This window comes from Ancylobacter dichloromethanicus, from assembly GCF_018390645.1.
In the GTDB taxonomy this organism is placed as follows: domain Bacteria; phylum Pseudomonadota; class Alphaproteobacteria; order Rhizobiales; family Xanthobacteraceae; genus Ancylobacter; species Ancylobacter dichloromethanicus.
On sequence record NZ_JAHBGC010000049.1, the window covers coordinates 1 to 112265 of the forward strand.

A 112265-nucleotide genomic window follows, 5' to 3' on the forward strand; every position below is an offset into this window, starting at 1 on the left:
GCGGAGACGACAATGCACTAACAATCAATTCGGACCACTCGGTGGGGGCCGATCAGGCGTCGCTACGTGCTGAACCTTGACCTGAAGGACTTTTTTCCGGCTTTCAACTTCGGCCGCGTTCGCGGCTTCTTTCTGAAGAGCGAACACTTTCGTCTTGCGGAGCCGGTAGCAACGCTTTTGGCTCAGATCGCATGCAAGGACGGAAAGCTGCCGCAGGGCAGCCCGTGCTCGCCGGTCATCACTGAGTTGATGACGCACTTTCTCGATATCCGGCTGGTGAAGCTGGCGGCGAGGCATAAATGCACTTACACGCGCTACGCGGATGACATCACAATCTCCACGAACCAGCGCGAGTTCCCATCGGCGCTAGCCGAATTGGACGGGGCCGAGTGGAAGCTCGGCGAGGAGCTTGTGTCGCGCATCAATGACGCCGGCTTTGAGGTGAATGACGCCAAGACGCGCATGCAGCTTCGCGGAAGTCGGCAGATGGTGACAGGGCTTACCGTCAACGAGAAGGCCAATGTAGCGCAGACATACTACAAGCGGGTTCGCGCGACAGCGCATCGCTTCCTGACAACGGGGGCATATGAACTCAACGGGGTGGCTTGCAACTCCGTGCCGCGCCTGGAAGGCATGATCAATCACATCTATCATGTGCGCGAGCGGCAGATCGACATTGCGATCGCGAACGAAGGCAACAAAGAGAAGCAGCATAAGCTGCACGCCGAGCGCACGAAGATGAAGAATGAGTGGCCCTCGGCGATCCGCGTCGTCTACTACGAACTCATTTTCTTCAAAAGCTTCATCAACCCGCCGCGGCCGTTGATCATCTGCGAAGGGCCAACCGATCCTGTGTACCTGAAGAGCGCCATCCGGCGGCTTGCTGCCGCGCACCCACTTCTTGCGTCAGTCGTGGGAGGCAAGCCTGAGCTGAGGGTGAATTTTTTCAAGTATTCTGATCAGGCGCGTGACTTCCTTCAGCTGCGAGGGGGCTCCGGCGATTTGCTGCGCTTTCTGATTTCCTGGAAGGACGCCTTTAACCGCTACGAGTTTCGCCCGGCCGAGCATCCGGTCATCGTTCTCATCGACAACGATGATGGGGCGAAAGAGATTTTCAGCTACCTCAACAACAAAAAGAACTATGGCCTAGATATCGCGTGGGACAAGCATGACCTGTTTTTCCATCTCCACGGACCCCTCTATCTGGTGAAGACGCCGGCGCTCGGCGCGAACCTCATGTCTTGCCCCGAGGATTTCTTTGAACCTGCCGTTCTGGCGGAAAAGCTCGACGGCAAATCCTTCAACAAGGAAAACAAGATCAATCCCGCGACCGAGTATGGAAAAGCTGTGTTCGCAACGCGGGTCGTGAGGCCAAGGGCCGGGTCGATCAATTTCGCCGGTTTCACCCCATTGCTCGAACGGATCGAGGCCGTGATCCGGGACTATGCGGCACGAAAGGCCGCGGCGGCGGCTCCAGTGCCAGCGATCGCAGCCGCCGCTCCCACGCCGTGACGTTGCGATGGTGGGCTTTCGCTGGGTGTAGAAGCGATGGGACGATTTCGGAGTCGCGTTAGCTGCATAGCTAGGTTCTCGCGACCGATGAGATCCCAGAATCAGATTGCTGGCACTTGGTAGAGTGAAAAGCCCGCGGGCAGCGAGGCCGATCTCCAATCCATCGCAATAGCTACGCTGTAACGCGCGCGGGTGAGCGCAACATAAAACTTTGCTCGGCTTTGTGCCGCCAGCTTGCTGTCCGGATCGGCAAGCCATTGCTTCATCGGATCCGTTGGCAGGATCACGACGTGGTCGAATCCACGTCCCTTGGATTCTCCAAAGTTCACCGCCTGCGACGACGGGTCGACGCCCCTGCTGGTGACCTTGTCGCGCAGCTGCACGGGTCTGACGGTCGCCAGATAATGATCATAGTCTGCGATCCTCAAGATGAATACGCCAGCGCTGGCCGGCAGAGGGCGACGGCACGAGGCACACTCGCAAGCCTGAGTGGCAGCAAACCCGGGGAATAGCCGTGACGACACCGCACAGATGGCCTCGCTGTTACGGTGCGATCGGTTCAGGCTTACCTCGTCAATCTCGATCTTCAGCTTTTTGGGCAGCGACCGTAAAAAGTCTGCGATGCCGCCGTCGGCATATTTTGCGAAGCGGCGCTCGTTATGGGTCAGGTAGGTCACCTGCCGAGGATCGCCAACCATCAGCAGGCGGACCGGGCTTCGCGCCAGCGCTTCGATGATGTCGAGATCATAGCCAGCGAGGTCCTGGACTTCGTCGATGAAAACGTGAGGGAACACCCGGCTCAGCCTGTCGACGACCGCGCCGCCGCTCTGCTCGTTGCATCGGATCACCAACTTGGACAGCTTGTCCGAGAAGACCTGTCCACGCCGATCAAAAAAGTGGTTTGCGATGTCTCCTTCGGGCCAGGTCACCGCGATGCCCCGGCTGTTGGTGTAGCGAATGGCCGACTGGGCTTGGACCAATGCCATGCCTTTGACCAGAAATTCAAACACAGCACCCTGAAACGGCTTCACGCCATGGGTAATCAAGAGACTGAACCAGGTCATGATCACCACGTTCGACGGAACATGGCCAACGACGTCGAAAAATTTCTGGCGGATCTCCGCCTCGTTGGATTCGGTGTAGGTGGTGATCAGGACCCGCTGGTCCCTAATCTTAAGTGCCTCTTCGACGAGGTAGGTGGTCTTGCCGGAGCCGGCTGCCGCGATGACCAGCCTATTCTGGCCAATCACGGCGCGATCGCCCGGGTAATGTAGTCAGGATAGGTAATCGCCGTTTTCGAACTGAAGATGGCCAGTGCGCAATCGGTTTTGTTGGCGCGCATATGAAGGTGGAGTTCATCGTCTGTCTTGGCAGCGGTCCCGAGCATCTTGTTTAAGGCTTCTCGACCGTTCGCCTTCAAGATTTTTGGCTCAAGCGTGTTGTAATTGAAGGGCTTTTCTTTGACCGTCAGCCCACCCGTGTCGACGTCGGGGTCGAAGCAAATCCTGATCGACGGTTGGCCATCGAACGCGGCGTACTTCTTCTGCACTGCAGCGGTGTCGCCGTCGTTGTCGGTCACCACGGCCGCCGGGATTTTCAACGCCAGCGCTAGCTCGAGGAAGCGCAGGAAGGCCGTACCGACCGAGATGACGTCAATCCCGTCCTGAATAGGCAAGCGCCCGCCATTGGCGTCCATGTAGGCCCGCTGGACCACCAGTTCGTCGGAGTCGCCTTCCACCAGGATCGCCTTCTTGGCCAAAGCCAGGCGCAAGGTGTCGTACCCTGCAAGTTTCTTGAAGAAGTCGCTGGCCTGCAGCTCCGAAATCCGGACTACCTTGCCCTCGCGCAGCACGATCAGATGGTCGAGGCCGAGCTTGTTGGCCACGAAGCTGCTGTGGGTCGAGATGATGATCTGCTTCTCGCCGTGCTGGGCAGTTAGGTCAGCGATCAATTCGTTGAGCCGAGCGTGCGACAGATGGTTTTCCGGCTCCTCCAGCAGGATGGCCGTGGCCTCGGCGTTTTTCTTGGTGCTGAGGGCGAGCTTAGTTTTGATCACGCACTGCTCACCCTTGCCGATGTACTGGAAAGGGGTCGGAACAAGAGCAGTGCGAAATCGTACGCTAAGGGCGAACGGAGCATGAACGGCGCTGAACGGCGCCCTAGGCTGAATCGACATTCAGCGCATCCAGATCATGGCAGCGGCGAGGTGTATGAATGCCAGGAAGTGGATGGCTCTGCGATCGTAGCGGGTTGCGAAACGGCGGAAATGCTTGAGCTTGTTGAAGCAGCGCTCGATGCGGTTGCGGTGCCGGTAGATGGCGGCGTCATGAGGGATGATCATCTTGCGGGTGCGGTTCGAGGGGATCACCGCCTCAGCGCCGCCGTCGCTGATGAGCTGGCGCAAGGCGTTGCTGTCGTAGGCTTTGTCGGCAAGGACAGCTTCCGTCTTGAAGCCGTCGAGCAAGGCCGGAGCGGTCAGGACGTCGCCAACCTGGCCGCCGGTGAGGATGAAGCGCAGCGGCCGGCCCCGCCCATCGGCGAGCATGTGGATCTTGGTGGTCAATCCACCTCGGGAACGCCCCAGAGCCTGATCCGAGGCCCCCCTTTTCCTGTCGCAGCTTGCTGGTGAGCGCGAACCAGGGTGGTGTCGAGCATCAGGTACTTGTTGTCCCGATCCTTGATCAGCGAGGCGAACACCTCATCCCAGACCCCGGCCTTGGCCCAGCGCGTGAAGCGCTTGTGCAATGTCTTCCACTTGCCATAGCGCTCCGGCAGGTCACGCCAATGAGCTCCCGATCGCAGCACCCAAAGGCATCCGTTGACGAACAAGCGGTTGTCGCTGCCAGTCCGCCCCGGATCACTCGCCTTGCCCGGTAGCAAAGGGGCGATCTGCTGCCACTGCGCCTCGCTGAGTTCGTACCGCTTCACCGCCATCCGTCCGCTCCGAATCATCAAACCCGGAACGAAATGAATCAGCCCGATCCTCTACGCGGAATCCTGAATGTCGATCGGCTCTAGCCCGGATGTCCAGCATCCGATCCCTGTGGATTGCTATCGCAGGGCGCCGGTTTTGATTTCTTCGCCCGTCCGACTCGACAACGCTCCTGGCAGATTCGTCGTGGATGGAGTTGGGCAATGGGTAAACGGAGGCTTCTCAAGGTCCAGGATCGACAGAGACTATTCGATATACCAACCGATGAGGACGCCCTCATCCGACACTATTCATTGTCGTCGGCTGACAGGCTTGAGATTGGACTTCGCAGACGAGAACACAATCGGCTCGGATTTGCCGTTCAGCTCTGCCTGATGCGATATCCGGGCAGAGTGTTGGCGACCGATGAAACTCCGCCTCGGGCAATATTAAAGTACGTTGCTGAGCAGATTGGCGCCGACGCTGGAAAGTTTGCGCTCTATGCACGCCGTGAAGAAACGCGGCGCGATCACATTGCTCGCTTGATGGTTTATCTGGCCGCGCGGAGCGCGACGGGGCAAGACCGTAGAGCTGCGCTGTTGGCTGCAATTCAGGCGGCCACGATGTCCGACGACGGTGGCGCGATAGCGAGTGCGACTGTCGCCATGTTTCGTGAACGCGGATCTCTTCTGCCAGCAATCGACACGATCGAACGGATCGGTCTTGCCGCCCGCGCCATTGCACGTCGGCGGGCAGAGAGAGCGCTGATCGAAGAAATTTCGGGCGCTACGCTTCAATCATTGGACAAGCTATTGGAAGTTGACCCAGCGATCAGCCAAACTCGCTTCCACTGGCTGCGATCTGCGCCGGACGCGCCGGGTGCATCGAACCTGGTCGGGCTGACCGAACGGATAGCCTTTCTGCGTACGCTGGAGATCGATCCGACGTTGCAGGCGCGCATATCGTCGGGACGGTGGGATCAGATGATCCGTGAGGGAAATGCCACGCCGGCCTGGCTGGCCAACGACTTCAATGCCAGCCGTCGACACGCGCTAATCGTGGCGCAGATTATTAAGCTCGGCCAGAAGCTCACGGACGATGCAGTGTCGATGTTCATCAAGCTGACAGGTCGGCTGTTCTCGCAAGCTAATAACCGCAAGAAGCAGCGGCACATGGACTGCAGACCGGATACCGCCAAAGCGCTACGCATGTTCCTGGACACAATCACAGCCCTGCAGTCCGCGAACGATTATGGCCGGAACGCATTGGAGGTTCTCGATCAGGAAGTTGGATGGCACCGGCTGCTTCGAATGAAGCCTGAGCTTGAGTCGATGGTCGACGACAACGAGGCATCGCCCTTGACCTTAGCGGCCGAGCAATATGCCACCGTCAACAAGTATGCCGGTGCGTTCTTGCAGACGTTCACGTTCCGCTCAGCGCGCCGCCACGATCCCCTTCTTGCGGCGATTTCACTGCTGAAACGGCTCTATGCCGAGAAGCGGCGGACCCTTCCGGATCGCGTCCCGGTCACCCACCTCAGCCAAACCGATCGAAGGCTCATCCTGGGGCAGGAGAAGCCCGATCGCCGTCTCTACGAGATTGCAACGCTGGCGGCTTTGCGAGACCGGCTTAGATCTGCGGACATTTGGGTCGATGGCAGCCGATCCTTCCGACCGATCGACGAGCACCTGATGCCGCGGTCAACGTTCACCATCCTGAAAGATGAAGATCGCCTCGGACTTGGTGTCCAAGAAGACGGCGCGGCGTGGCTTACCGAAGCGCGGCAGATGCTCGACTTCAACCTGAAGCGCCTTGCGCACAGGGCACGATCCGGGAGGCTCGAAGGTGTTCGCCTTGAAGCTGGTACTTTGATCGTCACGCCGACCGCCGGCGAGGTTCCGGTGGCGGTCGAGGAACTGAACGCCGAGATCAGCGATATGTATCCGCTAGTCGAGGTTCCCGACCTGTTGAGGGAAGTGCATGAATGGACTGGCTTTGCGGATTGCTTCACGCATGTTCGAACGGGTGACACTCCGAGGAATGTCTCGGCCATGCTGGCTGGCGTACTGGCCGATGCGACCAATCTCGGTCCAAAGCGAATGGCCAGCGCGTCCAAAGGCATCAGCGCGCATCAGATCAGTTGGATGCGCACCTTCCATGCCCGGTCAGAGACCTACCGCGCGGCCCAGGCCTGCGTGACGGACGCACACACCCGCCATCCGCATTCTCGCCTTTGGGGCAATGGCACGACGTCATCATCTGATGGCCAATTCTTCCGAGCAAGCGACCGAGCCGCAAAGCGCGGAGATATCAATCTACATTACGGCAGTGAGCCTGGATCGAAGTTCTACAGCCATCTGTCAGATCAGTACGGCTACTTCAGCATCTTGCCCATCAGCCCGACCGAAAGCGAGGCTGCCTATGTGCTCGACGGACTATTCGATCAGGACACAATCCTCGAAATACAGGAGCACTTCACCGACACCGGCGGCGCGAGCGATCACGTCTTTGGGCTATTCGCTCTGATCGGCAAGCGGTTCGCACCACGACTGCGCAATCTCAAAGATCGGAAGTTCCACACGTTCGAGAAAGGCGATGCATACCCGGCGCTGTCGAACCACATCGGGGCGCCGATCAACACCACCCTGATCCTCGATCACTGGGATGATCTGCTTCATCTGGCGGCATCGATCACTACCCGTGCCGTTGTGCCCTCTACGATCTTGAAGAAGCTCTCGGCATCACCGAAGGAAAGCCAGTTGGCCAAGGCTCTTCGGGAACTCGGCCGCATCGAGCGGTCGCTCTTCATGATCGAATGGTACTCGAACTCGACATTGCGCCGGCGCTGCCAAGCCGGCCTCAACAAGGGCGAGGCAGCGCACAAACTCAAACGCGCAGTCTTCTTCCATGAGCGTGGCGAACTCCGCGACCGGTCGTTCGAAAGTCAGGCATTCCGCGCATCGGGCCTCAATCTTGTCGTCAGCGCGATCGTCCACTGGAACACGGTCTATCTCGACCGCGCGGTCAAAGAGCTCAAACGAGCGGGAAGGAACATTCCAGAGTCCCTGTTGAGGCATATCTCGCCGCTGAGTTGGGAGCATATCAACCTGACAGGCATCTACACCTGGGACAGCGAGCAACATCTGCCGGAAGGCTTCAGATCGCTTCGCCTCCCGGCTGGGCTACGGCGTGCCGCATAACGTTCCTGCTCCGTTCGACCTTAGCGTACGATTTCGAACTGCTCTTGTTCCGACCCCGCCTTCAGCCACCGGCCGCGCCGCGCGCCGGGACGGGACATTGTCAAGGCGAGGCCGGTCGCTCCCACGGCAAGCGCGATCGTGATCACGAACTTGAAAAGAAACCGCGCCGTTTCCAGCGCACGGTCGACATCGGGACGAACCCCGATGAACGAATGGAACACCAGGGCGGACATCACCACGCCGCCGGTTACCGCCACCAGGAAAACGGTGCGATAGGGCCATGGTGGGGCGGCGTCCTGCGCCAGAAGCTCGATGAGTTCATCGGTCTTCACATCAGCCTCCCGCATCGCCCCCATGCCGAGAGTTACGTAGAACCGTGCGCTTCCGTTACAGTCCCGTCGGCGGCTAAAATGCGGACAGGGATGATAGCGGGCATTCCGCGAGCGGCACGGCTACCAGCGCAGCAGATGACGGCCGCTCACATAGCCGGCAAGCGTCATCATCAACATGCCGAGGCTGTACCAGACGGCGACGAAGAGCGGGCTGTCGTCCGGGCAATGCGCGGCATACCAGGTCGCACCGATCGCGCCGGCCGCCAATCCGGCCCAAGCCCCTGTGCGACCGGGGTGGGTCGGCGCGCCCCGGCGAAGCACGAACAGCAGGCACAGCAGGGGCCCCGCTGCCAGCATGGGGATGGTCCGCAGGCAGAAAGCGGCGTTCTTGCCGACCAGATTGGTCATCCACAGTTCGGGCGGAAGCACATAGAGTTCACTTGCGATCGCGCCGGCCGCAAGCGCCAACGCAGCCACGAGCAGCCAACCCCAGATGCCGCTGTCGGCAGCCGGTTGCGCCATCGCCAGCGTCACTCCCGCCGCGCTCATCGCCAATGGCAGCATCAGTAAGAATTTGAGCGGAAAACGGATCGTTTCGGCCGCCTGCTCGAAGTTCGGCCGCAGACCGACCAGCATGAAGAACAGCACGCCGGCGAGGACGACGCCGCAGCCAAGCGCGGCCATGTACAGCGTGCGGAACGGCCATTGCGGCGCCGCGTCCTTGGCGAGCAGATCGATGAGATCGTCCGTTTTCATGTTTCGCACTCCCGATGCACGGATGGTGTCTCCCCACCCGGGCTTTCGCGATGTCTCAGAGGATCTCGGCGGATAACCTAGATAGGCTCAGTGAGGGAATCCCGCTAGCTCCGCGCCAGTATGAATACGCCGATCAGGATGATGCCGATCCCCGCCGCGCGGGCGGTCGACATCGGCTCCCCGAGCAACTGCCATCCCGCCAGCGCCACCAGCACGAATCCGAGCGCCAGGAACGGATAGGCAAAGGAGACCTCGATGCGGCCCAGGACGTAGAGCCAGGTCAGCAGGCTCATTCCATAGCAGGCAATCCCCGCCAGAATGGCGGGGCGGAATGCCAGCTCCACGAAGCCGGCGAGCACCGAACCATTCCCCGACTGGGCAACCGAGCGCGCCCCTATCCGCAGCAATATCTGCGCGAGCGCGTTGAGCACGACGCTGGCGAGGATCAGGCCGATCACGAGGGCGCGCGTCATCCCAGCGCCACGCGCGGTCGCGCCGGCTCGGCGACCGAGAGCGCGGCAAGCTCCGCCATGCCGTCGGCGAAGTCGACCGCCGGGCTCCAGCCGAGTTCACGCCGCAGGCGAGAGGAGTCCGCGGTGATATGGCGGACATCGCCAAGCCGATACTGGCCGGTCACCGCCGGCCGGGGCCCGTCCAGTGCCCGGGCGAGGGCGAGCGCCATGTCGCCGACCGTCCGCGGTGTTCCCGAGCCGACATTATAGGCCCGCACTCCCGCTTGTGAGCGCTCGCAGGCGAGCACCGTCGCGGCGGCCACGTCGCGCACATGGACGAAGTCGCGGCGTTGCCGGCCATCCTCGAAAACGCGCGGCGCCTCTCCCCGCCGCAGCGCCGAGGTGAAGATCGACGCGACTCCCGCATAGGGCGTGTCGCGCGGCATGCCGGGGCCGTACACATTGTGATAACGCATCATCGCCGCGGAGCCGCCCGTCGCCCGCGCCCAGTTGGCGGCGTAGAATTCCTGCGCAGCCTTGCTCGTCGCATAGGCGTTGCGCGGATCGAAGGAGGTCTCCTCATCCACGAGACCAACGGCGAGGCCACGGCCGCAGACCGGACAGGGCGGCTCGAAATCGCCGATGGCGAGCGCGCTTTCGACCCGTGGCCCGGGTCGCACCGCGCCATGCTCGGCGCAGTAACCGAAGCCTTCGCCATAGACCACCATGGAACTTGCCAGCGTGAGCCGCGAGACGCCCGCGCGCGCCATCCCCGCCAGAAGTTCGGCGGTGCCGAGATCATTGCTGGACGCATAGTCCGGCATGTCGTCGAGATCGACGCCCAGCCCCACCTTGGCGGCAAGGTGGATGACGCCATCAACCCCGCTCACCGCCCGCGACACGAAATCCCGGTCGCGGACATCCCCCACCAGCGCCTCGACACCGTCATGCGGGAGCGTCCACGCGGCGCCAGAACGATGCACGTCCGGACGCAGCGAATCGAGCACACGAACCTCGTGGCCGCGCTTGAGAAGCTGCTCAAGTACATGTTGCCCGATAAAGCCGGCCGCGCCGGTGAGAAGGACGTGCATGACGGTCTCCATGATCCTCAGCGGCGCAGCGCGGGCGCGGGCTCCGGTACCTGGCGCGCCCGCTGGAGCCGCGCCAGCCGGATGAAGGTGGTCGATATCTTCCAGGCCGCGCTCAGCCCGGCGAGGGCATTGCCGGAGACCTTCGACTGGCCGCCGCGCCGGCGGCGATGGTCGACCGGCACTTCAAGGCACCGCAGGCCCGCCCCGGCTGCGCGCATCTGCATTTCGAGGTTCCAGCCATAGGTCTGCTCGCGCATTCCAAGCGCGACGAGGCGATCGGTTCGCATCGCCCGCAGCGGCGACATGTCAGTGAAGCGCACGCCATAGGTGAGGCGCAGCAGCACGCCCGCGAGCCGGCCGGCGACGAGTTGCTGTGGCGTCATGGAGCCTGACTCGCGCCGTCCGAGTAGCCGGGACCCCATCACGAAATCCGCCTTGCCGGAAGCCACAGGTTCCACCACGGCGGACAGAAAGGCGGGCACGTCGCTGCCGTCGCCGTCGAGGAAGCAAACGATGTCGGTTTCGGGACGGACGGCGGCGAGCCCGGCGGCGCAGGCCCGGCCATAACCTCGCAGCGGCTGCGACACCACCCGCGCCCCGGCTGCCGCCGCCTGCCCGGCGGTGTCGTCACGCGATCCGTTGTCGACGACGATGACCTCGCCGACACCCTCGGCCAGCACCTCGCGCACCACCGCGGCAATGGCCTCCTCCTCGTCGAGGCAGGGAATCACGACCGCGACGTTCCCCAGCGCGGACCGTTCCATCATGCCGCACCTGCCTGCGCGGGAAGCGCGGATGCGGCGGCGCGTCGACGGCGCACGAAGGCGGCGGTGCGGGCGGCAGGCTGGCGTGCGAGGCCCGTGGGCGCGAAGGAGAGCGGCATCCCGTCTAGTTCCTGCTCCAGCAGCGCATAGGACGCGGCGTCGTCCACATCGTACCAGGGCGTGAGCTCGACCACCGGCAGCCCGATCTCGCGCGCGCGATCCAGCGTCAGTCGGTAGACCTCGGGCGTGCTCCAAGGCATGTCCGCGAACAGTTCCGGATGCGGCCGGGACAGGCCGATGAAGGTGTAGCCGCCATCCAGCGCCGGGCTCAGCACGACCCGGTCGCCGCTCTGGAGCGCTTCGACGGCATCCCGCAGCAGCGCCTTCGGCAAGGTCGGGCTGTCGGAATTGACGAGGATGGCGCCCGCATGGCCGCGCGCCAGGAGGTCGGCGATGCCCTGGTCGAGCCGCCGACCGAGATCGCCCTCGCCTTGCAGCACCAGCCCGAAATCGGGAGGCAGTAGCCGGGTCAGCGCGCCTTCCGATCCTGCCGGCGTATAGACAGCATATCCCTCGGCATCGCCCTCGGCGGCGAGCTCTGCGATAGTGGCGGAAAGGTCGGAGATGAAGCAGGCGGAAATTTCCGCGCATTCATCGGGGCGCAAGGGCGGCGACAGCCGGGTCTTGGATTTGCCCGGCGCCGGCGTCTTGCAGATGATGGCCACGGCGACAGTCGACATGATGCGTGTCCTCACATGCGGGTCAGAAGGTCGAGCGAGTCGGCAAGGTCGCGATACAGGTCATTGGGGTCTTCTAGGCCGACCGAGAGCCGCAGCAGGTCGTCCGGGCAGGGTGAGCCCTCCCCCTCGATCGAGGCGCGATGTTCGATAAGGCTCTCGATGCCACCGAAGGACGTCGCCCGGCGCCACAGTTGCACCTGGGCCGCGGCAGTGATGGCCGCAGCCGCCCCGCCGCGCAGGCGCAGCGACAGCATGCCGCCAAAGCCACCCGGCATCTGACGCGCGGCGACGGCATGGCCGGGATGGTCCGGCAGGCCGGGATACAGCACGGCGCTGATCGCCGGATGTCCGCGCAGCCGCTCCGCGATCAAGGCGGCGCTGCGGCTCTGTTCCTTCACGCGCAGATCAAGCGTGCGCAGGCCGCGCGTCAGCAGCCAGGCATCGAACGAGCCGAGCACGGCGCCCTGCTGGTCACGCATGTCCTTGATGCGCAGCCAGAGCTCCGAACGATCGGCACTCGCCAGGGCGCCCGCGACCACGTCGGAATGGCCGTTGAGATATTTGGTCGCCGAATGCATCACGATGTCGGCCCCGAATAGGAGCGGATTGGTGAGCACCGGCGTCGCCACGGTGGAATCTGCGCACACCATCGCACCGGCCCGGTGGGCCAGATCGGACACGGCGGCGATGTCGGTTACGGTCCAGAGCGGATTGCTCGGCGTCTCGATCCAGACCAGCCCGGTCCTGCCGGGGCGAAGGCTGGCTCGAACCTCGTCGAGCCTCGACATATCGATGAAGCTGACCTCGTGACCATATCGATTGGCGGCGTGCAGCCAGACGCGCAGTCCCCAATACATGTCCCGCGGCGCCACAATGTGTGTGGGCGGCAGCGCGGTAAAGACGGCCACCGCCGCCGCCATGCCCGAGCCGAACAGCAGGGCGTCCCGCGCATGTTCGAGCTCGGCGATCTGCCGCTCGGCCTGCTGGACCGTCGCATTGTCCTTGCGGCCATAGACGTGGCCGGAACTGTAGCCGTTGTCGGGATCCCGCGCATAGGTCGTACTCATGTCGATCGACGGCGTGAGCGCGGTCAACGGCGGACGCCCCCCGAGCGCGCGGGTGGCCACGGTGCGGGGCATGAATCGGCGGTAAGGACGGTCGTCCATGGAACCTGTGATCGGTGGAGCGGCGAGGGCAAGGAACGACGCGCTCCGACCGAGGGCCGGATGCGTCATTAGACCTCTACGCAGGCGAAGGCGGCTTCGTTACAGCCTGGCTCTAATTTTGCGAGCCGCCGGGATCGGGCGCGGCCGCGGAAGGCGGCGAGGGCGGCAACGGGCTGCCATCGCCGGAGCGCCGGAAAAGCCGTAGCGCTTCGAGGCTGCGCGCCAGCAGCGCCGCCAGCAGCGCGCCGCTCAACACCGGCCAGAGCAGGAAGCTCCAGTCCGGGTCGAACTGCGCGGCGATCAGCGGGGTGATCCCCGCCGGCGGGTGAAAGCAGCGCAGCGCCATCATCAGGGCCAGCGCCACCCCCACCATGCCGGCGGTCGCAAGTTCCGAGTTCGGCCAAAGCTGGTGGCCGCACAACGCCACCACCCCGCAGATCATGTGACCGCCGACAATGGCGCGACTGCTCGACGGCGCGCTGCCCGGCGCGCCGCACACCAGGACGAGCGTCGTCGCGAAGGGAAAGGCGGCAAGCGCCATCCCCGAGGTCCGCGCCGCGACGTGCAGGGCAAAGATAGCTCCCGTGACGAGCACGGCGGCGGCGGCGATGCCGATCTGCTCGCGCCGGCGCGCCGACCTGTCCCGGTCTTCCCCCTGCATCGACGTGGGGTCAGGCGCGGCCGACCGCAGTCCGCATCGGCTCCGCCTGCTCGGCGCGGATCAGCTGCGGCAATTGCGAGAGCGCCTCCACCTCGAAATCCGCCGCCTCCGCGTAGGTTTCCTCCTGCATCCTGAGGGCCTTGAACATGGTCAGCGGAGTGATCGGGCGCGCCTCGAGCTCATCCGTCAGCTTCTGCATCGGCAGACGGGCGATACGGGCGACACGGAAGCCGAAATTCTTCGCGCCGCCGACGTCGAAGCCGTTGGACGACACGAACAGAACGTTCTCCGGCTTCACGCCGAGCGCTTCCTCCACCATCTCATAGGCGCGGGGATGCGGCTTGAAGACCGCCTTGGAATCGACGCTGATCACCTTGTCGAACAGTTCGTCGAGGCCGGCATTGGCCACCAGGCGCTGCAGCATGCCCGGCGCGCCATTGGACAGTATGGCGAGCCGGAGCGGGGCGAGGTCCTGCAGGCACTGAGCGGCGTCGGGATAGGGCCGAAGCCGGTTATAGGCCTCGGCCATCTCGGCGAGGAAGGCGGCGTCCGGCTCGCGGCCGAGCGTGTTCAGCGTGTAGGCCAAGGCTTCCTGCGTCACGCTCCAGAAGTCCTGGTAGCGTCCCATGAGCGAGCGCAGCCAGCTATATTCCAGCTGCTTCTGCCGCCAGATCTGGGTGATGTACTCGCCATATCCGGGATAGGCGCGCTCGGTCGCGTCGGCGACCGACTGGATGTCGAACAGCGTTCCATAGGCATCAAAAACAACGGCTTTGATCATGTCACGTCTCATTTTCAGTGGGATTCGGCGGCGGCCGGAGCGTCGTCGCGCAGGCCGGTATTCGCCCGGAAGATGACTTCATCGAATTGCGCTTCCGACACCGGGTCGCGCCGCGACAGGAGCGCGCCGAGAATGGCGCCGAGAAAGCCGATCGGCACGCTGGCAACCGCCGGGTTCACGATCGGAAACAGCGCGTCGGCACCCATGAAAGCCGGCCCGAGCATCGCCAGCACGACCGAGGAGGCCAGGCCCGCCGTCATGCCGGCGACAACGCCGACGGTATTGAACCGGCGCCAGAACAGCGACAGCACGATGACCGGGAAATTCGCACTGGCCGCGATCGAGATCGCGAGGATGACCAGCACCGCTACGTTGATCCCCTGCGCCAGCAGCCCGAACAGAATGGCAAAGGCGCCCACCGCGAGGGTCGCGATCCGCGCCACCTTCACCTGCTCGCGTTCGCTGACCCGTCCGCCCCGCATCACGTTCACATAAAGATCGTGCGCGATCGCGCCGGAGGTGGAGAGCGTCAGAGCCGCCACGACGGCCAGGATGGTCGCGAAGGCCACGGCGACGACGATGGCGAGAAAGATCTCCCCGCCAAGGCTGCCGGGGCCGCCGCCGAGATACTGCGCCAGCAGCGGCAAAGCGAGGTTGCCGCCCTTGTCGGCGGCCCGGATGACGTCCTGCCCGACCAGGACCGCCGAGCCGAGGCCGATCAGGGTGGTCACGAGGAAGAACGCTCCGGCGAGGAACATCAGCCACACCGCCGAGCGCCGCGCGGTCTGGGCGTCGGGGACGGTGTAGAAGCGGGTCATGACGTGCGGCAGGCCGGCGGTGCCGAAGGCAAAGCTGAGCCCAAGCGAAAGCTGATCCAGCGGGTGCTTGAGATAGTTGCCCGGCGCCAGAAGCTGCGGTCCGTAGCGCGTCTCCGCCGCGCCGAACACGGCGAGAGGATCGAAGCCGAACTGCGCGAGCAGCAGAGCGACCAGCACGATGGCGGTGCCGAGCAGCAGGACGGCCTTGATGATCTGCACCCAGGTCGTGGCCAGCATGCCGCCGAACACGACATAGACCAGCATGCCGATACCCACGCCGACAATCGAGATGGCATAGGGCACGCCGAGCAGCAGCTTGATCAGCGCCGCTCCGCCCGCCATCTGCGGCACCAGATAGGCAAGGCTCACCACCACCGTGCCGAGCACCGCCGCAAGCCGGGCCTGCGGGCGCTGCATGCGGAAGGCGATGACGTCGCCGAGCGTGAACCGCCCGGTGTTGCGGATCGGCTCGGCCACCAGCATCAGGATGGCGAGGAAGGCGACGAGCGCGCCGGCGGCGTAGAGGGAGCCGTCCATGCCGTACAGAGCGGCGAGGCCGGAGAAACCGAGAAAAGCTGCCGCGCTCATCCAGTCGCCGGCGAGCGCGAATCCGTTCTGCACGGGGCCGAGATTGCCATGCGCGGTGTAAAAATCGCTTGCGGTGCGGGTGCGCCGCGCGGCCCAGTAGGTGATGCCGAGGGTGATAGCAATGATCACCACGAAGATGGAGAAGGAGAGTAGTTTCATCGCGTGCCCTCCCGCATGGCGGCGTCGCGCGCAGCGGCGGCAAGCGGATCAAAGATGCGATGGGCGGCGAGCGTGTAGAGCAGGGCGGCTCCCCAGCTCACCAGATAGATGGCGATAACCAGCACGTAGCCGACATTCAGCGCGCCGAATGCCTTGGTCGACATGAACGGGCGGGCATAACCGGCCAGCAGCAACGTCAGGAAGAAGAGGCCAAGCGAGAGCCCGAGCAGCCAACCGATAATCTGGCGCTTGGTCTGGATCAACTGGCGGAAGGTCATGCCTTCGGTCCGCGCATGCCAGTCGGGCTTGGGAGACGTGAGAATGGGAGAAGGGGACGTGAGAATGGGGGAGGATGGCGAAGCCCCCATGGCCGGGGCGTGCACCGGGACGGACTGGATTGTCATCAGGCGTTTCCTTTAGTCTTGTTGTGGGCCTTGATCCTGCGGAGTGGCGCCGCGATCTGGCTCGTCGTCCGTTCCGCAACTTGTGTGCCAGCTTCACTAGATCTGTAATATCAATTAGTTAGATGAAACGACCCATCCCCTTTGATGCACAATTGCATCGATTGATGCGATATTGCATCGGAAAGAACGCCATGCGCCTGCCCATTCAACCTTCGGCAGCGATGCCGGATCTGCCGCTGACCGAGAGTGATTTCAGCGAGATCATTCGCAATTCGTTCGACGGAATCTTCGTCGCCGATGGCGAGGGGCGCACGCTGCTGGTCAATCCCGGCTGCGAGCGCAATTACGACTTTCGCGCCGAGGATGTCGTTGGCCGGCTGGTGGTCGAGCTTGAGGCGGACGGCCTGATCCGCCCGGTCATCGCCCCGCGCGTCATCGCCACCGGCCAGCGCGTGACGGCGATACAGCGCACCCACACCGGCCAGACTATTCTGGCGACCGGAACACCGCTCTTCGACGATGAGGGGCGGGTGCGGCGGGTGATCATCAACTCGCGGGACACGACCGAACTCGATCAGTTGCAGGCCGAGCTGTCCCGCATCCGGCACGATCTGGCGCGGGCGGAAACCGAGGTGGCGCAGTTGCGCCAGGAAGGTCTGCCGCCGGACGGCCCGGTATTCCATGGCGAGGCGACGCGGCGGATCGCCGATCTGCTGCGGCGGGTGTCGGCCTCGGATGCCACCGTACTGCTGACCGGCGAATCAGGTGTCGGCAAGGAAGTGTTCGCCCGCCTCGTGCATCGCGAGAGCCAGAGGGCCAATGCCGCCTTCATCAAGATCAACTGTGGCGCGCTGCCGCGCGACCTCATCGAATCCGAGCTTTTCGGCTATGAGGCCGGCGCGTTCACCGGAGCGCACAAGAACGGCAAGCCCGGCATGCTGGAGCTGGCCAATCATGGAACGTTGTTTCTCGACGAGATCGGCGAACTGCCTCTCGACATGCAGGTGAAGCTGCTTCACGTCCTGCAGGACCGGACCGTGGCGCGACTCGGCTCCACCCGCTCCATGCCGCTCGACATCCGCATCGTGGCCGCGACCAATCGCGATCTCGCGCGCGCGGTCGAGGCCTCGACCTTTCGCGCCGACCTGTTTTACCGCCTCAATGTGGTGCCGATCGTGGTGCCGCCGCTGCGCGAGCGGCGCGAGGATATTCTGCCCCTCATCCGCCAGGCGCTTTCCGGTTTCAATGCGCAATATCGCACCCACAAGCAGTTTTCCCATGCCGCCGCGCTGGAGCTGGTGGCCTATGACTGGCCGGGGAACATCCGCGAGCTGCGCAATCTGGTCGAGCGGCTGGTGGTGACGTCGCCCGGCACTGTGATCGAAACCGAGGAGATGGGGATCGTCGCGAAGCCAGCGTCGGCCGACCACCCGGAGGGGCCCGGCGTCGGGCGCGTTAAGCTGGACGGACTGGGTCTCGGCGAACAGGTGCGCCGCTTTGAAACCGCACTGATCGAAAGCGCCCTGCAGCGCTTCTCCAACACACGGGCCGCGGCGCGCTATCTCGGAGTCAGCCAGTCCACCATCGTTCGCAAAATGAAGGGAATGGGCGAAACCCGAGGTTGAAGCCACAAAGGGCGGCGCCCCCCAAAAGGCAGCACCCTCTTGTTTATTTTTAGAACGGACGTTTTAATTGGCGAATATCCATTCCCCAACAGGGCGTTCCGCACATGAGGCACCTCAGGCTTCCGGCCTTTCCGCTCCCCACTGCCGAGATCGACCTGATCAGCGGAACCATCTCCGACTTGCAAGCCGGCTATCAAGAGGGGCGCTTCTCCGCGTCCGACGTCGCCGCGGCCTGCCTGGCGCGGATCGCCCAGCTTGAGCCCTATCTCAACGCCTTCATTAGCGTTAACATGGCGCTCATGGACGATGCCGCGCAGATCGATGCCGAGCGGCGGGCCGGCGTGCGCAAGGGGCCGCTCCATGGCGTGCCCATTGTCATCAAGGACAACATGAACGTTGCCGGCGTGCGTACCACGGCCGGCTATGCCGGCTTTGCCTCGGATGATCGCGTTCTCGACCCGGCGCGAGGGATATTCAACGGCATCGATCTCGTCCCCGAGCGCGATGCCAGCGTCGTGGCGAGGCTCAAGCAGGCGGGTGCGCTGATCGTCGGAAAGAGCAACCTTCCCGATTTCGGGCTGGACGGGCTGCGCTCCGATTCGAGCTATAATGGCGACACGCTCAACCCCTATGATGCGCGCTTCGCGCCGGGGGCGTCGAGCACCGGCAGCGCCGCGGCGGTGGCGGTGGGATTCGGCATCGCCTCCCTCGGCACCGACACGGCCGGCTCCATACTGTTCCCGGCCTCGGCGCAAAGCCTTGTCGGGCTGAAGCCGAGCTTTGGGATGGTGCCGATCGACGGCGTGTTCCCGGGCCTGTCCAGCCATCACGACGTTGCGGGACCCATTGCCAGGACCGTGGCGGATGTCGCCATCCTGATGGACATTCTCGCCGGGCCGACTCCGGCCGACCCCCGCACCGCGCGCCACGCCGGCAAGCCAGATTTCGCGGCCGCCCTGAATGCCGACGCCTTCAGGGGTGCGCGGATCGGGCTGTTCGAGCCCGGCCAATGGGCGCCCGACCTGCATCCCGCCATCGCGGAGCATTATCGCCGGATGACCGGCGTGCTGTCAGGGCTCGGGGCGGAACTGGTACCCGTGGTCTTTGCCGATACCGACTGGCGGGCACGCTGGGAGAGCCGGACCTCGTTTGTCGTCACAAACTCGTATCTCGCCGGCGTCGATGCCTATCTCGGCGCCCTGGGCGGCTCCAACCCTTCCTCGCGAGCGGCTTTCAGGGAGCGCGCCGGCTTCGAGATCGGCGTGGCCACGACCGCTCCCCTGCACGGGCTACTGTCGAGCGCGGCCATCAATGTCGGCGCCGATGATGATGCCATGATCGCGGTCATCGCGCAGGCGGACGCCTTGCGGACGCAGTACGAGGCGATCCTGCGCGACAAGGGCATCGATGCCCTCTTCTTCCCCCGCTCGGTCAACCCGCTGCCCGATATTGGCGGCGACACGCTGGCCTATCTCGGCGATCAGATCGTCGGCACCGAGATCAACGAAATGGGCCTTCCGGTCGTAACGGTTCCCGCCGGTTTCCTGAAGGATAGACGCCCGATCGCGGTCGACATCGTCGGACCCGCGATCGACACCGACGCGGCCATTCTGGCCTTCGCCTATGCCTTCGAGCAGGCGACGCGGCTGCGGCGCGCCCCGGTCCTGCCCGATGAGCAGCCGACTTCCTGAAACGCACGGTGCCAAAATGATCCGGCTGCGGATAGGCCAATAAGAATGGCGTCATGCTATCGCCGCAACCCTCCCGGAGATATAGATTGGACAATATAAAACGGCCCGGCAAAGGCTGGCGGAGCGCGTGCGAGGACGTATGTGACAAAGGCGGATCGCGAGAGTGAGTGGGCCGCCGAAATGCGCGCTGCACTGGCGGGCGATGCGGTTGCCTATCGCCGGTTTCTGCAATCGGTGACACCGCACTTGCGCGCCATGGCCCGCCGGAACTGCGTGCGATATGGAGCGCCGGTCAGCGATGCCGAGGACGTCGTTCAGGAAGCGCTACTCGCGATTCATCTGAAGCGCCGGACATGGGACCCTGCACGGCCGATCTCGCCCTGGATTTCGGTCATCGTCCGCAACAAACTGATCGACATGTTGCGCCGCTCGGTCCGCCTGACCGTCCCGGTCGACGAACTCGCCGACGTTCTGGCCGCCGAAGAGCCGGTTGACGAGTTGCCCGCCATCCAGATCGGGAGTCTGATCGGCAGGCTGAAGGATCGCCAGCGCGCGGTTGTTCAGGCCGTCAGCATTGAGGGCTTCACTACCCGGGAGGCTGCTGCCCGTCTGAGCATGAGCGAGACGGGAATTCGCGTGACCTTGCATCGGGCGCTGAAGGCTCTCGCGGCCCTGCATCAGGAAAACCTGAGGTGAATAGAAAGATCGTAACTATCTGTGCTGCCTCTGCCAAAGCCTTTTGCTACTATATTCTATTACGGAACAATATTTCTCATTCTTAAGCTACGCGCATCATTATTACTTCATAGCCGATTGAGTCGCGGAAAATTGAAAAACATTCACCATTCGCGCGGTCTTAGTTGGCCAGAGCGACGGCCGCGACCTTGGGTGTTCGACGAGCGAGCAATTGGACCAGCCACGGCCGGCGCGTGCCGCTCGTCACCGCCTAGCGCACGACCCTCAAGGCGCCGACGACCAGCATCTGTTACAGGTTGCGGCCACCCTGCTTTTTGATGCCGCCCAGCCGCTCCTCGCCGCCGCTGGAGTTCTGCTTCGGAACAAACCCGATCCAGACTGCGAGGTTGCGGCCGGTCTTGAACGCCTTCGGGTCAAAGACCGTGCCTACCAAGGCACTAGCTAGCTAGTAACGGGCCCACGCCAGAGATTTCCATCAGCCGGCGACCGACCTCCGTCAACCGGGCGTTGGTCCGGATCAGTCGATCGGTGTCAAGGTTCTGCGCGTCCAAAAACTTCGATGCCTTCATCGTCTTCCGCTCCTCCCAGCCAAGGGATTCTGGCGCCGAAAACTCCAGCTTCAAACGGTTCAGTTGTCGGGGATCAGATCATCGTCTGTCAATTTTAGACGTCTGGTCACCAAATTCGGACCTACGGACGGGTGTCCTGCCTTAAAATCAGAGCGAGCGAGTTAATTGCGCGCGCCTAGTATAAGTCGGGATAAATTTATCCTACTTAAAAAATTGACGAAAATTTATAATACTAATAACTGATTATCGTTTAATGTGTGATAATTATTCATATATATTATTCTACATAATAGACATTTTTAAGTAAAAAAATAACGCGATAGTGATCATGGCGGCGGAACAGGTGGGAACGATGCGGATTAAACGTTTTATACTATCCTTTTCCCTGGTTGTTGGCATTGGAATTGCCGCCGGGTTGCTATCGCATCCCGCGGATTCGCAGACGTCGGTTGCAGTAGACTCGATCGCCGACGCTCAGGGCAATCTTCATGTGCCCGCCGAGTATCGGACCATCTATCAATATCTGGGCACTTGGGCGGTTGCCGCGAAACAGGCCGCTGGATCCGAGGAAATTCACACGGTGTATGCCTCTCCTGGCGTTATCGATGAATATCAGAAAACGGGCAAGTTCCCTGAGGGGGCTGTTCTGGTCAAAGAAGTGTTTCAGGCGAAAACCGACCGCATGACTACGGGAACTGTCTCGCGGGAGGATAGGCTTGAAGGGTGGTTTGTGATGGTGAAGTCGAGCACAGATAAATTTCCCGAGAACAAGCTGTGGGGTGATGGTTGGGGCTGGTCCTGGTTTGATGCCGATAATCCGACGAAAACGACATCTACAAATTACCGGGCAGACTGCCAGGGGTGCCACATTCCCGCCAAATCGACCGACTGGATTTACGTACGGGGTTACCCGCCGCTCAGTAAGTGAAGCGGCCGAATCAAGAAACCTACCGTCTCGCTCCAGGCTCCGGACACATTGGTCTGAGCCAGAAGATGACGGTTACGGCGATGCAGATGGCCGGGAAGAAGTTGTGGGCGCATCGGTCGTATCGGGTGGCGAGCGCCGCCAGTCTTCGAGCTTGGCGCACAATTTCTCGACCCTGTGGCGCTGGCGGTAGAACTATGCGCCACGGGTGAGGGCGTCGAGCACGAGACGGACGTCCTTGTGGCCGCTCATCTGTCCTGCCCAGCAGGATGATCGCCCGTCCGTCGCCGTCGCAAACAGTGGGGAGCTTCGAGTTCAGCCCGGCGTTAGTTCGCCCGATAAAACGGGGAGCATTCCCTGTTAAACGAGCCTGCTCTAGGTGGGCCGTCAGATGTGTCGCGTCGATCACGATGTGCCGTGCTTGCGGCCCGTCGCCAGAAAGCCCGGCGAAGGCGCAGCCGGAGACGCCGAGCCGGCTCCAGACGATGAGCGGCTGTAGGGTGGCCTGTGCGGACCGGTAGCCTGCCGGCGCGTCCTTCAATTGCGGATCACAGAGACGATCCCGCTCGCCACTCGCCGATGATCAACCCGCGGGACGCCATGTGCCAAGGGGAAGAGCGGCGATACCCGCTCCGTCCGCCGCAAGCTCAACAGAGATAAACACTCCTCAAGGACTCCTGCATCGAAGACCGCGAATCACAGCCCGAGAACTATTAGTAGGTCCTGAATCTAACGGGACTGCCGCTTGTGGGCTCTGTATTCCGAAGGATCAGCACCGTACGTTTTTCGGAATACGCGCGAAAAACCGCTCCGATTATTGTATCCGACAATACGTCCAACCTGATCGACCGAGAGATCGCCAATGGCGAGCAGAGAGGCTGCATGCCTCATGCGTATCTGACGCAGCGTGGTCATCGGGGGGGTGCCGAAAACCGCCTGGAAGCGCGCCATGAAGGCAGAGCGACTGAGACCTGCACTCTGTGCAAGAGATTGAACGGAGTGGGCAAATTCGGGCCGTGCGGCCATATCGGAGAAAGCACGCGCGATCTGCGGACTTTGCAAGAGCGAAAGCCTCTCCACCCATTCGTTCATCGAAGTCATTGATCGGCGCAGGAGCACGATGAGGACTTCTTTAAGTAACGTCGCTGTCATCGCCTTCATGCCTATTTCCTGGCGAATGAGTTCAACAACCACAGCTTCAAGTTGAGGGGTCAGCGCCGTCGTCTCATCGAATTTTTCGATGATCGGCGTTGAGAGGCCGGCAAAGAGATCAAGCGATCCTGCATAGCTCGCCCTGACGTAACCGCACACGAGCATGACTTGCGGACATGTGCCGTCCCCGGCGGCCAGTCTCTCAACATGGTTGCGCCCGCCCGCCGGCACCCCCACTCGAACGGTTTGCCAGTTTTCCGGGCGAACCGGAGGGCCTTCGATTACGAGGGGCGTCTGGGCCGGGACAATAACGAGTGTATGGGGCTCCAACGCGATGGGCGCCCGTCCAGCGATGATTAAACGCCCGCCGCCGGAAATATTATAGTGCATTCCTGGGGCCGGCGAACCCAACATCTCCAGTTTCCAGCCGGCACCCACGACACATTCGAATAGATCTACAAAATCGACTTCCAGCGTAAAAAGAATTTCCTCAAGATCCGTGTGTGAAATACGCGTAAGTGGCTGATCAATCATTGCGCGCCAGCGTCCTCTATTCCACCGCTCTGTGTTATTGTGACGTTAAACAAGCGGTATCTCCGTCGTCGCCGATGAGCGCTTTTGTCATCGTTGTAAGCCATGAGATCAATCCACGCGATCAGCTGGTGCATGTCAGGTATTTTGCTACAGCATAACTCTGTATTCAACTATGTAGCCGACGAAATAAAACATGCCAGACGCGCAGCGAAGCGTGTTCGATTCCGGCCTGGCCAAGTCACAGTTCCGGCGTGAGGACGATGCGCCCGCACAGATCGCGGCTCTCCATCCGCTCATGTGCAGTTACCGCCTCGCTGAAGGGGAGTACATCGACCGGAATGTCGCACAGTCCTGCGGCTACCGCTTTCAAGGCCGCCTCGAGGCCTCGCCGTAGAGCCTGCGGGTGCAACGGCAGAAGGGCGCCCGCATTGAAGCCGGCCACGGTTGTGCTGCCCAGCCAGAGATCGTTGGTCTTCACACTGTGCGCCCAGTCGCCGCTGGCATTGCCGGCGACGATCAGACGGCTGCCCGGCTTCATCAACGCAAAGCTCTGGCCACGGACGGCACCGCCAACGGGATCGATAATCACATCGAACTTCTCGCCCTCAAGCACGCCGGGCAACTCGGAGGAATCGACAATCCGATCGTAGGGCAGTTTCGTGTGCGCCGCTGTTTCCAGCTTGCCTGAGCGAACCGTGCCAACGACACGTGAAGCGCCGAGTTGCCTTGCGATACCGGGGAATGCGGAGGAGAAGCCGCCAAGGGCGCCGTGCACCAGCACGCTTTCTCCCTTGCCGAGCTTGGCAACCAGACTGAGGGCGACGTGGGCCATCGCGGCATTGGGAATCATCGCGACTACGAGAGCAGGATCGACATTGGAGCCTTCGATCGACACAACGCCATGCACGGGCGCGATATACACGGAGGCATACCCGCCTGTGCCGGCGCCGGCCGACATCGAGACGACGTTTTCGCCAATCGCAAACCCGGTCACCCCATCGCCGAGCGCTCGCACCGTTCCGGCCACTTCCAGACCGGGAATGAGGGGCGGCTGGGCCATGCCGGGTACATCCTTGAACTGCCCCTGGCGGAAAAGGAGGTCGATGAGACCAACCGCTGCGTGAGTGACGTCGATCGCGATCTGGCCCGGTCCCGGGGTCGGATCGGGCAGGTCGACGACCGTCAGGACGCTCGGACTGCCGAACTGGGTGGCTTGGATAGCTCTCACGGAACAACTCCTATTATGACTGAGCAGACGCTCATTTTTATGGCGAAAAAATTCACCTCAATGCCTGCCAGAGGGCCTCGAAACCTGCGTCGCGGACGCCTTCCGCATGGCCACGGTCGTGGATCATGAAATCGATCGTTGTCCCGGCCATCGTTTCGACAAGCGCTCCGACATAAGCCAGAGGGGCATCCCGCAACGCGCCGGTAGATCGTGCGCGGTGTACGATTGCGACGGCTGGTCCTGCGACGACTGCCGCCGCCTTTCGGCTAGCTTCGGTGATCTGGTCCGAGACCCCGAGCTGGGCCAGCGCCCGCCGCTTCGATGGATTGGAAACGCCCCAGTCCGTCCAACGCGCCCACAGATGATGCAGCTGCCCGCGAACATCACCGTCGTCAGGCATCGCTTCCAGGATGGCCTCAGACAGCTCCGTCTTCAACGCGACGTATAGCTCATTGAGCAGAGCGGATTTCGTTCCGAAATATGTGAACACCGATCCATGTGGCACCTGAGCCACCCTGGCGATCTCCGCTGTCGCGGCACCGAGACCTTGTTCGGCAACCAATTCCATCGCCGCCGTCAGGATCGCATCACGTTTTTCTTCGCTTCTGGGTCGCGCCATTTGCCATCATCCTGCGCAATAAATGACTGCTTGCTCACGCATTGTCAAGAAGGATGATTATCTCTCGTGGATTGCTCCTTACGCCAATGAGGCTGAGCGTTTTCGAGGAATGCATGCCCGCCCCATGTGGCATCGTCTCGGGCCTGACGGGTCTTTCTCGCCGTGGTGGGCGCGCGTGTGTCGTGATTATGGGGTTGTCGAAGAGCCTTGCCCAGCACCGGCAATGTCATGCGATATGGCTTGGAGACGCTGCTGCAGCCGTGGCGCGACAAAATCGAGGAAGGCACGCAATTTCAGCGGCTGTTGCTGGTGCGGGGCATGGACCAGATGTACGGGCATGGGCGAAGGCGCCCGATCCACCAATATCGGCAAGAGTGCCCCTGCCCTGATGCTTGCCGCAGCCTGGTAGGAAAGCACGCGGGCGATTCCGACGCCAGCGACCGCGCCGCCCACGACGCCGTCTGCGGTATTAACCGAGAAGCGGGGGGTGATCATCACCTGCTGCGCGGTATTCCCGTCGACGAACGGCCACTCCCGATAACGTCGCAGTCCTTCAAACGCAATGCAGTCGTGGTCGACCAGAGCGGCGGGCGTTTCCGGCTCGCCCCTTCGTTTGAGATAATCCGGGCTTGCGCAGACGATCCACCCGACCTCGCCGACCCTGCGCGCGACCAGCGCGCTATCGGGCAGGCGGCCGATCCTGACCGCGACGTCGACGTGAGTTTCGATAAGATCGATGTTGCTGTCGGATAGTACAAGCCGCACGGTCACATCGGGATAGGCCGAAAGAAAATCGTGGACGATCGGCGCGACATTGAGTGCGCCGAACGCGATCGGGGCGGTCACCAGCAACTCGCCGCGCGGTGCACGATACTCACCCGAGGCGGCGCGCTCCGCCTCCGACAACTCCTCAAGCACCCTTCGCGCTGATGCGACATAGGCTGTGCCGGCTTCCGTGAGCAGGAGCTTGCGACTTGTGCGGACGACGAGTTGCGAACCGAGAAAGCTCTCGAGATCGGAAACGCGGCGGCTGACTGTGGGAAGGGGAATGTTGAGGGATCGGGAGGCTGCGGACAGGCTCCCTCCATCGATCGCCGCAACCAGCGTGCGCATCGCCTCGAACCTGTCCATCGCCCCTCTCGTTTCGCGGAAGTTAGGCTTTCGAACTTAGCGCCTGCTGGGCAGTTTCGGAAGTGAGTACTCCAATTGGGCGAGAGCGAAACAACTGATCCAGGAGAAAACACGATGTCCCGCATCCCGACCCCCGCCACCGAACAGGCCCCCGAAAAATCGCAGCCCCTGCTGGCGGCGGTCCAAAAGCAACTCGGCACCGTGCCGAACCTTTTTCGTATCGTCGCCAACAGCCCGGCGGCCCTGGAAGGCTATCTTGGCCTCTCCGGCGCCCTCGGCAAAGGTGCGCTAGCCGCGAAGACCCGCGAGCGGATCGCGCTGGCGATCGCCGAGGTGAATGATTGCGGCTACTGCCTGTCCGCTCACACTTACATCGCCCGTAACCTCGCCAAGCTCGATGACGCGGAGATCACTGCGAACCGAAGCGGCGCCTCCAATGATGTCAAGGCGGACGCCGCCGTGCGCTTCGCCGTCAAGCTGGCTCGGGGGCGCGGACAGGCGAGCGACACCGATATCGCGGCACTCAAGCAGTCGGGATACTCCGATGCGGAGATCGTCGAAATCATCGCCCATGTCGCGCTCAACACCTTCACCAACTACGTCAATGAAGCGCTGAAGACCGAAATCGACTTCCCGGTCGTGACGGTCCGGACAGCCGCGGCCACCTGATCCTTCCCACAAGCTCAGCAGGAGATGTTGCGGGCGTGAAGCCGCGCCCGCAAACCCTTCCTCGCGCCCGAAATCAAGGAGCCTTCCCATGACCATTCGTTTCAACACCGTCGATGTCGATGGCCTCAAGCTGTTCTACCGCGAAGCCGGCGATGCGAGCCGCCCCACCGTGCTGCTGCTGCATGGCTTCCCGAGCGCGAGCCACATGTTCCGCGACCTGATCCCCGAGCTCGCCGAACATTATCATGTCGTCGCCCCCGATCTGCCGGGCTTCGGCATGACCGAACAGCCCGCCCGCCACCAGTTCAGCTACACTTTCGAGAACATCACCAACCTCGTCGACCGCCTCACCGAGGTCCTCGGCCTGACGAAGTACGCCATCTACGTGTTCGATTATGGCGCTCCGGTCGGCTTCCGGCTGGCGGTCAAGCACCCCGAGCGGATCACCGCGATCGTCACCCAGAACGGCAACACCTATCTCGAAGGGGTCTCGGACGCTTTCGCGCCGGTCATGACCTATTGGAACGAGCCGACTCAGGCTAACCGTGACGCGCTGCGCGGCTTCCTGGCGCCCGAGACAACGCTCTTCCAGTACACGCACGGCGTCGACGATCCGACAAAGGTCTCGCCGGACGGTCGCAACCTCGACGATTTCTACCTGTCGCGTCCCGGCAATGACGAAATCCAGCTCGACCTGTTGCTCGACTACCAGACCAACGTCGCGCTCTACGACACCGTTCAGGCCTATCTGCACGAGCATCAGCCGCCGGTGCTGGCGATCTGGGGCAGGAACGATCCGTTCTTCATTCCGCCGGGCGCCGAGGCGTTCAAGCGCGACGTGCCGGCGGCGGATGTTCGCTTCGTCGACAGCGGGCACTTCGCGCTCGAAACCCACGCCGCTGAGATCGGCGCGGCGATGCGCGAATTCCTCGCCAAGCACATCGACTGATCGACGCTGATTCGGGCGCTGCCTCCTCTTCGGCGCCCGAATTTCCATGAACATGGGGCGGCTGCGCCCGTCCAGGATTTCCGGAGACCGACGATGACCAGCGCCCGAGACGTGGTTTGCGACTTCTACGACAAGCTTTCCAAAGGCGACGCGCCGGGCGCGCTTGGCCTTATGGCGCCCGACATCGAATGGACGACGATGTGGCACTACAAGGTGGACGGGCGCGGCCCCGAGAAGGTCGCCGAGGGCCTGTTCAAGCCGCTCATGGCGGAATGGTCGAGCTTCTCACTGGTGCCGACGGAGTTCATTGCCGAAGGCGAGACTGTCGTCTCGCTGGGGGAATTCACCGGCGTGCACGGCGCGACGGGAAAGACCTCGCGTGCCCGCTATGCCCATGTCTGGACAATTCGTGACGGCAAGATCACCACCTTCCGCCAGTATATCGATACGCTCGCGATCGCCGAGGCTAGCGTCTGATGGAACGTGTGGTGATCGTCACGGGTGCCAGTCGCGGTATCGGCCGCGCGACGGCCGTCCGGCTGGCGCGCGATTTCAGCGCCCTGGTGCTGGTGGCACGAACCCGGGAGGCCTTGGCCGAGACGGCCGAGACGGTCCGGGCCGCAGGTGCAGAGCCGCTCGTGCTGGTCCATGATCTGCGCCAGCCGGATGCGGCGGGAGCGGTCGTCGCCGCGACGCTCCAGCGCTTCGGGCGGGTCGACGCAGTCGCCTGCATCGCCGGCGCGGTCTCGCCGGCAGACCTGTTCGCACTGACCGACGAACAATGGGACGACGGATTGGCGCTCAAATTCCACTCCGCCCGGCGTTTGACACTCGCGGCATGGGATGCGCTCAAGGCCACGCAGGGTTCGGTCGCGATCACGTCGGGTACGTCAGCCTATACGCCCAAGGCGTCGCTCGCCGCTGTCGGTACGATCAACGCGGCGATCCTCGCGCTTGCCAAGGCCTTCGCCGATCGGGGGATCGAAGACGGTGTGCAGGTCAACACGATCCTGCCCGGATCGGTCATGACCGACCGCCGCCTGATGATGCTTCAGGGCTATGCCGCCAAGCACGGTCTCTCGCTCGATGCAGCAATCGATCGTTTGGCGGCCGAGGTGGGCATCGCCCGCTACGGGCAGCCCGAAGACATCGCCAACGCGATTGCCTTCCTCTTTTCGGCCGAAAGCCATTGGATCACCGGCACGGCACTCCGGGTCGACGGCGGCGAAACGAAGGTGCTTTGACCTTGCGGGCGAGTGTCGGACGGCGAGGCCGGCCTGCCTGACTTGGCCCGTATTCCCCAAAGGCTCGCTGGCGGTGGCCGTCAGCGAGCCTTTTCAGTTTCGGAAGCGCGCGTCAGGCGCCAGCAGACCTGGCGGCCATGGTCGCCTTGGTCCACCAGAGCAGTTCGTCCAGAGCCGTCGTTGTGGACGGCAGGAGATTCGACTCGATTTCCTCGATCGGCTTTTTCCCGAAGGCCGGATGCACGGCGAAGAAATCGCTGCCGCCGATATGGGCGGTCGCATGCGTCGAAACCATCTGGAGCTCGATCGCGATCAAGCGAAGATGCTCGATCGCCCGTACTCCGCCCGTGCCACCATAGCCGATGGCGGTGAACGGCTTGCGGATCCACTCCTTGTAGGCCTGATCGAGCGCGTTCTTCAAAACGCCGGTGATCGAGTGATTATATTCCGCGGTAACGAAAATGTAGCCGTCGAAACGGGCGATCGTTTCCTGCCAGCGGATAGCCTCGGGGTTCTGGCTCGGCGCCCACATGTTGGAGGCGACCTCATCGAAGAATGGTAGCGGATGATCGCGCAGATCGACCAGCTCCACATCCATGTCACCGCGAGCCTGAACCTGCTTCAGAATCCATTGCGCCGGCACATCGGCAAACCGCGTGGGCCGGGTGGAGCCGACGATGACGGCAATGCGGGGTTTGGAACTCATGCTGTCCTCATATATGATGGTATCTCAGAGTAACCAGATTACGAGAGGTTTTCATGCCGGGACAAGGAGGCACTTTGGCGAAACCAGATGACCATGAGGATACCGCCCGGTGCGAACACATCAGTCGGCTGCTCGCGCGGATCAGTGACAAGTGGACCCTGCTGGTGGTTCGCGTGCTCGGGCAAGGGCCGCGTCGTTTCAATGCATTGCGGCGCGAAGTCGGCGAGATCAGCCAGAAGGTGCTGGCATCGACCCTGCGGGAGCTGGAGCAAAACGGCTTCGTTTCTCGCACGGTCACGCCGGTCAACCCGCCCCAGGTGGAATACGCCCTGACTGAACTGGGGCGCGAGTTCCTGATGCCCGTGCAGGCGTTGGCAGAGTGGGTCGTCGAGAACTCACCGCGTATGGATGTGGCACGCGACGCTTATCTCAAACGTCGCGCGGACGGCTGATCCTTCGCTGGCGCCACGATGATCAGCCGTCACACGCGCCGCTTCCGTAAAGTGATAGGAAGGGTTCCGAAGTCAGGCGCTGCTGGCGAATAACGGAAAGTTCTACATGGACATCGAAGGAGATAATCATGAAGAACAGTCATTTCATAAAGAACCCTGACGCTCTGGCAGCCCTCTCGCCGGAGCAGTACCGAGTGACGCAGCAGAACGGCACCGAACGGCCTTTCGTGAATGCGTATTGGGACAACAAGGAGCCCGGAATCTACGTGGACGTCGTTTCCGGCGAGCCGCTCTTCGCATCGGTGAACAAGTTCGAGAGCCGCTCTGGCTGGCCGAGCTTCACCAGGCCGATCGAAGGCGTGACGATCGTCGAACATGTCGACGACAGCCATGGAATGCGTCGGACCGAGGTCCGGTCGGGCGGCGGCGACAGTCATCTCGGCCACCTCTTTCCGGACGGTCCGGCGGCGGAGGGCGGGATGCGTTACTGCATCAACTCAGCGTCGTTGCGCTTCATTCATCTCGATGATCTCAAGGCCGAAGGCTACGGTGAATACCGGCGGCTGTTCGAGAACGAAGGAAAGGCTTGAGCCATGACAGACAAAACTCAACGTGCCGTTCTCGCCGGCGGCTGTTTCTGGGGCATGCAGGATCTCATCCGCAAACAACCGGGTGTCGTTGCCACGCGGGTGGGATATTCCGGCGGCGACGTGCCAAACGCCACCTACCGCAACCATGGCACCCATGCCGAGGCGATCGAAATCATCTTCGATCCTGATCTGACTAGCTATCGCCGGATCCTCGAATTCTTTTTCCAGATACACGATCCGACCACGAAAAACCGGCAGGGCAACGATAGAGGCGCCAGCTATCGTTCCGCGATCTTCTATGCCGACGACAAACAGTTGGCGGAGGCGGTTGAGACAATCGCTGACGTGGAGGCGTCTGGGTTGTGGCCCGGCAAGGTTGTCACCGAGGTTTCGCCCTTGGGGGATTTCTGGGAAGCCGAGCCCGAGCATCAGGATTATCTGGAGCGTATTCCTCACGGCTATACCTGCCACTTCATCCGGCCCGGCTGGAAGCTGCCGCGTCGCGTCGATGCGGCCTGAGACTTAAGACGACGCTGAATTAAAGCATGAGACAGCGCCGGAGGTCCGCAAGCGGACTTCCGGCGCCTCTCTGCGCTTCTCGATCACCGTCCGCAGGGTCGCAGTGAGAGTCGTCGTGAGCAAATCACGGCGAGCCGCGGCGGCGCGCAGGCGACGGGCGACCGGCTGACTTCTCTTGCTACGTCCGGATCGCACCCGTGGGTCCAAACCGCTCCGTTCGCACGTTGCTCGCCCTATGGCCCATCGCGACGAGATGCTCGGCAATCGTTTCGACAAATGCCGTTGGCCCGCATACGTAGACGTCGGGGTTTCCCACGGGAGTGAATTGCCGGCGCGTCAACATCACGCGGCCGATCCTGCCTCGCTCTCCGGTCCACCCCGACGGCGCATTGCGGGTCAGCGTATGCGTGAGCGTGAATTGGGTGGTCTGTGCGGCAAGCCGATCGAGTTCGGCGCGGTAGATGATCTGGTCGATACCCCTCGATGAATAAAGCAGGCGGGCAGGCTGCGTCGCGCCGGCTGCATCGCGCGAACGCAGCATCGACATCAGCGGCACGATGCCCGAGCCGCCCGCGATCAGCAGCAAGCCATAATCATACTCCGCGGACCAGGCGAAATAGCCTCCTATAGGTCCACGGATTTCGATCTGGTCACCGACCCGCAGTTCCTCGTGGAGGAAGCCGGAGACCTCTCCGTCAGGCACGGCATCGATGGTCAGTTCGATCTGTGGACTCGTACCGGCGCCGGAGGCGATGGAATAGCTGCGCTGCGCGACATAACCATCCTCGGCTGTCAGACGCAGATCAACGTGCTGTCCGCCGAGGTGGCCGGGCCATCCGGGAACGTCAAAACTTATTGTCTTCACGCTGGCCGTCTCGGCGCGGATCGCGGTCACCGTCGCAACGCGCCATTGGGCGGCCGCCGTTGCCGCGTCGATCATCGGTCGCCCTCGTAGCGCTGTTCCCGCCAGGGATCGCCGCGAAGATGGTAGCCGTGCGATTCCCAGAAACCCGGGGTGTTTTCCTCGCGAAAGGCGAGACGCCGCACCCATTTCGCACTCTTCCAGAAATAGAGGTGCGGAACCAGCAGGCGGGCGGGGCCGCCATGAGAGGGGAGGAGCGGCAGGTCTTCAAAATGGGTCGCAATCATCGCACGCGCCTCGATCAGATCGGCGACGAGCAGGTTGGTCGTGTACCCCCCATCGCAATGCGCCATGAGGAAGCCGGTCGGCGCCACAGCCAGCCCGGCGGCGCGCAGGAGGTTATCGATGGTCACCCCGCGCCAGCGCGTGTCGAACTTGGACCATTTGGTGACGCAGTGGATGTCGCAGGTGATCTCGGTCTGCGGCAGGGCCTCGAACTGCTCCCAGCTCCATTTGCCCAGCAGCGATCCGCCATGCTGCAGGGCAAGACTCCAGCGATCGAGCCGCGTGTGCTGGGTCGGGCCGGTGGTCAGCACGGGAAATTCCGGCGTCAGGAACTGGCCCGGCGGCAATCTCAGGCGATCGGCGTCGCCCTCGCGGCGCCTGCCTTTGAAGCCTCTCGTCACAAGCACTGCGATCTTCCTCCTCGGATGATGGATAAGTTCGTCGGCAGCTTTGCGAACCGAGTAATTCCCAAACGGCAGCTCGCGTGAACGGACGCCGACAAGCGTATCAATGTGGCGCTCGGGTGGTCATGAAGCGAAGCACGAGCTCGGCGATTTCGTCGTTCTTCTCATCCAACGCGAAGTGGCCGGCGTCCAGCAGATGGATCTGCGCGTCGGGAAGGTCCCGTCTGAACGCCTCCGCACCGGCTGCGATGAAGGAGGGGTCGTTGACACCCCAGACGACGAGGGTGGGGGGCCTGTGCTCGCGCAGCCATGCCTGCCAGGTGGGATAAGAGGCGACATTGGTGCGGTAGTCGTAGAGCAGCGCCGACTGGATCTCGCGCTGCCCGGGCGCGGAGATATGAGTGAACTCGTCGGTCCAGCTATCGGGGTTGTAGAGTTCCGGATGCGCGGTGCCCGCGATGTGGCGCTGCTTCGTGGCCTCGAACGACAGGAAGGCGTCGATGACATCCGGATACGCCTGAGGATTTTCCCAGTACTCCGCGATCTTCGCCCATTTCGGCCCCAGCCCCTCACGGTAGGCGTTGCCATTTTGGACGACAAGCGCCTGCAGCCTCTCAGGATGAGCCATCATGATCCGGAAGCCTACCGGCGCGCCATAATCTTGGATATACAGGGAGTACTTCGTCAGCTCCAGTTGTTCCAAGAAACGCGCCGTCGTCGCCGCGAGATGATCGAACGTGTATTCATATTCTACCAGCGGCGGCGCATCGCTGTGACCGAAGCCCGGAAAATCCGGAGCGATGACGTGATAGGACTTTGCGAGAAGCGGGATCAGTGCGTCGTACTGCCGGGAGGAAGACGGAAAGCCGTGCAGCAGGACGATGGTCGGGGCGTCGCGCCGGCCGGCTTCGCGGTAAAAGATTCGGATCCCGTCGACCTGCGCATAGTGATAGGTCGTGGGGGTCGCCTCCGGTGCTGCGGCAACCGACGGGCCGGATAAAAGAGTGGCGAACCCGATCGCCGCGAGTTTCAGTTTCATCATGGTTGCCTCCCGAGAGGTCGTGTGTCGTAGCGCTCACTTGGGCAATCTGGCCCTTGAGGCGAGCAGGAGCGTGACCGACGCCGCGAGCAGGACAAGGTCTTTCAGAATAAATTGTCCGGTTCCAGCCGAAATGGCGGGGAAACCGCCGAGGGACGGCTCGAACACGCCCGGCGTGCTGATGAAGAAGGTCAGCGTGATGAGGTAGGTCGCGGTCGACATGGTGGCGCCAAGGGCGGAGAGCAGCGGAACGAATGCACCGACGGTCAGGGCGGCGGCGGTCGACAGTTCCAGTACCCCGATTGCCCAGGACGCGCCTTCAATCCCGAACAGCTTATGCATCCAGCTCATGACCGGGCTGTTCGCGATCAGCGGCGCGATGCCCTGCGCTTCGTAGCCGGTAAACTTCATACAGCCGAACCAGACGAAGATCACGACCAGCGACCACCGCAACGAGGCCAGGATGGACATGGAGCCGAAATTTCGTTCGGCCACGATGGTGCCGTGAAACCCCTCGGGGGCGGTGCCGATGGTGTGGGAATGAAACTCTTTCACGGTCTTCTCCATTACCTGCTTGGTAGGGTTTGGCGGTTTCCCGCCCTGTATCGGATGATCTGGCGCTCGCTACCCCAGCGTGGTTATCGGCAATGGAAGGGGCGTGAAGGGCGGCACCGCAGCTTGCCGCCGCGCTGATCGATTGACCGTAGGTTCAAGAACGGCGATCGACCGAGGGTGCGCGGCACCCTTGATACGGTTTATTCGCGGCGAGACTCCCCCCGCGGATTGTCGGATGCCTGCCGTTACCCGGCCGTGTCGACACCTTGGACGTGCACAGCGCGGTTCGGGCCGAACCTAATCCAGCCACCGCCGCGCCGGGGTTGCCGCGTTGAGGCGCGGTCATCGCTCATCTCGCGGACCCAGGCCATGGCGGCCGGCATCCGCGAGATGAGGTGTCCAGCGGGACTGGAGAGCGGGAATACAGTGAAGAGGGTTGGCTGGGAGTTCTGTTAGATTGGACACGAAGCGGCGCGTTGAGGCTTCGTACACAGACTGTCATCCAGATGCTCCTGAGACTTTCGTCGAAAACCTCTTCACTGCATCTGGGCATCAACCGTATAATGTCGAAAATACTCCAACACGACATTTTAGCGCCGCGCAGATCTACCGCAGAGCCATTTCCTAGCGTTCGTCCATCTCATCGTGTGCCAAATCCATGGTTCTTTCAGCGTCCCGGCCGGGTCTGCGAGATGGGCCGGAATCTAATGATCGAGACGCGGGTAGAACTGCGTCCAGACATCATCCTTCTTGGCGCTGGCCATATGGCAATAGGCGCACTCACCGATGGGACGAGCTTTCGCGGTAGGCGCTTTGGGCTCATGGTGATTAAAATTGAAGTAGCCCCAACCGCCAGTCTCGGCGAACCGCTTACTGTCTTTGACCGTGACATCCGCACCATTCAAGGCACCCGGAAAGTAGCCCCGGCCCGAAGGCTCGGTTCGTGAGCCATCCGGATTCTCCGCCGGCAGCGCGAGCTGCAGCTCCTTGAAAAAGGTCGTACCCTCGGGGAATACATTCGTCTTCTGATACGCTTCGTATGAATCAGGATCCATGTAGACATTATGGTATTCGGGAAAGTTCGCCGCGCCATCGTTAAGTGCATTTGGCGTGAGCGGCGAGCCGACGAATACCCATTTCTCGAAATTCTCTGGCAATATCAACTCGCCTGATGCGGTGTATTCGGGCTTGTACTGTGCCCTGCCATCGGTGCTTGCCGTCTGGGCGATTACGCCGGTCGTGATTGCCGAAACTGCCGCAACAATCGCCGCAATCATCACTGAATATTGCATTTTCGTCCCCCCAAAACCCTAGCAATCGCTGGAACCTTAAGCGAGAGAGCGGTTCAAGGAGTCCGAAAGAAAACGCCGATCGTCCAAATCGTGCTGCCCCCGTGATCGCTGGCGACCGCCTTTTTCCTTAGAAGTTTAGTCCCGGCAGCTCGCGAAGCGGGTTGAGCGTCAGGCGATAAGGCTCAATGGCGTATCGCTCGCCGATGAACTCGTCAGGCGTGGCATCGTTTCGGTGTTGAAGGAGCACGAGGCGCGGATCAGGACCGCCGAGGTGAGCCGCAGCGCGGGGTCGTGCGCCTCCGGAACGCCGCGGGCCTCCCGGTGAAAAGCGGATTCCGCCTGCGGCACGGTTGGCGATGGTGAAGCGCGTGGTCGACGATCACGGCTGATCGGGGCGGGAAATCGCGGGGCAGCCCGCGCCAGGGACACCCGGTCCAGACCATGTAGAGCAAGGCGTCGAGCACCGCCCACCGGCTCGTCGCCGGTCGTCGCCCACACCGTGCCGGTGGGGGCAGCAGCGGCGCCATCAACTCCCACTCCGCATCCGTCAGGTTGCTTGCGTAGCCCTCTCCGCTGCGCCGATAGTTCGCGTGGGTAGTCTCGGTCCAGGCCATGGTGAACTCCATCGTTGCTTCGCAACCACGACGGAATCACCCCTCACAAATTGCGGGTCAGACACTCAGGACAAGCGGACCTTCCCAGTGTCCAGCAATGGTCATCACGTGTCGTAAGCTGTGGGCGGCGAAGATGACCGTCATCTGTCTGAGCGCGGCCTCTGGGTACCATCTAATTCTAATCGCCTTGTTTAACGATTAACCATCTGCAGTTCGTGTGCAACACGGACCGCGAGGTATGCCGGATTGCCTTATTGGCCGAACTTCGACAAGTGACATCGCAAAGTCGGAATGAATTTCTCAACCGGTGTCATGGCTTGCCAACCCCAATACCCCTCAGATCGATCCGGATGCCGGCTGCGTTCGGATCATCGCTTTCCATCACCGCCAGATTCGCAGGCTCCTGTAGTAAATCGAGGCGATCCTCTCCACGCTTGTCTGACTTCACCGATACCTCCTGCGGTTCGATCGCCCCCGGATCCGGCGCACTGAACACGCCGATGCCCTCGAACGCTCCGGTCCGCCAGGCGAGAATGGCATCGTCGATCGCCTCCTCGCGGGATGACCCGTACCATTTGACAACGATCCGATAGACCTTGCCGAACAGCGCCGTACCCAAACGGACGTTCGTGCAGGAATCGACCAGATCCGACTTCAGTTCCTCAGGAGAGGCGATACCAAGCCCAGCTGGGACCTGGGTGATCCCGACCCGCACGACATGGCGGCCGACGTGCCGACGGATGAGCTCCATCGCCGCCTCCGTGGTCGTCGGCCGGGGGACGACGATGACACGGTCCCCGGCGCGGATCGTCACCGAAAGCGGATCCGACGATCCGGCTTGCGCTATAAACCTCTCGACGATCGCCGGCTTCAGAGCGGGGTCGGCACATTGTGTTATCATGGCGGCGTCGACCATCCTGTTCTCCTTTTCCGTTACATGTTGACGGAAATGACCAGCGGCCGATCGAACAGCCTCGCCCAGGCCTGAAGGTTGGCTCGCTGGATACCGGGGATGGACGAGTTTCCGGCCCACCAGGCATTGCTGATACCGACGAGGAGATCGGGCTGATAGAGCATCGACTCCAGCACCGGCCACAGGATGAGCTGTTCGTAGCAGATCAAAGGGACCAGCCGGTTTCCGCCAAACTCGACGGTCGGGTTCGCGAAGAAATGCGCGCGCGCTCCACCGGGTTCATCTGTGATCCACCTCCAGGGCTGCCACATCGCAACCGGTACCGGCATGCGTGCGCGATAGATGACATGGCCGCCATCGGCGGTGATTCCCATCACGACGCTGTCATAGCCGCCGCGATCGACCGTCATGGCACCGGCGATCACCATCAGATCGCGGCCTTCGAGCGTATCTCGCCAGAGGTGCTCCACTGTCGGTGTCCAGATCCCGAGTGCATTCTCCGGCAGCACGACGACATGTGCATTTGCGACGCCGACAGCCTGAAGCACCAATCGGATCAGCTCCCGATGCTGCTCGATCGACGCATCCCGACCAAGACGCGCGCCCTTCGTCATCTCCATGCCGGTCCAGGCTGGAGGTGCGACCGGAGGCTCCCAATTCGCCGCGGACCATAGCCAAACGCTGGCGAGAAGAATGCCGACCAGATGTCCCCACGCCATTGTCAGCATGGCGAGGCTGATCATCGTCGCCGCCAAACCCCACCATCCCCATCCGGGAAACAGCACGCCGGCGGCCGTCGCAGGCTGTGCCCAGCCCACGATGCCGAATGGCGGCACGGCCATCAATCCGGTGGCCAGCAGGAAACGCAGGGCCCTCGTCATTCCCGGATCCGGTGTCCAGAGAACTGTCTGCACCAACACAAAGGCGAGCGAGGCGCCGACCCAGAGCAGGCTCCCCGCCCAGACCGACGTACCAAAGAAGCTGGCGACACCCTGTGGCAGGCCGCGTGACGCTGCGAGAAAATACCCCATCGAGACCGCCGCCGCCGTGACGCGGTTCGGCGCCCACGCCCATAGCGCGGGGAACAGCATGGCGAACGGAAGGGTGAGCGCATGGCCGCTCCAGCCCGCCCAGCCGACGGCGACGGCCGCGGTGACGAGCAGGGCAGGGCGCCAGCGATCAGGGATGGACGGTAAAGATCGGCCGCGCCAGACCGAGAAGGCCGGCGGCGGGGATCGGCCCGAAGTAGCGGGAGTCATAGGAACCTGCGAAGGGAGAGTGAACGAAGATCTGGTCCGCCGGAACGATGCCGCCGGTCCAGGAGGTGAGTGGCCGACCAGCACCGTCGCGAGCGATAAGTTCGGAGCGGGGCAGGGCATCGCCATCGATCACGACGCTGGCGCCGACCTCGATGCGGCTGCCGGCGAGCGCCGCGACGGTCTTGATGAGCGGCGCTGCTCCGCCGGGACATGATCCCCAGCGGAAGTACCCGCGCTCGAGGCCGAACCCCAAGACCGCACCCGGTGGTGGACACACGAAGACGAGATCCCCAATGGCGACGGGACGATCGAGCGGCACGATGCGCCACAGTCCCAGCGGCTCGCTCGGCGTCAGGTTGATGTGCAATCCGCCGAGCCAGCCCGGAACGGCGATCGCCGCCATCACAACCCCGCCGCCGGCTAGGATCGCGAGCGCACGCCGCCGCGCTACGCCCGCTTTCCTTCCGGTCGCCATTTCGGCTCCGGCCGCCGTGCCCGTCTTCATTTGAGCGACAATCCCTGCCGCTGCGACTGGCGCATCGCTTCGGCCTGCTTCAACCCTTCCGTGGTACGCTGCTGGGCGGCAAGCTGCTGTGCTGTGCGCATCGTCGACCAGGCCGATTTCAGCTCATCAGTTTGGCCGGCACTCATGCCGGCGGCGAGCCTCTCGAAGACGGGTCCGTCCGGTGTCTTCGCGCCGTTGGCAAGCATGGACCGCTCGCCGAACCGCTCTGAGACCGCCCGGGCGAACCCTTCGAGCTCGGCCTTGATCATCTTGTCCTCGAGGGAGAAGGCGAGTGCGGCGGGAAGATCGTTTCGGTCGAGCGCGTCGCGGACCTTTTCGAGAGTCTGCCTGGCCATCGATGACAGCGCCGGAATGTCGACCGCGACCTTGACGCGCGCCACGCGTTCCTCGGGCTCAAACTTACGCTCGGCCTCGGCGCGTAGTCGCAGATAGCGCTCGAGGTCACGGGCGAGCGCCGGCACGTTGAGGTTCGCGCGTTCGCGATCCTCCCGGTCGGCGCGGCCGGCGAGAAGGCCGGTCTTACCCTTCAGCGCACCGAAGCTCTCGGGCTTCGCAGCGATCGTCGACAGGGTGGATTTGGCGGTGTCGGCGTTCCTGATCATGCCGTCGACATCGACCTTGCGGAACGCAGCCTCCGGCTCGGCGAAGACAAAGCGGAAGCGGGTCGAGACCTCCTCCCACTGCCTCGATAGCCCGGGATCGGCGGCGAGCCTGTCCTCGACCGCCTGATCGACGGATTTGAGGAATGCGGTGATGCCGGCAACCATCGGCCTGGCCTCCTCTTGCGTTTCCGGGACGGTGTGTTTCGGGGCCGCGCCGAGGCCGAGCCTCAAACCGAGGGCCAAAAGCCGCGTGCCGAGATGGGCGAGCTTGTCCTTCTGCCGGATGGTCAAGCGAAGCTTGTCCGCGACGAGCGTGCGGGCGACGCGGACGAGGTGCAGACCGCGCGCCTCGGCGAAGCGCAGAGCGGCGCGATAGAAGCCGGCGCGCTCATAATCGAGCGTGGTTTCCTTGCCCCGATGTTGCGACAGGATCTTCGTCAGGCCGCCGGCTTTCCGGAAGGACAGCGCGCCGTAATAGAGACCGACATCCTCGCGATGCCGGGTCAGGGCGACATAGGAAAGATGCCGGTCGAGCGAAAGCGTGGCGAGCAGCTTGACCCGATCGACGGTCGCACCCTGCGACTTGTGGATGGTGGTCGCATAGCCATGGTCGACATGGGCATAGAAGCGCTGGTCGACATCGACATGGTGACGGTGTTCGCTCTCGCCGACCATGGCTTTGAACCCGCCCAGCCGCGCCTCGACGACCTGGGCGATCATGCCGTTCTTCACGCCGAGCGCCGCGTCATTCTTCAGGAAGACGATCTGGTCGCCGGCCGCGAAGCGGCGGGGGCCGTCCCCGGTGCGGAAGGCATGGCCTTCCTCAATGAGACCCCGCTCAATGAGCTTAGCCCGCGCCATGTCATTGAGCGCGCGCACGTCACGGCGGAGATGGGCGAGGATCAGCATCGACTTCCCCGGATCATAGTCGCAGTTCCAGTCCGCGATCAGCGCCGCGATCGCCTCGGACTTGAGCGTGCGCGGCTGGAGCTTGCCATTCGCCTCATAGCTTTTCAGCGCGGCGGCGACATGCCCGCGCGCGAGATCGAGCGAGGCATCGCGCATCCATTGTTCGCGCTGACGGTAGATGGTCTCGAGCTCGGCATAGCCGGTGCGCTCGACGATGGCGCGGAACGCGGCACCTGCCTCGATCGGCTGGAGCTGATCGGGATCACCGACAAGGACGAGTTTCGCACCGGCCTTCACCACCGTCTCGACGAACAGCGCCATCTGCCGGGACGAGACCATGCCGGCCTCGTCAAGCACGAACACGGTCCTGTCGTCGATTGTCTCGCGCCCTTTCGACCAGGCGAGCTCCCATGAGGAGAGCGTGCGAGACGCGATGCCGGCCTCCTTCTCCAATCCCTCGGCCGCCTTTCCGGCAAGCGCGGCACCGACGACGCGATAGCCGGCCGCCTCCCAGACCTCCCGCGCTGCCTTCATCATCGTGGTCTTGCCGGCGCCGGCGCGCCCGACGACGGCGGCCAGCCGTCCGTCACCGGCGACATGGGCAATCGCCACGCGCTGCTCTTCCGAGAGCCGGGCATGACGCTGGAACACCGTCTGGAGCACGGTGTCGCGAACACCATGCGAGGACCGCGCAGCGAGCCAGATCGCGCGATGGGCCATCTCGCCTTCGAGCCGGATCAGCTCGCGCGTCGTGTATTTGGCGGGCTCGCGGACGCCGCTGGCGAAACCGATGCGCTCGCCTTCCAGCCGCAGCACGTCCGGGCTTTGGAGGATACGCGCCATCAACCGCTGGAACGTGGCGGCATCATCGACATAGCGATGCAGCACCTTGGCGATGTCGCGCTCGGTGAAGACGCTCATCTCGCGCGTGACGAGATCGAGCACGATCTCCGGCCGGCGTTGGATTCGCTCGCGGTTCTCGGTCCGCCGCTCCTCATGGAGCGTGACACGCTCCAGCCTAGGCGACCATCCGGCCGCCGCTTCTTTCCGGTCGATCGCCTTCGCCGCCACGCCGATATGGGTGGTCGGCACAAGGTCAATGCCGCGCTCGGCGTAGGAGCGGCCGTCGACACGGATGTCGAGACCGGCAAGCGCCAGATGCTTGTTCTGGAGATCGAGCCAGCCCCCCCGCTGCTCGAGAAACTCGGTCTTCTCACCGGACCAGAGCCGATAGACGATCTTGCCGGCATCATTGCGGAGTGGCTGCCCGTCCTCGCCGATCACCGCGATCTTCTTCGCCCCGAAGCCAGCTTCGGTCAGGGATCGCAAGGTGGTCATCAGGTGGATATGCGGATTGCCGGGTTCGTCGTGGAACACCCAGTCCGCGACCTGCCCGCGGGCGAGCATCTGCGTCTCGACGAATTCGTGCACCAGGGCGATGTTTTGGTCCACGGACAGCTCGACCGGCAGCGCGATGATGAACTCCCTGGCGAGTTGCGCATCGGAGCGCTTCTCGAAGGCCTCGACGGCGTTCCAGAACGCTTCCGCGGCCCCCGCGACCGAGCGATCGGCGATCAGCACCCGCGCCCATTCCGGTGCGCCGGCCGGCAGCAGGAACTCCTCATGCCGGAGCCCGCTCTTGGCGGAATAGTCGACGATCCGCCCTTCGGCCTCGTGCTCCATCCGCGCGCAATGACGGTACGCGGCCGACAGCACGGCGCTGCGGCCGGAGCCGCGCGAAATGAGCTGGGGCGTAAAATGCGTGATGGCCAAGGCGGCGCGAGCTCCCGGAGGACTATAAGGAAGGCGTGCTCGTCGGGAGAGGTGGCCTGGCGCCGCCAGATCGGCGGGCCGGCGGCCGGGGCTGAAGCAGGGCGTCGCGATAGCGACGTATTACTGCGCCCTTGGACCATTCCTTCGGAACGGCCGGGATGATCACAAGCGGCGTCGGCTTTGCCGACTGTAGAATTAACGGGGGTGCACTTCGCGCGATACCAATCGATCCTCAGGCCTCGACGCGTCGCGTCCAGCCCAGAGGAGGTCCTACCGGAATGAAGAAACCATCGTCGAAGATCCGCGAGGAAATCGTACAGCTCCAGGCCCAGCTCAAGCTGGCAGAAACACGGGAGGCCGAGCGGATCGGGCGTGTCGCCCTGAAGGCGGGCCTGGGCGAGATCGAGATCGAGGAGAGCGACCTCCAATCCGCTTTCGAGGAACTCGCAGGGCGGTTTCGCGGGACGGGAGAGAAGGCGACCGGGAGGAAGGGGGCAGGAGCAGGAAGCGAGACCAGCGTTTCGGCAGCGAAGGTCGAGACTGGCGCGGCTGCGGATGGCGCTGGCGAGAGCTGAGCGCATGCGTCAGGCCTCATCCACCGAAGCCCGCAGACAAGACACGCGCGAGAAAATCGAGCTCGGCGGCCTGATCGCCAAGGCCGGACTGCGCTACGAGAAGCGTGCCGTCCTGCTCGGTGCGTTGATCGAACTCGGCCAGAGGCTGAAGGCCGATGATGCCGAGCGTATGCGCCTCGCCGCGATCGGCGCGAAGGCCTTCGGCAATGATGGCAAATAGACTCCTGGTTGGCATCGCGCCGATCGCGCTGATGATCGGGGCGCTGATCGGTCTGTCCGACCAGGAGCAAAGCCTTGCTGCCTTCGGCACGACCGAGCCGCAGCAGGTCATGTTCGGCCGCGCCGGGCTCGCGCTGCCCTTCTTCGCCGCAGCTGCGATCGGCGTGATCTTCCTGTTCGCCGCTGCCGGCGCCGCCAACATCCGCATGATCGGATGGAGCGTCATCACGGGGTGCGCGATGGCGATCTTCATCGCCGTGCTGCGCGCGACATCGCGGTCGCCGGCATTCGCTCAGGTCGACCCGGCATACCTGATCGGCGCTGGTGCCGCTCTGATCGTCGGATGCCTCGCCCTGCGCGTCGCCGTGAAAGGCAACGCGGCCTTTGCCGCGCCGGTGCCGAAGCGCGTGCACGGCAAACGCGCCCTGCATGGCGATGCCGACTGGATGACGATGGCAGAGGCCGGCAAGCTCTTTCCCGATACCGGCGGCATCGTCATCGGCGAACGCTACCGTGTCGATCGCAACAGCACGACGGGCCAGTCGTTTCGCGCGACGGATCCGCAAAGCTGGGGAGCGGGCGGGCGCTCGCCGCTGCTCTGCTTCGACGCCTCCTTCGGTTCCTCGCACGGCATCGTCTTCGCCGGTTCCGGCGGCTACAAGACGACCTCGGTGACGATCCCCACCGCCCTCAAATGGGGCGGCACGCTCGTCGTGCTCGACCCCTCCAACGAGGTCGCGCCCATGGTGATCGATCATCGCCGCGCGGCCGGGCGTACCGTCCATGTGCTCGACCCGAAGCAGCCGGCGACCGGCTTCAACGCGCTCGACTGGATCGGGCGCTTCGGCGGCACGAAGGAGGAGGACATCGCGGCGGTCGCCTCATGGATCATGAGCGACAGCGGCGGGTCGCGTGGCGTGCGCGACGACTTCTTCCGCGCCTCGGCCTTGCAGCTCCTCACCGCGCTCATCGCCGATGTCTGCCTGTCCGGGCATACAAGCGAGGCGGACCAAACCCTGCGCCAGGTGCGCGCCAATCTGTCGGAGCCGGAGCCGAAGCTGCGATCGCGTTTGCAGGAGATCTATGACGGCTCGCAATCGCCGTTCGTGAGGGAGAACGTCGCCGTCTTCGTCAACATGACGCCGGAGACCTTCTCGGGCGTCTATGCCAACGCCGTCAAGGAAACCCACTGGCTGAGCTACCCGAACTATGCCGCGCTCGTATCCGGTAGCTCCTTCGTCACGGATGATCTCGCCGGGGGCGAGACGGACGTCTTCATCAATCTCGACCTGAAGACGCTGGAGACCCATGCCGGTCTCGCCCGCGTCATCATTGGCGCCTTCATGAACGCGATCTACAACCGGAATGGCGAGATGACGGGGAGGGCGCTATTCCTTCTCGACGAGGTGGCCCGGCTGGGCTTCATGCGCATCCTGGAGACCGCCCGCGACGCCGGCCGCAAATACGGCATCACCCTCATCCTGCTGTTCCAGTCCATCGGCCAGATGCGCGAGACCTGGGGCGGTCGGGACGCCGCGAGCAAATGGTTCGAGTCGGCGAGCTGGATCAGCTTCGCCGCCGTCAACGACCCCGAGACCGCCGACTACATCTCCCGCCGCTGCGGCGCGACCACGGTCGAGATCGACCAGGTCAGCCGCTCGTCGCAATCGTCCGGCTCCTCGCGCACGCGATCAAAGCAGCTCGCCTCCCGCCCGCTGATCCAGCCGCACGAGGTGCTGCGTATGCGCGCCGATGAGCAGATCGTCTTCACCGCCGGCAACGCGCCGATGCGCTGCGGCCGCGCCATTTGGTTCCGGCGGGAGGACATGAAGGCCCGTGTTGCGACGAACAGGTTCCACCGGAAGGACCGACAGGCATGATCGCGGCGCGCGACGGCGGTCCAGGACTTCACCGGAATGAATCAATCGGCCCCGACCGATTCAAAACTCTCGTTGGACGCGACATGCCGCGCGCGCGATTCTTGATCTCATGATCGCGCAGCCCTACCAGCTCTATGTCGAACGGCGGGACCCGGCCCGTAACATGGCCCGCTATTACGTGCTGTCGATCGAACCGACACTGTTCGGCGACGTCTGCCTCACCCGCCGCTGGGGGCGTATCGGGGCGCGCGGACAGGCAAAGCACCACTCCTTCGAACGCGAGGACGAGGCCGTCCGGCTGTTCCTTGAACTGCTGCGAGGAAAGCGAAAGCGCGGTTATAGGCCGACGGCCCAAGAGACCGCGAAGGTCGCACCTCAGCCAATGCCTGGTCTTTGTGAGGCCGCCGCTGAGAGGGAAGCGGCCTCCCCTGACATGGGAACGGCTCTGCCTGAAGAGGCAGGGCCGTCTGGCGATCCCGATCAGTCCCGGTTCGGGCGGGACCAGATGAGCTGGAGGCCGTCCTCGCCTTCCACCTCGACCAGCGTGGCGTAGATCGGCGCCGGGAAGCTCGGATCGTCCAGCTTGACCGAGAGATAGTCGCGGCCGGTCTGCTCGGAGTGCTTCTGCCAGCCCGCCCCGAGTTCAACCGAGCCCGCCGCGAAGATGCGGAAGTGCGGTCCCTTTTCCGAGGGGTTGTCGACGCGCTGGAAGCGGGCCTTGACGTTGAGGGTCAGGGTGCGGATCGAGCCGGTGAAGCCGTTCTCGGTGGAGGTGAAGGTGCCGATGGTCGCCATTGTCGTCTTCCTTATCCTGAGTTCCGGGCCGCGCCCTTCGCGGCCTCGATGGCAGTCGCAAGGACCGGGGACGATCGGACCGCACCCAACCGGGGTCCCCGTCGCGCCTTCGTGACGGGGTGGTGATGGGCCGGAACGCAGTGGAGGGCGGCAGAAAGCGGCTTTGTTGATCCGCGAGGAATGCGGACGAAGTTCGCAGGGGAAGAAAGTCGCGCAAGGCCGTTGCGGAAAAACGATCGAGGCGAAGCCGTTCTCCGGTCAGACATGCCCCATCGAGCCCGCAGGAGGGGCGGCCGTTCAAAGAAGGGAAAGGAGCGCGCGCGAAGGCCCCACTCGGCCCCGTCCACCATTAGGATCGGCGGACCTCGACAGCACGACATCCGTCAGCTGCGCTCTATCAGGCGGAACGATCTCCCGGAGAGCATCGCACGGACAGACCGGCCCGGTGGAGGAACAGCTCCCGCATGGCAGGGAAGCCGCCCTGCAGATGGGCGACATAATATCGTCATGCGATGACAGCCCGGCCTTGGCCGCTCTGGCAGCGGCATCATCGAGGCCCGTAGCGAGAATCGACGCATGCCTGGCGCCGCTGCCACGAATCAGGACCCACCCCTCTGGATCCGCGAACCGCTTTCTAGGGGCGAAAACGTCAACCCTCGGGTAGTGTCTCCGGCCATCGCTGCGCGCCATGCAGGACGCGAAGCCGTCGTTTCCGTCACGACATAGGCCGCGACATGAGGCGTGCCGGCGATCACCAGTTCGCACGTCCCGTCGATCCTTCCGGGACGGCCACTTTCGGGAAAATCGCACAGGCGACGCACCGCACCCGCGGTCCGCTCGTCGATGGAAACCGCGGCGGAAGCGTTATCCGCCTCGATATGAGAGAATATGCCGTCGCGATCGGAGAGCGGCCAGGCTGACCAGACGAGCTTCACGATTGAACGTTACCCGCGCGGTGCCGGGCCGCCGCCCGGCGTGCCGCGAAATGCATCTCCGCCTCATCGTCGGAAATATCGGGCCGGGTGTCGTTCAGCGCTTGCAGCACCTTGGCCCGGAACCAGGCATCATGCACCTCGCTGTTCGCCATCAGCTCCAGCGGAAGCGCGCCCTCATTGGCGGTCCGGGTGAGCAAGATGCGCACGGCATCGGACACCGTGAGGCCCATGCTTTCGAGCACGGCAGACGCGCGATCCCGGATTTCGGCATCGATGCGAGTTTGAACGAGAGCATTTGCGACCATCGGCGCCTCCTCTATCAGCCAATGTAATACGATTGAATGACGATTGCCAGCTTTCTCCCGACCACTCATCCCTTGCACATGCTGGCGACGCAATAACCAGCCGTCAGGATGGAGGCTCTCCGGATCGGGGAGGGCTCGCCGACCTCTCCGAGATGATCGGAACATGCAACATCAGGCGACCTCGCGCTGTTCAGAGACCGTCGGCTGGAGGCTGTGCAGGAAGGCGACGGCGCGCTGCGCATGCGCCGCCGCCGAGAAGATTACCCTCTTGTCCTCAGCCAGCACTTTTAGCCAGGACTCGAGATAGCTCGCATGGTCCCGCCGCGGCTCAAGCTCGGGAACGATGCCGAGGTCGGCGCAGAGGAAGCAGCTCCCCAGCTCGGCGATGAGTTCCTCGCGGGCGCGTTCGCTCCTGTCCTTTCCATAGCGGCTGAGATCGCGGTTCACGCGATGCGCCGCCGCGGTCCAGTGGGTGGCCTCGTGGCTGAGGACCGCGACGTAGCTCGCCGCGTCCCGGAAGGTCTGGAACGGCGGCATCTGGATGTGATCGCTGCCGGGAGAATAGAAGGCGCGATCGCCGCCATGCCGGATCACCGCGCCGGTATTGGCGAAGAAGCGGTCGGCCTCTTCGATCCGTTCGATCGGATCGCGCACCGGCGCCGACTTCGCAGTGTAGCGCTCCGGGAGCCCGCCGATCTGCGCGACGTTGAAGGCGGTATATGCCTTCAGGAAGGGGATTTCCCGCTCGACCTCGCCGCCATTCCCATCGGTCTCGGCCTTGGTGAAGCGGCTGGCGAAGACCACCATGGTGCCGGTCTCGCCCTTGCGCACCGCGCCGCCGAGCTCGATCGCCTGCTTGAAGGTCATCCAGACCGGCGAGACGTAACCGCGCGCCATCGCCTCCGACCACAGCAGCAGCACGTTCATGCCGGAATAGGGCAAGCCATTGTGCCGCAGCGGCCGCGTCACCCGGCCGATGGCATTCGTAGAACGCCACGGCTGCATCCACGGGCGCACACCCTTCTCCAGATCCGCCACGCACGCGGGATCGACGAGAGGCCCGTCGAGCCGGATCGGCCGCGCAAATCGGTCGGCGCGGAGAACACGTTCGCGACCGACATCTTCGAGCCCGAGGCCGCGCGCGCCGAGCTCCTCCCCCTGGCCGCAAAGGTCTGGCGCAACTGCGAGGCGCATGGCATTTGCGGTCGGACGGTGATGCTGAAGGTGAAATACGCTGATTTTCAGCAGATTACGCGCAGCCAGACCGTTGCCGTGCCGGTGACAGACCAAAGCGAGATCTAAGCCATTTGCTTCGCGTTGCTTGAACCGATTTTCCCGGCCTCCAAAGGCATTCGCCTGCTCGGAGTGACGGTGTCCTCGCTGGCGGAGACGTCGGACTTGGGCGGCGGCCAGCTTCGGCTGGCAATCTAGGGCCCCGCTGCGGTCGGTGGCTGCGGCGCTTCCGTTCTTGATTATTTCGGTTATATTGCTATATGGATAATCGGGATAACCAACGAAGGAATGCGGCCATGACTGCCCCCGATGCGACTGTTGCGCTCGCCGGCTTCGCGACGATGACCGGCACGCCGGAGCAGGTCCGGCATCGTCTCGACCATCTCGGCGGCAAGCCTAAACAGGTCATTGCTTTGACCCTCGAGCAAGGGAGTGAGCCGGCCGTTCGCGCGCTAGCCGAGACGTTCGAAAGCATCGCACCGCTTGTCGGTGCCATTCTCGCGCGCCGCCAGAGTGAGGCGATGCAGTCGATCCTCGAAGCGTTGGTGCCCCAGGTGCCTCCGCCTCAGCATATGTTGGTCGAGGCGCGGATGACGGCCGAGGCGCGCAAGGCTGTGCTGGAAAGCGGTGATTGGCTGACGGCAGCCCAGATCGCCGAGATGGCCGGCTTCAGCACCAACAATCCCAGCGCCCAGCCGAACAAGTGGAAGAGGGATGGCCTCATCTTCGCGGTTCGGCATCTGGGAATTGATTATTTTCCTGGCTACGCCCTGGATCCGAACACGGGCTATCGCCCGCTCAAGCCTCTTGCCGCCGTGCTCAAGGTCCTCAGTGGAAGCAAGGACGATTGGGGGCTCGCCTACTGGTTCGCCTCCGATAACAGCTTCCTCGGCGGCAAGCGTCCGCAGGATCTCCTGGCGGAGAAGCCTGAACGCGTGATCGCGGCGGCCGAAGATGAGCTGCAAGGCGCGGCGCATGGCTAAGTCGCCGGGCAAGCCGAAGCACGCAAAGGCAAAGGCCCCCGGCAACGCAACGCCCTCTCCTCCGGCGGACTTGGGAGCAAAGACCTCGACGGTGATCTGGCCCAAGGGCCAGATCATTCATCGCATGCACCTGAACGCCTATGTCGGCGATCAGTTTAACCCGGGCCTCAAGGGCAACGCGCGCTTCAGCCCGATCGTCGACGGCGCCGGCGCTGCAATTCCGACGCTCTATGGGGGCACGACGTTCGATTGCGCCGCCATGGAGACCGTTTTTCACGATGTCCCTTTCACATCGGGCCTCAAGACCTACGACAAGGGTAAACTCACGGGTCAGACCTATTCGCGGCTGGAGCCGCAACAAGATCTCATCCTCGCCGACCTGAGTGCCACGGCGCTTCGCAGATTCGGCATTCGGCGCACCGAGCTCATCGACACCGAGAAGGACCGCTACCGCCATACCCGCCTTTGGGCCGAGGCGTTCTACGCCGCTCGGCCCGATATTCAGGGCCTGTGTTGGGTTTCGAGGCAGGATGATCGTGCGCTCGCGATCATCCTGTTCGGCAACCGGCTTTCGGCAGGCGCACTCGTCACCGTGTCCCCGTCGCTCGACCTTATCGGCACACCTGGCGTCTATACGGACCTGATCTCCCTCGCGGAACGCATCGGGGTGAAAGTCGTCCCTGGAAGCTCCTGATCGAGGTAGTTCATGGGCAACCCTATACATTTCAGTCTCGAAATTCCGAGGCGAGCACCTCAACTCCTTCGCGACCTATACGAACACTTAGGCGTGTAGCGCGCCGATCAGGAAGGCACCAATCCGGCCTCCAGATGTGATCACGGTCATTGCAAGAATAAAAAGCGGCCTCGTTTGCGGAGATGGCTGGAACAGCGTCTTCAGGTTCCTGGCCAGATCCTCCGCCATATCGTCGATCGTGGCGAAGCCTGCGCGCTTCTCGACATCGGTTTGGCCAGCTGGCGACGGTATTCGGCAGCGACAGCCATTACGGCAGCTATCGATCCCGCAGAGGTGCCACCGATATTCATGAAGCGATAGCGCCCCGGCGAGCCGGGTGATCGCCTTGGGAAACACCACGCCGGAGGTGATGCCACCCTTCATGATGAGATCGCACTGGAGGTCCGGCTTAGACAGGCCGACCGCGTCATGCGTCGTCATTTCGTCCCCGCTGAACCAACGATGGCAACTGCTTCACCTACGGAGGACATCTCCGATCTGATCAAGAGTCAGGGACGGCATGAAGGTCTTGTCCTCGTAGAGCTTGCGCAGTGCGACGGTATCCACCGCGCCGAGCCGCTCCTCGCCGAGCCTGTTGCCGCCGCCGGCCGCCCAGGCACTGTCCCAGATGAACGCCAGCGTCCGCGCGCCGTCAGCCATCGCGGCGGCCGTGGCTTGGCCGAACTGCCGCCAGAGCGCGCTCGTCACCCGGCGCGACTTGCCCCCACCGGTCTCGATATAAGCGTCGACGAGATCCACGGGAGGCAGCGCGGTCGCCGTGCGCACCATGAGATCGAAGATCGCGACCGCCACTTCCTGCCCGTTCTCCAGCAGGGCGGGCCTGTCGGTCGCGGCCGCGACCTCCTGCGCGATCAGCGGCAACAGCACGGCGGCCTGATGGTCGATCATGGCGGTCTCATAGGCGGAGTGGACGTCCTCGCCGCGCCCGTCCGGATAGCCGTTGTTGAGGTAGGAGCCGTGCAGCGACTGGCAGGCGTCGCCGACATAGTGCGCCGCAATGCCAGCGGCACACACATAAGCAGCGATGTCCTTGTTCTTCACCGCCTCGACCATGGTGTCGAAGAACTGCCAGACGCGGAACGGCAGCAGGCCGCGCTCACCAGGGCGGGTGTGGCCGAGCGCGTCGTAATATTGCTGCCAGTCGGCGACCGTTACCTTGCTGGGATCTGCCGCGCAGATGTCGCGCAGCGTCCGCCCGTCAGGAAGCGGCTGGTCGATATCGGCGTAGTGGGTGGGGTTTTCGGGATTTATTCCACCCTTCCGCCCGCCCTTGATCCTCGATGCCGCCTGCTTCCAGACCACGTCCGGCACTCGGCGAGTGGCACGAAGCCTCCATTCTGCCGCGCGTCGCGGAACACGTCCTCGATCTTGTCCGGGGTGAGCTCGGCGAGCTGGAAGCTGATCTTGTCGCGGTTGGCCAGCATCAGCGTGCGCAGCTTCTCCGACCGGACGGCATCGCAGGCATAGGCGCCAATGCTGTAATGACCAGTGGCGCCCCAATAGGGCTGCACGCCGGTATTGTGGTCGCGCACCAGCTCGACATCTAGCAGCCGGCACACATTGCTGAGGCTGGTCGCCAGTGCGAAGTTGAAGCTCGCCTTTTCCGGGCCGGCCATGAAGGTTTGGCCGCCCCACTGGATGGCCAGCGGCCGCAAGGGCTGGGCGGCGTCCGTCGTCTCCAGATGCCAGAGCGTGCCGGAATCGCCTGGTCGGGTCTGGGCGGAACCGTCCTCGGCCGGCGCGATCAGGAAATCCGAGACGTCGTCATAGCCGCCGATCGAGCGGTGACGGTAGAATAGCGCCTTTATCTGTCCCGACAGCCGCCCGGATATGGCGCCATAGGCGACGATCTTCGCGCCGATGAGCCGCAGCGTGATGTTGCGCTCGCTTAGATCCGCGAGCGCGCCGAGCGCACCCAATCCGTAGACCTGCGAGGTCCAGTCCCTGAGGTTGGCCAGCGCGACGAGCCCGATATCGAGCGTCAGCCATGTGCGGCGGCCGGGAAAATCGGTGTAGACCTCGAAAAACGGCAGCCGCGTGAGCTGCCTGTCGGTCGAGGCGCCGATCTCGACCTCGGCGCCGCGCAGTACCGAGAGGATCGGCTGTCCGGCAGGACCTGCGACATGGCGATTGGTCAAGGCGTAGACGGTATGGCCGTCGCTCACCAGGCAGCCGATGCTCGCCATCCGTCGGGTGCCCTGCGACTCGCTGATCAGCGGAAAGCCGCCGCCGATGAACGTGTCCGGCCACTGCACGTCTAGGACCGGCGCAGAGGCGGGCTCGGCTGGCGACACCTTTATGACGCAGACCGGCACGGTGCGCCCGTCCGGCATGTAGAGCGTCTTCGGCACCATGTCCTCGGGAGGCAGCCCCTGGCCGCCGCCGCGGAATCGCTCCGCATCCACCCATTTGTCGACAAAGACGATGATGCAGGGCCAAGAATAGTCGCGGACCTCAGAATTCTCCAAGGTCCGCTCGCCTCTCGGCCTGTAGGAGCGGGCAGCGGCGCCCGGCTTCGGCTTCGCCCTCGTGGGCCAAGTGTCGGATTTCCGAATCAGGTACAGGCCAATCGCCGTGCCGACGACGTTGGCCCGGTGGATCAGATGGTAGTGATAGAGGTCGCGCGCCTCCAACAAATCCTTGACGGATAGGCTGGCAAAGTTGCGCTCCGCTCCCAGGATGTCCATTCCGCGCTCCCCCCTGCACCCTCCACACAAATACACCTATAAATTGTTTCGCACGAGTGACGCCTCTCGATTGAAGAGGCAGCAACTCTGAAGGTGACCCACGAATTGTTATCCCTTTGATCGATTGGGACACACATCCGACGTCGATTGGGCGTGCGCATCTTCCTCCTTTACTGAGGTGGAGGGAATCGAACCTGCGTCACTCCCATTGAAGGGCGGATTACGGCTTCAGGACAGGCCCTGATGATCGATGGCCCCTCGTTGCTCGATCGACCATCTATGGCCGCATAGCGCTGGGTGGATCATTTCGAGACGGAACAGGTCAATCGAATGGCCATGCGCCGTTCAGCGCGTCGATCGACGCCTCCTCAATACGAGACCGTAGCGTGCACAGCGAATAAGCTCACGGCGACAACACGGCCTTTGCCGTGTCAGAGGTGACGCACCTGTCTAGGCTCAAGGAGCTTATGCCATGGATCTGCAACTGGACGGCAAGCGTGGCCTGGTGACCGGCGGCAGCAAGGGGATCGGCCGCGCCATCGCTCGGCAACTGGCCTTGGAAGGCGTGGATCTCGTCATTGCCGCCCGCAACACCGCCGATTTGGACCTCGCCGTGCATGAACTCGCTGCGGAAACCGGACGCAGGATCGTCGGACTGACCGTCGACACGCAGGACGACGGCTCGGTCAAGGCTCTGGTGGCGGGAACGGTCGCGACACTCGGCGGCCTCGACATCCTGGTCAATGCTGCGGCCAAGCCGGGCGGGCAGGCACCGCCGCCGAAGCTGGCCGAGATCACGGACGACCTGTTCTGGGACGACGTTAACGTCAAGGGATGGGCTATCTTCGGACGGCCCGCGAGGCTGCTCCTCACATGGCGGCTGCCGGCTGGGGCCGGATCATCAACATAAGTGGTCTTGCGGCGCGACAGACGGGTTTGATCATCGGCTCGATCCGCAATGTTGCGGTCTCTGCCCTGACCAAGAATCTCGCCGACGAGCTGGGATCCAAGGGAATCAACGTCACGGTGGTCCATCCGGGTCTGACCCGCACGGAGAAGACCGCTCCCTTGGTCGTCGCCCGCGCGGCCTCGAATGGCGTGACGCCTGAGATCGAGCGGCGCCTAGCCGCCAATGTAACGATCGCGCGGCGGCACGAAAGACACAGGCCTAGCGTCTGCCAATTGGCTCCGCTAGGCTTCGACGCAAACTTTCAAAATGAGCGCTTTGCGAGTAAGACATCATGGACGGAGCGAACCGTCGTCGCAACCAATCTAGCAACAAACTCCACAGAGCGATTCGAGCCTCTATCGACAACGCCTGGCGATTACACGAGGAAACCTACGACCTCGAATTCCGCACTCCTTGCGCCACCCGATATGTTCTCTTGATCATTGCTCAAGAGGAGGCGGCGAAGGCGTTCCTTCTTTACCTCATCAGTGAGGAGATCGTGCCGCTGACGGCTGCTGTTCGGCGGGCGATCAACGACCACGCCTGCAAGCATCTGGTTGGCATGATCATGGACTACATGATTATGCATTGGGAAGAGATCGAGGAGCTGAACGCGATCATCAACCGCGACTTTGAACTGGGTAACAATCTGCCGAACGATGTCGGCAGCGCACTCGAAATTCTACGGTACGAAAAGATTGGACGCTGGACCGTGAACAACTGGGTCTGGGCCGAAGACCCCGCATATGATCGTGAAGCGCTTAAACTGGCTGATGGAAAGCGCGACCGCCGAAAGCAAGATGCACTCTACGTTCGAATTGGCGCGGATGGCCAACTGGCCTCCACTCCAGCGGTGATAACGCAGACCGAAGTCGCGACAGAACTTGAACGAGCGAGCAGGTATATCAACTTCGCTGAGGCGCTCACGACAGCGGAGGAGAGGCACGGGTTCAACAAGGACCGGTTTGAGAAGGTTATGGCGGCACTGAAGCTGCTCTTCAAACCGAACGAAGGCGCGGCGTCCGTGGCGCCGTGACGATCGTTCCGGCATCTCGCACCCTCCCTGTCGTCGAGGAAAGTCGCGGGCGCTTATATTCGCCTCGAGAATCCTTCAGCGTGCTTTTACCACCGTCGCCACTGAAGATGCTTCAGGCAAACTGACGTTCCATCACCGCTTCGTCGAGGCGGTGTAATCGCACCGCGGGACAGACCTTCTTCACGATCTCACAAAGGTGTTGATGATGCGTGAGGTAGATCACTTGTCCGGCTTGCGCCACGTCCGCGAACAGGCGGAACGCTTCCTCCGCCCGGAAATCGTCGAAGGTTTCCATGATGTCGTCGGCGACGAACGGCACCACACTGCGCGCCCGCACGAACTCGTGGTACCCGGCGACACGTAGCGCCAGATAGAGTTGGAACCGCGTGCCTTTCGACAATTCCTGGGCAGCCTTCGAGCCTCCGGCGGCGGAAAGGGCGATGAGCGTCTCCCCGTCCTTGCTGGGCTGGGCGGCAAGACCCGTATAGGCACCGCGGCTGATGGTCCGGAACGCCGCCGAGGCACGCGCCATCATGGAACTGCGATGGCGCTCCCGATAGGTGGCGAGCGCCTGCTCCGTGGCGGCGACGCCTGCCCGTAGCTGCAGATAGCGCATCGCGCCATCCTCGATTTCAAGGAATATCGTGCGCCGGCGTTCCTCGATGCCGGCGACCCGGGCGTCGCCGCCGATCGCCTCCACCTGGTCGATCGCCGCCGAGCGCGTCGCAAAGAGCTCGTGACAACGCTTGTCCTGGTCCTCGAACCGGGCTTTGAGTTCGATCAGCTCCGCTTCCAGCGCCGGCCGATCTGCCGCATCGAGGGCAGCCTCGGCGCTGAGGAGATCAGGCGCGCGCACCGCATCGAGGATCTCACGCCCGGCATCCTCGGCCTGTTCCCGGAATTCGGCCCGCCGCGCGACGTCGGAAAGCTTATCCGACACCTCCGCCAGAGACGCGACCTCGAAGAACGCGGTCATCCGGTGCTTCTGCACGTCGTGGATCGCCGACGTCTCGGCAAGCGCACGCTGCCGTCCCGTCGCCTCCTCCAACCGCTCCATCAGCTTCGCCCGGCGGTCGCGTTCGGCGCCCGCCACCCGGACCTTTTCACCGATGCCCTGCGCGAGCTCGAGAACCGGCACGGTTCCGACCGGGATCCTCAACGAGCCCGCGAGACTCGCCACCTCGTCGCGGAACGCGACCTGGTCCTTTTCCATCTTCTCGATGCGGTCGACGAGGCCCGCCCGCTTCTCGATCGCCGGCGCGAGATCGGCAATCGCCACGAGGATCTCGCGAACGACGCCGATGGCCGGCACCTCAGCGATATCGGCGAGCCAGCAGCCGCGACAGGTCCTGGACCATGCCTCGGCCCAAGCTCCCTCGTCCGCTCCTGCCTGCTCGGCCGCACGCTCGCGCAACGCCACGTCGCGCTGGCGCTCGTCCAGGTCGGCACGCAGGCGGCGCAGCTCGGCCTCACGGTCGAGTGCCGCCTGGGCATTGGCGAGCAGCACGTCGAAGCCCGCATCGGGCTCCTGGGCCAGGCGGGCCCGACCGAGCGCGGTGCGCAACTGTTCCGTCGCCGCACCTGCATCCTGCTGCGCGGCGCGAAGATCCTGCTCGGCGCTCCGGACCGCCTCGCGCGCGTCGAGGGCCTTTTCCCGGCGGGCAAGCCAGTCCTCAATCGCGGGCAGGGATGGTGCAGAAGCGAGCGAAGGCGCGATTGCGTCGACCGCCTTGGCCACCTCGGCATCGAGACCGTCCAGGGCAGCAGCCGCACGGTCCCTGAGCTCGACGGCCCGGTCGAGGTCGGCCTGCGCCACGGCGAGTGCCTGCCCGCTCTGGTGCAGCTTCGCCAGCTCGGACATGTGCGAGAATCGTCCGGCGCCGATGATGTCATCGTGGCGCAGCACTGTCTCGAAGGCATCGGCCGATATGGTATCGAGTTCGCGCCGATGCGCGGCCCAGGCCTGCTCGCGGCGGATCCGAATCTCGGCAGCCTCCTGATCGGTCACGACGCCCGTCGTGGACGAAAGACTCGCGCGCTCTGCCACCAGGTGGCGGACCAGCGTCGTCAGCCGTTCGGTCTCGCTCTGATGCCGTGCCAGCGTGGCCTCAGCCTCGCCGCGCGCCGCCCTCCAGTGCTGCATCCTGTCGGGACCCGGGCACGGCAGGCCGACGAGATCATCTGCCGTGCCTTGCCAGGGGCGTAGTGCCGTCAGGCGATCCGCAAGCGCATCGACAGCAGCAGCGCGGGCCCGATCGGCCAAGCGATGCCGGACATGGTGATCGGCGGAACGCGTCTGCTCGACGGTGATCGCCAGCGCCGCCATCGATCGCTCCCGCTCCTGCGCAGCCTGCGGATCCGCGCCGGGCTCCGGCAGGCGGGCCGCGGTCTCGGCGAAGCGACGGCGTGCCTCGATGAGTTCCCCGGCGGCGGTACGTATCGCGGCGTCGATGCCAGAGCGGGCTTCAATCAGTTCGCGCAGACGACCGACCGTTGCCGCCGTCAGGATGAGGCGGCGGGGCTCCGCCTCCCCTTCCCGCTCGATCCGCTGGAGGATTGCCGAGATCGCGAGGTCCGCCTGCCGGAGTTGCAGACGCCTCTCGGGAATGTCCCGCTCAGCGGTCACATGGCGCGCCCGGAGTTCCCCGAGCCGCTCCACCGGTTCGCAGAGCCGCAGGGCGGCCTCGTCCACAGCGATCGCCTCGATCTCATCCGCAAGGCGCCCAACCTCTTCGGCGATAGCCTGGATCTGGACGCCGAGCTCGATCTCCTGCTTCTGAAGCCTCGGCAGCTCGCTCGGCCAGCCAGGCGGGGCCTCGGGCACGTCCGCAAGCGGAGCGAGGCGCTCGCGGATGCCGCGTAGCGCCGCAAGGCGCGGCAGCGCGGTGAGATGGCGCTGGATTTCATCCATGCGCGACTGCGTGCGGGTGCGCTCAGTGACCGCCTCATCATAGTGCGCCCTGGCTCGGTCCCGGGTCTCGACGAGCCGCGCATGGTCCGACGCCAGGGTGTCGAAGCGCTCCCGCTCTGCCTTCAGCTCCGTGAGCCGCGCCTTGAGGTCCGCAAGCGTGCCACTGCGCGCGCGGTAGCGGTAGAACCCATCCGCCTCTCCCCTAAGATCGAGAAGCTTGTGGCTGAGATGGGCGAGACCGGCGCTGGCGGAGAACAGCAATTGCCCGAGATCGCCCTTGCTAGCGAGGATGCTCTCGCCACCCTTCTCGAGTGTCTCATCATCGAGCGAGAACATGGTGCGATAGGCGTCGCGCTCGATGCCGCCGACCTCGCCGCGGATGGCGCTTTCGGCGATCGTTCGGCCCTCGGCGTCGAGCAGGCTGTTCTGCAGCCGCTTGATGCGCGCGAACTCCCTCGTCTCGGCGCCGAACTCCAGTGCTCCGCCGATCCGCATGGTGGAATAGGGATGGAGGAAATCGAATGGGCTCTGCGCGCCGATCCCGAACAGCAGGTCGAGAAACGCCGCGAACGCCGTCGACTTGCCGGCCTCGTTCGGCCCGTAGATGACGTGCAGGTCCGGCTGTCCCTCGGTTCGCTCGCCAAAATCGATGCTGCGGTCGGTGAACTTTCCGTACCGGGTGAGGTCGAGGCGGCGCAGGCGCATGACTCAGACACCTTCCCCGGCAGCCTCAAGACGCGCCATCACGCCCTCCGCTCCTTCGCGTGCCAGTCGCGCGAGTGCTTCGCGAAAGGACGCCTCGTCGGCGCCAAAGGCGTCGCGGCATTCCTGTGGGAGCTGCGCCCTTATCTCCTCCGCCATGCTGACGAGCTCGGCCTGAAAGGAGTGGGAGCCTAGAATGTCCGTCTTGATCAGGCTATGCAGCTCGGAAAGCGGATCGCCAGCCGCCTCCGTCCGTTCGGGCGGATGGCAGGCAATCTCCAGCTTCTCGACCCAGCAGGCCCCAATGACCGAAGCTCGCTGGTCGGCTTCGGTTTTCAACAGATCCGCGTCACGCCGAAGACGCCAGGCCAAAGGCGTCGCGCCGGTCACCTTCAGGCGAGCGACGAGATGTTCGGAGCGAGCAGTGTCCCGCGCCTTCTCCAGCGCGCGCGTCGCCGCCGCCACGAGATCCCGCCAGTCTTCCAGTCCGGTGGCATCGACGGCAACCCGTTCGAACTGCGCGATGCTGGTAGAGCGCTGCTCGATATGGACGGAGCGATCGTCATCGATGGTGACGAGCGTGACCGACTTGGCGCCGGCCTCGTTGATGTCGCGCCCCTGCGGCATACCGGGCATCACCACGGTGCCCCGCTCTTCGACGACCGAGCGTTTGTGCACGTGGCCGAGCGCCCAATAATCAAAGCCCGTGGCCTGGAGCTCGACGAGGCTGCACGGCGCATAGACATCATGGCCGGGGGCACCGCCGAGGCTGGTGTGCAGCAGGCCGACATTGACTGCCCCTTCCACCGTCGGCCGATACTTGCTGAGCAGGCTCTCGGGCGCGTGCGGCTGGGCGAAGCTGAGACCGTGGATCACTACCGGAACGCGGCCGGGCACGTGATCGATCTCCACGGCTTCGGCGCGCCCCGCGAACACCTTCACCGAATTTGGTAGCACCAGTTCCTTCGTGATTTTCGACAAAGCGTCATGGTTGCCCCGGATGATGAAGACGCGGATGCTGGCTTCGTCGAGGCGCCGGAGCTGCTCCGCGAGGAAGCGTGCCGTCTTCATCGAGGTCTGCTCGCCATCATAGAGATCGCCGGCAATCAGCAGCGCATCGACCTGCTCCTCAAGGCACAGATCGATGATCCGCACGAAGGCGCGCCGCGTCGCATTGCCTATCAGCTCCGCCAGATCAGCATCGCGTAGCGCAAGCGAGCGCAGCGGGGAGTCCAGGTGGATGTCTGCTGCATGAACAAATCTGTAGGCCACCGTCTCTCGCCCCTCTTTGCGCCATTCGGTGCACGTGCGGAGCTTACGGGCGGATCGAAAGACGTGATATTGAAATATCGAGCTGGGAACGGGATACCCGCGGGCAACATGCGGGGCTGAAGCTTTCTATCGGGGGACGGAATGATTGGGGAGCCGATAGATGATGTTCTGGAATGGTCAAAGAAGCTTTCGCCCTGGAAGCAGGACGCCCTGAGACGTCTGGCGATCAGCAATGAGCTTACCGCGGCCGACGTCGGTGAGTTGCTTGCTCAGGTCAAGTCCGCTGTCGGATTCAAACTTCCGGTCGCGCCTCCAAAAGCCGTCCCGTTCACCAAGGCTCATTTTGGAGGCGGGAAACATCAACCCATCATTCTGAAGGGCATCGCCAGCATCGAGAACGTGAATCGGCTGGTGCCTAAGGCGTCCCTCACCTTTTGTCCAAAAGCACTCACAATCGTTTATGGCCGGAACGGAAGCGGCAAGAGCGGCTTTGTGCGGATCCTTCGGACGGCTTGCCGGACGCGCGTTGAAAACCCGGCCAAGCTGAAGGTTCTCGCTGACGTCTATGGAGGCACTGCCGGCCCGCAAACGGCCGAGATTGTAATCGACGCCGGCGCCGGGGACACCGCAATCCCGTGGACGCCCGGCACGGTCGCATCGCCGCAGCTCATGCAGGTCTCCGTCTTCGATACGGCCTCCGCGCAGCTCTACGTCGATGGTGGAAATCAGATCCGGTTTCTTCCATTCGGATTGGCCCTGCCTCACCGTCTCAATGCCGTTTGCATCGGCTTGAAAGAGACACTCGATTCCGAGCGCGCAACGGAGGTCGGGAACAAGGTCAGCCTGACGACGATCGCTTTCGCTCCACAACGCGAAACGGCAGCCCAGCGCTTCGACAAAGCCTTGAGCAAATCCACGACCGATGCCCAAATCGATACGGCGACAATGTCGAGTGAGGAAGATCAGGAGCGGCTCGACCAGATCACGGCTGCCCTCTCTGCCGGTGCCGCGGCCGCTGCTGACGTCAATGCGCTCTCCAAGTGGATCGATACCCTCGCAATGGAATGCGAGGCCGTTGCGTCAGCGCTCACCGATACTGCGTTGGAGCAGCTTTCCAGTCTTCGTGCTGCTTCGGTCGCAGCGCGCCAGGCAGCTACGATCGCCGCCGGAGAATTGTTCACCGACGAGCCCCTGGCAGGTGTCGGCAGCGACACTTGGCGAGCACTTTGGGCCGCGGCGCGCGACTACTCCGTAACGGAAGCCTTCCCCGGACAGACGTTTCCAGTGTTGATCGCAGACAGCGGGGCGGCTGCATGCGTGTTGTGCCAGCAGCCGCTACTGTCGGATGGCGCAAGCCGCATGCAGCGCTTTCAAAAATTCATGGACGACACCCTCGACGCCGAAGCCACAACGGCGGAGCAGGTGGTGGCCGATGCACTCACGAATGTTCACGACCTGACCTGTCTTGGCGCCGACGACTTCCCTGACCGGCTCGAACAGGTGCGAAAGCGGGACGCGGAACTGGCTGATGGGCTCTCGATCTTTCAGACCTCGGCGGTGAAGCGCCGCGCGAACGCAGTTGCGCGCCTTCGAGGCGAAGAGAGCGTCGCGGTTCCTCCGATGATTGTACCGATCGAGGACGTGAAGGCTTTCGCGCTCAAGCTGAAGGCGGAGAAAGATGGGCTCGCGCAGGCAGGGAATTCCGAAGATAGAGCCAAGCTGGCTGCGGAAAAGGCGGAGCTCGAAGACGGCAAGACGCTAGCCGCAAACAAATCGAAGCTTGTCACGCGTCGGGACTTGTTGGTTATCGACGACGCCTACACGAAAGCTCTCGCTGACGTTCAGACGAGAGGCATAACGCAGCGCGCCAACGAGTTGTTGGACACGCATCTGACGACGGCGGTGGTCACGCGTTTTGATGCCGAGCGGTCGCGCTTCGACATCATGCATCTCAATGTCGAGCTCGCCCGCAAGAGCGGTCAGACCAAGGCGGAATTCGAGATAGATCCCAAGACGAAGCTGACCAAGGTGACGTCGGAGATCCTGAGCGAGGGCGAACAGCGAGCTTTGGCCCTCGCCGGATTCTTGACCGAGGTTGCCCTAACAGACGGCTCTGGGCCGATCGTGATCGATGATCCCGTTTCCTCCCTCGACCGCGACAGAAGCGCCAAAGTGGCCGAGCGGATCGCCGAGGAGGCGACGAAGCGACAGGTCATCGTGTTCACCCATGACATCATCTTCTTTAATGAACTCTGTCGTGTCGCTGACGACGCCGGAATCGAGCCGGTCACGGTTGCTCTGTTCAGCGATAAATCCGCGGCTGGTAAAGTCGATACAGCGGGGATGCCGTGGAAAGGCCAAGACGTCAGCAAGCGTATAGGACGGATAAAGAACGATGCCGCGCCTCTCGCAAAACTTCATGCGACGAGCCCAGCGGAGTACGAATATCAGGTGAAGAACCTGTATGGTCGGCTACGCGACACTTATGAGCGCGTCGTGGAACAAGTGATTTTCAGGGATATTGTTCGGCGTGGGACGGACGTCATCCAGACGCAGCTGCTTCGCTACGTTCGCCTTTCGGATGCGCTGGCCATCCGCTTCCACGAGGGGATGACCCGCGCAAACACGCATAGCCATGACAATCCGGCGGCAGACACCGTCGCTATGCCTCAGCCCCACGAGTTCGCAGCGCATATCGCAGAGCTCGAGCTCCTGATTTCCGACCTTAGGGCCGAGAGTGAAGCTGCGGAGGCCGCTCGGCCGCAGATGAAGCCGAAGAAATGAGACTAAGAACTCGCGGGGGGCAAAGTAATGTGCACGGAACAGCGGGGGGCCGGCGATGATCGTCAGGGAGTAGCCGGAACGGAAAACACGAGCTTTCCGTCAAACGCCTCGCCGGATTCATCTTCAACGCCGGCTATCCTGAACCGCCGGACACCTTGGCCGACTGGATGTTCCAGTTCGCCGGAAGCCTGACCCAACCGTATTTTGAGGGGCACTTCGAGGGCCTGTTCCAGCAACTCCGGATCGCCAAGGATAAGGACGACTTCGGGCGCTTCATCGCACATTATGACAAGCATATGAGCGCCGCGCATGCTCGGCGCTATTTCGAGGCGTGCAAAGCCTTTCTTGGCGCGTTTTCTGAGTTCTCGCAGGTCCACCATCTTGTCACTGCGAATGTCGAAATCAGCGACGACTATGCCGCGGCCTCGACGAACTTCGATGCCACCCGCATGATATATGGCAACCTCTTCGAGGCGTTCGGCGACAACATGGAGGTATTGATCGCCCTCAATAACGTGATCGAGGGCCGGCCGTTCGATCAGCTCCGCACGATCGGGCTAGCTGCTTATCGACAGACCGACAAGGCTGGACGCTGCAGGGCCATCGCCGACAACGCCGATATGGCGGCCGTCTGCGTCGAGTTCGACAACCAGGTCCGCAACGCTTCCCACCACGGCGGCATGATCTTCGACCGCGTGACCGGCACGGTCGAATACCGGTTCGGAAAGGGCGGCCAAGGGGACACCCGCACGATGGGATACGCGACCTATCTCGCGCGCTCATCGCGACTCTTCATCCAGCTCATGCTTCTCTTTCGCCTGGAGATCCTTTTGGCGAACGAGTTCGGGGCGCGTCTTCCACTCTAAGCGTGGGAAACGCTTCGTCCCGGCTCGTGGAACCCCGTGGCGGGCACGGCAGCCTGCCGTCGAAGCGACATCGCTCGGACCATCATGCTTGGGAGGGGGAGACTTGCGATCGGTTATTCCAATCATCGAGCAGCTAGACCGCGCCCTGAGCGAGCTGGCCATCAATCATCCGCTCCATGGCCGCATCGCTCTGATCCTCGTCGACAACGGCCTGGAGCTGATGTGCCATCTGAAATGCACCGATCTCCTATCCGACGACCGCCGACGAAGCCCGCGCGGACTGACCCAAGAACAAAGGAATGACGCGCGAGGACGCGCCTTCGACAGGAAAATCAGGCTCCTCCAGGACGTCGGCCATATCCGGTCCGAGCAGGTTCAGGCAATCACGACCCTGCACGGCTACAGGAACCAACTTTACCATGTCGGCCTGCGCGACGATCCGGTCATCGGCCAGCTCGCCCACCTGTATTTCCACTTGGCCGCCGAGCTGCTTGAGCCACTGCTCGGCCCTCACCGCCACCTGCGTTGGGAGCCTGAGATCATCACCGACGCCGCGCGGCGCCTCTTGCCGGAGCTGGCGACCGCGAAACGTTACGGTGCAAAGGTGGATATTGCGGGGCTGCGCGCCCGATGGGTTGCCGAATGTCCGCCGCCGCCGGTGCCCATCGAGCAGGCCCTAAGTAAGCACCTTCTCGCCAGGGTCGACGAAGCTGAGGCATCTTTCAGCATTATCGCGAGAGGACGTTCAGGGACGGATGATCCTACTGCGACCCTACGGACGGTCCAACTCGAGGCCGATACTCTGACGGCAATTCGCCGCCATCGCCGCGATCACGATAAGCAGCTGAAGGCGAAGGGTCTCGAGCCGAAGCCACTCGATGATGAGCAGCTCGCGATGGCGCGGGGAACGAGGGTCCTTGAAGACCTCAACGCACGCCTTCTACCGAACTGGACCCCCAAACACCCAATATTGCCCTTCAACAGTTGGCGAAAGCAGGCCACATCGATCAGCACTAAACGCAAGGCGTCCATCGCGCTGGGGAGCTTTGACCGGATCAGGAGGGAGATCGACCAGCTGGAGGACATCATGGCCGAGCCGATCGAGGATATGTACGGGTGGCATCAGTACCTCGAAGATGTCGCGATGGACAACCGGTAGACCCGATGGATCCGAAATTCGCTGCCCATGGCGAGTCGCTCCATGGCTCATTCCAGCGTCTTGTCGCGAGGGGGTGGTGGACGCATGACACGCATACGGCTTGGTCAGCTCTTCGATTGTACGGAGCAAGGCGGAGCTCTGGTTGGAGAAGCCGCTGATGGTTCACTTCGACACATCGACGACGTGCAGTCGGGACTCGCCTGCCAATGTCGATGCCCCGGTTGCGACCGGCGAATGGTTGCAAAGAAAGGGGATCTGCAAGCACACCACTTCGCGCATCACTTTGATCGCCACGGTGCTTCATGCACGTCCGCGGGCGAAACGGCCCTCCATAAATTCGCGAAACAGGTCCTCGACGAGCGACTGGAGATTGCGCTTCCCGAACTCCTCATTTCGCATCGAGACGATACCGAAGTCGTGGTGAGGGCAACGAGACTCGGATTCGACGAGGCCGTTCTTGAAACCAAGGACGGGTCGATTGTACCGGACGTCGTCCTGGTGCTGCGCGATCGGCGCCTCATCGTTGAATTCAAAGTCACCCACCCCTGCGATGACGTAAAAATCGCGCGCATCCGGGCGATGAATGTCGGGGCGATCGAGATCGACCTGTCCGCCTACCGGGATCGAGCATTGGATGAGCTGGCCGACGACATCCTCTACAACGCTCCCAGGATCTGGCTTCACAATCCGCACGAGCCCGCTGCCCGGGACCGTGTGTCGGAGAGGGCGCGCCAACGTGCCGAGGATCGGCAAAAGTCCATCGACGAGCACCATCGAAATTATCGGCACCGCCTTCCGGCTCCCAAGGGGGGCAGCGGGGAGTGCGAGGCTATCCTGCGCCAAGATGGCTTGGATGCTCTGATCAACCTCCCCGTCGACGGTAGCGGATGTTTCAGCGTCCCGCTCGCCGAGTGGCAAGGTGCAATTGTCCTTGGTTTGCTGGAATCGAAATCCCAACCCTTCAGAACGCGAACGGCCGTCGCAGCCCTGGTAAGGCGGAATTGGATCGACCCGCACTTCCGCTCGGTCTCCGAGGACATTGCCAAAGCGCTAAAGGAAGCGGGCTTGCCTTTCGCTTCTCCCGCAAAATCCGTTGAGAGCTATCTTCGCCAATTGGAGCAGCTTGGGTTTGTCCACTCCGCACCCTCAGAGATTTGGAAGGCGTCCGGTCCTCTGCGGCAGAGGATTCGCGAGGCGGATGAGTTGCGGGCGCGCCCTGCGAAGCGCCTGGCCGAACTGCGGGGCATCGTGTCAGAGCAGCTTGTCGGCCTGCCAGACGAGGAAACGCGCGACTTCTCATTCGAGGCATGGATCCTGGCCGACCTGTCGGGCCGTGTACAGTCCGTCGCTGACGCAATCCACGGCAGTGATCCTGAATGGACGGCGCTTTGCCATCAACTGTCCAACATCCGCACCCGGATCCGCTTTTCGCCTCGCGCCGATCTGGAGCTTCTTGGCCTCCCATGCGAGGGGGAGCTTGCGCGCGCGCTGCAGAGGAAGCGCCTAGAGGCCGAAGACAGAGAACGGGAGAAGCGGGAAAAGGAAAAGGCCGATGCGGAAGCACGGGTAGTCCGACTCAGCAAGCTCGCGGCGGCGGACCTGGGTGAAGGTTACGAAATCTGGCTGCGCACCGGCGATGCGGCTCTGAACGGCCAGTCTCCACTGGAGTCCGCGCAGAGCGAAACTGGGCTTCGCGACGCACTCCATGCTCTTGGACGAAAAGCGGACCAGCTCAGGATCGAGGAGCAAGCCCGCGAGCGCAGGCATAAAGCCGTCCGAGAGCTCGAGGCCCTCGCTCGCAACCGCTACATCGACCCTGCACGGGCAGATCTCTGGATGCGGAGTTCCCGCCCTGAACTTGGCGGGCAATCGCCGGCCAACTTCGCGATCGACGACGCCACGCGTGACAAATGTGCGACCTATCTCCCAGGGAAAAAATCACGCTATTGAGCTGGACGCCCGATTGCGTGAAACAGCGCGATCGCGATAGGAGGGCACTCCCCTGTCTTAAATTTCTACAGCGATTTCGGGTTGGATTGATGTGCTGATCGGCGTGTACAGATCAATATTGGCGGCGGTCCTGAGTGTCGCGAGAAGCGAGTAGCGAATTCGGGTGCCAGCGCGATGAAAGCCGGGATTCTCTCGCCACCAACCACCGATCGGATAGACGATGATGGCATCGCGCTGAGACAGCTCGACGGCATCGCCTTCCCAAATGTCAGCATGCAGCGAGCCGCGATTTCGCAGATTCGGTCCCAGCATCCAGCGCGTCTCCGCTGCCCGCGCCGGAGGCCGAGATCCCGCCTTGGCATTGATACGGCGGACGAAAACATCCAAGCGTTCGTCCCCCGGCTTAAGGGCAAAACGCAATCCGTGAGAGGCGTAGCTATGGCGCCGGCTTCGGCCTCGCTCCCCTGGATTGGGTTCGATGAAATAGCTGAGCGTGATGCGCAGCTGCACCTGAGCCTCACCTAGCGCTTCGAGTTCATCCCGTGGCCAGGGCAGCTCGTGAACAACGAGGTCCTTAGTCTCGACGGCGCCCGCTACCCTAGCAAAGGGCTGCATGTCATTCTCAATGACCATGGTCACGTCGTTCTGAAGGCTCCCGAGGGCGCGTGAGAGGGATGGCACTCCGAAACCATAGCGGCGCAAAACGCCATTCTTGCCGATCGCACCGAGGTGGGCCTTCATTGCCGTCGTCCATTCAGCCGAATGGACGACAAGCCCACGCACCGTCTCGGGCCAAAGGCTCGGCCTCTCGGCCATGATCTGGGCACCCATGCGGGCCGCAAGCGCTGTAGCTGCACTCGTCTCGCCCGTTGTCGTGAAAGCGCGGTGTTCCGGCAACCGATAGGTGGTCAGAAGTGCCAGATCATCGACGTGATCACCGAGCAAGGTTGTCGGGTCGACACCGATGTTGCCACCCTCGAAAACGACATCCGGCTTGAGCGGCCAATCGTGGTTCCAGCTGACCGAGGTGCGGGACCTCGGCATGATATCGCCGACGTCTGCCATCGCCTCCCAGCCCGCGAATAGCGGATCGACGATGGTATCCTTTTCGGTGAAGGCACCGACAGACAGGACATTCCAGGCCTGCGCGGGGCTCTCAATCGGCGTTGTGTCGTTTCGGGCGGGATAATCGTCACGATGGATGTCGTCCCGGATATTTCCAGCCGAAACAGCGATGAAGCGAGGCGCGTTGTCAGCGCCGAATGCAAGCGTATCGAGGGCAGCGGACCAGGAGGACGGCCGGCCCCGCCAATGATCGCCTTCCGAGGTGATGGCGAGACATATCGCGCGGGGGCGGTTCGGCGCGACGATCTCGGTACGGGAGATCGACTGCGCGGTGATCGCACCATAGAGATCGGGATCGTTGGCGCCGTGATCCGGCAGCACCTTGACCGATTCCAGCCTGTGGCGCAGCGCTACCGGCCCGTCGCCAGCGAGCACGTCGATCAGATCCCCGTAGAGCGCCACACCCGACAACTGGGTGCCGTGGCCACCATGTGCCTGGTTGCTCACGTCCTCGACGTTCCAGCCTCGATCGAAGGCCTGTTGATCAACGGCAGCAAGGGCCGGTCGGATCAGCGGATGTCGGCGGGTCGAACCGGAATCGAGGAGACAAACGGCCGGTACATCGGCGGCGGGGGCAACGATCCGATCCGCCGTTTCCGCAGCCCAGGCCCGCTGTTCAGCCCCATCCATGGCCATGAAGAAGGAGGGCGTGTCGCGCGCCGTGCGCAGCTCGGCGATGGTGTCAGTATTAGCGATGATGCGCCCCAGCATCTCCGCCGTGCCGTGGACAATGACAACTTCTCGCTCGGGAAAGGTCAGCGCGTGCTCGCGCATTGGAAGTGCGAGTCGTCCCGCCGCGGCGACGAAGCGCTCTTTCGTGCCTAGCCGCAGCCAAACCTCCCACCAGATCGCGACACCCGGAAGAGGAAAGAATGTTTCATCGTCGGTGTAGAGCGACCGGGCTACAGCCAGTCGCGCGGTCTCGATGGAGGCGACCAGGACCTCATTCTTTGGACCGGTCGCCTCCTCTATGATCTGACCGTCGACCTCGCGCCTGCGAACGCGGTCCTTGTCCCGATAATCAGCAACCTTCTTCAGATAATACTCGCGCTGCTTTTCGGGGACGAAGACGGTAGCGGCAACCGTCGTACCGTCGGCGTTACCTGGCCGCACACTCACCAGCTCGATCGGGAACTTTCCCTGCCGATTTTCGAGCTTGTCGACGATCTCGGCCTGAGCTACCGGCAGATCGAATTCGAGATAGAAGCCCGGCGTTCCTGCGGCGAGGCCGTCTTCGCGGGCACGGAGCTGTGCTTCGGCGCCAACCAACGCCTCCGTCAGGGCTCTGGTCAATTTCTCAGCATGTCGGACTCTGTCGCGCTGCGGCGGCTTAGAGTTACTGCCACCAGCATGAGCGGTGTAGTCCTGTGCTACACCATGGCCAGGAAGATAGACATGCGGGAGTGGGCGCAGAGGATCGTCTGCCATTTACCGATGCGCAGCTCCCTTGCGCTCCGCGATGGCCCCTGTGAGATCCCGCAATGTGATGCGATCCCGCTCCTCAAGAACAACCAGCTTGGCGGCATCAGCCGCAGCCCGTGAGATTTCGGCCTGGCTCATACCCGTCGCAGCGGTGACCACCGCGTCCCAATCCAACCCCTCCGTATCGAATGTTGCCAGCCGCGCCTGGAGGATCCGCTTCGCGACTTCGGCGCTCGGCAGCGCATATTCGATCACATCGTCGAACCGGCGGAACAGGGCGGGGTCGAGCAACTCGGGATGGTTGGTGGCGGCGATCACCAACCCCTCGCTTTCATCCTCCTCAAGAAACTGCAGGAAAGAGTTGAGGACGCGGCGGATCTCGCCGACGTCATTGCGCTCCGCCCTTCGGGCGCCGATGGCGTCGAACTCGTCGAAGAAATAAACGCCCTTTGTTTCGACCATGGCGGTGAACACCATGCGAAGCTTTGATGCCGTCTCGCCCATGAACTTGGTCATCAGGGCGTCGAGCTGGACCGTGAAGAGCGGCAAGTGCAGCTCGCCCGCCAAGGCCGAAGCCGTCATCGTCTTGCCGGAACCAGGGGGACCTATAAGCAGCAGCTTGCGGCGCGGTGCCAGTCCGTGACTGAGGAGCCGATGCCTCTGACGTTGTTCGCGAAGAACGCGGCGAAGCCGCTCGTCAAGTGTTTCGGGAAGCACCATGCTCGACAGCCTGACATCCGCGTACCGGACCGCGATCAGATTGGCGAGATCACCCCGTGGCTGCGCCAACGGAACTGGAGCCAACCTTCGCTTGGAAGGTCGGTCTTTGTTGGCACGAGCGGCGTCGACGAGTTCGCGAAGCTGCATCGCCACTTTGCCGTGACCCCGCCGCGCTTCGCTAGCAGCCGCCTGTAAGGCAATCGTCAGGAACTGCTCATCGTCGCCTTCGACGTGGCTCTTGAGAAGGGAGATCAGTTGCTGCGCGGTCGTCATGACATCTCAACGCAGCAGACCGCTGCGCAGCTCCAGACACCGGGTTGCCCAGGATCGCAGCACAGGATTCCTCTCGCGGCGTTCGAACAGCAGTCCTGAGAGATAGGCCTTTCTCTTCAAGAACAAGTTAAGAACGAGTTTAGGGGTGAAGGCCAGCGGAATCAGCCTGCCATGGATAGCGATTCCCAGCTTTCCTGCCGGGCGTGGCGGGCGCGACTCACACCCACACCCGTTGCTGAGAAACTACGCCTCCTTCGCTTGGCACCAACGATATCATCGATGTCAGCCATGCGCGCCGTCGCCGACGTTTATGGCCCAATGGTCATGCGACTTTCCCGCCTTAACCGACGCAGCCGCCGAATGTGGAACCGCCCACCCACGATCTGGCACGGTGGATGGCGTCGTCGAGCGACAAGCCTAAACCGCCGCTGCTTTAGCGGGTGCCCTCGGTCGATTTCTTAAGCGCACGGCAAAGCCCACACCACGACTGACGGCGCATTCCGGCAGCTCGGACGGTTTGGTGATTTCGACGTTTAATGCGCCCAGTTCCGCCGGTTCGCCGGCGCAGCTACAATCTATTGGTGCTATCGTCCTGCCCACAGGCGCGGATCGTCCGCGACGCATAGGGGCTGTTCATGCTGGTCGATTCCCTTTTGTCGCAGGTCCTGATCGCCTTGGGTGGCGGGGCGGCCGCGGAGCTCCTGCATTGGTATGCTCTGTCTCGCAAACCAGGCGAGGTCGAGAAGTACAAAGTCCATCCGATCTACTGGGTTACCACCGCCGGCATGGTCGTTCTCGGCGGGTTGATGCCCGTCTTGTACCTGGAGGGCGCAGCCTCGGCCCTGCTCTGCTTCCATCTCGGTGCCGCCACTCCGGTTATCGTGCAAAAGCTCATCGCCAACGTTCCGGAAGCGGCGGCCAAACAGGGTCCGGGCGAACCGACCCTGCGGCGCTTCTTTCGCTGGTAGCTCGCCATGGAGCAGCTGGGCAGCGTGCTGTTCATCGCCTTGGACGGCGATCCGCCGGCCGAGCTGGATCTCGATCGGTTGCCGGACGCATCGGCGGTCGCCGCGAGGGTCAAGGCGGCTTTCGAATCCTTCATGGCTCCGTCAGCGACCTTCGCTGCCGGCTGTGACGGTGAGGTCATCCCGCCGGAGGCTGGGCTGTTCCTCGTCTACGCCTTCGGTCATGCATGGCTGTCGGCGGGCGAGCCGCAGACGGCGATCAAGGCCGGCTCCGGAAGCCGGCTGCTCGTGGCGGATGAACTCCTCCGGTGGCTCGTGCCGGCGGCGGCTGCCGATCGCACGATCCTTATTCTTGATTGCTGCCATGCCGCGGCATTCGACAGTTATGTCGCGGAACCCCACATTCCCCGCCTCATCGTCTATGCCTGCGGCCGGGACGAGAAGGCCATCTCGCTGCATGGTGATCAGGCGAGCCGGCTCAGCTTGGCCCTTGGGAGCGAGTTGACGCCGCGCGCGGCGCCCCTGTTCGGACCGCAGCTGTCCCGATCGACGCCGGTCGACCTCGTTCATACCGTCGGCGAGGTCGCGAGGTATCTCGATCGGAATACGGTGCTGACCGGCCAGACGGTCGACTACCGCATGAATGGCCGCGCGATCCTCCTAGGTCGAAGCCATCATGCTGCGGCAGGCGGCCGTGAAGGAGCTGTTGCCAGGATCCGCGGCATCCTGATTGCCGGCGGGGCCACGGCAGCGATCCTGATGGTGGGCCTTGGCTGGTTCTATTGGAGCCATGTGCTCATCGAGATCGACCTCGCTGGCCTGCCAACGATCGCGAAGGATATCCGCGTCGCCGCGAGCGAGGAAGATCCCTCCACCAACGGCAGCCGGGTGTTTGACGAACGCGGAGTCAGCGGCAACCGCGTGCGCGTGTGGGCCCCGGCTTCGAATGTGCTGATACGAATCGAAGGTCAGTATGCGGACGGCAGCGACCGTGCTTTGGCCTTTCATCTGGATGTACAGCGGGGCTTCGATCCACGCACGAAGATGGTGTCGCTGGCCCTGCCGCCCGCGACCGCCGTCACCGCCCATCCGGGGATGGCCTTCGTTCCGGCAACCACCTGGTTCCATGGATTGGACAGCGAATCCCGAGCAAACGAGAGCTCCTATTGGATCGATATCCGCCCACCGACGGTCGCTTCCTATCTCGATGTCGCTCGACGACTTATGAGCGAAGGCAAGATGGAACCGTATGATTCCTATATCCTGCAGGCTCGCCAGCGCAGTTCCGCCGTCGAAGCGACGGGCCTCGGGCAGTTGCATCAGCTGAGCAATGATCTCGGGAAGATATTCAGCATCATAGAGGCGGATAGCTCCGAACACGTCGCCGCGCCGGGCGAAATCGCTCTGGGACTCGGCGAGTTGCCGTGCGACACGTGCCCCGCGCCAATGATGCGGACCGAGGCGGAGCTGTACTGCTCATCGCGGAACCTGCGTCTTCCGACCGACCTCGAATGGGAGCTTGCGGTTCGCGGTGTCGATGGCCGGGTCTATCCTTGGGGTAACCGCCTCGACGAAGCGCGTGCGAACCTGCCCGGACTACCAAAGGTCGGCGCACCCTCCCCGAACCTCAAACCTGTCGATGCCTATGCTTCCGAGAGGAGCCCGTTCGGCCTCGTCGACACGGTAGGCAATGCCGGCGACTGGGTCCTCGCGTCCTATGACCGATCCTATATGGGTGCCACCTATCGCCATAACCCTTCCGACGCCACGTCGTATCAACTACTTCCGATCACTGATGAGACATCGACAATCCGGGAGATCACGGCACGTTGTGTGGCCGGTCCGCAGGTGAACCCGTAGGCCATTCGCACCGTCGCTACGAGGCCTCACGGTCACCACGCCACGCCTGGATCCTGCAATTCAGCCAGACCGGCCAGTTTGGCCGACGTCGCGGTCCTATGTATCTCAATCGTCGTCGCCCTCCTCCGGACACTCCTCCTCGTCGTCATCAGCATCGTCGTCGTCCGTCGCGAAGGTTCGCCAGCAGGTGGATACACAGCACCTTTGTACACGGAGACCGAAACTCCAAATGCGCTCTAATCGTTCAGGAATGAAAACAGGTCCTCCACGCCGTCACGCCCGGCTCTAATCAGCTTTCCAGTGGGTAGAGCCACCGGCGAATATGGCCGGCATTCTTCAAGCATATCGATAAGCACTCGATCCGCCGTTACAATTACATCCGTCTCGACAAGATATGAAAATAGTTGTGTGTCGCCAGGCGAGCCAGTTGTCACCTTTCGAAACCGCTGCTGGAAGGAATGAGCCCATCGCAGCCATTGCCTCGGAACCATTTTTTCGGATACCGAGTGCATCCAGAATCGGCCCCAGGCTTCGCCAGCGATCAGCCCTTGATCGAGTTCCACAAAGGGACCGATCCAGTCACGATAAGCATCCCCGTGACGGCGAAGGGCAAATGATATCGCAACATAAGTCTCAATACGCCACACAGCCACGCTCGAACCATCCCACCCTGGCACGTGCATCGTTGGTCGGGCCACAACTTCGCTTAGGTTCGGGACTGACTTTAAGTTTGCTTCGTGCATTTGTTTACGCGCGTCTTCGTATTGTGCCCGTGCGGCCTCAAGAACGTATCTGTCTCCTAGAGCATTGATGCGATTCATTTCAAGATCTGGGTTCTCAGCACACCGCACCCAAAAGCCACCGGTCTTGCGGGACCAATCCTTCCGCAGGCGGTGGAAGAAGCTGAGGTCAGACTTATCGCGAAACCAAGATGGAAGGAGCACTTCAAAGGCCAAAAGCATTTCCATGCTCTCAGCATAGGCCTCAGTCATGAGCCTCTGAAAACGCGGATTCGTCATTAAGCGAACGAGTTTACCTTTCACACCAGGATCGCTCATCCGTAACGCCTCGTAGAGAATCGCTGGCGCAATTTGTAGACGGAAGGCTGGACCCGATGCCGCGCGCAGCAGCCGACCCTGCGCTTGAGCATCAACGACATACCGCCAAGCATTGGAATCCAAAAGCACCCTAGTCTTGCCCTTGGGATCCGCGCTGATCACCTCTGGGATGCGAGACAGACTGTGCATTCAGGCCTCGTCCGGAACCATCGGATCATCGTCGAGGCCGAGAGTGGGGTCATCCACCTCGCCTTCGACCCCAAGTCCAAGCGGAATATCCCCTGCCAGGAGCATGTCCTTGCTGAGCAGGCCGGCATCCTCTAGCGCCTCCATGTCGGGCAGGTCGCGCAGCGTGTCGAACCCGTAATGCACTAGGAACTCGCTGGTCGTCACATAGGTGTAGGGCGCCCCCGGCTGCGGCGATCGCGGTCCGGCGGCGACGAAGCCGAGCCGGCGCAGATGACCGATGGTGTCGCGGCTGATCTCCCGGCCGAAAAACTGGCTGAGCTCGCCGCGGGTGATCGGCTGGAAGTAGCCAATGCACAGCAGCACCAGCGCCTCCGACTGCGACAGCGGCTTGGGATCGTCCGTGCCGAGACCGGTGGCCACCTGGATCGCCTCGGCAAAGCTCTTGCGGGTGCGGTGCTGCCAGCCGCCCGCGACCGCCACCAGCTCATAGGGCCGGCCGCGCAGCTCGGCGCGGATGTCGTTGATCAGATGATCGAGGCTGCAGTCGCGGCCGACCACTCTTGCCAGCACCTCGCGGGTCACGGGCTCGGGCGAGGCGAAAATCACCGCCTCGACCCGGCCCATCCATTCGCGCCAGCGCAGCTCCTGCGGCAGCGCGCTGAGCTCGGCATCGAAACTCACCGGGGTTTTGGCGCGCCGTGCCATGTCAAAGACCGTAGAGCTTGAAGCTGGAGCGGCCGGTGAGCTCGCGCACCGCGCCCAGCGCCTCAAGCCGCTCAAACAGCCGACGCGCACCCCAGCGTGAGAGCTTTGCGGTTGCCAGCGTGCCCGGCACCGCGTCGTCCTCAAACAGCCGAGCGATCGCCTCCCCTGCCCCCTTGGCGCGCAGTTTCGGCGTCACCGTCTGCAGCCGGGCGGCGCGCGGGGCGATCTCGGCGGCACAACGCAAGGCCCGCGCCGAGGCTTGGGCCACGGCGAGGCAGAGCGCGGCGTCGAAGCCCTCGTCCGCTGGGCGCAGCCGCCCGCCCCGGCCGGCGCCACGGAAGGCGGCGCCATGCGCCCCGGCCATCAATAGCGGCACCGGCAGCGCCCACCGCAGGCGCAGCGCCAGCACCTGGTCGGCCACCCACCAGCCGAGCAGCCCGGCGCTCGGCGCCGCCGTGGCGACGGCACGCAGCACCGCGGCGGCAATAAGCGGCGCCGGACGCCCCTCACTGAGGTGACGGTCGATCTCTTCCGGAACAGCGGCGAGCTGCGGGCTCCAGCCGAGGCCGAGCAGCGCACAGGTGGATTGGAGAGTCGTCGCATCGAGGTTCGGGGAGCGCGCGGCGAGGCGCCGCCAGGCGGCCAGCAGCCGGCCGGCGGGACCCGGATCGCTATCGGGAGGACGCAGCATCCAGGCATCGCGCAGGGCGGCTTCGTCCTCCGACCGTCCGACGTGGCGCGCCGCGGCAGCGGCACTGGTGAGCGCCAGCCGGGCGCGCCAGGCGCCGGCCCAGGGCGGGTCGGAGCGCACCAGATTGTCGAGGGAATTCAACGCTGCGCCGACGATAAAGGCAGCCTCCACCGGGTCGGCCATGGAGCCGCGCGGCAGCGCCCAGCCGGGGATGGCCGGCACGGCGATCAGGACCGAAGAGGGCGGAATCAGCGCGGCATCCATGGCAGAAGCCTATCTATCATGTGCGCTTACGTCTATGATTTCGCGCAGTAACCGCACGCCTTGTCGCAAACAAATAACGATCGATAATCTTGCATTATCGGTCATTCTACTCTTTATATAGAAGGATGCACGAAACGACCCCTCAGAGCCCCGAAAGCGACGCCCAGGAGCACGCCGCGCCCTCCCCTGCAGCGCCGCCACCCGTCGTCATTTCTGCGCCGCAGCCGTCGGCCGACCTGCCCGCCCATCTCGAACGCCTCGCCGATCGTGCCCGGGACTATGTCGAAGCAGCGAGCTCGGCCAACACCCGCCGCGCCTATGCCGCAGACTGGAAGCATTTTTCCGCGTGGTGCCGGCGCCAGGCGTTGTCTCCCCTGCCCCCGGCCCCGCAGGTGGTCGGGCTCTACATCACCGCCTGCGCCTCCGGTGCGGCAACCGCCGATCGCCAGCCGAACGCCGTCGGCACGATCGAGCGGCGTTTGTCGGCCCTCTCCTGGAACTATGCCCAGCGCGGCACGCCGCTCGACCGCGCCGACCGCCATATCGCCACCGTGCTCGCGGGGATCCGCAACACCCATGGCCGGCCGCCGGTGCAGAAGGAAGCCGTGCTGCCGGAGGACGTCATCGCCATGCTGGAGACGCTTGAGCGTGGCACGCTGCGCGGCCTACGCGACCGCGCCATGCTTCTGCTCGGCTTCGCCGGCGGGTTGCGGCGGTCCGAGATCGTCGCGCTCGATGCCGGCCGCGATCAAACCGAGGACGGCCGCGGCTGGGTCGAGATCCTCGACAAGGGGATGCTGGTGACGCTACGCGGCAAGAACGGCTGGCGCGAGGTCGAGATCGGCCGCGGCTCCTCGGACTCGACCTGCCCGGTCGTCGCCTTGCAAACCTGGCTCAAGCTGGCGAAAATTCCCCATGGACCGCTATTCCGGCGGGTCACCGGCCAGGGCAAGGACGTCGGCCCGGATCGGCTCACCGACCAGCAGGTGGCGCGGCTGGTCAAGCGCACCGCGCTCGCCGCCGGCGTGCGGCCGGATCTGAGCGAGGGCGAACGAGAGAGTAAGTTCGCTGGGCATTCGCTGCGCGCCGGCCTCGCCTCCTCGGCCGAGGTCGACGAGCGCTACGTCCAGAAGCAGCTCGGCCATGCCTCGGCCGAGATGACCCGGCGCTACCAGCGCCGGCGCGACCGCTTCCGCGTTAACCTCACCAAGGCGGCAGGATTGTAGCGTCGGCCGAAGCATGCTCCGACCTTGCCGGTGCGTGCCCAGCGAGCCACTTCACGGACTTGCCCACTGATTTTTCGGGAATTGGAAGGCACCTCTGATAAGGTGACGGTCCAAGGCGTCTTGAGGCAAGTTAAGCATGGCTCGACCTGGCAACAATCCGAAGCGACGGATAGCGCGCGAAGGCTTCCTGACAGACGAACGGAAAGCCGAGCTTGCGGTCAATGCGCGATACGGTGGCAGCGGCCATCATAAGAGGAACCCAGCGGACTACGGCCTAGAGAGAACCAATCCGCGGCCGACAAAGTCGCTTTGTGACGCTCTTAAGGTGATCCGGTTGGAGCAAGCCAGCGAGCTAATGCGTCGAGGCATTTCTCGAGGAGCAGTCAGCGAACTCGCCTACGATGGTTTTCCAAAATTCATCTGGTGCGTCGACGAAGATGGCGAGGTTTATGAGGCGAAAACTGACCCATCTACGTTAGGGGTATATCACGGCTACCGTCTTGAAGAAGAGGACGATCTGCGCGACTACGTAAGAGATATTTGGAAGCAACGATGCCTGTCAGTTGGTCAATAGCTGCCGAATGGGAGCAACTCGATGCCGGGTCGCCGGAGGAGCGTGCATGCTTTTCTGCGCTTGGCATCAAGGCGCATGATCTTTGGCTGACAGAAGGCAACGACGTCCTGGCCAATAGGCTGCGTCAAGCGCCCCTACTCTCTGCCTACCACCTCGCCGAGTGGCTCGCCTGGAATTGGTGGCGTTTGCGTTGGGAGCCACGCTCAAATTCCAAGGATTGGGCTTACGCCCATCGTCTGACGACAATTGGATCGGGGTATATCTGGCCCAATTTGACGATTTTCTCCGATGGCGAACGAACCGCATTGATTTCGAAACCCACGACGGAACGCCCCCAAACGCCTTTCCGCTACATCACCGATCACGCGGTCATCCTGCCCGCCAGCGAGTTCGAGGCTGGCATTGACCTGTTCCTCAGTCAGGTGTTGGAGCGCCTTAGCTGGGCCGGCATCGAAGACAGCAATCTCCAGACAGTTTGGTCGGGCGTAATTGCAGAGCGTAAAACACCAGCTCTCGTACGCACTCGCAAATTGGAGGCTCTGCTGGGTCAGGATCCTGACTCCCAGGAGCAACTTGTCGATCAATTGGTTCGCGACATCGAGGATCTTGGGTTGTCTGGTGTTGAGGAGCTGGCAGCGGAACACGGCCAAAGCGGCAAGCTTTTGACCGGGGACGACCTTCGTGAAGCAGCTCAGAGGAGCGGTTTCGATGCCTCGCCCCGCGATGTCATTCGGCTACCAGCTACTGAAGTGCCGAAGCGCAGCGGTCTGACCCCCGCTTACAGAGCAGGAGCCACGGCGGCCCGTGCCCTTCGTGAACACCACCGGCTCGGTGAGGGTCCGCTTACGGATGTCCAGTTAGCTGAGATGGCGGGCGTTGTTCGCGCAATCATACCGGACGTTCGAGGCGGGGCATCTATCTCTTTCGCGCTCGACGAAAAGCCCACTCAGGGCCGGGTTGTTCTTCGATCCAAATGGCGGACTGGGCGCCGCTTTGAACTTGCACGGCTTCTGGGCGATCGTCTTGCCAGACCGCCGAGCGGAGCTCTTCTGCCCGCGACTCGCGCTTACACCTACCGACAGAAAGTTCAACGGTCCTTCGCCGCAGAATTGCTCAGCCCGTTCGAGGTTGTCGATGCGATGCTCGGCGACGATTATTCTATGGAAAATCAACAGGACGTTGCCGAACACTTCGAAGTCTCGCCCCTGACGATTCGTACATTGCTCGTGAATCACGGCCGCCTGGCTCGCGAGGAGCTTGAGACCGAATTTGAGACCGCCGCAGCCTAATGGGCTTCCATACGGCGAGCGGTCCGATTGTGCGGGCACGAGACGAACGTTGTTCTCGACCGAATGGAACGACCCGATGGTTACCGAGCGTCGCCGGACGACTACACGGCTATTCCCGCGGTTCGACATGGGTCATGCTCGCTTCTTGTCGCGCTTTCTGCTGCCGATGAGCGCCATCAGCATCGGGCCAAGAGAGAACCCTCCGGCTTCCGCCTTTTTCGTCAAATCGCGGATATAGCCGCCGGCGCTATTGATCGCGGCACCGCGCTGCAGGATCGCCGCAACCACCACAGCAGCCTGAACCTCTCCCATGACGGTCCGCGCCTCCTCCCAGGCGCTCGGACTGATCCCCAGCATGGGCCGGACCACGGCAACGGTCGCCAGGAAGTCCCGCCAGTTCGAAATCCCGGACTTGGAGTAGTCGCAAACATCGGGACAAGCGTCGAGAACCATCCCCAAGGGGTAGGACCCTTCCGGCATCCGCGGCGTTTGGGGTTCTGGCGCTGCCTTCACCCCCCTCTCTTCTCGGAGAGCAGGTTCAAGTTCAATTAGGGAGTCTGGATTTGAATTCTGTTTGTGGCGCTCAAATGTGGACTCATTGGTGCTCATTTTATCTGTTTTTGCATGTACTTCCAGCAGCATAAGGATCTCGTCCGCCAGCAGGGTGAGCTCCTCGGCGATCGGCTCGAGCTCCGCGAGCGTGGCGTTCCGCTGAATCCGCGCCATGATGCCGCGGAAGAGCCCGTGGATCTCGGTCCAGTCGCTCGGCCCCTGCCCTGCCCTGTTCGTCGGTACACCCACCTCCTGGCCGGTCGCGATCATCTTGGCGATGTCCCGCCGGCAGATGGTAATGCGCTCGCGCACCAGCTTCAGTTCACGCTCGGCCGCCATGATCGCCTCAGCAATCCGTTCGAACTCTTCGGCGCGCGCTACGAGCGGCCCGAGATCGAAGCCAAAGGCCATCGCAACCTCGCCATCGCGGCCCTTGCGGGCGTAGCGCTTCCCGTTCGGACTGTCGCGCCGGATGACGAGCCCGGCATCGACCAAGACGGCCAGGTGCTTGCGCAGTGTGGACGCCGGCATGCCGTGCGCCCGTCGCGCCAGCTGGTCGTTGGACGGAAAGACGATCAGGTCTTCGCCCGTCAGCGTGGTCTCTGGATGAAACGTCAGCAGGGCGTTGAGCACCGACAATGCGCGCTCGGACACGCCGAGCGCGACCCTGGCAATGCAGAGCGTCTGATAGACGTGCCATTTATGAACCGCCTTTTCGAGCGGCCGTGCTTTTGCGATCGCCTGATTTGCCACATGGGCAAGCGTCAGCGTTCGCCGCCCGAAGGGCGTCGTCGATAGGTGTGGTTCCATGTCTTTGCCTCTATGAGGGCAAAGGAAATCTGCTCGCCGAAACGGCGCTCAATCTCTCACGAGACTCTTGACTGTGATTCGCGGAAGTGTGATTCTCGTAATCGCCAAAGAACGAGAAGGGCTTCCGGAACTCCGTTTCGGGGGCCTTTTTCTTTTGCCGCGTTGCTCCTAGCTGGTTGCGGTGAGCTTCGTACGGTCGGTCAGTCCTCCTTTTTCTCGTTGCTGTAGGTCTCGAAAAGGCGATCCATCTGCGTCAGCAGGAAATCGCCAAACCCGGGAGCATTGCGTTTGTCGATCGACAGAACGAATGCCCGGTCGGTCGATGAGACGCGTGCGACGCGCACGCCGGCGGGTGTGGACCAGTATTGTCCATGCGCCTTCTTGGCGACGGCGCGAGCTGCCGGCTCCTCCGGCACGGGGGGATTCGAGATCAGTCCAAAGACAAGATCAAATCGTTCATCGGATGAAGCCGCCTGCACATCGGCCGACGCGAGAAAATCGGTCACTTGCTCGATGTCGACGCCCGCCTCGAAAGCAGTGGCCAGCTCAACCCATCGGTCCCGGCCAGTCGTCGGCGCCGATCCGATAGCCTCAATGATCGCAAGCGGGATCTTCTTTACCACCGAGATCATTCGCGAGACGACCGTCTTGTCGACGGTCAAAGCGCTCATGATTGTCTCGCGATCGTAGCCCCCTTCCTCCAACCGCCAGGCGAACAGAGCGCGCTCTATGAATGAGAGGTTCGCTCGCGCGCTGTTTTCCTGTCCCTGGGCGAGGACGAGATCGCGATCCGAGAGCTTCTTGACAACGGCTCGGACCTGGCGTCCGAGCACCTTGCAGGCTCGCCAACGCCGTCGCCCGAACGCGAGTTGATAGCGCCCGCTCTCCTTTGGATGGGGCCGGACGAGCACGGGGGAATCCTGACCGCGCGCTTCGATTGCCGCGACCAGCGTACGGAAGTCCGCGTCATCGTCGTGCGACAATCGGTCGGCAATAAAGGGCGGGTCGATGATGTCAGGGTCGACATCGATCACGGTCTCGCCGGCAGTGAGGCGGGCTTCGAGGTCTCTGGCTGCGTCTGCTCGCGCGGCCAACTCGTCAATAGAGCGCGTGACGGCACCGAGAGCGCCTCGGGTTGCGAACGCCGGAGGCGACACTCTTTGCGGCACCGCGGGAGCATCGTCGGAGTTGACTGCCGTCAACTTTTTCTCAGGTGAGGCGGAGAACAGTCCCTTGCGTGCCATTACCCCCTCCCCCAGGCCTTGTGGATCAGCCCCTCGATCTCTCCATTGACCGCGTCGAGAGACTCGATCGCCCGATCGTATGTGCTCGGCGTGAACTCCTTTCGTTCGACCTCATAGAGCGTTTGCTTCGTAAGGCCGGCATCGGAGATCGCGACGCTCTTCAGCATCGGATTGGTCAGGACGTGACGTCCGAACCGTGTGCGAATGAAGGTGACCATCTCGGTCTGCGGTTGGTCCGACGCCTCGTAGCGCGTGATGAGGTAACGCACCCAATCGTACTGCATCTTGCCGCCGGCTTTCTTCAGATGCGCCATGACGTCTCCGAGCATCTGCAGGAACTGAGACATGGACATCACGTCGAGCATCTGCGGATGCACGGTGACGAGCAGGGCGGTCGCCGAACACAGGGCGATCATGGTCAGATAGCCTAGCTGCGGCGGGCAATCGAGAATGACGACGTCGTACCGGTCTGCTACCGGGCCGAGTGCCTCGTCCAGTCGCGCGAAGAATTGGCGGCCCATGCTGCCGCTTTCCTTCGTCGCCAATACGAGCGGAGTGTCATACTCGAAGTCCATCAGCTCGATGTTGCCAGGCACGATATCGAGCCCGGCAAAGTTCGTCCTCCGGATGACATCCGAGAGAGGGCGCCGCTCGTCATCATATCGAATTGCGCCGTAGAGCGTCTCATTGCGGCCGACATCAAACTCGGGCTGAAGGCCATGAAGCGCCGTCAGGCTCGCTTGAGGGTCTAGATCGATGGCCAGAACGCGATGACCGGCCAGCGCAAGATGTTGAGCTAAATGGGCGGCCGTCGTGGTCTTTCCACTTCCTCCCTTGAAGTTGGCAACCGCGATGATCTGGAGATGCTCGGAGCCCTGGCGATGCGGAACATAGCGCTTCCTGGCTCTGGCATTGTCGTCGAGGTACTGGCGAAGCTCTAGGATTTGCTCAGCGCTGTACGAGCGGCGGCCGGATGGCGTCACCGATGGAGCCGGCCCCTTGCCTTCGAGCGACAGGTTTCGGAGATAGCCCGGCTTCACCCCAAGGAATCGGGCTACCTCACTTAACTGAAACGACCGCAGCGACTTCTCCGCCACGGGCGGGAAATGCTCAAGCCAATGCGCTTGCAGCTTTGCTGATAGATCGCGACCATGCTCCATGATGAGCGAGTCGACGTCATCAACTGCATCGGTGGCGCGTGAAGTGTCGGCCATTCGTTTTTCCCGCACATGCGCTTTCAACGCCACTTCTGACGTAGAACCGCATTTAGAGCCGATTCTAACGGTGCGGCAAGGCTTTTTGGGTTAATGAAAGGTTAACGACGCGAGGCGTCGGCAAACGCTCTGGCCATCCAGAGTCAATTCTCTCGTGGACATCGCCTTTGGCGCTCTTCGCTTGGCCGTTCGGCGCTTCCTCGGCGACGCCCCGCCAGAGCGGATCGGTGACGGTTTGATCGGATTTGCGAGGCGCCGACCCCGCGTGGTGGCGGGGCCGGCGGCTTCGGGTCAGCTGGCGGGGTTCCAGATGATGACCTTCTTGTTGGGCTCCTCGCCCGGCGCCGGCGCCACGTTGCCGTAGATCGTGCCGAACTCGGGGGCCGAGAGCGACACCGAGATGTACTCCTCGCCGGTGGTCTTCGAGATCCGGTTCCAGCCGGCGCCCAGCTCGAAGCCGTTCTTGCGCGAGATCACCCGGTAGTCCGGCTCGTTGTCCTTCGCCTTGCGGGTGTTCGGCACCAGCGCGATCGGGGCGGTGACGTTGAGGGTGGCGAGCGTGCCTTCGAGGTTGCCGTCCGCCTTCACGGTGAGGGTTGCGATCGTGGCCATGTGAAGTCTCCCTTGAGGTTGCTCGGGGACCATCCCCGATGACGCCCAAAGGAAGGGGCCGGACGCCGTCGTCACCGCAGCGCAGCGAAGGGGAACCCCCGGTCGGGGTCCCCGCGATGCCCGCATCGTGGGGTGGCCAGCGGGGTTGACGGCACTAGGCGGCCGAGACCCGGATACAGGCGGCAAAGAGGAGGGGATGGGCTTCGAAGCCACCGACCAAAGGGGACACCCTCCAGGCCATGCCCCGCCCTCGCCCTCACCAGGCAGGACCGGCACCGCAGCGCCCGCCCGCCGTCCCGGCCACCGCCAGTCGGGTCGCCGACGTTCACGCCCGCTGGCGGACATCCGGCATACGCAGGTCGATCACGCCGACGGCGCCGCGTCGGCGCCCGCTCGAACCGCAGATCGCCACCTCAGCGAGAGCTTTCACGTCGAACCCGTGCCCCGGTCCCGGGCTCATTCCCGACAACACGCAAGGCGACGAGGCATGCCCGACTTCACAATCGCAATCCCGGCACGTCCATAGCCGGGACCGGACCAGCCAGCGCGCGCGGTGACGGACTAGCCTCATCGGGGCGCATCTTTGCAAATGCGCCTTCCAGGAAGGCCAACCAAGGAAGGCGCCCGGAGGCATGGCAGGAACGGAGTTTGATTGCCGCTCGCTTGGTCTGAACCGTACAAGGCCGGTCCGTCCGAGTTGACTGCCGTCAACTTTTTGACCGCGAGCGCTCCGATCTCCTCGCGGCCAATCCGGAGGATGCTGCGGGACGGCGGAGTTGACGGCTGTCAACTCAAAGACTGAGCACCGACCCCGCGTGGTGGCGGGGCCGGCGGCTTCGGGTCAGCTGGCGGGGTTCCAGATGATGACCTTCTTGTTGGGATCCTCGCCCGGCGCCACGTTGCCGTAGATGGTGCCGAACTCGGGGGCCGAGAGCGAGACCGAGATGTACTCCTCGCCGGTGGTCTTCGAGATCCGGTTCCAGCCGGCGCCCAGCTCGAAGCCGTTCTTGCGCGAGATCACGCGGTAGTCCGGCTCGTTGTCCTTCGCCTTGCGGGCGTTCGGCACCAGGACGATCGGCGCGGTGACGTTGAGGGTGGCGAGCGTGCCTTCCAGGTTGCCGTCCGCCTTCTGGGTGAGGGTTGCGATCGTGGCCATGTGAAGTCTCCCTTGAGGTTGCTCGGGGACCATCCCCGATGACGCCCAAAGGAAGGGGCCGGACGCCGTCGTCACCGCAGCGCAGCGCAGCGAAGGGGAACCCCCGGCCGGGGTCCCCGCGATGCCTGCATCGCGGGGTGGCCAGCGGGGTTGACGGCACTAGGCGGCCGAGACCCGGACACAGGCGGCAAAGAGGAGGGGATGGGCTTCGAAGCCACCGACCACAGGAGCCCCTGCCACCAGGCCACGCTCGCCCGCGCCAGCCAGGACCGCACCGCAGTGCCCGCCCGCCGTCCCGGCCACCGCCAGTCGGGTCGCCGACGTTCACGCCCGCTGGCGGACATCCGGCATACGCAGGTCGATCACGCCGACGGCGCCGCGCCGGCGCCCGCTCGAACCGCAGATCGTCACCTCAGCGAGAGCTTTCACGTCGAACCCGTGCCCCGGTCCCGGGCTCATTCCCGACAACACGCAAGGCGACGAGGCGATCCCATCTTGGTCAGCATCGGCCCGGCAAAACCGCAACCGGGCAACGTCGGCAAGCGGGGGCGCTCAGCGAACGCTGTGGGGAGGAGGTCGACGCGCTCCTCGGTCAGCACAGTAGCCTTCCGGCAAGTCCGTAACGCCGGCTAGTCGGTGCAATCTATCCGCGCCTGTCCGGCCTGGAAGAGGGGAGACACCGCGGCTGCAAGCTGACCGACGAAGGAGCGACTAAAGCGTCCAAGAAAGGGATCGCCCGCATCGAGATAGAAGGACCGCTCGGCGATATCATAATTGTACTCGCTGACGCTGATCCAGGCCCGCTTGAGATCGCTGAGCCCGCCGCGCCGGCATTCGATTTCGGGAACCTCGATCGCGACCTGCTCGGAGCCCGGTTGGCGGCTTGAAATCGCCAGGAGCGCAAGGTGGGTCAGACCGTCCGATCCGCGCACTGCGAGGATAACGCAGACGGGTCGATCCTTGCGACCTTCGGTCTCGCCGTGTTCCTGCTGCCACTTCCAGAGGTACGGATACTGGATGATCGCGCCGGGACGCAGGTCATCGGTCATCGTCGTAGCCTTCGCCCGTCGCCAAACGGTCGAGCTCAGCCGAGAACAACGAGGCGACGTCGTCCGGCGTTTCACCGGCGGCGTATGCGCGGCGGGGGTCGCCTTCGCCCCTGATCTTCTGGTAGTGCTCGTAGCTCATCATGACGAAGCGGGGCTTGCGATGCCGCGTGATGACGATCGGTGACTTCGTCGCCGCATCGGTGACTTCGCCGACCTGCTTGTTGAGGTCATTGGTGGTGAAGGCGCGCATGTGAATCCTCCGCGCTAATATCCATGATTTCCATCATATCCATGTTTCCCATGAGTTCAAGGGAAACGACGCTCACGCGCCGCCCCCGAACCGCCAGACCGGGATACCCATCGCCTTCGCCTTGTCGGCCAGGTTGTCGGTGATCCCGGAGCCCGGGAAGACCACCACGCCGATCGGCAGCGCCCTGAGCAATTCGTCGTTGCGCTTGAAAGGCGCCGCCTTGGCGTGCCGCGTCCAGTCCGGCTTGAAGGACACTTGCGGCACCTTGCGCGCATCCGCCCACCTCGAGGCGATGAACTCCGCGCCCTTCGTTGATCCGCCATGGAGCAGCACCATGTCGGCATGTTTCACGTGCACCTTGTCGAGCACCTCCCAGATGGCCTGGTAGTCGTTGCAGTCGAGGCCGCCGGCGAAGGCGACCTTCACGCCGGCCGGCATCAGGGGCTCGATCTCGACCCGGCGCTTGGCGGCGAGGAAGTCCCGGCTGTCGATGACTGCGGCGGTCAGGTTGCGATGATTGACCTTCGAGCCGGTCCGCGGATGCCACACCGATCCAACATGGGCCTCGAAGAGGTCGCCGGCGTGCTCACGGAAGAACTCCATGGTCTCGCGGCGCTCGATCATGGTCGTGCCCTCGGCGATGAGGCGCTCGAGTTCGACGGAGCGCACTTCCGAGCCGTCCTGCTCCTGCTGGCTCTTGCGCTGGTCGTCCTCGTTGCGGTCGAGCTCGCGCTGGATGCGGCCCGCCGCGCGGTGGAACAGGTTGACCGTCGACCACAGCAGGTCCTCGAGGTCGGGCTCCAGCCGGGTGTCGGCCAGGGTCGCGATGAGTGCATCGAAAATGTCGGCCAGGGCTCCCCGGACCACGGGCTCGTCGGGGAGGGGTCTCGGATCAGGCTCGTCCTGATATGGACGGTAGCCGTAGAGCTGCAGTTCGTGGATGACCTGGGATGTCGCCGAAGAAGCGTGGATCGGCTCGTCGTCGGGGTGCTGGTCGATCGCCATGGGGATGTCCTCCTTGGGGTGGCGGCCGCGCCCATCGCGGCCTTCGCGGCGATCAGGCGGCGGAGGGGCCGGGCTTGCACCGCCAAGCGCAGCGCGGCGGCCGGAGCATCGCGGAGGAGGGCAGGGCGGCGGCTGTTTTGGTTCGCGATGCAAAGGCAGGCTTTTGCCTGCCGGCGGAAAACAGTTGCCGACCGCACTTGCCGGCCCGGCCGCTCTGACGCCCACTCGCCCTCTAGAAGGCCATGGATGCGGCCCTCTCACGCCAAGGGACACTCGCCTGCGATCAGCACAGCCGGCTCCCCGATGCCGAGCACCTCTTCCCCTCCCGGCGCATCCCGTCACGCCGCGAGCAGGAACCGCGCTCCGTCCTGCGGGACGAGTTGAGACCCCAGATCCGCAGTGAGGCTGGGGCTGCCGAGCCGTCGAAGGTCTTCGTTGAAATCGCCCAGCCTTGGCGACAGGGTCAGAACCTCGATTCCGAGCTGCCGCGCACGCCGGCTCAACCGCTCCATCCCGCTGCGTCCTGCGGGATCAGCATCGACGGCGACGTAGAGACGTCCCAGCGAAGGCGGGAGCTGGATCGCGGCAAGGTGGTTGGCCGACAGTCCAGCGATCATCGGCATCCTGGGCATGACCATGCGCAGCGACATCATGGTCTCGACGCCTTCGCCGGCCGCCATCACCGGAGTGGATTCGTCGGAGCGCATGCCGAAGCGAACGCCGTTGCCGAGCAGGTCCCCCATCGCCCGCCGAGGTGATGTCACTGGCGCTTTTTCGCCAATGTCGTGGGGATGAAGCCAAGAGCGATGCACGCCGGTGATGCGTCCGTGATCGTCGGTGACGGCTGCGATCAGCGCGGGAAACGTGCGTGTCGGTGCATCATCATGGTCGCGATAGTAGCAGTGGGGATGGAAACGAACGGCCCGATCATCGACGATCGCTGAGGCGATGCCACGGTGCAGAAGGTACATGTCGGCCCACGTGCCGGCGATCGGGCGCGCCATGGCGAACAGACGCCGTGCCGCCTCTGACGTATTGCGCGGCTTCGACGAAGATCGTGATCCGGGAAGGGGAGGGAGCTCCGGCAGGGACAGGCTGAGGAAAGCCCGCGCTTCATCCTTGGCGTCACGGATGTCGGTGAGGCCACGGTTGAGTGCGATCAGATCCAGCAGGTCGCCATGCTCACCGGTTGCGCCATCGGTCCACTTGCCGGCAGCACCCTTGCCGTAGTCGGGGCCGCTGAGCCTGACATAGAGGGATCGCCCCGGCGTGCCGAGCGTGTCGCCGACAAGCCAGTAGCGACCTTCCTTGTGACCGGCACGGAGATAATGCCGGCACACTGCTTCGGCGTGATGCGCGAGGCGGCGTGCCAGCTCGGAGGCCGAGTTGGCGGAGGACATCTTGACGGCCTCCGATCAAGCGGCCGCGCGGTCGATGACCGTCGTGAGCGGGTGGCGATCCAGCAGCCGGCCAACGACATGGAAGCCCGACACGCCGACCGGGACGAAAAAGCGCAGCTTCCAGGCGATGATCTCGCTGAAAAGGCCCATCGCGCGGAGCCGGTCCCGCATGCCCTCGGTGAACCCGGTGAGTTCGATGCGATGATCATTCATCACGCGCACCCGGCGAAGCTGGAGCCCGTCGGCAAGTTGCAGGACCGCGCGGCCGGCCGAGACCGCCTCCCATGCTTCCCCTGTGGTGAGCGTCGGTGCGCCGTCCTGGCCGAGATTGCGATAGAGCGTCGAGAGTGCCGCCGGGGAGATCAGCCGGCCGATGACGCGCTCGCCGTCATCGGTCTGCAGGCGGTAGACCTTGCAGGTCTCGTCGGGGATCCGCTTCCAGATCGGGAGCAGAAGGCCAGTGACCACATGAAACGTCGACGTCGTGAACTCCGGCAGGTCCGCGATCTCGGCAGACCAGGCCGCAACGAAGCTCTCGCGATCCGCATCCTCCCAATGCGTCTGCGACAGGGCGTCGAGGCCAATCGCATGTCGCTCCGTCGGCCGCAGCAGGCGAACGCGGCGCTCCACCTCGCCGTCGTCGAGCATCAGGCTCGCAGCGGGAACCTGGACGGCGGCGCGGTTCGACTTGGCGTTGATCAGCAGCTTCGCATCACGCTCGGAAGCGCGCTGCAACGCCTCGTCGAGCGACATCGGCTCGTTGCGATCCTTCCGCGCGATCGTGAAGACGCGGGTTTCGGCGCCGGAGGCGCCATGGACGTAGACGGTGCGGCGCTTGGCGACGACCATGCTGTCGGCTCGCACGGTCTCGACGCCGGCGTCGTAGTGACCCGAGGCAATGGCCCCCTCGATCTTCGCCACCAGGATGGTCTCGAAGACATCGAAGAGCAGGTTCTGCATGTCGATGGTCAAGGCGAGCAGGCGGTTCAGGAACGTTGTGATTGCCGGCAACTCCTCCCGGATCGATCCATCACTATCGGTCAGCGAAAGGCCCGTGGCGCTCTCGAACTGCTGCAGCGAGCACCCGTCGATCTTGCCGGTGAAGAGGCGCAGATAGAATTGCCGCAGTGCCGCTTTCGCGTATGCCGATTCGAGATTGTCATCGGCGCGGAACAGGCCCTGGCCGCCGGTCTGGCGCTGGCCCTTGGTGATGGCGCCGAGCGTGTCGAGCCGGCGCGCGATCGTCGACAGAAAGCGCTTTTCCGCCTTTACGTTGGTTGCGACCGGACGGAAGAGGGGTGGCTGCGCCTGATTGGTGCGGTTCGTTCGCCCGAGACCTTGAATGGCTGTGTCCGCCTTCCACCCGGCCTCAAGGAGATAGTGGACGCGCAGGCGCCGGTTCCGCGCCGAGAGTTCGGCGTGGTAGCTGCGGCCGGTGCCGCCCGCATCAGAGAAGACGAGGATGCGCTTGTCGTCGTCCATGAACGCCTGCGTCTCGGCGAGGTTTGCGGAGCCCGGGCGATTCTCGACGGCGAGGCGATCGAGGCCATCCTTGCCGGCCTTGCGCACAATACGGCGGGACCGGCCGGTGACCTCTGCGACAGAATCCGTCCCGAAGCGCTGGATGATCTGATCAAGGGCGCTCTGGACAGGATCGAGCGCCGCGAGATTCTCGATCATCCTGTCGCGGCGCGCCACGGCCTCGCGGCATTGGACCGGATGGCCGTCCTCGAAGACTGGCCGCGACGACAGATTGCCCTCGCTGTCCGTGAAAGGCTGAAAAAGCTGCGTCGGAAAGGAATGCTGGAGATAATCCAGCACATATTCCCTTGGCGTCACATCGACCTGGATATCGCTCCAGTCCTCGGTCGGGATCTCCGCGAGGCGTCGCTCGAGCAGCGCCTCGCCGGTCGACACGATCTGAATAACCGCCGCGTGGCCAGCGGCGAGATCCTGATCGACGGCAGCGACCAGGCTCGGGGTTTTCATCGCGGTAATGAGGTGGCTAAAGAAACGCTGCTTCGAGCTTTCGAACGCCGACAGGGCCGCCGACATCGCCTGGCCGTTGAGCGTGCCCTTCGTCGATCGGATGTTCGAGGCTTCCAACGCCGCGCGCAAATTGTTGTGGATGATCTGGAATGCGCCGGCATAAGCATCGTAGATGCGGATCTGATCGACGGTGAGTTGATGCTCGACGAGCTCATATTCGACACCCTCATAGGAGAGCGAGCGCGCCGCGTAGAGCCCGAGCGCCTTGAGGTCGCGCGCCAGCACCTCCATTGCGGCGACGCCACCATCGTCGATGGCGCTGACGAATTCTGCTCGATTGGCGAAGGGGAAGTCGGTGCCGCCCCACAGGCCGAGGCGCTGGGCGTAAGCGAGGTTCTCCACGGTCGTCGCGCCCGTCGCCGAGACGTAGAGGATGCGGGCGTTCGGCAGCGCATGCTGCAGCAGCAGTCCGGCCTTGCCCTGCTGCGAGGCCGCCTGGTCACCACGCTCGGTCTTGCCGCCGGCGGCGTTGGCCATGGCGTGGGCCTCGTCGAACACGATCACGCCATCGAAGTCCTTGCCGAGCCAGTCGACGATCTGCTGGACGCGGCTGACCTTCCCTTCGCGCTCCTGCGATCGGATCGTCGCATAGGTCGTGAACAGGATGCCTTCGTCGAGACGGATCGCCGTTCCCTGGCGAAACCGCGACAGCGGTGTGACCAGTAGACGTTCCTGGCCGAGGGCCGACCAATCACGCTGGGCATCTTCGAGCAGCTTGTCGGATTTGGAGACCCACACGGCGCGCCGGCGGCCGCGCATCCAGTTGTCGAGCAGGATGCCGGCGACCTGGCGGCCCTTTCCGGCGCCGGTGCCGTCGCCGAGGAACCAGCCGCGCCTGAAACGAACCGCGTTCTCGGCATCTTCTGGCGCCGCCGCGACCACGTCATACGTCGCATTAACCGTCCAGGACCCTGCGAGATGATCCGCATGGGCCTCGCCGGCGTAGATCACGCTTTCCAATTGCGCGTCGGAGAGCAGGCCATCCGTGACGACTTTCGCCGGGACCCGCGGCCGATAGGCCGGCTTGGGCGGCGCGACCGAGGCCATTGCCGCCGATTGCACCAGAAGGGTCGGATGCGGCATCGCGTCCGGAATCCGGATCGATTGCAGCGCGTAGCCCTCATAGATCGCGTCCGAGAGGTTGCCGCGCTCGGTCGGCGCCCAATCCACAGTCTCGTATGCGAGCTCGACGGGCGGCTCGGCAGGCGCCGGCAGCATGGTCGACCGAAGAGGACGCGACCCGGCCGATGGGATCTGGCGCGATGGCCTGACGATGGACGAGGAGGATGGGCGAGCCGCCGCCATCCCAATGGACGCGCGCTTCGGCAGCTGTTCGGCGATCCAGTCCAGCAGCATGCCGACGTCGGACGCGGTGCCGGGCGAGGCCGGCAACGCGCTCGCATCCTCGGCTGGCACCTTGTCTATGACCGTCAGTCGGGTCTCGATCGTCGTGCCGTGAGGCGCGTAGACGCGGCCGTCAATGGCTGCGGAGAACACGACACGCCCGCGTTCCTGGAGGCGGATGAAACCGTCGCGCCACCGGGCCGCGTCCGGCGCCATACTCGCTCCGGTGATCGCGACCAGCCTGCCGCCGTCCTGTAGCCTCGCGAAGGCCGACGAGAGATGCTGGAATGCCGCATCGCGCACCTTGCCGTCGACATGGGCGGCGACGGAGAAGGGCGGGTTCATCAGGACGACGGTGGGACTGCAACCCTCATCGAGACGATCATCGATCTGCGCCGCATCGTGGCGTGTGACAGCGACCGATGGAAAGAGCTTTGCGAGCAGATCCGCCCGCGTCTCAGCAAGCTCGTTGAGCGCCATGCTGACGCCTGGCTGCTCGACAAGAATGGCGAGAAGCCCGGTGCCGGCCGAGGGTTCGAGGACGATATCGCCGTCGGTGACGCCGGCAGCGACGGCAGCCACCATGCCAAGGTCGATCGGCGTCGAGAACTGCTGAAAGTTCTGGCTTTCCTCCGAGCGACGGGTCTGGGTCGGCAGCAACGCCGCGATGCGCGACAGCATCGCAAGAAGGGCCGTCGGTTTCGCCGCCTGCCGGCGCATGGACGGGCCATATTTGCGCAGGAACAGAACCTGCGCGGCCTCGCAGGCCTCATAGGCGTCGCGCCAGAGCCAGCCGCCGTCGGAATCCGAGCCGCCGGTGGCGGTTTCCATCGCGCTGCGAAGGATGGGACTGGTGATGCGGCGCCCGCGGGCGAGGTCTGGCAGAAGCAGCTCGGCAGCCGCAAGGAGTTGGGCTGCGTTCGACGGGGCGGGAGACGCGAGAGCGGAAGGCGCCGCGGCACACGCTGCCGTGGAGGTGTGAAGGCCATTCATGGGGGGCGATCCGGGAGAGCTGGGATGGGCAATCCGCCGGTCGCTCTCTCTCAGTCCCGGCCGGATCGCCCCTTTCCGGCCTCCCTCTCACTCTTGGGCTGAGCGCGGACCATGGCTCTGTCCACTCCCGGCTGCGGCTTCTCGGCGTCAGCGCTGATGGATGCTTGGCCGCCGCAATGGGCGGCGGCCAGTGTTCAGCGGCTCAGGAAACATCGAAGTCATCAGCCAGGCCGAGCTCTTTCAGCCTCGCGACATCTTCGAGACGGACAATTTCGAAGTCGTCGGATCGGTGGCTGAACTCGCCGCGCCACACCTCTCCGAGCGTCGCCCACGCCCCATCCGGCCACACTGCGATATCGTCGGGATGGTACGGCGGCGTCAGTATGGTCGTCCTGCTCATGATCCAGTCTTTCTGAAATTGGTCGGGGTCATTCCCGATGACGCCATAGGAGAGGGCTGGACGGCGCGGTCACCGAGTAGACGAGGGGAACCCCTCGCGGGTTGACCGACACAGCCGGCGAGACCGCTACCAAGGTGGCAATGGAAGGGATGGCCACGGCTCATACGCGGGGCATGGGCAAGATGACCGCCAGGACAGACGGTATGCCGGAACCGGAACTATGCCGGATCGCGCCGGAACAGCGGGGACGCCTCCATGGGTACGTGATGAATCGGCGGCGCTAGGCCGCCTGGCACCACCAGGCGATGCGCTCCTCGCGCGTCGCGCTGGCGAGCCGCAGCAGGAGGTCGCCGTGGCACGCTGCCGGCGCGCAGAAGCAGACGAGATCGTGACCGCGAAGCTCGTCGAGAGCTCGAAGAAGATGATGCTGGTCATGCAGCCAGCGCTCATGTTTCGCGATGACGGTCGCACGATCGCCATCGGGACCAATCCTGAATGGATTGCCCCACTTTGTCCCGCGGCCGATATAGATGGCGCCGTGCGGGACGCCGACCTTGTGCTTGTTGAGAACCTTGCACATCGCCGTCACCTCCTGATCCGCGCTGCAACGGCATGTCGGCGGGACGCAGCCAGGCTTTGCAAGTCACGCTCGACCTCATGGTCGGGGCGGAAACGGCGTGTCCGTTGACCCGCAAAGTGCGGCGTCCAGACAGGACCTGTTGCGGGCGCGTCAGGTCGACGGCGACGTCGCCGGCGGTTCGAGAGGCGGCAGATAGGCGTCGTAGGGGTCCGCATCGGCGAGATGACCAAAGGGGGTCATCGTGAAGTCGGCGCCGTCGCGACCGACGGCACAGATCACGTATCGCGGCGCACTGGTCACCGCGTCAGCACATTCCAGCAAAGCGAGGTTTCCGTCGCGGGCGGCCCGCAGGAGCGTCTGGAAGTTCGCGCGTGCATGGTCGGGTATAGCCATGGCAGGTCTCCTGAATCAAAAGCCCGGCACAGTGGCCGGGCGCAAACGGAGGCGTGAGCAGGGAAGGGGAGGTCAACCGGGCGCCTGATCGCGCCGCTCGGCGGCACGAATGGCCGCGACCGCCGCGCGAAACTCGGCGGCGCCTTGTTCTTCCGACAGATCGCTGCAAGCGACGACATCGAGACAGGCGGAGCGAATGTCGCTCTCGGTCACCGCGTCCGGGTTGATCGAGGTGAGATCGGGGTCGGCCCCGATCGCCTCGGCAATCTGCTCCTTGACCGCGTGCTCGCGGACACGAAGAAGAACATGCGTGCCGGCATAGAGGGCATCATGCGCATCGTCTCCAAGGAAGTCCTCGACGATGTCGTTGGTGGATTTGCCACGGATGGCGTCAGCCGTGATGACGACGGCCATGCCACCGAAACCGTCCGGACGCATCCGGGTGCAGGTGAAGGCGGAGATGGCGGTGACATGGTCGAGCGTCGGCGAGCGCCGGACGATGTCCTGCAGGATGAATTCCCACGACATCCCGCTGAGGTCGATCTCGACATGGGTGTCGTCATCGGTGGGCGCCGCGATCCTTTCAGAGATATAGGCGTTCACGGTACTCTCGGTGTCGGCCGAGGCGGCGATCGCACGCCGAAGGTCTGGAACCGGGAGCTCGAAGCTGTCGCTCGGACCGATCTCGGCGAAGAGGTACAGACCGTCTCCGTCCGCCTCGGTGTCGAAGATGTGGCCGAGGATCAAGCGCTCGAGCGCCGTCATGTCGGCACTGGGGATGGTCGGTTGGATCACCGTGGGAGAGTGATAGTCAGCCATTAGGTCTGCTCCTGAAATGAAAAGCCCGGCGCGAGGGCCGGGAAGCGGAAAGGACGGACGACGTGTTCGCATCGGCGGATGCGACGGATCGCGATGGTGGACGACGAGCGCGTCACAGGCGGAATGTGCGGACGAGCTCCTGAGCGTTGCGGTGATGTTCGAGCATCACGCGATAGAACTGCTTGCGCTGGGCACGCTTGGCGGGATCGTGCCGGGCTTGTCGCGCGAGCTTGCGAGACGCGGCGCGGACGACGGCTTGCCAGCTCGCATGAACGGTGATGTCGAGCCGAAGATACGTGCCGTACATGATCAGGCCGCCTCCGTGCTCGCTGCCGCTAGGGCGGGATCGACCTGGAGTTCAAGGCGCTGCGCGCGCCCCATCCAGGGCTCCGGGCGGATGGTCCGAACCCAATCGGCGAAGGACGGGATGAAGCCGAGATCCTCCTGAACGTGCTGTTCGCCGACCCAGCGGGTCGGGATCACACGGCCGGTCGAGAGCGTGATCGTGGTGCCGAAAATGGTCTCCGCCATGAAGATGCCCTCGGCGTGGTGCCGCAAGGCGCGGTGGCGAAAGTCCGCGGTGATCTGCTTCGATGCATCGAACCAGCTATGAATTGCGAGATAGTCCTCGACCGTTCCGCCCCATTTCTTCACCGAGGACAGGGCGTGGTGATAGGGATGTGCCATCGTCGCCTCCTCAGAACTCGTGGACGTAGTTTTCGGTGGCGCTGTAGCGCTCGTTGTAGTCGAGGCTGATCGACCGCTGTTCGACGTCGAATGTGAAATCGCCATAGGCGCCGTCGCCGTCCGGCCATCCGCCATGGGTCTGGCCGAGGAAGTCGTAGGCGAGTTCCTCGATGGCGGCCCGCAGCGACAGCAACTGCGTCCTGGCTTCCGGCTCAGGCGAGCACGTTCGCAAGCGGCGGCGGCGTCCTTGCGCTCGAGAAAGCGAAACGCCCGTGCAATCGACAGGGAAGCGCGTGTTCCCCATTCGGGGTCCCAGCCGCACAGGTAGTCCTGTTCGCCGAAGCTGTTGATCACGCGGGCGACGACGAAACCGGTCGGCGGGATGTCGCCGATATCGGGGTCGCGGGCGCCGGCAAGGATCGCTTCGCCCTTGGCGATCGCCGCATGGGCGCGCGGAATCCAGTAGGATCTTTCCTGCCCATCGAGATCGCGGTCCTGGGCGAGCAGTTTCAGCAGCCCGAGCAGGATCTCGAAATGATCGGCCTTGCGAGTGACGCCCTCGCCGAAGTGGCTCGGCACCGGCAACGCGACGCCATAATAGGCGGCGTCGACGCCGGGCCAGATGCCGGACACATAGGTCTCTCCGGCGCTCTCATAGTCGCGCTGCTCGCGCGACCAGTCGTCGTCCTCGATGGCCAGACGGCACGCCTGTGCGAGCGTCTCGGCCTCGTAAGTCTGATGCCGGAAAACCGGCAGGTGGTAGGTGGTCTCGATGGTGAAGGCGGGCATCGTCGTGCTCTTGAAACGAAAGCAGCCCGGCATCGCTGCCGGGCTGCCAGGTTGATGGGGATGGGACATCAGGCGGCGCGCGATGCGCCCGGTCTGGTCGCCATCACGGCGCGAACCTGCGCGGCGAGGGCGGGTATGTCGTCGAGCAGGGACAGCGGCGCGAAGTGATTGGCGCCGCCGGTATAGTCACGGCGATCGCGACAGGTTCGAATGAGGATGCCGGTGTCGGCGCGGGTCGCCGGCTGGCAGACCTGCACATAGATCTGCTCGCCATGGAGAGTGATTTCGCCCGAGACGGCGATGCCGCCCTGGTTCGAGCGGAGATCGAAGCGGCCGGCAGGAAGCCGCAATTCAGCGACGAGCTGGCGCAGGCGCGCTCGGGCCGTCGCGTGGAACCGGCGCTTACGTTCAGCGTGATAGGAGCAGTCGGCGTACCAGTCCATCACACGGCCTCCCGCGCCGGAGACCCCGATGCGTCGGCGTCGGCGGATGCATCGCCGAGGTCGTCGACCCGCTCGATGCGGGCCTCGGGGTGGCGGTTCTGCCTGAGCCAGGCGTCGGCCGCGGCGCGGTCATTGGCGAGATGGAGAAGCTCGACGGCTTCGCCATAGGGCCGCACGATGCGCCAGCTATCGGGCTTGGGAACGTCGATCACCTCGAACTGCAAGGCGCTGTCGACACCATAGGTACGGTGGACGATGACGAGCACGACATTGGCGCTGCTGATGTCGCCCTCATGCAAGGTAATGGTGGCGGGACTGGCAAGCCGGCCGGTGACGAAGGGCGGCGATTTGCGGATGAGCCGGCCGATGCCGTTTGACCGCTCCCACGCTGCGAGCTTCCTGGTGAAACGCGCGGGTGGCCGCGGGCGGCCGTCGGAGAACCGGATGATGGCGCCAAGCGGGGCGGTGTCGTAGATCGCTTTCGCGGACATGCTGAGGCTCCAGAAACGACGAAGCCCGGCGCGGGGCCGGGCTCGTCTGCGGGATGATGGGTGAGAAAGTGCCGGGGCGACCGATGCCGCCCCGGCGTGTCAGCGGATCACTCGGCCGCGTCGAGGTGTTCGAGCTCGCCGTCGGGATCGCCATCCGCGCCTTCGTCGGCATCGATGTCGCCGGCGAGGAATTCAGGCAGGTCCTCGTCGCCCGCGTCGCCGGCCGATGCGTCGAGTTCCTCGTCGGACATCTCGCGCGTGCGCAGCGGCTCGGGAAGCCAGCTGGAATCGGCGAGCAGGCGCTGGGCTTCCGCCGCCATGTCGGCCTTCTTCAGGTGGTCGATGAGCTGGGCGGACTGCTCGCCCTTCGCCTCGCGAACCGCCTCGAGGATCCGGACCTTGGGCACGCGGCCGAGATAGTTCTCGACGGTGGGAACCCAGCCGACTGCCGCCATGTCCAGCGTCACGGCGCGCGCCAAATGATCGGCGTGAGCCTGCCGGTCCTTGTTGCGGTTCCAGGGCTCATGCACGGCGTTCACCGAGAGCGACGCGCAGTACGCGAAGAGCGCCTGGCGGCTGTCGCCGTCGAAAGCGACCAGGGCATTCCACAGGTCTGCCGACTTCTCCGGCAGGTGCTTCTGCCATTCTTCGTGCCGCTCGCCGATCGCCTTGGCGGACGGCGTGTCCTTCAGGCCCGGTGCCTGAGCCGTGAAGCCGGTGCTCTTGGCGGTGATCTCGACGCAGGTGTCCGACGCATAGCGGTAGTAGGCGTTCAGCACGAGCACGTGCAGCACCGCGAGGAAGGCCGTGTCGAAATTCGCCCCGACCGCCGCGCGCAGGGCCAGCGTGCGATGCGCCGTCAGCTCAATGATCAGACGCTCGGAAAGCGGACGGAGGGCATCCTCCTCTTCCGGTTCCACCTCCACGCCGTCGCTGTCGCCCGTGGGTGCTCCGCCGACGGTGATCGCCGCCTGCGGGACAGGTGCGCGAGCGCCCGCACCCGGGTCGTCGCCCCCGGTCGCGGTGCCGGCGTCTGCATCAGGGGCGGCCTCGTCTTCCGGCCTGACGAAGCCACGCTCGATCTCGAGCGCACCATCCTCATCGATGCTGACGAACACGCCGGCGCGCGCGATCTCGGCCGTATCGTAGCGAAGCGGGCGAAGCTCAAAGGCGGCGATCGCCGTCTCCAACTCGCCGAAGCGCTCGTCGACCTCGTCGGGAAGCTCGTCGGCGCTGTCATACTGCTCGTTCAGCGCATCGAACTCGGCCTTGAGCGCCTCGTAGCCCGCAAGCTCCTCCGTCGACATGTCGATCGGTTCGCCAACCAGACGGCGCAGGCCGTTTGCGTAGCCGTACTTGAAGTCGAGTGCCGCCGAGATCCATTTCCAACCCTCGCTCGCGATGGCCTGCGCCTCCACCTTGAGCTTGTCGTCGACCAGCCGGTCGAGAAGCGCCGGATCCTGCAGCCAGCCGCCATGATCGTCGGTGAAGAGGTCACGCATCACCACGCCGCCGGCGGCTTCATATGCGTCGACGCCGACGAACTGGGCGCGACGATCGCTGACGCGCACCGCGCTCTCGGTGAGAAGCCTGCGGATGTAATAGGCCTCCTTGTTGTAGGAACGGGACAGGCTGTCCCAGACCTGCTCCTGGCGGGCATGGTCCGAGGAGACGCTGAACGCGGTGAGCTGCTCCAGCGTCATATCCTCGGCCGCATAGACCTCGAGCAGCTTTTCCGAGACGGTGGTGAGCCGCAGCCGCTGCTTGACGACATTGACCGGCACGAAGAAGCGTGCGGCGATCTCCTCCTCGCTAAGGCCCTTGTCGATCAGGGCCTTGAAGCTGCGGAACTGGTCGAGCGGGTGGAGCGCCTGGCGCTGGACGTTCTCGGCAAGCGAATCCTCCTCCGCCGAGGTGCCGGACGAGGCGTCCCCGACGACGCAGGGCACCAACGCAGTCTTGGCGAGGCGCTTCTGCTTCACGAGGAGTTCGAGGGCACGATAGCGGCGGCCGCCGGCGGGAACCTCGTACATGCCGGTCTCGGTTCCCTCCTCGTCGAGCACGGGGCGGACATTCAGGCTCTGCAACAGCTTGCGGCGGGCGATATCCTCCGCCAGTTCCTCGACGCTCACGCCGGCCTTGATCCGGCGAACATTCGCCTGGGACAGGATCAGCTTGTTGAAGGCGATGTCCCGGGCGCCGTTCAGGACGATCTTCTGGATGGCAGGTGCCATGTTCGTTCTCCGTGGCGGACCGGCCGGGAGCCTCTCTCCCCGCCTCCTGATCCGTCACGAAGTGACCCGGCCCCTCTCTCGCTCTCGGCTCGGGCACGAACGGCCGCAGCCCGGCCGGCGCCCGCGACGGAAATGTTGACGGCCGAACAACGATCTGGAACCGAGCGCCCCGACTCGGTATGAAGACTGCGGGGCGGTACGCGCCGCCCTGGGGCGTGGAAACCCCAAGAGTACCGGTTTGGCGCCGGCCGTTACGGCGCCGGATTCCTTGACCATGCGGTCGGGGAGCCTGCGACGTATGTCCAGGCGCCCCCGGGTGCTAAAGGTCGTAGGGACCGGGTACTCTCGGTTTTCCAACTCCCCGATCATGGGTGGTCGAGGGCATGTTTGCGGGGGCGGACCGCAGACACATGCCCTGGGAGTGGGAGACCGAGGCGTGGCAAAAGCCGTCGCACCCGAGCCGGGTTCCCTGGAGGAGCGCGCCGTCGCCGCGCACCGCGCCTATCTTGATGCACTGGTCGCCTGGGAGCGCACGCTCCACAGGATGAACTGCGCACTCTGCGGCCCTTCAGACCTTTCCGAAAACGAGCGCGCGGAAGCCTGTGACGCCGCCGAGGCCGAGAAGGAAGCACATCGGATTGCCTTCCGCGATCTTTGCGACAAGCTTGGATTCGTTCCTACCGGCCACGACGTTGCGTTGCCGGCCGAGGATCCGTCGTGTTGCAAGAGCTCCGCTTCACCGCGCTGACCTGGCGCCGATAGCACCGGATCAGACGCCACACAGGCCCTCGCATTCATTGCCGAAGAGATCACGCTGGCCGCGATCGGCGTCGTTCGACAGGTCCGCCTGCTCGAGCGGAACGGCCGAGCGATGGAGGTAGAGCTCGGCGCGCATGCCCCGCATGCCGGTGCGGATCGCACGGTCGACGGCAACCGCGTCGCGCCAGCCCTCCCTGTCGTGATCGCGAAGTGCGCGCCACATCGCATTGCTGTGGAACGGACATCCGATGCAGCTGCTTTTCGGCGGCGTCGGATATCCGTGCCGATCGAGCCAGCGCAGGCAGTCCCAGCGAGTCATCCGCCGCTCGATGAGGGGCCAGCGGTTGACCTGCCACGCTTCCCGGCTTGGCTTCATCCGGATCACTTCGTCCAGCGAGATGCCGATCCATTGTTCGACGACGGGATGGTCCGGCGAGGGCCGGCCGGCGAGACCGGCGAGCTCGCGCACCTTCCTGCGGATGGGCGCGATCTTGTACTCTGAGGTGCATTGGCGGCGGATCATGCCGATGTCGACGAGATCGGTCGCAAGGACCCGCTCGCCGATCTGGACGTCTTCACCATCCTCATCCTCGCCATAGACGGCGATCGGAGTGCCGGCGGGCGTCACGGTGCGGGTGAAAGCGGGGATCGAGGCCCATCGCAGGCCGCGGGCGCCGTCCAGGAGATCCTCGCGGAGATTGCCGGCCGTCACCACATGGACCGGAAACGGCAAGGCAGTCCCGGACATGAGCCAGGCGAGGTGATCGTAAACCGCCCGTGGCTCCCAGGCGGTGTCGGCAAAGATCGCGCAGTGGGGGAGGGGGCCTATTTCGCCATGCGCCGCCATCAGCGCGAGAGTGGTCGACTGGACGCCGGCGCCGAGGCTGAGGACACGGAGCGGCTCGGTCGAGTCGTTCTTGGGAAGAAGGCAGGGCATCACGCCGCCTCCTGCTCGTCGCCGACCATTTCCCGGTCGGTGGGTTCGGCGGCCTCGGGAAGGAAGGCCAGCAGATAATCCGCCGCTTTCGAGGCGGCGCTGGCGGCGCGGACGATGGCGCGGTTGTCCTCGCGAACGATGTCTAGCCACGCGCCGAGATAATCTGCATGCCGAACGGTCGGGACGATGCCGAGCGACGCACAGACGAAGGCGGCCGAGAGCTCGGCCACGCATTCCTCGATGAAGTAGGGCTTGGAGCCGAACGCTCCGCTCTGGTCGCGCCCGAGACGTTTCCTGGCTCCCGTCCAATGCGACAGCTCATGGGCGGCGGTGCGGGCGAAATTGATCGGGACGTGGAAGGCGCCGGGCCGCGGCACTTGCACATAGTCGTGCCGGATGTCGTAGAAGGCCCGGTCGCCGCCGAGACGAAAATCGGCGGCGCTGGCCTTGATGAGGGCGTCGATCGCCGGCGGCACCACGGCGTCGGAAACAGCCGGCACCGGCGCCGTCAGCGTGTCCGGGAGACCGTCGCACTGGTCGGCGTTGAAGACGGTGAAGCGCTTCAGGAAGGGGATGCCGCCGCGCCCGTCACGGTCCCGGCTGTCGCGCGCATTGTCCTCGCCCGGCGTGAAGCGGCTGGCATAGACGACAGTGGTGCCATGCTCGCCCTTGCGCACGCTGCCGCCGAGCCCGAGCGCCTGGCGGAAGGTGAGCCAGTTCTGGGTGCTGAAGCCGTGCTCGATGACGGCGTCCCAGAGAATGAGGATGTTGATGCCGGAGTATTTTCGCCCCGTGGTGGCGTTTCGCGGCATCGCCAGCGGAGCGGCAGCGGCCGACCAGGGCTGGACCCAGGGCACGCGGCCGGCCTCCAATTCGGCGATGATCCGATCGGTGATGTCCTGATAGAGTGACGCCCGGTTCGGGGCAGGGCGCCGGCGGGTGGCTGCATGGTCCATGGCGGGTCTCCGCGACGGGCCGGCCGCGAGCCACTCTCGCTGGTCCCTCGACCCGTCACGGCCGGACCGGCCACCCTCTCGCTCTCCTGGAGGGCCTGCCTCCCGCGCCCATCCTTTCCCGGCGATCCGCGGCTTGGCCTCTGCCGCGCGACCGATCGTTACCGCAGGCGCAGACCCGGGACGGGGCTGCGTGGAGACGGTGCAGCCGGCGGCATGGAGCGGGGTCCGACCCTCATCGGACGCGCCCTTGAACTGCCACCTTTATGGTGGCATATTTCGACCATGGAGAAGCGGCGGCCGACCTATGATCTCGAGGCCATCAAACTGGCACTGGGGTCGGTCGACCGCTTGGCGATGACGACATCGGCGCTGCGGGATGCGACGGCGCTCGGATTCGATCGTGGTGGCATCGTCGAGACGATTATCGGCATCGAGCGGCGCATGTTCTTCAAGTCGATGACAACGTTCGCCGATCATCGCGTCTGGCAGGACGTCTATCATGTGCCGGCGCGGGGATTGACGCTCTATGTGAAGTTCCAGGCGGACGTCATCACCGAGTTCACGGTCATGTCGTTCAAGGAGAAATGACCATGGCGATGAAAGAGACGGTGCTTCCCGACACCATGACGGCGCCGGAAACCGGCGAGATCCTGACGCGCAGCGTGCGGCCGTTCGTGGTGGCCTATAAGGGCGTGAGCCTCATGGTCGAGCTGCCCGGCTATTATCCGGCCGGCGAGGGCGACGGCATCCATGTCGGCAAGGACATGGCGGTGGTTGACGTGGCGCTGCGGACGCTGAAGGAACAGGTCGACGGCACGCCGTCGCCGGCGACGATCCGGCGTGTGCGCACCAAGCTGAACCTCTCCCAGCGTGACGCTGGCGCGTTGCTCAAAGTCGGCGAGAACGCCTTCGACAAATACGAGCGCGGGCTGGTCGAGCCGAGCGGCCCGACCAGCCAGCTGATCAAGCTGCTCGATCGCCATCCGGAGATGGCCGACGAGTTGCGCTGACTGGAGTGGATGTTTGGAGCTCTGCCATGCCGACTTGGCCGAAGGACAAATTGCTGAAGCATGGACCCGAGCTGCCGATGGAGGAGCGGATCCGGCGCTACCAGCACAACATACGCGCCATCCGGGAGTCCGGATGTCCAGTGCCGACATCGGCTTATGCCGATACGCTCGACCCTGCCGAGATCGAGCTCTGGTTTGCCGACAGCGCGTATCGTAGCCATCGCCTGAAAGAGGCGATCAAGGGATTGGCGGAGCTGCCACCGGATAGCGAGATTCCCTGACCGCGGGGACCCCGCTGGGGCCCCGCGTCGAGAGCGCCTCATCGCGCATAGGGATCATATTCGTGAATGACCGAGGCAGGGTCGCCGTCGAATTCGTCCGAGGGGAGAACGCCATAGCCGCCGTCGGACTCGAAGAGCGTGATGCAGACCATCAGGGTCTTGGCGAGGTTCCAGGCGTGGTCTTGAGCAAGGGTGAGGTTCTGCGACATCGTATCAGCTCCCGTCTTGCGGCGGGGACCATCCCCGCTCGACAGGCGCCCGAAGCGTCCGGATCACGGCCGCGATCACCTCGCAGGCGAAGCCGCAGAGGCCGCATGCGCGCATAGCGGACCCCTGGCGGGTTGATCGCAGAAGGCCATGGCCGAGACCAAGGAATTGCGCTGATTGAGAGCGGGGTGGCTCACCGTGGAAGCCCCGGGTGCCGGGGTCGCAGAACTCTGTCAGAAGCGGGCCGTACCCTGCCTCCGCAGCCTGCTGGCCGTCACGTCGGCTGATCCGAGCCGACCGTCATCACCAAAACGAATCGATCACGGGCAACTGATTCAATCATTGCGTTGGACCATGCGCGCACGCGCGTGGGACTGTGCATCATGCTAGACGATCATCGGCCCTCGCCATCAATGCTTCAGGTTCTCGTGCTCGACCGTATCGACGCGTCGCAGAACATGGCGCGTTACTATGTTCTGTCGATCGAGCCGACGTTATTCGGGGAGACGGCGATGGTGCGCGAATGGGGGCGGATCGGGAGCTTTGGGCAACGCCGCACTGAACTCTACGCGCAGCGCGAAGATGCGCGCATGGCGCTTGGAACGTGGCTGGATCGCAAGCTTCGGCGCGGCTATCAGCTTCGGATCGCGCCCGCACTCCACGGCGGGAATGGCACGACTCGATTGCCCGATAGCCGTCACGAATGATCGCGGCGCCAGCGCGCAATGGTGATTTCTAACCATACCCGCCGCGCTTGATTCATGAACTCCTCGGCTCGTTACCCAACAAGCCGAGGAATTTCTCATGCTTTTGCTCATCCCTGGCTCCGAGATCGCGCAGCATGGCGATCTGATGGAGCGCGTCTTCCGCTTCCGGCATGCCATCTTCGTCGACGAGAAGGGCTGGAGCGACCTGCGCCAACCGGACGGGCTCGAACGGGACCGCTTCGACGACGCGCATGCGATTCATCAGGTCTGCCTGCGTGACGATGAGATCGTCGGTTACCAAAGACTGCTTCCGACGACACGCCCGCATTTGCTGAGCGACGTCCTGACCGATCTTTGCCGGAGCAAGCCGCCGCGGGGGCCACGCGTCTTCGAATGGACACGCTTTTGCGTGGCACCCCGTCATCGCGAGCTCCGCCCCAGCGCAAACGGACCATTCCTCGAGCTGGCGCAAGGCGTGGTCGAATGGGGCATGGCGCATCGCGTGGATACCGTCACCGTGGCAATCGATTGGCGGCTGATGGTGATCGCGATGCAGCTGCGGTTCTTCGTGCGCCCTCTCGGCTTTCCCAAGCGCATCGGCCGCGACGAGGTCGTGGCGCTGCGCATGTCATTCAACCGGGAAACCCTCACGACGATCCAGCAGGCGCGGCATTGCGAAGGCTCGGTTCTCCCTGACCCCGGATCACTGCCTTCGGCGGCATAACCCAACTCTCTTAGATCAGGAGGTGCGCCGTGATCCGAACCGCCGATACGAAGCTCATCGCGAGTGAACTGCATTCTCGCTACGAGCCGCCCCGCGCCGTCGCGCTGATCGGACGGACGTTGCAGAAGGCCCTCTTTGCCGGCAGGGCGGACGAGGTGGTGTTTTGGGCATTGGTTTACGCACACTATCGTGGCGGTGATCTGTGTGACGCGACTGAAGAGCAGCTCGCCGCGTTCCGCGCGTCCATCCTGCCTGACCCCCCGGAGCTGAACTGAGCCGTCCGGCAGTCAGACGTCGGTCGGCCCCACGACAATCGACGCGGTGGCCGCCGTTGGCGGGTTCGCCGCGATTCCCGTCGACGTCGGGAAATCTCCGGGATCGGACGGGCCACAGACGGCCTGCCCGTCCTTACAATTGGGATCGGCCATGGCGCGGGCGTTGCTTGCCATACCGCAGATCGTCGTCCCGTTGATGTCGGAGAAGCCTGAGCATGACCCGGAATTTACCATCTTCTGGCAGTTGCCGGTGCCAAGCTGGATACACGCCGCGATGAAACTGGCGTCCACCTTCTGGCCGTCGAAGGTCGACATCGAGGCCAGCTGTTTCACGGCCGGCGCGTTGTAGCCCGCATTCGTCAGCCTGGCCCAGGCATCGACCTGATCCTGCAGCGACATGCACCCGTATCCGGCGCGATCCGTGCCGGCATATTTCTGGACATTGGCGTTGTTGAGCTGGAAGATTCCGGTGCAGCAACTGCCATTGTAGACGCCCTTGTTGCCGCCGGATTCGAAACGCCCGAGACCACCCAGCGAGCATGACGTCCCCTTGAGATCGTCGCGCAGGGAGGAGTTTCTCACCGCGTCGGTGATCTCCTGGGCTGAATAATTGGTGCGCTCGCAATATTGGCCTTTCTGCGCCAGCGCATGGCCTGTCACCGCCGCGAGCAACATCGGAACGAATGCGAGCGTCGTGATCAATCTGGCAAGCTGCCTGCGCATGGTCGCCTCCTGGTGCAGGGAATCACCTGATCGAATAGGTCCGCGCGCAGCCGGGCACGTCGCGACCGCCGACATTGGTCCGGAAGGCGATGGTGCCGGCTGCCGGATCGAAGCGCGTGTAGGAATTGTCATTGCGGTTCTTCGCCGGGATGTCCGGATCGGCGTGATCCGCGTAGCAGCCCGTTGCCGTCTTGATGGCGAGAACCTTGCCGTTCTCGATGGTGACGATGCGCAGCGGACAGGTCGATGGCTCGATCTCGGCGCCGGCGTCGTTCGCGCCGCTGTCGCAATCGCGCGAGAGCGCGGTGCTGACAATGATCGTGCGGGACCCGTCGCGATAGGTCGAGGACAGGGCCGTCACCAGGGCATTCTTGCCATTGAGCGGTCGCTTGAGCTCGGTGGTGACGTAGGCATTCGCTTCGCGGATCACGTCCGGCCAGACGAGCGTCTGCAGGGTGTCGGTTTTCGATGGCGTCTGGAAATTGTGGAACGTCATCGGCTGCCAGGCCCCGGAGCCCTGGTCCTGCGCAACGGCGGCCGTTGAGAGGGTGGTAAGCCCGACAAGTGCGATGACGAGAAAGGAACGCATCGAAGCCTCCTGATGCTGAGATGGCCGGCCAGCATGGCATGGCCGCAGGGGCGGTCCGGGCCGCGGCGCATGCCGCGCCCCGCAAGGGGTCGCCTTGACCGCGCCGTCAGCGGACATTGGATGATGGCGGGCGCGCAGCCGTTTGATCATGGCGCGCCCAGCGGGATGTTGTTCGAGCAGCCGTCGACGGCCTGATGGTCGATGACGAGGCCGGTCTTCACCGTCTTCGTCGCGACATCATAGGCAGCGTAGGCGACGGTTCGGGCGAGGTCCACGGGTGCGCCCGCCGCGGCCGGCGCGAGTTCGAGGAAGCAGGCGCTCCCCCCGTCGAGGGTGCGAACCTGAATGCCTTCATAGATGGCGATCCGCAGGGGACAGAGTTTTATCGTGGCGCGCGCCGACGCCTGGACCTCTTTCAGCGTGCAGCCCGTCGCCGTGTTCAGGATGCTGAGCACGACCGCCTTCCTGGCGCTCCAAATGACGAAATGCGCCTCGGTCGCCGGGGCGTTGGCGCTTGCGTAGCGCGTGTCGCCGCGCGCGAGATAGGCGCGGTTGTTGTCCTCGATGGCGTCTTTCCAGATATCGGCATAGGTGGCGGTGTCCGCCGTCGCCTGCTGGAGATCGGCATAGGACATCGGACGCCACGCTCCTGGATCTGCGGTGAGCGCCTGGGCGTGGACGAGTGCCGGGATCACAAGAGACATCCATGCAGCGGTGATCGCTGGCAATCGTCGCGCGATGTGCTGTGGAACGCAGGCGCGCATTCCTTCAACAACATCTAGTATATTGAACCAATGTCGCACCCGTGGAAAGCCCCCGCCGCGCTATTCGTATCGATCGCGGCCCGGGACCCAGCGCCACGCGTCTTTCGGCGAGCGCTCACCGCCGCGCCAGGGGACAAGGGTTCGCGGCGGATCGACCGGCTGCATGTTCCAGACAGAGCGGTAATGATAGAAGTTCGCGGTCTCGCGCCTGAGGCGTCTGCCCCCGGCATCGAGAAAATCTGTGGCGCAATGCACGACGGGTCCCCGGTAGCGGCTGACGCGCGCGGTCTGGGCATCGAGCGCTCCGGGCCTGCAGCCGAAGAGCCAGACAGAGGTCGCGCGCGACGGCGCGATGGTGTCGTCGCCAAGCAGGCGGCGATAGGCGTCGTTGGCCTGGGCCTGCGTCGGATAGACGAAGCGTTCGGTCAGGATCGGGGCGAACGTCGTCCGATCGGGAGCGTATTCGAGCCGCCCGGGCTGAACGCGGTCTGGCTCGTAGAGCGTGTCGCGCGATGGCGGAGGCAACGCCTCGACAACCGGCGACGTCGGGGCGGCGCAAGCCGCCAGGGCGAGCGCCAGAAGCCCGGGCGCGAGATAGGCCGCGACGTTCATGGCGCGGCCTCGGCACCTGTCTTCGCGATCGCACGCCGCCGATCGCTGGTCCGGTACTCCCAGGGCATCTGGAACGTGCTGGCCCAGATGCCCCGATAGGCTTTGCGCGCGTCCCTCTCGGCCGACACATAGGTGCGGATCGCGGGATCCTGCTCGCTTGGCGGCAGGGTCATCGCAATGCCGTCGCGGATCATGTCGGCGCCGATATCGGCGTGATCCGCCGAGGCGCAGCGCGCGAGGTGCTCGCCCTGCTCATCGCGAAGAATGCTGCAGGCAACCCATTTGTTGAGCGTTGCCGAGACCAGCCAAGCCGCCGCCACGGTGCCGCACGGCCAGGGCTGACGGCCGAGATGAGCGGCCTGCCCTGGCGCACAGGTGTCGATGCCGTAGAGCCGATAGACAGCCTGCGTCTCGATATCGCGAAAGCGCGTACCATCGAGAACCTCGACGCGCAGCGGTGGCGATTGCAGCGCGCTACCTGGCGAGTAAAGGCCGAATCGTTCCGGCGATTGCGCGCCGGCCAATGTGGTCGCGGCAAGCGTGACGACCATGACGATGGTCCCCGTTCTGGCGCCGCGGTTACGCCCCCGCGTCATCACGGTTGCCCAGGTCGAGCTTGTGGAAGGCATTGGCGATGACGTCGGTGGTGTAGACTGTCTCGCCGGCCTTATCCTTGTAAGAGCCGTCGGCGATGCGGCACTCCGCGTAGACGGCGTCGCCTTTGACGACATGGGTCAGCGCCCATTGGGCGACCTTTTCGTTCAGCAGGCTGATCGTCACCCAGTCGGTCTCTTCCTTTCGCTCGCCCTTGCTGTCGGTCCAGACGCGATCGGTCGCGACATTGACCTTGGCGGTCTTGCCAAAGGCCTTCGGTGCCTGTCCGACATGGCCGCGAAGGATGAAGAGGTTGGTGGTTCTCATGGGCAAGGCTCCCTCGGCTGGTGGTGGCGTTGGTCATGGCGGCGCGATCCCTGGCGTGTCCGGGGCGCTCGAGGCTGTTGGCTGCGACGGCGTCGTAGCCGATCGATCCGCCCGGAGCGCGCGCAGGATGATGGCGTTCGGTTCGGGCAGGTCGGCGAAGGCCCACAGCCCGGCGTGTCCGCGTTGCGCCACCAGTTGCGCGACGAAGTAGGGCGGGTGGACCGGCTTGCCGTCGGGTGTCAGCGCCGCGAAGCCGTAGCCGGTCGAAATCAGCGCGGTGCCGAGATCGATCCGTGAGCCGGCGCCTGCTCCGCTCAGTGGTTGCGCGATGCAGAACACGAAGACCGTGCGCGCCTCCGGCAGGGCAGCCGCCTGGTAGCATTGTGGCTTCAGGTCCCGCGTCAGCGCGATCAGCATCGCGAGCGAGGCCTCGCCGCAATCGCGCTTCACGCCATGCGCATTGGTGACGATGGTGCCGCGAAGGCAGGACTGAACCCCATAAAGGCGATAGATCACGCCGCCGTCCGTCCAGCTGTCGCCGGTCTGGTAGACAGCGTTGCCTGGGACGGCAAACCAGCCCGGCGCGGCGGACTGCGCCGCCACGGGCGATACCGCGGCTGCCAGCACGAGGAGCGCGACGCGGACGCGGCGCATCTCAGTATCCCCTCAGCGAGAAATAAAAGCGCTGCGCGCCGTTCGCCGTGGAGATGTCGACATAATTGGGCTCGGTGCGAGCCTGCCGTGGTGTCGTGGGATAGGTGGTCTCACACGACCCATCGTCACCACTATGGCAATCGCGCCGCGGTTTGGAGGTGTCGGCGCAAAGATCACCGTTCGGCGCCGGCACGAGCGCGTCGGTATCGCCGCCGGTTCGTTGCATGGGCGTCGTGCCGGCCGGGCAGGGGAAATAAGGCTCGAAGCCAAGGCGCCCGGCATTGCCTTCCGGGCAGGTCGGCCAGGACCCGCCGCGCGCGAGCGACCGGAAGAGCTGCTGCATGACCGGCACGCAATAGGGGATGCCCGACCAGCTGGGCGCCGTGGCAGCGGCGCAAAGGAGTACCTTGCAGCCAAATGAGGCATCCTGCGCCCCGGCTCCGCCGGGCCCAAGCGCGCCGCCGGTGACGATTATCGCCATCGCCAACCACTGAGGCCGCTTCATCCGCCCTCCTTTTCGGTCCTCTAGGAAAACCCGTCGCCAGTCGTGTTGCCATCGTATCAACATTCAATATATTGTCCATGACGAATTGATTTGAGGGCAGGGCATGTGGGCTCAAAGCTTGACGATCGGAACGCTCCTGACGACCGGGATGGCAGGGGCCAGCGCGCAGAGCGGAGCGCCTACGACGCTCGCCACCGTCGACAGTTCCGGCCGCGTCATCCCGATCGAAGCGCCGGCGCAACCGGTCGAGATACTCCAGGGTCAGAAGGGCGCGGCATCTCCCTGTGCGCCTGCCACGGACCTCGCATCCGATGCCGCGAAGGCGCTGATCGTCAGGATCGCCACAGAGGAGAAGTTCTATCCGGACTTCGTCCTGTCGGTCGCCAAGATCGAGAGCCGCTATCTGTCGACGGCGCTATCGGAAAAGGGCGCGTATGGCCTGATGCAGTTGATGCCCGAGACGGCGCAGCGTTTCGATGTCGATCTGTGCGACCCGGTAGGCAATGTACGCGGCGGCGTCCGCTTTCTGCGCGCGCTGCACGAGCGCTACCGGAATCCGTTCTTCATTCTCGCCGCCTACAACGCCGGTGAGGCCGCCGTGCAGAAAAGCCGCGGTGTTCCGCCTTATCCCGAGACCGTGCGTTTCGTCGCCGACGTCATGAACGACTTCTACACATGGCCAGACCCCGCCGCGGCCGCGACAGTCGGCGCCGCGCGGGTCGCGTCGTCCGCTGCCGACATCATCCAACCTCTCTCCGGCGGCGCTTCACCAGCGGCAGCCTCGGAGCCTGCGAAGCCACGCGCCAAGACACAATGGAGCGACGGCTTCGTGATGCATGTCGACTGAGGAGACCGTAGATGAAGCAGCCGTCGAGACGCGTTCCTTACCTCACCGGAGCCATGTTGCTCCTGATGACCGCCGGCGCCGCCGCACAGTCGGGCGGCACACTGCAGCCGGTGCAGTCGACGCTGACCACCCTCGTGCAGGCGCTGACCGGCCCGATCGCCACCGCGCTGGCGACGCTTGCCGTCATCGCCTGCGGCTTCTTCGCCTGGTCGGGCCGGCTGACCTGGGGCATCGCCGGCAGTGTGATCTTCGGCATCGTGCTGGTGTTCGGTTCGGCGCAGATCGTTCAATTCTTCCAGTCGGCGGTCGGTCAATGAACAGCCAGCACCTCGAAGAGCCGCATATCAGCCCGCTGGTCAAAGCACTCACACGCGCGCCGACGCTGATGGGCGTGCCGTACATGTATTTCATGTTCAACGGCGTGGTCTCGTCGGTCTGCTTTCTGATCTCCCACAATTTGTTCCTGCTGCTGGTCGCAATCCCGCTGCATCTGTTCGGCTACATATTGACGCTGCGCGATGATCGCATCTTCGAAATCCTGTTCGTCAAATCGACAAGATGCCCACCCCGCTCGCGCGCCTTCTGGGCCGCCGACAGCTATCGCGCGTGAGGCGAGGAGATGGTGGCAAAGGCACTCCTCGATGAACTGACCTACGGTGCGGTGTCGCGCCGCGAGCGTCCGGTGGCCAGCCACATCCCCTATACCCGCCATGTCGACGATCACGTCATCAAGACCCGCGACGGTCTGGTGATGACGATCCTGAAATGCGAGGGCTATTCCTTCGAGACCGCCGACATTAGCGAGATCAACTCCCGCCTGTTGGCGCGCAACGACCTCGTCCGCACGCTGGCCAATTCCCGCTTCGCGCTCGTCAGCCATATCATCCGCCGCGAGGTGCAGCCGCGGATCGCGTCGAGCTTCGACAATGCGCTGTGCCGCGAGATCGACGAGCGCTATGACGCGGCGCTGTCGCAGCGGCGGATGTTCGTCAATGATCTCTATCTGACCATCGTGCGTCGGCCGCTGCAGGGCCAGGCCGGCACGTTCGACGCGATGCTGACGAAGCTGCTTGGACGCAAGGACGCCGCCGGCGAATCCGTGGCGTCGCAGACGGCCTTGAGCGAGTTGCACGACGCAGCCACCGCGGTGCGCGAGAATCTCGCCGCCTATGGAGCGCGCCAGCTCGGCGTCGTACGCCGGGATGGGGTCTGGCACTCGGAACCGCTGGAATTCCTCGTTCAGCTCGTCAATGGTGG

General features: G+C 63.8%; 116 protein-coding genes and 2 pseudogenes (1 of these 118 running past the window's edge). 43 read left to right on the forward strand and 75 right to left on the reverse strand.

Annotated elements, in window-relative coordinates:
- Positions 1-51: 51 nt before the first annotated feature.
- A complete protein-coding gene (locus KHC23_RS19945; protein ID WP_271188571.1) occupies positions 52-1512 on the forward strand; it encodes a retron Ec67 family RNA-directed DNA polymerase/endonuclease in 1461 nt (486 codons plus the stop codon).
- 101 nt (positions 1513-1613) lie between these two features.
- On the opposite strand, the gene KHC23_RS19950 is transcribed toward KHC23_RS19945, so the two are convergent.
- From KHC23_RS19950 to KHC23_RS19960, 3 genes are all read right to left on the reverse strand, one after another.
- Positions 1614-2762 (reverse strand): UvrD-helicase domain-containing protein, encoded by a 1149-nt coding sequence (locus KHC23_RS19950; protein ID WP_024921667.1) that lies wholly within the window; start codon positions 2760-2762, stop codon positions 1614-1616.
- On the reverse strand, positions 2759-3688 hold the full coding sequence (locus KHC23_RS19955) for an ATP-dependent nuclease (protein WP_213375089.1): 930 nt from the start codon (positions 3686-3688) through the stop codon (positions 2759-2761). Before KHC23_RS19955 ends, KHC23_RS19950 begins: the two co-directional genes overlap by 4 nt.
- A protein-coding gene (locus KHC23_RS19960; protein ID WP_373878487.1) for an IS5 family transposase occupies positions 3689-4446 on the reverse strand; the annotation gives its coding sequence in 2 pieces (ribosomal slippage) (positions 3689-4104 and positions 4104-4446; 759 coding nt in all). It lies immediately after the preceding gene.
- Positions 4447-4647: 201 nt separating this feature from the next.
- Between KHC23_RS19960 and KHC23_RS19965 the strand changes: the two genes are divergently transcribed.
- Positions 4648-7623, forward strand: a complete 2976-nt coding sequence (locus tag KHC23_RS19965; protein WP_213375091.1) for a Tn3 family transposase — start codon at positions 4648-4650, stop codon at positions 7621-7623.
- A gap of 20 nt (positions 7624-7643) precedes the next feature.
- On the opposite strand, the gene KHC23_RS19970 is transcribed toward KHC23_RS19965, so the two are convergent.
- From KHC23_RS19970 to KHC23_RS20020, 11 genes are all read right to left on the reverse strand, one after another.
- Entirely contained in the window at positions 7644-7955 is a 312-nt protein-coding gene (locus KHC23_RS19970; RefSeq protein ID WP_213375093.1) for an NrsF family protein, read from the reverse strand.
- Positions 7956-8075: 120 nt separating this feature from the next.
- Complete coding sequence (locus KHC23_RS19975) at positions 8076-8711, reverse strand: NrsF family protein (RefSeq protein WP_213375095.1); 636 nt, start codon at positions 8709-8711, stop codon at positions 8076-8078.
- 104 nt (positions 8712-8815) lie between these two features.
- Entirely contained in the window at positions 8816-9184 is a 369-nt protein-coding gene (locus KHC23_RS19980; protein WP_213375097.1) for a DMT family transporter, read from the reverse strand.
- Complete coding sequence (locus KHC23_RS19985) at positions 9181-10254, reverse strand: NAD-dependent epimerase/dehydratase family protein (RefSeq protein ID WP_213375099.1); 1074 nt, start codon at positions 10252-10254, stop codon at positions 9181-9183. The genes KHC23_RS19980 and KHC23_RS19985 overlap by 4 nt, the downstream gene beginning before the upstream one ends.
- Positions 10255-10271: 17 nt before the next feature.
- Positions 10272-11021, reverse strand: coding sequence for a glycosyltransferase family 2 protein (locus KHC23_RS19990; RefSeq protein ID WP_246544804.1), 750 nt, complete (start codon positions 11019-11021; stop codon positions 10272-10274).
- The gene (locus tag KHC23_RS19995) at positions 11018-11758 is read right to left on the reverse strand and encodes a TIGR04282 family arsenosugar biosynthesis glycosyltransferase (RefSeq protein ID WP_213375101.1); all 741 of its coding nucleotides are present in this window, start codon (positions 11756-11758) and stop codon (positions 11018-11020) included. The genes KHC23_RS19990 and KHC23_RS19995 overlap by 4 nt, the downstream gene beginning before the upstream one ends.
- Positions 11759-11769: 11 nt before the next feature.
- Positions 11770-12924, reverse strand: a complete 1155-nt coding sequence (locus tag KHC23_RS20000) for a trans-sulfuration enzyme family protein (RefSeq protein ID WP_213375103.1) — start codon at positions 12922-12924, stop codon at positions 11770-11772.
- A 112-nt stretch (positions 12925-13036) separates the two neighbouring features.
- Positions 13037-13585, reverse strand: coding sequence for an HPP family protein (locus KHC23_RS20005; protein WP_213375105.1), 549 nt, complete (start codon positions 13583-13585; stop codon positions 13037-13039).
- A 10-nt stretch (positions 13586-13595) separates the two neighbouring features.
- Positions 13596-14366: a haloacid dehalogenase type II gene (locus KHC23_RS20010; RefSeq protein WP_213375107.1), complete on the reverse strand. Its 771-nt coding sequence runs from the start codon at positions 14364-14366 to the stop codon at positions 13596-13598.
- Positions 14367-14380: 14 nt separating this feature from the next.
- Complete coding sequence (locus KHC23_RS20015) at positions 14381-15931, reverse strand: solute symporter family protein (protein WP_213375109.1); 1551 nt, start codon at positions 15929-15931, stop codon at positions 14381-14383.
- The gene (locus tag KHC23_RS20020; RefSeq protein WP_213375111.1) at positions 15928-16335 is read right to left on the reverse strand and encodes a DUF485 domain-containing protein; all 408 of its coding nucleotides are present in this window, start codon (positions 16333-16335) and stop codon (positions 15928-15930) included. Before KHC23_RS20020 ends, KHC23_RS20015 begins: the two co-directional genes overlap by 4 nt.
- 191 nt (positions 16336-16526) lie before the next feature.
- Here KHC23_RS20020 and KHC23_RS20025 point away from each other — a divergent pair, with 191 nt between their 5' ends.
- The 3 genes from KHC23_RS20025 to KHC23_RS20035 all read left to right on the forward strand — a co-directional run bounded on the left by KHC23_RS20025 (position 16527) and on the right by KHC23_RS20035 (position 20347).
- The gene (locus tag KHC23_RS20025; RefSeq protein ID WP_213375114.1) at positions 16527-17960 is read left to right on the forward strand and encodes a sigma-54 interaction domain-containing protein; all 1434 of its coding nucleotides are present in this window, start codon (positions 16527-16529) and stop codon (positions 17958-17960) included.
- 104 nt (positions 17961-18064) lie between these two features.
- Positions 18065-19651: an amidase gene (locus tag KHC23_RS20030; protein ID WP_213375115.1), complete on the forward strand. Its 1587-nt coding sequence runs from the start codon at positions 18065-18067 to the stop codon at positions 19649-19651.
- A 141-nt stretch (positions 19652-19792) separates the two neighbouring features.
- On the forward strand, positions 19793-20347 hold the full coding sequence (locus tag KHC23_RS20035) for a sigma-70 family RNA polymerase sigma factor (RefSeq protein WP_213375117.1): 555 nt from the start codon (positions 19793-19795) through the stop codon (positions 20345-20347).
- A gap of 289 nt (positions 20348-20636) precedes the next feature.
- On the opposite strand, the gene KHC23_RS20040 is transcribed toward KHC23_RS20035, so the two are convergent.
- Complete coding sequence (locus KHC23_RS20040; RefSeq protein WP_213375119.1) at positions 20637-20780, reverse strand: transposase; 144 nt, start codon at positions 20778-20780, stop codon at positions 20637-20639.
- Positions 20781-21244: 464 nt separating this feature from the next.
- Here KHC23_RS20040 and KHC23_RS20045 point away from each other — a divergent pair, with 464 nt between their 5' ends.
- Positions 21245-21844 (forward strand): cytochrome P460 family protein, encoded by a 600-nt coding sequence (locus KHC23_RS20045; protein WP_246544805.1) that lies wholly within the window; start codon positions 21245-21247, stop codon positions 21842-21844.
- 726 nt (positions 21845-22570) lie between these two features.
- Here KHC23_RS20045 and KHC23_RS20055 read toward each other — a convergent pair.
- The 4 genes from KHC23_RS20055 to KHC23_RS20070 all read right to left on the reverse strand — a co-directional run bounded on the left by KHC23_RS20055 (position 22571) and on the right by KHC23_RS20070 (position 26505).
- Entirely contained in the window at positions 22571-23527 is a 957-nt protein-coding gene (locus KHC23_RS20055) for a helix-turn-helix transcriptional regulator (RefSeq protein ID WP_213375121.1), read from the reverse strand.
- A gap of 238 nt (positions 23528-23765) precedes the next feature.
- Positions 23766-24755 carry a quinone oxidoreductase family protein gene (locus tag KHC23_RS20060; RefSeq protein WP_213375123.1) on the reverse strand — a complete coding sequence of 330 codons (990 nt, stop codon included), beginning with the start codon at positions 24753-24755 and terminating at the stop codon, positions 23766-23768.
- Between the two features lie 52 nt (positions 24756-24807).
- Entirely contained in the window at positions 24808-25374 is a 567-nt protein-coding gene (locus tag KHC23_RS20065; protein ID WP_213375125.1) for a TetR/AcrR family transcriptional regulator, read from the reverse strand.
- A gap of 186 nt (positions 25375-25560) precedes the next feature.
- Positions 25561-26505, reverse strand: coding sequence for a LysR family transcriptional regulator (locus KHC23_RS20070; RefSeq protein WP_213375127.1), 945 nt, complete (start codon positions 26503-26505; stop codon positions 25561-25563).
- Positions 26506-26619: 114 nt separating this feature from the next.
- Here KHC23_RS20070 and KHC23_RS20075 point away from each other — a divergent pair, with 114 nt between their 5' ends.
- The 4 genes from KHC23_RS20075 (at position 26620) to KHC23_RS20090 (ending at position 29367) form a co-directional block, all read left to right on the forward strand.
- Positions 26620-27174 carry a carboxymuconolactone decarboxylase family protein gene (locus tag KHC23_RS20075; RefSeq protein ID WP_213375129.1) on the forward strand — a complete coding sequence of 185 codons (555 nt, stop codon included), beginning with the start codon at positions 26620-26622 and terminating at the stop codon, positions 27172-27174.
- 88 nt (positions 27175-27262) lie between these two features.
- The gene (locus tag KHC23_RS20080; RefSeq protein WP_213375131.1) at positions 27263-28123 is read left to right on the forward strand and encodes an alpha/beta fold hydrolase; all 861 of its coding nucleotides are present in this window, start codon (positions 27263-27265) and stop codon (positions 28121-28123) included.
- A gap of 93 nt (positions 28124-28216) precedes the next feature.
- On the forward strand, positions 28217-28600 hold the full coding sequence (locus tag KHC23_RS20085; protein ID WP_213375133.1) for a nuclear transport factor 2 family protein: 384 nt from the start codon (positions 28217-28219) through the stop codon (positions 28598-28600).
- Entirely contained in the window at positions 28600-29367 is a 768-nt protein-coding gene (locus KHC23_RS20090) for an SDR family oxidoreductase (protein WP_246544806.1), read from the forward strand. The genes KHC23_RS20085 and KHC23_RS20090 overlap by 1 nt, the downstream gene beginning before the upstream one ends.
- Before the next feature lie 112 nt (positions 29368-29479).
- Here KHC23_RS20090 and KHC23_RS20095 read toward each other — a convergent pair whose 3' ends face one another.
- Complete coding sequence (locus KHC23_RS20095) at positions 29480-30073, reverse strand: NADPH-dependent FMN reductase (RefSeq protein WP_213375135.1); 594 nt, start codon at positions 30071-30073, stop codon at positions 29480-29482.
- A gap of 74 nt (positions 30074-30147) precedes the next feature.
- Here KHC23_RS20095 and KHC23_RS20100 point away from each other — a divergent pair, with 74 nt between their 5' ends.
- The 3 genes from KHC23_RS20100 (at position 30148) to msrA (ending at position 31634) form a co-directional block, all read left to right on the forward strand.
- On the forward strand, positions 30148-30525 hold the full coding sequence (locus tag KHC23_RS20100) for a winged helix-turn-helix transcriptional regulator (protein ID WP_246544807.1): 378 nt from the start codon (positions 30148-30150) through the stop codon (positions 30523-30525).
- 128 nt (positions 30526-30653) lie between these two features.
- Entirely contained in the window at positions 30654-31115 is a 462-nt protein-coding gene (gene msrB / locus KHC23_RS20105; RefSeq protein ID WP_213375139.1) for a peptide-methionine (R)-S-oxide reductase MsrB, read from the forward strand.
- Between the two features lie 3 nt (positions 31116-31118).
- Positions 31119-31634 carry a peptide-methionine (S)-S-oxide reductase MsrA gene (msrA, locus tag KHC23_RS20110; protein ID WP_213375141.1) on the forward strand — a complete coding sequence of 172 codons (516 nt, stop codon included), beginning with the start codon at positions 31119-31121 and terminating at the stop codon, positions 31632-31634.
- A gap of 178 nt (positions 31635-31812) precedes the next feature.
- Here msrA and KHC23_RS20115 read toward each other — a convergent pair whose 3' ends face one another.
- The 10 genes from KHC23_RS20115 to traA all read right to left on the reverse strand — a co-directional run bounded on the left by KHC23_RS20115 (position 31813) and on the right by traA (position 42667).
- Positions 31813-32574 carry a ferredoxin reductase gene (locus tag KHC23_RS20115; protein WP_213375143.1) on the reverse strand — a complete coding sequence of 254 codons (762 nt, stop codon included), beginning with the start codon at positions 32572-32574 and terminating at the stop codon, positions 31813-31815.
- Positions 32571-33188: a molybdopterin-dependent oxidoreductase gene (locus KHC23_RS20120; RefSeq protein WP_271188566.1), complete on the reverse strand. Its 618-nt coding sequence runs from the start codon at positions 33186-33188 to the stop codon at positions 32571-32573. The genes KHC23_RS20115 and KHC23_RS20120 overlap by 4 nt, the downstream gene beginning before the upstream one ends.
- A 100-nt stretch (positions 33189-33288) precedes the next feature.
- Entirely contained in the window at positions 33289-34227 is a 939-nt protein-coding gene (locus tag KHC23_RS20125; RefSeq protein WP_246544808.1) for an alpha/beta fold hydrolase, read from the reverse strand.
- Positions 34228-34260: 33 nt separating this feature from the next.
- Entirely contained in the window at positions 34261-34779 is a 519-nt protein-coding gene (locus KHC23_RS20130; RefSeq protein WP_425514567.1) for a YkgB family protein, read from the reverse strand.
- A 704-nt stretch (positions 34780-35483) separates the two neighbouring features.
- The gene (locus KHC23_RS20135) at positions 35484-36071 is read right to left on the reverse strand and encodes a cytochrome P460 family protein (protein ID WP_213375145.1); all 588 of its coding nucleotides are present in this window, start codon (positions 36069-36071) and stop codon (positions 35484-35486) included.
- 257 nt (positions 36072-36328) lie between these two features.
- On the reverse strand, positions 36329-36697 hold the full coding sequence (locus tag KHC23_RS24920) for a transposase (RefSeq protein WP_213375146.1): 369 nt from the start codon (positions 36695-36697) through the stop codon (positions 36329-36331).
- A 298-nt stretch (positions 36698-36995) separates the two neighbouring features.
- On the reverse strand, positions 36996-37601 hold the full coding sequence (locus KHC23_RS20145; protein WP_213375147.1) for a TraH family protein: 606 nt from the start codon (positions 37599-37601) through the stop codon (positions 36996-36998).
- A gap of 17 nt (positions 37602-37618) precedes the next feature.
- Positions 37619-38857, reverse strand: a complete 1239-nt coding sequence (locus KHC23_RS20150; protein ID WP_213375149.1) for a conjugal transfer protein TraB — start codon at positions 38855-38857, stop codon at positions 37619-37621.
- Positions 38778-39362: a conjugative transfer signal peptidase TraF gene (gene traF, locus KHC23_RS20155; protein WP_373878488.1), complete on the reverse strand. Its 585-nt coding sequence runs from the start codon at positions 39360-39362 to the stop codon at positions 38778-38780. Before traF ends, KHC23_RS20150 begins: the two co-directional genes overlap by 80 nt.
- Positions 39359-42667 carry a Ti-type conjugative transfer relaxase TraA gene (traA, locus tag KHC23_RS20160; RefSeq protein WP_213375151.1) on the reverse strand — a complete coding sequence of 1103 codons (3309 nt, stop codon included), beginning with the start codon at positions 42665-42667 and terminating at the stop codon, positions 39359-39361. The genes traF and traA overlap by 4 nt, the downstream gene beginning before the upstream one ends.
- A gap of 278 nt (positions 42668-42945) precedes the next feature.
- Here traA and traC point away from each other — a divergent pair, with 278 nt between their 5' ends.
- From traC to KHC23_RS24535, 4 genes and pseudogenes are all read left to right on the forward strand, one after another.
- Positions 42946-43242: a conjugal transfer protein TraC gene (traC, locus tag KHC23_RS20165; protein WP_213375153.1), complete on the forward strand. Its 297-nt coding sequence runs from the start codon at positions 42946-42948 to the stop codon at positions 43240-43242.
- Entirely contained in the window at positions 43223-43462 is a 240-nt protein-coding gene (gene traD / locus KHC23_RS20170) for a conjugal transfer protein TraD (protein ID WP_373878489.1), read from the forward strand. The genes traC and traD overlap by 20 nt, the downstream gene beginning before the upstream one ends.
- A complete protein-coding gene (gene traG, locus KHC23_RS20175; protein WP_213375155.1) occupies positions 43449-45341 on the forward strand; it encodes a Ti-type conjugative transfer system protein TraG in 1893 nt (630 codons plus the stop codon). The genes traD and traG overlap by 14 nt, the downstream gene beginning before the upstream one ends.
- A gap of 109 nt (positions 45342-45450) precedes the next feature.
- Positions 45451-45687 (forward strand): annotated as a pseudogene (locus tag KHC23_RS24535) (WGR domain-containing protein); the annotation flags it as partial.
- Positions 45688-45821: 134 nt separating this feature from the next.
- On the opposite strand, the gene KHC23_RS20185 reads toward KHC23_RS24535, so the two are convergent.
- The 4 genes from KHC23_RS20185 to KHC23_RS20200 all read right to left on the reverse strand — a co-directional run bounded on the left by KHC23_RS20185 (position 45822) and on the right by KHC23_RS20200 (position 48414).
- Positions 45822-46136 carry a DUF736 domain-containing protein gene (locus tag KHC23_RS20185; protein WP_213366388.1) on the reverse strand — a complete coding sequence of 105 codons (315 nt, stop codon included), beginning with the start codon at positions 46134-46136 and terminating at the stop codon, positions 45822-45824.
- A 599-nt stretch (positions 46137-46735) separates the two neighbouring features.
- Positions 46736-47071, reverse strand: coding sequence for a type II toxin-antitoxin system RelE/ParE family toxin (locus KHC23_RS20190; protein WP_373878490.1), 336 nt, complete (start codon positions 47069-47071; stop codon positions 46736-46738).
- Positions 47068-47376 (reverse strand): type II toxin-antitoxin system RelB/DinJ family antitoxin, encoded by a 309-nt coding sequence (locus tag KHC23_RS20195; protein ID WP_213375355.1) that lies wholly within the window; start codon positions 47374-47376, stop codon positions 47068-47070. Before KHC23_RS20195 ends, KHC23_RS20190 begins: the two co-directional genes overlap by 4 nt.
- Before the next feature lie 171 nt (positions 47377-47547).
- On the reverse strand, positions 47548-48414 hold the full coding sequence (locus tag KHC23_RS20200; RefSeq protein ID WP_343210781.1) for an ArdC family protein: 867 nt from the start codon (positions 48412-48414) through the stop codon (positions 47548-47550).
- Between KHC23_RS20200 and KHC23_RS24800 the strand changes: the two genes are divergently transcribed.
- From KHC23_RS24800 to KHC23_RS20210, 3 genes are all read left to right on the forward strand, one after another.
- On the forward strand, positions 48325-48678 hold the full coding sequence (locus tag KHC23_RS24800) for a DinB/UmuC family translesion DNA polymerase (protein ID WP_343210782.1): 354 nt from the start codon (positions 48325-48327) through the stop codon (positions 48676-48678). The two genes, KHC23_RS20200 and KHC23_RS24800, sit on opposite strands and share 90 nt — an antisense overlap.
- A gap of 227 nt (positions 48679-48905) precedes the next feature.
- Positions 48906-49592, forward strand: a complete 687-nt coding sequence (locus KHC23_RS20205; RefSeq protein WP_213375157.1) for a hypothetical protein — start codon at positions 48906-48908, stop codon at positions 49590-49592.
- The gene (locus KHC23_RS20210; protein ID WP_213375158.1) at positions 49585-50286 is read left to right on the forward strand and encodes an RES family NAD+ phosphorylase; all 702 of its coding nucleotides are present in this window, start codon (positions 49585-49587) and stop codon (positions 50284-50286) included. The genes KHC23_RS20205 and KHC23_RS20210 overlap by 8 nt, the downstream gene beginning before the upstream one ends.
- An 87-nt stretch (positions 50287-50373) precedes the next feature.
- Here the strand turns inward: KHC23_RS20210 and KHC23_RS24700 are convergent, their stop codons facing one another.
- The 3 genes from KHC23_RS24700 to KHC23_RS20225 are packed head-to-tail and all read right to left on the reverse strand — an operon-like array spanning position 50374 to position 53033.
- Positions 50374-50766, reverse strand: coding sequence for a hypothetical protein (locus tag KHC23_RS24700; protein ID WP_213375159.1), 393 nt, complete (start codon positions 50764-50766; stop codon positions 50374-50376).
- Positions 50767-50799: 33 nt separating this feature from the next.
- Entirely contained in the window at positions 50800-51648 is an 849-nt protein-coding gene (locus KHC23_RS20220; RefSeq protein ID WP_213375160.1) for a phospholipase C/P1 nuclease family protein, read from the reverse strand.
- Positions 51594-53033 (reverse strand): Nal1-like putative serine protease, encoded by a 1440-nt coding sequence (locus tag KHC23_RS20225; RefSeq protein ID WP_213375162.1) that lies wholly within the window; start codon positions 53031-53033, stop codon positions 51594-51596. The genes KHC23_RS20220 and KHC23_RS20225 overlap by 55 nt, the downstream gene beginning before the upstream one ends.
- Before the next feature lie 472 nt (positions 53034-53505).
- Here KHC23_RS20225 and KHC23_RS24550 point away from each other — a divergent pair, with 472 nt between their 5' ends.
- The 3 genes and pseudogenes from KHC23_RS24550 (at position 53506) to KHC23_RS24555 (ending at position 55018) form a co-directional block, all read left to right on the forward strand.
- Positions 53506-53943, forward strand: a complete 438-nt coding sequence (locus KHC23_RS24550) for an SDR family NAD(P)-dependent oxidoreductase (RefSeq protein WP_271188567.1) — start codon at positions 53506-53508, stop codon at positions 53941-53943.
- Positions 53907-54044 (forward strand): annotated as a pseudogene (locus tag KHC23_RS24705) (short-chain dehydrogenase); the annotation flags it as partial. The gene KHC23_RS24550 and the pseudogene KHC23_RS24705, both read left to right, overlap by 37 nt.
- Positions 54045-54274: 230 nt before the next feature.
- Positions 54275-55018, forward strand: a complete 744-nt coding sequence (locus KHC23_RS24555; protein ID WP_246544809.1) for an AbiV family abortive infection protein — start codon at positions 54275-54277, stop codon at positions 55016-55018.
- Between the two features lie 112 nt (positions 55019-55130).
- Here the strand turns inward: KHC23_RS24555 and KHC23_RS20235 are convergent, their stop codons facing one another.
- Together KHC23_RS20235 and KHC23_RS20240 are read right to left on the reverse strand one after the other, a co-directional pair.
- The gene (locus tag KHC23_RS20235) at positions 55131-58634 is read right to left on the reverse strand and encodes an ATP-binding protein (RefSeq protein WP_213375164.1); all 3504 of its coding nucleotides are present in this window, start codon (positions 58632-58634) and stop codon (positions 55131-55133) included.
- Between the two features lie 3 nt (positions 58635-58637).
- The gene (locus KHC23_RS20240; RefSeq protein ID WP_213375166.1) at positions 58638-59903 is read right to left on the reverse strand and encodes a metallophosphoesterase family protein; all 1266 of its coding nucleotides are present in this window, start codon (positions 59901-59903) and stop codon (positions 58638-58640) included.
- A gap of 141 nt (positions 59904-60044) precedes the next feature.
- Between KHC23_RS20240 and KHC23_RS20245 the strand changes: the two genes are divergently transcribed.
- From KHC23_RS20245 to KHC23_RS20260, 4 genes are all read left to right on the forward strand, one after another.
- Positions 60045-62687 (forward strand): AAA family ATPase, encoded by a 2643-nt coding sequence (locus KHC23_RS20245; RefSeq protein ID WP_213375168.1) that lies wholly within the window; start codon positions 60045-60047, stop codon positions 62685-62687.
- Between the two features lie 167 nt (positions 62688-62854).
- Positions 62855-63553 (forward strand): hypothetical protein, encoded by a 699-nt coding sequence (locus KHC23_RS20250; protein ID WP_213375170.1) that lies wholly within the window; start codon positions 62855-62857, stop codon positions 63551-63553.
- A gap of 103 nt (positions 63554-63656) precedes the next feature.
- Positions 63657-64712, forward strand: a complete 1056-nt coding sequence (locus KHC23_RS20255) for a hypothetical protein (protein ID WP_213375172.1) — start codon at positions 63657-63659, stop codon at positions 64710-64712.
- A gap of 234 nt (positions 64713-64946) precedes the next feature.
- A complete protein-coding gene (locus KHC23_RS20260) occupies positions 64947-66662 on the forward strand; it encodes an antitoxin Xre/MbcA/ParS toxin-binding domain-containing protein (RefSeq protein WP_213375174.1) in 1716 nt (571 codons plus the stop codon).
- Positions 66663-66719: 57 nt separating this feature from the next.
- On the opposite strand, the gene KHC23_RS20265 is transcribed toward KHC23_RS20260, so the two are convergent.
- Together KHC23_RS20265 and KHC23_RS20270 are read right to left on the reverse strand one after the other, a co-directional pair.
- Positions 66720-69215: a S8 family peptidase gene (locus KHC23_RS20265; protein WP_213375176.1), complete on the reverse strand. Its 2496-nt coding sequence runs from the start codon at positions 69213-69215 to the stop codon at positions 66720-66722.
- On the reverse strand, positions 69216-70202 hold the full coding sequence (locus KHC23_RS20270; protein WP_213375178.1) for an AAA family ATPase: 987 nt from the start codon (positions 70200-70202) through the stop codon (positions 69216-69218).
- A 635-nt stretch (positions 70203-70837) separates the two neighbouring features.
- Here KHC23_RS20270 and KHC23_RS20275 point away from each other — a divergent pair.
- Together KHC23_RS20275 and KHC23_RS20280 are read left to right on the forward strand one after the other, a co-directional pair.
- A complete protein-coding gene (locus KHC23_RS20275) occupies positions 70838-71170 on the forward strand; it encodes a hypothetical protein (protein ID WP_213375179.1) in 333 nt (110 codons plus the stop codon).
- Between the two features lie 6 nt (positions 71171-71176).
- Positions 71177-73027: an SUMF1/EgtB/PvdO family nonheme iron enzyme gene (locus KHC23_RS20280; RefSeq protein WP_213375181.1), complete on the forward strand. Its 1851-nt coding sequence runs from the start codon at positions 71177-71179 to the stop codon at positions 73025-73027.
- Between the two features lie 236 nt (positions 73028-73263).
- Here KHC23_RS20280 and KHC23_RS20285 read toward each other — a convergent pair whose 3' ends face one another.
- From KHC23_RS20285 to KHC23_RS20295, 3 genes are read right to left on the reverse strand one after another with little or no spacing between them, the layout of a single operon-like run.
- Positions 73264-74274, reverse strand: coding sequence for a hypothetical protein (locus KHC23_RS20285; RefSeq protein ID WP_213375184.1), 1011 nt, complete (start codon positions 74272-74274; stop codon positions 73264-73266).
- Positions 74275-74979 carry an SMC-Scp complex subunit ScpB gene (scpB, locus tag KHC23_RS20290; protein WP_213375185.1) on the reverse strand — a complete coding sequence of 235 codons (705 nt, stop codon included), beginning with the start codon at positions 74977-74979 and terminating at the stop codon, positions 74275-74277.
- A gap of 1 nt (position 74980) precedes the next feature.
- Complete coding sequence (locus KHC23_RS20295; RefSeq protein ID WP_213375187.1) at positions 74981-75934, reverse strand: DUF1403 family protein; 954 nt, start codon at positions 75932-75934, stop codon at positions 74981-74983.
- Between the two features lie 125 nt (positions 75935-76059).
- Between KHC23_RS20295 and KHC23_RS20300 the strand changes: the two genes are divergently transcribed.
- The 3 genes from KHC23_RS20300 to KHC23_RS20310 all read left to right on the forward strand — a co-directional run bounded on the left by KHC23_RS20300 (position 76060) and on the right by KHC23_RS20310 (position 79023).
- Complete coding sequence (locus tag KHC23_RS20300; protein WP_213375188.1) at positions 76060-77160, forward strand: site-specific integrase; 1101 nt, start codon at positions 76060-76062, stop codon at positions 77158-77160.
- A 136-nt stretch (positions 77161-77296) separates the two neighbouring features.
- Positions 77297-77734, forward strand: a complete 438-nt coding sequence (locus tag KHC23_RS20305; RefSeq protein ID WP_213375190.1) for a hypothetical protein — start codon at positions 77297-77299, stop codon at positions 77732-77734.
- The gene (locus tag KHC23_RS20310; RefSeq protein ID WP_213375192.1) at positions 77713-79023 is read left to right on the forward strand and encodes a hypothetical protein; all 1311 of its coding nucleotides are present in this window, start codon (positions 77713-77715) and stop codon (positions 79021-79023) included. The genes KHC23_RS20305 and KHC23_RS20310 overlap by 22 nt, the downstream gene beginning before the upstream one ends.
- Positions 79024-79155: 132 nt before the next feature.
- On the opposite strand, the gene repC is transcribed toward KHC23_RS20310, so the two are convergent.
- The 20 genes from repC to KHC23_RS20410 form a co-directional block, all read right to left on the reverse strand.
- Complete coding sequence (gene repC / locus KHC23_RS20315; RefSeq protein ID WP_213375194.1) at positions 79156-80385, reverse strand: plasmid replication protein RepC; 1230 nt, start codon at positions 80383-80385, stop codon at positions 79156-79158.
- A gap of 200 nt (positions 80386-80585) precedes the next feature.
- On the reverse strand, positions 80586-81629 hold the full coding sequence (gene repB / locus KHC23_RS20320) for a plasmid partitioning protein RepB (protein WP_213375196.1): 1044 nt from the start codon (positions 81627-81629) through the stop codon (positions 80586-80588).
- Positions 81629-82843: a plasmid partitioning protein RepA gene (gene repA, locus KHC23_RS20325; RefSeq protein ID WP_213375198.1), complete on the reverse strand. Its 1215-nt coding sequence runs from the start codon at positions 82841-82843 to the stop codon at positions 81629-81631. The genes repB and repA overlap by 1 nt, the downstream gene beginning before the upstream one ends.
- A gap of 291 nt (positions 82844-83134) precedes the next feature.
- Positions 83135-83455: a DUF736 domain-containing protein gene (locus KHC23_RS20330; RefSeq protein ID WP_126280894.1), complete on the reverse strand. Its 321-nt coding sequence runs from the start codon at positions 83453-83455 to the stop codon at positions 83135-83137.
- 841 nt (positions 83456-84296) lie between these two features.
- Positions 84297-84611, reverse strand: a complete 315-nt coding sequence (locus KHC23_RS20335) for a DUF736 domain-containing protein (RefSeq protein WP_213375200.1) — start codon at positions 84609-84611, stop codon at positions 84297-84299.
- A 629-nt stretch (positions 84612-85240) separates the two neighbouring features.
- The gene (locus KHC23_RS20340; RefSeq protein WP_213375202.1) at positions 85241-85660 is read right to left on the reverse strand and encodes a hypothetical protein; all 420 of its coding nucleotides are present in this window, start codon (positions 85658-85660) and stop codon (positions 85241-85243) included.
- On the reverse strand, positions 85650-85910 hold the full coding sequence (locus KHC23_RS20345; protein ID WP_213375205.1) for a type II toxin-antitoxin system Phd/YefM family antitoxin: 261 nt from the start codon (positions 85908-85910) through the stop codon (positions 85650-85652). The genes KHC23_RS20340 and KHC23_RS20345 overlap by 11 nt, the downstream gene beginning before the upstream one ends.
- 72 nt (positions 85911-85982) lie before the next feature.
- On the reverse strand, positions 85983-86915 hold the full coding sequence (locus KHC23_RS20350) for a DUF2493 domain-containing protein (RefSeq protein ID WP_213375207.1): 933 nt from the start codon (positions 86913-86915) through the stop codon (positions 85983-85985).
- 338 nt (positions 86916-87253) lie between these two features.
- The gene (locus KHC23_RS20355; protein ID WP_213375208.1) at positions 87254-88315 is read right to left on the reverse strand and encodes a DUF7146 domain-containing protein; all 1062 of its coding nucleotides are present in this window, start codon (positions 88313-88315) and stop codon (positions 87254-87256) included.
- A gap of 15 nt (positions 88316-88330) precedes the next feature.
- On the reverse strand, positions 88331-92701 hold the full coding sequence (locus KHC23_RS20360; RefSeq protein ID WP_213375210.1) for a strawberry notch-like NTP hydrolase domain-containing protein: 4371 nt from the start codon (positions 92699-92701) through the stop codon (positions 88331-88333).
- Positions 92702-92903: 202 nt separating this feature from the next.
- Positions 92904-93101 (reverse strand): hypothetical protein, encoded by a 198-nt coding sequence (locus KHC23_RS20365; RefSeq protein WP_213375212.1) that lies wholly within the window; start codon positions 93099-93101, stop codon positions 92904-92906.
- A 280-nt stretch (positions 93102-93381) separates the two neighbouring features.
- Positions 93382-93681 carry a DUF4326 domain-containing protein gene (locus tag KHC23_RS20370; RefSeq protein WP_213375359.1) on the reverse strand — a complete coding sequence of 100 codons (300 nt, stop codon included), beginning with the start codon at positions 93679-93681 and terminating at the stop codon, positions 93382-93384.
- 150 nt (positions 93682-93831) lie between these two features.
- Positions 93832-94074 (reverse strand): DUF6117 family protein, encoded by a 243-nt coding sequence (locus tag KHC23_RS20375; RefSeq protein ID WP_213375214.1) that lies wholly within the window; start codon positions 94072-94074, stop codon positions 93832-93834.
- A gap of 72 nt (positions 94075-94146) precedes the next feature.
- Positions 94147-94893, reverse strand: a complete 747-nt coding sequence (locus KHC23_RS20380) for a hypothetical protein (protein WP_213375216.1) — start codon at positions 94891-94893, stop codon at positions 94147-94149.
- 112 nt (positions 94894-95005) lie between these two features.
- Positions 95006-95200: a hypothetical protein gene (locus KHC23_RS20385; RefSeq protein ID WP_213375218.1), complete on the reverse strand. Its 195-nt coding sequence runs from the start codon at positions 95198-95200 to the stop codon at positions 95006-95008.
- Between the two features lie 2 nt (positions 95201-95202).
- Positions 95203-95580, reverse strand: a complete 378-nt coding sequence (locus KHC23_RS20390) for a DUF6915 family protein (protein ID WP_213375361.1) — start codon at positions 95578-95580, stop codon at positions 95203-95205.
- Positions 95581-95590: 10 nt separating this feature from the next.
- A complete protein-coding gene (locus tag KHC23_RS24805) occupies positions 95591-95884 on the reverse strand; it encodes a DUF6878 family protein (RefSeq protein ID WP_343210783.1) in 294 nt (97 codons plus the stop codon).
- Positions 95885-96437: 553 nt separating this feature from the next.
- On the reverse strand, positions 96438-96812 hold the full coding sequence (locus KHC23_RS20400; protein WP_213375220.1) for a hypothetical protein: 375 nt from the start codon (positions 96810-96812) through the stop codon (positions 96438-96440).
- The gene (locus KHC23_RS20405) at positions 96812-97303 is read right to left on the reverse strand and encodes a hypothetical protein (protein ID WP_213375222.1); all 492 of its coding nucleotides are present in this window, start codon (positions 97301-97303) and stop codon (positions 96812-96814) included. The genes KHC23_RS20400 and KHC23_RS20405 overlap by 1 nt, the downstream gene beginning before the upstream one ends.
- 107 nt (positions 97304-97410) lie before the next feature.
- A complete protein-coding gene (locus KHC23_RS20410) occupies positions 97411-99537 on the reverse strand; it encodes a ParB/RepB/Spo0J family partition protein (protein ID WP_213375224.1) in 2127 nt (708 codons plus the stop codon).
- A 436-nt stretch (positions 99538-99973) separates the two neighbouring features.
- Between KHC23_RS20410 and KHC23_RS20415 the strand changes: the two genes are divergently transcribed.
- Positions 99974-100285, forward strand: a complete 312-nt coding sequence (locus KHC23_RS20415; RefSeq protein WP_271188568.1) for a hypothetical protein — start codon at positions 99974-99976, stop codon at positions 100283-100285.
- A 21-nt stretch (positions 100286-100306) separates the two neighbouring features.
- Here the strand turns inward: KHC23_RS20415 and KHC23_RS20420 are convergent, their stop codons facing one another.
- Together KHC23_RS20420 and KHC23_RS20425 are read right to left on the reverse strand one after the other, a co-directional pair.
- A complete protein-coding gene (locus KHC23_RS20420) occupies positions 100307-101233 on the reverse strand; it encodes a hypothetical protein (RefSeq protein ID WP_213375226.1) in 927 nt (308 codons plus the stop codon).
- Positions 101233-102189 (reverse strand): ArdC family protein, encoded by a 957-nt coding sequence (locus KHC23_RS20425; protein WP_213375228.1) that lies wholly within the window; start codon positions 102187-102189, stop codon positions 101233-101235. The genes KHC23_RS20420 and KHC23_RS20425 overlap by 1 nt, the downstream gene beginning before the upstream one ends.
- Before the next feature lie 213 nt (positions 102190-102402).
- Between KHC23_RS20425 and KHC23_RS20430 the strand changes: the two genes are divergently transcribed.
- The 3 genes from KHC23_RS20430 to KHC23_RS20440 are packed head-to-tail and all read left to right on the forward strand — an operon-like array spanning position 102403 to position 103480.
- On the forward strand, positions 102403-102777 hold the full coding sequence (locus tag KHC23_RS20430) for a type II toxin-antitoxin system MqsR family toxin (RefSeq protein ID WP_246544810.1): 375 nt from the start codon (positions 102403-102405) through the stop codon (positions 102775-102777).
- Between the two features lie 2 nt (positions 102778-102779).
- Positions 102780-103199, forward strand: coding sequence for a type II toxin-antitoxin system MqsA family antitoxin (locus KHC23_RS20435; protein ID WP_213375230.1), 420 nt, complete (start codon positions 102780-102782; stop codon positions 103197-103199).
- Between the two features lie 26 nt (positions 103200-103225).
- Positions 103226-103480 (forward strand): hypothetical protein, encoded by a 255-nt coding sequence (locus KHC23_RS20440; RefSeq protein ID WP_213375232.1) that lies wholly within the window; start codon positions 103226-103228, stop codon positions 103478-103480.
- A 38-nt stretch (positions 103481-103518) separates the two neighbouring features.
- Here KHC23_RS20440 and KHC23_RS20445 read toward each other — a convergent pair whose 3' ends face one another.
- A complete protein-coding gene (locus KHC23_RS20445) occupies positions 103519-103689 on the reverse strand; it encodes a hypothetical protein (protein WP_213375234.1) in 171 nt (56 codons plus the stop codon).
- 381 nt (positions 103690-104070) lie between these two features.
- Here KHC23_RS20445 and KHC23_RS20450 point away from each other — a divergent pair, with 381 nt between their 5' ends.
- The 3 genes from KHC23_RS20450 to KHC23_RS20460 all read left to right on the forward strand — a co-directional run bounded on the left by KHC23_RS20450 (position 104071) and on the right by KHC23_RS20460 (position 105393).
- Positions 104071-104394 carry a WGR domain-containing protein gene (locus tag KHC23_RS20450; RefSeq protein WP_246544811.1) on the forward strand — a complete coding sequence of 108 codons (324 nt, stop codon included), beginning with the start codon at positions 104071-104073 and terminating at the stop codon, positions 104392-104394.
- A gap of 97 nt (positions 104395-104491) precedes the next feature.
- The gene (locus KHC23_RS20455) at positions 104492-105118 is read left to right on the forward strand and encodes an acyl-homoserine-lactone synthase (protein ID WP_213375236.1); all 627 of its coding nucleotides are present in this window, start codon (positions 104492-104494) and stop codon (positions 105116-105118) included.
- A 29-nt stretch (positions 105119-105147) separates the two neighbouring features.
- Complete coding sequence (locus tag KHC23_RS20460) at positions 105148-105393, forward strand: hypothetical protein (RefSeq protein ID WP_213375238.1); 246 nt, start codon at positions 105148-105150, stop codon at positions 105391-105393.
- Between the two features lie 12 nt (positions 105394-105405).
- Here the strand turns inward: KHC23_RS20460 and KHC23_RS20465 are convergent, their stop codons facing one another.
- Genes KHC23_RS20465 through KHC23_RS20500 form a run of 8 tightly spaced genes read right to left on the reverse strand, consistent with a single transcriptional unit; the run spans position 105406 to position 110161 of the window.
- Positions 105406-106116 (reverse strand): hypothetical protein, encoded by a 711-nt coding sequence (locus KHC23_RS20465; protein ID WP_246544812.1) that lies wholly within the window; start codon positions 106114-106116, stop codon positions 105406-105408.
- Between the two features lie 22 nt (positions 106117-106138).
- Positions 106139-106855 carry a hypothetical protein gene (locus tag KHC23_RS20470; RefSeq protein ID WP_246544813.1) on the reverse strand — a complete coding sequence of 239 codons (717 nt, stop codon included), beginning with the start codon at positions 106853-106855 and terminating at the stop codon, positions 106139-106141.
- The gene (locus KHC23_RS20475) at positions 106852-107469 is read right to left on the reverse strand and encodes a hypothetical protein (RefSeq protein WP_246544814.1); all 618 of its coding nucleotides are present in this window, start codon (positions 107467-107469) and stop codon (positions 106852-106854) included. The genes KHC23_RS20470 and KHC23_RS20475 overlap by 4 nt, the downstream gene beginning before the upstream one ends.
- A 60-nt stretch (positions 107470-107529) precedes the next feature.
- The gene (locus KHC23_RS20480; RefSeq protein WP_213375240.1) at positions 107530-108081 is read right to left on the reverse strand and encodes a hypothetical protein; all 552 of its coding nucleotides are present in this window, start codon (positions 108079-108081) and stop codon (positions 107530-107532) included.
- Positions 108078-108632, reverse strand: coding sequence for a thermonuclease family protein (locus KHC23_RS20485; RefSeq protein WP_213375242.1), 555 nt, complete (start codon positions 108630-108632; stop codon positions 108078-108080). Before KHC23_RS20485 ends, KHC23_RS20480 begins: the two co-directional genes overlap by 4 nt.
- Positions 108633-108660: 28 nt before the next feature.
- Positions 108661-109002 (reverse strand): single-stranded DNA-binding protein, encoded by a 342-nt coding sequence (locus tag KHC23_RS20490; protein WP_213375244.1) that lies wholly within the window; start codon positions 109000-109002, stop codon positions 108661-108663.
- A 33-nt stretch (positions 109003-109035) separates the two neighbouring features.
- Positions 109036-109656, reverse strand: coding sequence for a thermonuclease family protein (locus KHC23_RS20495; RefSeq protein ID WP_246544815.1), 621 nt, complete (start codon positions 109654-109656; stop codon positions 109036-109038).
- Position 109657: 1 nt separating this feature from the next.
- Positions 109658-110161: a hypothetical protein gene (locus tag KHC23_RS20500; RefSeq protein ID WP_213375246.1), complete on the reverse strand. Its 504-nt coding sequence runs from the start codon at positions 110159-110161 to the stop codon at positions 109658-109660.
- Positions 110162-110279: 118 nt separating this feature from the next.
- Between KHC23_RS20500 and KHC23_RS20505 the strand changes: the two genes are divergently transcribed.
- The 4 genes in view from KHC23_RS20505 to KHC23_RS20520 are tightly spaced (at most 11 nt apart) and all read left to right on the forward strand, a layout consistent with a single transcriptional unit that may run on beyond the window.
- Positions 110280-111008, forward strand: coding sequence for a lytic transglycosylase domain-containing protein (locus KHC23_RS20505; protein WP_246544816.1), 729 nt, complete (start codon positions 110280-110282; stop codon positions 111006-111008).
- Between the two features lie 11 nt (positions 111009-111019).
- The gene (locus tag KHC23_RS20510; protein WP_213375250.1) at positions 111020-111325 is read left to right on the forward strand and encodes a TrbC/VirB2 family type IV secretion system protein; all 306 of its coding nucleotides are present in this window, start codon (positions 111020-111022) and stop codon (positions 111323-111325) included.
- Positions 111322-111618, forward strand: coding sequence for a VirB3 family type IV secretion system protein (locus KHC23_RS20515; RefSeq protein ID WP_213375252.1), 297 nt, complete (start codon positions 111322-111324; stop codon positions 111616-111618). The genes KHC23_RS20510 and KHC23_RS20515 overlap by 4 nt, the downstream gene beginning before the upstream one ends.
- 9 nt (positions 111619-111627) lie before the next feature.
- Positions 111628-112265, forward strand: partial view of a VirB4 family type IV secretion/conjugal transfer ATPase gene (locus KHC23_RS20520; protein WP_213375254.1) — the 5' end (the start) only. The gene runs 1774 nt beyond the window's last position; 638 of the gene's 2412 nt are visible here — the first part of the coding sequence; its start codon is at positions 111628-111630; the stop codon falls past the right edge of the window.

Bases quoted from the DNA above. Each gene is read 5' to 3' on its own strand.
- KHC23_RS19955 (WP_213375089.1), bottom strand. From the start codon at position 3,688: ATGTCGATTCAGCCTAGGGCGCCGTTCAGCGCCGTTCATGCTCCGTTC.
- KHC23_RS19965 (WP_213375091.1), top strand. From the start codon at position 4,648: ATGGGTAAACGGAGGCTTCTCAAGGTCCAGGATCGACAGAGACTATTC.
- KHC23_RS19975 (WP_213375095.1), bottom strand. From the start codon at position 8,711: ATGAAAACGGACGATCTCATCGATCTGCTCGCCAAGGACGCGGCGCCG.
- KHC23_RS19980 (WP_213375097.1), bottom strand. From the start codon at position 9,184: ATGACGCGCGCCCTCGTGATCGGCCTGATCCTCGCCAGCGTCGTGCTC.
- KHC23_RS19985 (WP_213375099.1), bottom strand. From the start codon at position 10,254: ATGCACGTCCTTCTCACCGGCGCGGCCGGCTTTATCGGGCAACATGTA.
- KHC23_RS19990 (WP_246544804.1), bottom strand. From the start codon at position 11,021: ATGATGGAACGGTCCGCGCTGGGGAACGTCGCGGTCGTGATTCCCTGC.
- KHC23_RS19995 (WP_213375101.1), bottom strand. From the start codon at position 11,758: ATGTCGACTGTCGCCGTGGCCATCATCTGCAAGACGCCGGCGCCGGGC.
- KHC23_RS20000 (WP_213375103.1), bottom strand. From the start codon at position 12,924: ATGGACGACCGTCCTTACCGCCGATTCATGCCCCGCACCGTGGCCACC.
- KHC23_RS20005 (WP_213375105.1), bottom strand. From the start codon at position 13,585: ATGCAGGGGGAAGACCGGGACAGGTCGGCGCGCCGGCGCGAGCAGATC.
- KHC23_RS20010 (WP_213375107.1), bottom strand. From the start codon at position 14,366: ATGATCAAAGCCGTTGTTTTTGATGCCTATGGAACGCTGTTCGACATC.
- KHC23_RS20015 (WP_213375109.1), bottom strand. From the start codon at position 15,931: ATGAAACTACTCTCCTTCTCCATCTTCGTGGTGATCATTGCTATCACC.
- KHC23_RS20020 (WP_213375111.1), bottom strand. From the start codon at position 16,335: ATGACAATCCAGTCCGTCCCGGTGCACGCCCCGGCCATGGGGGCTTCG.
- KHC23_RS20025 (WP_213375114.1), top strand. From the start codon at position 16,527: ATGCGCCTGCCCATTCAACCTTCGGCAGCGATGCCGGATCTGCCGCTG.
- KHC23_RS20030 (WP_213375115.1), top strand. From the start codon at position 18,065: ATGAGGCACCTCAGGCTTCCGGCCTTTCCGCTCCCCACTGCCGAGATC.
- KHC23_RS20045 (WP_246544805.1), top strand. From the start codon at position 21,245: ATGGCGGCGGAACAGGTGGGAACGATGCGGATTAAACGTTTTATACTA.
- KHC23_RS20055 (WP_213375121.1), bottom strand. From the start codon at position 23,527: ATGATTGATCAGCCACTTACGCGTATTTCACACACGGATCTTGAGGAA.
- KHC23_RS20065 (WP_213375125.1), bottom strand. From the start codon at position 25,374: ATGGCGCGACCCAGAAGCGAAGAAAAACGTGATGCGATCCTGACGGCG.
- KHC23_RS20070 (WP_213375127.1), bottom strand. From the start codon at position 26,505: ATGGACAGGTTCGAGGCGATGCGCACGCTGGTTGCGGCGATCGATGGA.
- KHC23_RS20075 (WP_213375129.1), top strand. From the start codon at position 26,620: ATGTCCCGCATCCCGACCCCCGCCACCGAACAGGCCCCCGAAAAATCG.
- KHC23_RS20080 (WP_213375131.1), top strand. From the start codon at position 27,263: ATGACCATTCGTTTCAACACCGTCGATGTCGATGGCCTCAAGCTGTTC.
- KHC23_RS20085 (WP_213375133.1), top strand. From the start codon at position 28,217: ATGACCAGCGCCCGAGACGTGGTTTGCGACTTCTACGACAAGCTTTCC.
- KHC23_RS20090 (WP_246544806.1), top strand. From the start codon at position 28,600: ATGGAACGTGTGGTGATCGTCACGGGTGCCAGTCGCGGTATCGGCCGC.
- KHC23_RS20095 (WP_213375135.1), bottom strand. From the start codon at position 30,073: ATGAGTTCCAAACCCCGCATTGCCGTCATCGTCGGCTCCACCCGGCCC.
- msrB (WP_213375139.1), top strand. From the start codon at position 30,654: ATGAAGAACAGTCATTTCATAAAGAACCCTGACGCTCTGGCAGCCCTC.
- msrA (WP_213375141.1), top strand. From the start codon at position 31,119: ATGACAGACAAAACTCAACGTGCCGTTCTCGCCGGCGGCTGTTTCTGG.
- KHC23_RS20115 (WP_213375143.1), bottom strand. From the start codon at position 32,574: ATGATCGACGCGGCAACGGCGGCCGCCCAATGGCGCGTTGCGACGGTG.
- KHC23_RS20125 (WP_246544808.1), bottom strand. From the start codon at position 34,227: ATGATGAAACTGAAACTCGCGGCGATCGGGTTCGCCACTCTTTTATCC.
- KHC23_RS20135 (WP_213375145.1), bottom strand. From the start codon at position 36,071: ATGCAATATTCAGTGATGATTGCGGCGATTGTTGCGGCAGTTTCGGCA.
- KHC23_RS24920 (WP_213375146.1), bottom strand. From the start codon at position 36,697: ATGGAGTTCACCATGGCCTGGACCGAGACTACCCACGCGAACTATCGG.
- KHC23_RS20145 (WP_213375147.1), bottom strand. From the start codon at position 37,601: ATGGTCGACGCCGCCATGATAACACAATGTGCCGACCCCGCTCTGAAG.
- KHC23_RS20150 (WP_213375149.1), bottom strand. From the start codon at position 38,857: ATGACTCCCGCTACTTCGGGCCGATCCCCGCCGCCGGCCTTCTCGGTC.
- traF (WP_373878488.1), bottom strand. From the start codon at position 39,362: ATGAAGACGGGCACGGCGGCCGGAGCCGAAATGGCGACCGGAAGGAAA.
- traC (WP_213375153.1), top strand. From the start codon at position 42,946: ATGAAGAAACCATCGTCGAAGATCCGCGAGGAAATCGTACAGCTCCAG.
- traD (WP_373878489.1), top strand. From the start codon at position 43,223: ATGGCGCTGGCGAGAGCTGAGCGCATGCGTCAGGCCTCATCCACCGAA.
- traG (WP_213375155.1), top strand. From the start codon at position 43,449: ATGATGGCAAATAGACTCCTGGTTGGCATCGCGCCGATCGCGCTGATG.
- KHC23_RS20185 (WP_213366388.1), bottom strand. From the start codon at position 46,136: ATGGCGACCATCGGCACCTTCACCTCCACCGAGAACGGCTTCACCGGC.
- KHC23_RS20195 (WP_213375355.1), bottom strand. From the start codon at position 47,376: ATGGTCGCAAATGCTCTCGTTCAAACTCGCATCGATGCCGAAATCCGG.
- KHC23_RS20205 (WP_213375157.1), top strand. From the start codon at position 48,906: ATGACTGCCCCCGATGCGACTGTTGCGCTCGCCGGCTTCGCGACGATG.
- KHC23_RS20210 (WP_213375158.1), top strand. From the start codon at position 49,585: ATGGCTAAGTCGCCGGGCAAGCCGAAGCACGCAAAGGCAAAGGCCCCC.
- KHC23_RS24700 (WP_213375159.1), bottom strand. From the start codon at position 50,766: ATGACGACGCATGACGCGGTCGGCCTGTCTAAGCCGGACCTCCAGTGC.
- KHC23_RS20225 (WP_213375162.1), bottom strand. From the start codon at position 53,033: ATGGACATCCTGGGAGCGGAGCGCAACTTTGCCAGCCTATCCGTCAAG.
- KHC23_RS24550 (WP_271188567.1), top strand. From the start codon at position 53,506: ATGGATCTGCAACTGGACGGCAAGCGTGGCCTGGTGACCGGCGGCAGC.
- KHC23_RS24555 (WP_246544809.1), top strand. From the start codon at position 54,275: ATGGACGGAGCGAACCGTCGTCGCAACCAATCTAGCAACAAACTCCAC.
- KHC23_RS20235 (WP_213375164.1), bottom strand. From the start codon at position 58,634: ATGCGCCTGCGCCGCCTCGACCTCACCCGGTACGGAAAGTTCACCGAC.
- KHC23_RS20245 (WP_213375168.1), top strand. From the start codon at position 60,045: ATGATTGGGGAGCCGATAGATGATGTTCTGGAATGGTCAAAGAAGCTT.
- KHC23_RS20250 (WP_213375170.1), top strand. From the start codon at position 62,855: ATGTTCCAGTTCGCCGGAAGCCTGACCCAACCGTATTTTGAGGGGCAC.
- KHC23_RS20260 (WP_213375174.1), top strand. From the start codon at position 64,947: ATGGTTGCAAAGAAAGGGGATCTGCAAGCACACCACTTCGCGCATCAC.
- KHC23_RS20265 (WP_213375176.1), bottom strand. From the start codon at position 69,215: ATGGCAGACGATCCTCTGCGCCCACTCCCGCATGTCTATCTTCCTGGC.
- KHC23_RS20270 (WP_213375178.1), bottom strand. From the start codon at position 70,202: ATGACGACCGCGCAGCAACTGATCTCCCTTCTCAAGAGCCACGTCGAA.
- KHC23_RS20275 (WP_213375179.1), top strand. From the start codon at position 70,838: ATGCTGGTCGATTCCCTTTTGTCGCAGGTCCTGATCGCCTTGGGTGGC.
- KHC23_RS20280 (WP_213375181.1), top strand. From the start codon at position 71,177: ATGGAGCAGCTGGGCAGCGTGCTGTTCATCGCCTTGGACGGCGATCCG.
- KHC23_RS20285 (WP_213375184.1), bottom strand. From the start codon at position 74,274: ATGCACAGTCTGTCTCGCATCCCAGAGGTGATCAGCGCGGATCCCAAG.
- scpB (WP_213375185.1), bottom strand. From the start codon at position 74,979: ATGGCACGGCGCGCCAAAACCCCGGTGAGTTTCGATGCCGAGCTCAGC.
- KHC23_RS20295 (WP_213375187.1), bottom strand. From the start codon at position 75,934: ATGGATGCCGCGCTGATTCCGCCCTCTTCGGTCCTGATCGCCGTGCCG.
- KHC23_RS20300 (WP_213375188.1), top strand. From the start codon at position 76,060: ATGCACGAAACGACCCCTCAGAGCCCCGAAAGCGACGCCCAGGAGCAC.
- KHC23_RS20305 (WP_213375190.1), top strand. From the start codon at position 77,297: ATGGCTCGACCTGGCAACAATCCGAAGCGACGGATAGCGCGCGAAGGC.
- KHC23_RS20310 (WP_213375192.1), top strand. From the start codon at position 77,713: ATGCCTGTCAGTTGGTCAATAGCTGCCGAATGGGAGCAACTCGATGCC.
- repC (WP_213375194.1), bottom strand. From the start codon at position 80,385: ATGGAACCACACCTATCGACGACGCCCTTCGGGCGGCGAACGCTGACG.
- repB (WP_213375196.1), bottom strand. From the start codon at position 81,629: ATGGCACGCAAGGGACTGTTCTCCGCCTCACCTGAGAAAAAGTTGACG.
- repA (WP_213375198.1), bottom strand. From the start codon at position 82,843: ATGGCCGACACTTCACGCGCCACCGATGCAGTTGATGACGTCGACTCG.
- KHC23_RS20330 (WP_126280894.1), bottom strand. From the start codon at position 83,455: ATGGCCACGATCGCAACCCTCACCGTGAAGGCGGACGGCAACCTCGAA.
- KHC23_RS20335 (WP_213375200.1), bottom strand. From the start codon at position 84,611: ATGGCCACGATCGCAACCCTCACCCAGAAGGCGGACGGCAACCTGGAA.
- KHC23_RS20340 (WP_213375202.1), bottom strand. From the start codon at position 85,660: ATGACCGATGACCTGCGTCCCGGCGCGATCATCCAGTATCCGTACCTC.
- KHC23_RS20345 (WP_213375205.1), bottom strand. From the start codon at position 85,910: ATGCGCGCCTTCACCACCAATGACCTCAACAAGCAGGTCGGCGAAGTC.
- KHC23_RS20350 (WP_213375207.1), bottom strand. From the start codon at position 86,915: ATGGCGATCGACCAGCACCCCGACGACGAGCCGATCCACGCTTCTTCG.
- KHC23_RS20355 (WP_213375208.1), bottom strand. From the start codon at position 88,315: ATGTCCTCCGCCAACTCGGCCTCCGAGCTGGCACGCCGCCTCGCGCAT.
- KHC23_RS20360 (WP_213375210.1), bottom strand. From the start codon at position 92,701: ATGAATGGCCTTCACACCTCCACGGCAGCGTGTGCCGCGGCGCCTTCC.
- KHC23_RS20365 (WP_213375212.1), bottom strand. From the start codon at position 93,101: ATGAGCAGGACGACCATACTGACGCCGCCGTACCATCCCGACGATATC.
- KHC23_RS20370 (WP_213375359.1), bottom strand. From the start codon at position 93,681: ATGTGCAAGGTTCTCAACAAGCACAAGGTCGGCGTCCCGCACGGCGCC.
- KHC23_RS20375 (WP_213375214.1), bottom strand. From the start codon at position 94,074: ATGGCTATACCCGACCATGCACGCGCGAACTTCCAGACGCTCCTGCGG.
- KHC23_RS20380 (WP_213375216.1), bottom strand. From the start codon at position 94,893: ATGGCTGACTATCACTCTCCCACGGTGATCCAACCGACCATCCCCAGT.
- KHC23_RS20385 (WP_213375218.1), bottom strand. From the start codon at position 95,200: ATGTACGGCACGTATCTTCGGCTCGACATCACCGTTCATGCGAGCTGG.
- KHC23_RS20390 (WP_213375361.1), bottom strand. From the start codon at position 95,580: ATGGCACATCCCTATCACCACGCCCTGTCCTCGGTGAAGAAATGGGGC.
- KHC23_RS24805 (WP_343210783.1), bottom strand. From the start codon at position 95,884: ATGGGGAACACGCGCTTCCCTGTCGATTGCACGGGCGTTTCGCTTTCT.
- KHC23_RS20400 (WP_213375220.1), bottom strand. From the start codon at position 96,812: ATGGACTGGTACGCCGACTGCTCCTATCACGCTGAACGTAAGCGCCGG.
- KHC23_RS20405 (WP_213375222.1), bottom strand. From the start codon at position 97,303: ATGTCCGCGAAAGCGATCTACGACACCGCCCCGCTTGGCGCCATCATC.
- KHC23_RS20410 (WP_213375224.1), bottom strand. From the start codon at position 99,537: ATGGCACCTGCCATCCAGAAGATCGTCCTGAACGGCGCCCGGGACATC.
- KHC23_RS20420 (WP_213375226.1), bottom strand. From the start codon at position 101,233: ATGCCCTGCCTTCTTCCCAAGAACGACTCGACCGAGCCGCTCCGTGTC.
- KHC23_RS20425 (WP_213375228.1), bottom strand. From the start codon at position 102,189: ATGGACCATGCAGCCACCCGCCGGCGCCCTGCCCCGAACCGGGCGTCA.
- KHC23_RS20430 (WP_246544810.1), top strand. From the start codon at position 102,403: ATGGAGCGGGGTCCGACCCTCATCGGACGCGCCCTTGAACTGCCACCT.
- KHC23_RS20435 (WP_213375230.1), top strand. From the start codon at position 102,780: ATGGCGATGAAAGAGACGGTGCTTCCCGACACCATGACGGCGCCGGAA.
- KHC23_RS20440 (WP_213375232.1), top strand. From the start codon at position 103,226: ATGCCGACTTGGCCGAAGGACAAATTGCTGAAGCATGGACCCGAGCTG.
- KHC23_RS20445 (WP_213375234.1), bottom strand. From the start codon at position 103,689: ATGTCGCAGAACCTCACCCTTGCTCAAGACCACGCCTGGAACCTCGCC.
- KHC23_RS20450 (WP_246544811.1), top strand. From the start codon at position 104,071: ATGCTAGACGATCATCGGCCCTCGCCATCAATGCTTCAGGTTCTCGTG.
- KHC23_RS20455 (WP_213375236.1), top strand. From the start codon at position 104,492: ATGCTTTTGCTCATCCCTGGCTCCGAGATCGCGCAGCATGGCGATCTG.
- KHC23_RS20465 (WP_246544812.1), bottom strand. From the start codon at position 106,116: ATGCGCAGGCAGCTTGCCAGATTGATCACGACGCTCGCATTCGTTCCG.
- KHC23_RS20470 (WP_246544813.1), bottom strand. From the start codon at position 106,855: ATGATCAAACGGCTGCGCGCCCGCCATCATCCAATGTCCGCTGACGGC.
- KHC23_RS20475 (WP_246544814.1), bottom strand. From the start codon at position 107,469: ATGCGCGCCTGCGTTCCACAGCACATCGCGCGACGATTGCCAGCGATC.
- KHC23_RS20480 (WP_213375240.1), bottom strand. From the start codon at position 108,081: ATGAACGTCGCGGCCTATCTCGCGCCCGGGCTTCTGGCGCTCGCCCTG.
- KHC23_RS20485 (WP_213375242.1), bottom strand. From the start codon at position 108,632: ATGGTCGTCACGCTTGCCGCGACCACATTGGCCGGCGCGCAATCGCCG.
- KHC23_RS20490 (WP_213375244.1), bottom strand. From the start codon at position 109,002: ATGAGAACCACCAACCTCTTCATCCTTCGCGGCCATGTCGGACAGGCA.
- KHC23_RS20495 (WP_246544815.1), bottom strand. From the start codon at position 109,656: ATGCGCCGCGTCCGCGTCGCGCTCCTCGTGCTGGCAGCCGCGGTATCG.
- KHC23_RS20500 (WP_213375246.1), bottom strand. From the start codon at position 110,161: ATGAAGCGGCCTCAGTGGTTGGCGATGGCGATAATCGTCACCGGCGGC.
- KHC23_RS20510 (WP_213375250.1), top strand. From the start codon at position 111,020: ATGAAGCAGCCGTCGAGACGCGTTCCTTACCTCACCGGAGCCATGTTG.
- KHC23_RS20515 (WP_213375252.1), top strand. From the start codon at position 111,322: ATGAACAGCCAGCACCTCGAAGAGCCGCATATCAGCCCGCTGGTCAAA.